Source organism: Colwellia sp. BRX10-4, from assembly GCF_014077465.1.
Classification (GTDB): Bacteria; Pseudomonadota; Gammaproteobacteria; order Enterobacterales; family Alteromonadaceae; genus Colwellia_A.
This window is the reverse complement of record NZ_JACGVZ010000007.1, coordinates 57672-166763: the sequence shown is the minus strand read 5'-3', so window position 1 is coordinate 166763 and position 109092 is coordinate 57672. Positions and strand designations below refer to the sequence as shown.

Below are 109092 nucleotides of genomic sequence, written 5' to 3'. Positions count from 1 at the left end.
TCATGTTCATCATGGTCTTCTTCTGCAGTCGCATAGCCTGGGATCTTATAATCATTAGATTCACGCCAAAACGCATCAAGATGCACAGCTAAACTTTTGTACCCTGTGTTTATATTGAGTGTCGCTTCATTTTCATCTGCAACATCATTATGCTTTAGTAAATAATCGACCTGATTATCAGTATTTGTAGGTACTCTATTATCAACGACATTCACCACGCCACCTATCGCACCACTGCCATAAAAAAGCGTTGACGGACCACGTAGTACTTCTACCTGTTGAGCGGTACCAGCGTCGGCTGCAACCGCGTGGTCTGGTCCGACGCGAGACGCATCTCCTACGTCTAAACCATTTTGTGTGATTAACACTCTTGGTCCGTCCATACCACGAATAATAGGACTACTTGCTACTGGGCCAAAATAACTTGAATGTACACCCACTTCATTTTTTAGTGTTTCACCTAATGTAGATGCTTGCTTTAAACGCAGCTCGTCACCAGAAATAACACTTACTGGCAAGGCCGACTCAATACTCGATGAATGCAAAGGTGTCGCATAAACATCAACCACTTCCATGACCGTAGCACTGAGTGAAATTGTCACCTCGGTCATGTCTTGATCGGTAATGGTGAAATACTCGTTGATATGACTAAAGTTTTTAGCGCTAACATGAAGTTCTACTTTACCAACACCAATATCATTAAAAGTAAATTGGCCTTTTTCGTCAGTAACTGCTTTATATTTGGTATTAACCAAAGAAACTTTAGCTTTCGCAATTCTGTTGCCATCGGCATCAAATACTACGCCTGAAAATTTTTGAGCATGGCTGGCAGCGCCGACCATTAATAATGATAAAGCACACAAAGGCGCAATTTTATTGATATAAATTGATTTCATTTTTTTTCCAATAGATAGATCTAAAGAAGATTAGCGATTAAGCTAATTTTCTAAAATTTTTATTTTTGAACTGCATTAATTATTATCTATTGAACAGGGGGGGCACGTAATTGTGGTATCAAATAAAACGGCGTGTAACGATTAACTATAATTAACGTTTGCGTGGATTGTTGATAATTACTGACGTTAACCAGTTTTAAGGTGATATTATTCTTTGGTGTGTCAATGTTATGCTGACACAGTTTACACTGCTGTAATTCAACATTATCAGGTATCAATTCACCATGAGAACTATGACTAAGCGTGGCGCACAGAAATGCAGACATGATCAATAAACTTATTATTGATTGCCGACTCTGTGAAAAAAACTGTGTAAATAGAAAGTAATTACTACGCATATGTTGTTACATTATAACAATTAGAACTGTTTTTCAATCCCTGTTAATAAAAATAGCGATTGTTATTACTTTTATAATGTTTTGCCAAAATATTCCTCTTAGTAGCTAGCGCAAAAAAAAAGTCATCAGCCATTTATTTCTAAATAGCGGATGACTTTCTTAAAAGTAATTTATTCAGAAATGAACTACTGAGTGCCACCAATTGTCATTTCATTGATTTTCAAAGTAGGTTGGCCAACACCTACCGGAATACTTTGTCCATCTTTTCCACAAACACCAACGCCAGCGTCAAGTTTCAGGTCGTTACCGACCATGCTGACATTTTTCATCGCTTCAGGACCACTACCAATTAACGTAGCGCCTTTTATTGGCGAAGTAATCTCACCGTTTTCAATAAGGTAAGCTTCAGAGCTGGTGAAAACAAATTTTCCAGAGGTAATATCAACTTGACCACCAGCAAAATGTGGCGCGTAAATGCCTTTTTTCACTGACTTAATAATATCTTTTGGATCATGTTCACCCGCAAGCATATAAGTATTAGTCATTCTAGGCATAGGTAAATGTGCATAAGATTCACGGCGCCCATTACCGGTAGGTGCTACACCCATCAGCTTAGCGTTATGCTTATCTTGCATATAACCTTTCAAAATACCTTTTTCAATCAGTACATTGTATTGTCCTGGCGTTCCTTCATCATCTATTGAAATTGAACCACGGCGATTAGGGATTGTGCCATCATCAACAATAGTGCATAAATCAGAAGTCACCTTTTGACCAATTTTACCTGAAAATGCTGACGAACCTTTACGGTTAAAATCACCTTCTAAACCATGACCAACGGCTTCATGCAATAGCACGCCCGGCCAACCTGAACCAAGTACAACAGGTAACATGCCAGCTGGAGATTCTATTGCCACCACATTGACTAAAGCTTGACGAACCGCTTCTTCGGCATAAGCTAAATAACGTGCTTTACCATTTTCAAGTTCAAAGAAATAACTATAATCAGTTCGAGCACCGCCGCCAGCACTGCCACGTTCACGTTTACCATTATCTTCAACTAATACTGAGCAATTTAAGCGAACCAGTGGTCGTATATCAGTAGCAAAAGTACCATCGCTAGCAGCCACTAATATTTTTTCATAAACACCTGACAAACTAACAATAACCTGCTGAACACGCTTATCAACTGAACGAGCATGGGCTTCAATTTCATGCATTAAGGTGATTTTTTGCTCTTGCGCTAGACTGCCTAACGGATCAGTGGCTTGATAAACTGATTTCACCGTTTGATTTTTAAAAGCAAGTACACGACCATTTTGGTCGGCATTTGCAATACCTTTAGCGGCATCAGCTGCTTTTTTTAACGCGAGGGGAGAAATATCATCAGAGTAAGCAAAACCAGTTTTTTCGCCTGATATTGCTCGCACACCAACACCACGTTCAATATTATATGAACCTTCTTTGACAATGCCATCTTCTAGCATCCATGACTCATGACAGCTCGACTGAAAGTATAAGTCGGCTAAATCAATGTTTCGTTGATATATATTGTTTAACGTTTGATCTAAAAGATCTCGGTCAATTTGGCTATCGGCTAAAAGTTCGCGTTCAACACTATTCATATTTTTCACTTATCGTATTAATTTATTTAATTTGGGCGTTTTAATGTGCTTTCAAATTGATTATGTTCAGTAACAGGCATTGCTGCTCTTACTCTGTCTAGTTCGTCACGGGAAAATTCAACACTAATACTACCAATACCTTGCTCTATACAGCTAAGTATTTCTCCCCAAGGACTGATAATCATACTGTGTCCCCATGTTTCTCTACCATTAAGATGCGTACCATGTTGGGCTGCAGCTACAATATATACTTGATTTTCAATGGCACGTGCTTGTAATAATGTTTGCCAATGTGCTTGACCGGTTATCACAGTAAAGGCGCTTGGTACCGTAATAATATCAGCACCTAACAAGCGAAGTTGGCGATAAAGTTCAGGAAATCTCAAGTCATAACAAATTGTTAAGCCAATATTCACAGTTGCAGCTTGCCAACAACAAATTTTATCACCTGCTTGAGTATAGCGAGATTCACGATAACTTTTTTCGTTATCTTCAACATTAGCGTCGAATAAATGAATTTTATCGTACTGTATTAACTCATGACCTTGCGGTGAAAAAATACAACTACTGTTAGTAAACTTATCTTCAATTTTAGCTGAGGTTACTAGTGGAATACTACCAGCAACCAAAAGCACCTGATATTTTTTGGCTAACGTTGCCAGCTTATCTTTTAATGATCGTTTAGATACTGCTAATTGCTCAGCGTCTTTTCCTCCAAAGAACAAACAACACTCAGGTAAAACAACAATATGTTCATCACTCGAAGTAACTGGCGATAATCGGGCTAATTCAGCTTCAATACTCACTAGGTTTTCTTCAACATTCGGTACAGAGCATAGTTGTATTGCCGTAAGTCTAACCATCTAGGTTTATTTCCTTGTGATCTTTTATACCCTCTGTTTTATTTACTGGCGTCACAGGGGTGATATTGTTCTGATCAGGAATGCTATCAATAACTTCAGGAGGTGTTGAACGGCCAACTTTTATATTTTGGGTTTTTTTATCAACTACTTTTACTACGGGTAAATCAATTGGCCCGGTAACTTCCATTTTATATTCTGAAACAACTTGCGAGGTAATAACACCATCAAGAGCCAAAGCACCAATAAAGGTCAATGGGTTTAATGTCGCTATCCAGGCAATGGCCGGTAGGCTTGAGGTTAAATTGGGCTTATAAGACATTTTATAATCGAGTACTTGGTCATTTAAGTTGGTATTACCTTTTATAGACAAGTCGCCTGCCGCACCTTTCATAAAAGTGTTATCGGTATAAACAATGCCATTTTTGACCTCAAAATCTCCTTTAATGGAATCATAGAACATACCATCACTAAAAATATCTCGAAAATCAAACTTCAATTTACGCACTAAGGACTGCAAACTGAGTAGTGAGAATGCTCGGGCTTGATCAGGTACTTCAGCTAAATATCCGTCTGAAAGTTTAACTTGGCTTGTACCGTTAAAGCTTTCTATCGCGAAATCTAAAGGGCTACCTGTCCAGTTGAAATTATAGTACAAGTCCAATTCACTATCTTTTATCGTTGAAGGATAACCTAATTTCTCGACTTCTTGATCAACATTTTTCGCTTTCAATTGACCTATAACAGTGGTTTGAGACTCATCGGCATTATGTTGCCAATTGGCATCAAAACTTAACTGTGTTTTCCCCCGTGTAGCCGTAAATTTTTTGATGGTTAACGTATCAACAGCAGACCGTTCAATAGAAAAATCAACTTCACCAAAATCAAACTTTCCATAGCTACAACTCGAACATTTTCCGCGAATAGGCGGAATATTAGCAAAAATAACATCGTTACTTATCGGTTCTTCTGATGGTTCCTCAACAAGACTTTCATTAACAAGTTCATCATCTGCCGTTAAGTGAATAAAATCAGCATTAAGCTCTATCCCTTGTTGATGCCAATCAGGATAAAACTTAGCTTTGGTTCGTGTTTCTTTGGCTTGCAATTCAAGTAACCACCATTGCACTTCATCGTTAAGATTAAAAGAGACGTCAGTTAATTCTTGTCCTAATACATTAAGCTTTTCAACCTTGCCCCTAATACGTTTAGGCGCACTTAACAGGGTAACATTATCTGCAGTTGTATTTACCGATGCTTGTTCTATGCCATCAAGAATATCAAAAATTAACGGTTGCCACTCGGTTACTGAGGCGGTAGATAAGTTTGTCGTGATATGAAAGCCTTCCGTTGGTAATAACATATGTTCATTACCTAAGACTAAATGTGCTTTAGTAAATTGCACTTTACTATGATTTAACTCACCATAAAAATTCAGCTCATCACCGATTTGTGCGTAAAGTACGGATGAATTTTCCTCTCCAGAAACTTTTACCGTAACATTAAGTACATCATCGGCTATTTTTTTATAAGGAGCAGGTAATGAAAGTGCTATATTTTCTAAAGTAGAGTCCAGTAAGAGTTCATAACTAAAACCAGCTTGATGGTGCATCTTTAGCGTTAAATCACCTTGCCACGCTAACAGACCCTGACCATATTTTTCAAGTAATTCTGGCAGCTCTTTTTTCCAAGCAGTTTCTGGCCACTGCGCTTGTAGGTTAATCAATGTTTGGTAATATTTACGGTTAGTATCCTGAGCTTCTACTTTCAGTGCTAAGGGCATTTTTCGCCAATTTAATGTCAGTCCTTGCGTCTTTATTACATCATTTTCGTAGCTCAATTCACCATTCACTTCTGTAAAGTTCATGGCAGGTGCTTGCAATACTATTTTATTATTCTTGAACTCAACTTTGCCACTTGCCACAGCACTATCAAGGTCATTCAAAGGTAAATTTAGTGCAAAGCTACCTGAAATATTTTCTGATACTTGTAGCTGGTTTAGTGTTTCTCCAACCGTGTCGGCCAACGGACTCTTGTTCATTAAGTCACTTACTGCATTGGCTTGGGTATTTTTAAAATTCGCGGCAACCGTTAATATTTGTTGGCCAGCTAAATCATCAATAGCAACCTTAACACCGGTAACGTCTATACCAGTAAGCTCGCCACCTCGCCCCGTAATTAGCATGCTGTTGTTAGTGAAATTTAAGTTAGCATCAAAATCATTAATCACTGGCCAACTTGGATCGAACTGAAATTGACTCTTGACCAATTCTGCATTAACAACAAACACACCGCTATTATCTTCAAATGGAAATTTATCGAGTGGCCCATTAAAAAGCACTTGAGCTTGTGCGAATTCCCCGTCAATGATGGCTAAGTTTAAGTAATCGACAAGCTCCTGCCCCATCAGTAGATGTGGGTAAAAATAGTTTGCGAGCTTAGCGTCACCTTGATGCACATTAGCGAGTAATGCCATCGTGATCGTTTCATCTTCCAGCGCTTTAATTTCTACATCGGCGGTAGCATGAAGTTGTTCTGATATCATTTCGATTTGCTGAACTTTCACCAATAGTTCAGCATGATTAAAGTCGACATTAACTCGTGCAGCAATCGATTGGTATGGAATGGGATAAAGAAAGTGTTGGTCAAAATCTAGCTCTCCATTTTCAGCTAACAATTTAACCTGCAAGTTTTTTTGAGTGAAGGTAAGTTCACCACTGACATTTTCAACGCCGGGGATCCCTTGACTAAACGAAGAGGTAACATCGGAAAATTGCGCTACGGCTTTAATATCATCGTCATTATTGAGTAGATAAACGTCGGTTATCTGGCCAACTGGAGCAAGGTTATTTAATAATGTTTCACTCTCTGGGTGACCAGAAAAAAGTGGATAAAGGTCAGCTAAACCAAACAATTCTAATGAAGAGATATACGTGAGTAAGCCATTGGCTGTTCTTTTTGTACTGATGGTTAAAGGCTGCCAAGCCTTATTATTGGTGTAGAACTGTAATGGTGTGGTCGTAGTGCTTATGTTTTTAGCATCGTCAAAATTTTCAACCAAGATATTACCTTCGTCGATGCGAATACTGTGTAATTCATCTTTAAAAAGCCAGCTCACTTCATTATCGCCTAATGCGATTTGTAACCTGTTGGCTTTGCCTTTGTTTAAGGTATACCAAGCACTAAAATTAACCGATGAATAAGTTTTGTTATTTTCGATAGCAAAAACAGTATCTAGCCAAGGAGTTACATTAAGCTTATTTGCTTCAAGATATAGTTGACCACTTAAATCGCGAAGATCTTGTCCAGATGCATCAAGATTAAATTTAATATTATTAGATGTTAACCCGTCAATAAGCATACTACCCGTAGCTCGGTGATGATTGCCATTATTTACCCAAGCAAGTTGGTCGACCACAAAAGTTCGTGTTTTTGACTCATCTTGCAGGGTAATATTGCTATTTATTAATGAAAAGCGATTAATTTGCTGAAACAATACATCGCTGATGGTAGCAATAACGGTACTATCTTCCGCGCTTTGATCTTTTGCCGTTAATAGTGCTTTATCAAAAAAAACTTGCACACCTGCTAAGGTTATATCTTGAGAAATCAATTTTTGATGGCGTAAGCTTCCCCAGAAATCAACAGTCAATTCCATACGAGCCACAAATATATTAACGGTTTGAGTATCTAGCACATTAACTTTTTCAACAACTATCGTTGGCCCGTCAACCTCCCACTCCATGCTCAACGAGCCTATGGTTACATTGCTATCATAAGTTTCATTGAGATAATATTGTAAGTCTTGATGAAAATTATGTGCGTAGGGCAAAGATAAACGAAACGCACTGATCAGTACCGCAAAAAGCACCAACAAAATTGCCAATACTTTATACAGTCGATTTAACCAACGATTCGAAAAAGCTGAAATACTCATAAAATGAATTTACTACACACTTAATTATCTTAATTTTTAACTTACGGTGATTGATTTATTTACCGTTAAATCATGTTTGAAGCCATCATACTAAATTGCCTACACGGATGTAGGGACTTAGGTTTAGTCTGGAACTATAAACCTAAGTTTAAGTAACAATAAGACCCTAATGGCCTTTATTGATAGTTTTTAATTACATCATAATCACATCAAACTGCTCTTGATTATACATGGTTTCTGTCTGAACTTTAATTTGCTTACCGATGAAGACTTCTAACTCAGCAAGGTGATGATATTCATCATTAATTAGTGATTCACTCACTGCAGAAGAAGCATAAACAGTGAATTTATCTGAATCATAGGCGCGATTTACTCGTACTATTTCACGCAAAATTTCAAAACAAACGGTTTCAACAGTTTTTAAATGCCCTCGACCTGAACACACTGAACATTCGCCACACAATATATGTTCTAAACTCTCTCGGGTACGTTTGCGGGTCATTTCTACTAAGCCGAGCTTAGAAAACTTACTAATACTGTATTTAACATTATCTTTCGCCATCGCAACATCTAAACTGTGTAACACACGTTTTTGGTGCTCGGCACTGTTCATGTCAATAAAATCGACAATAATGATGCCACCTAGATTTCTCAGTCTCAACTGTCGAGCAATGACTTGTGTGGCTTCTGAATTAGTATTAAAAATAGTTTCTTCTAGATTACGATGGCCGACAAATCCACCGGTATTTATATCAATCGTGGTCATCGCTTCGGTTTGATCAATAATTAAGTAACCACCCGACTTCAATTCAATTCTTCTATGCAACGCTCTTTGTATCTCATTTTCGACATCAAACAAGTCAAAGATTGGTCGCTCCCCTGGGTAATTCTCTAAAAAAGGGGTTAAATTAGGGACAAATTCTTCGGTAAATTCCCGCAACTGCTCAAAAGTCAGTTTTGAATCGATACGAATTCGTTCAAGATCAATACCAACAAAATCACGGAGTACACGAAATGCTAATGAAAGATCTTGATAGATAGGCGCTTTCATTTGCTTTCTTTTTTTACGGTCTTGCACTTTTTTCCAGACACGACGTAAAAATTCAGCATCATGTTTTAATTCTTTTTCATCAGCACCTTCAGCAGCCGTTCGAACAATAAAGCCGTGTTCTTCACTACAATATGGTGTAATAATATCTTTGAGACGATTGCGCTCTTTTGAAGATTCAATACGTTGTGATATGCCCGCATGATTAGCATTTGGCATTAACACCAGATATCGAGCGGCTACGGTAATATCTGTGGTTAAGCGCGCTCCTTTGGTGCCCAGTGGATCTTTAATGACCTGAACCACAATTTGTTGGCCTTCATGCACTAACGCTCTAATGTCAGGTACGTGGTCAGCGGGCAAATCGTCATTACTAATAATGAGTTTAGTGTTGATGTCTGAAGCATGTAAGAACGCGGCTTTTTCTAAATTAATATCAATAAAGGCTGCTTGCATACCCGGTAAAACCCGAATAACTTTACCTAGATAAATATTGCCAACCAAACCACGACGAGATTCACGTTCAACATGAACTTCTTGCAATACGCCATTTTCTATTAGCGCAACTCGAGTTTCACTTGGGGTTACATTAATCAGTAATTCACCGCTCATAAAATTTCTCCGTCGCTGAGGGGGCTTGCTTGGTCTTGAACAGGGGTAGGTAAACCTAACTCAGCCAATAATTTTGCTGTTTCATATAAAGGTAAACCGACTACAGCAGAATAACTACCTTTAATTTGTGTCACAAATTGTCCACCAATACCTTGAATACCGTACGAGCCTGCTTTATCTTGAGGTTCGCCGGTATGCCAGTAGCGCTTAATTTCTTCAACAGACAATTTTTTAAAGGTAACATCCGTAGAAATAACCGCGGATAATATTTGTTTGTTTTTTACAACGGCAATGGCGGTCAGTACTTGGTGAGTGTTGTTTGATAACATTAGCAGTTGTTGACAGCATGCTGCAATATTCTCCGGTTTACCAAGAATATGATTGTCAAAAATAACGCTAGTATCAGAACCGAGCACGACACTACCTGCTACTTGATTTTTTGAGACTACCGTCGCTTTTTCAATCGCCAAACGTAACACATAATCGCTTGGTGATTCATTGTCGATGATGCTTTCATCGATATCGGCAGAAATAGTTTGAAATTGATAACCCAGTTGGCTAAGTAATTCTTTTCTTCGTGGTGACTGTGACGCTAAAATTAAAACGGACTTCATAGAAAAATTACTCAGTTAACGGGTCAATAACAGGGGTTAAGTAATACGAAAGTGACGACGTACTTTTCTTAATAATAAAAACGCCCAAGGCCACAGTACAATCGTTGTGATCACCGGATATAAATAACTAGGTAGGAACACAGCATCAGTTAAAAACCGTTGCATCCAAAAAACAATTAAATGGTATAACGCCGATAAAACACCAACAATGAGTGATTGTTGCCAAACAGAGAAATTTCTAATTTTTTGAAAGTTGCCCGCGATAATATAAACAGCAAGAGCCATCGCCATCGTGTGCACACCGAGAATAGACCCCAGTAAAACATCGAGTAATAAGCCAACAAAACCAGCGGTTATAACATTAACACGCGCGGGTAAGGCTAAGCACCAGTATACTAATACCACTAACACCCAGTCTGGACGAAAAACATCAATACTTTGGGGTAATGGCATAATACTGGCGATTAAAGCGATAACCGTCGTAAAAATAATAATCAAAAGGTTACGTATCGACATTATTTAGTCCTGTACTATCTTCACTTTTTTTATTATCAGGTACGTTTGGTGTTACTACTTTTTGCGAAGGTGCAAAAATTTCTGATGCTTTTTCAGGCCACAGCAACAATAAATAGCGTAATCGATCAATTTTAGCGACTGGCTGACTTTGTACTAAAGCAAAAGCATTTGCATCATTCTGTGAAACTTTGGTCACTCGCGCAACAGGATACCCTTCAGGGTACTTATCGCCAAGACCTGAAGTTACTAATAAATCACCCGTGCGAACATCGGTGCTGTGTTGCACAAAATTATGGGTTAATCTGTCTATTTGCCCTGTTCCTGAAGCGACTAAACGCACACCATTTCGACTAACTCTAACAGGTACGGCATGGGTAACATCAGTAATTAAAATTACCCGACTACTATTAATACCCACATGTAATATTTGCCCAACAATACCTTCATCGTCAATAACCGGTTGACCTTCAAAGACACCATCATCACTGCCACGATTAATAACGACTTGCTGACTATAAGGATCAGAGTCGACTGATATTATTTCAGCGACCATTTTCTTTACTTCACCACGTATCGGCGAAGCCAGTAATAAACGCAACCGCGCATTTTCTTTCTTGATAATTTCAAGTTCTAATAGTTGTTGATGAAAACGCAATTCTTCAACTTTATATTGCTGGTTGTCACTGAGTAGTTGTCGCCGCGTAACAATATTTTCGGCAGCCCAAGTCATGACTTGCTTAGGAGTCGTCGCTAAATACTGTAAGGGGCTGACCAGAGACTGTAAATAACCCCGAATATTTTCAAAGCTATTCATTTTGTGATCGAAGAAAATTAAAGACACAGAACAAAACAGCACCAACAAGAGTCGGTGCTGAGGGGAAGGGCCATGTTTAAATATTGGATTCATATAAACCTAAAATTTATTTAGGGAATGGTCATCGTTAAGCTACATAGGTAAATTTAAGTAATAGATACAAGATGAGATTAATCAATAAGTACTTCTAATAGCTAAATTTACCCTACAACGACAGACGGAAGTGTTACTTACTCATAAGAGAATAAATCGCCACCGTGCATATCAATCATCTCAAGCGCTTTACCACCACCAAGAGCCACACACGTAAGTGGATCATCAGCAACGACAACAGGAATGCCCGTTTCTTCCATTAATAAACGATCCAAGTCACGTAATAATGCACCACCACCTGTAAGTACCATACCACGCTCTGAAATGTCAGAAGCTAGTTCTGGTGGCGCTTGCTCTAAAGCAACCATAATAGCACTAACAATACCGGTTAGTGGTTCTTGTAGTGCTTCTAATATTTCATTGCTGTTCAACGTAAAACTGCGAGGAACACCTTCTGCTAAATTACGGCCACGTACTTCAATTTCTAGTACTTCTTCACCTGGATAGGCTGAACCAATTTCATGTTTAATACGCTCAGCAGTTGCTTCGCCGATCAAACTACCAAAGTTACGGCGTACATAATTAATAATAGCATCATCAAATTTATCACCACCGATACGTACAGAAGAAGAATAGACTACACCGTTCAATGAAATAATACCAACCTCGGTGGTACCACCACCAATATCGACGACCATTGAACCTGTTGCTTCTGAAACAGGCATACCTGCTCCGATAGCAGCAGCCATTGGCTCGTCAATAAGATAAACCTCACGAGCACCCGCACCAAGTGCTGATTCACGTATCGCACGACGTTCTACTTGAGTTGAGCCACAAGGAACACAAACGAGCACACGAGGGCTTGGACGCAAGAAATTATTACTATGAACTTGCTTAATAAAGTATTGCAGCATTTTCTCAGTAACAAAAAAGTTAGCGATAACACCATCTTTCATTGGGCGAATAGCTTCAATATTACCTGGCGTTCTGCCTAGCATTTGTTTTGCAGCAGAACCTACTGCGGCAACACTTTTTGAACCACCAGAGCGGTCTTGGCGAATAGCAACTACCGAAGGCTCATTCAAAACGATGCCTTGGTCTTTTACATAAATAAGAGTGTTCGCCGTTCCTAAATCTATTGATAAATCATTAGAAAACATGCCGCGTAATTTTTTAAACATAAGATCAAAATATCCTAAAATGTTATGAAGGAGAATAATCCCCTTTTGCTCTCAACAAAACCTTGAATTAATCAAATAGCATTTAGTTAAGTGTATTAAAAATATATTGGCTAATCATACCTGAGTGTTTCAATATTGTGTTATTTGAATCATCAAAAATATCAAAAATAATAACTTTTTTATCAATTTTTTACTGTGCAGGTCATAATCAAGTGAATTGTTAGGTAAAAATCACTAATTACCAATTTCTCGCCATGAAATAATTCGGTCATTACCCCGATACACACCGAATGTGGCTGTTGCATTTGCATTTTCATCATGCAAATTACTCACGTTACCTGACCAGTTATATTTCAACCATGTTGGAGTAGTGTACTTAATATCAATAGCCCCTTGTTTATCACCGCTAAGCAGGTAAATATTTTGAAATTGACCGCCAGTAAAACTGCCCACATTGCCACTAATTAAAAGATCACTAATGATTATGTCATTTGTGGGGTTAGTAAAAGACCAATGAGAACCAACATTTGTGATTACTGAAGAATCATCATCCGAATTACGTTGAAAATTACCAGAGGTATTAAGAAATTCAACTTCAAAAGACTGAATTAATGCTGATGTTTCAGGGCCAAAACTGTTTGCGAGTACTAAGCGGCCAAAACGCTGAAAGCCTCCTGTTGGTTGTATAATTAACGGAAGAGTTGTATTAACATTTATACCCACACTATCAGAATCAATAATGCTATTAATGAGTATATCGTAGCTCACCGTAAACTCAGATACTTCTGAATTACTATCTTTAGTATAGGTAAATGTATCCGAAGGAGAGAAGCTATAATGCATTACGCCATTTGACAATTTGATCAAATCACCCGTTGATGTTGTAGCTTCTACAACCATTTTAGTCGCATTATCAATACCATTAACTACAGTATCTGCTAATGGGAATGTTCTGGTAATATTAGCCGCTATTAATTTTTGAAATGATGTTTCCGTATAATTTTGTGTTTTAACCCCTGAAGCATTTTGTGCTGTAATGGTTAATAAAGGAACATTAAAATAACCAAATGGCTGACCAATATACGTAAAATCTGTAGCGCCAGCGTTTTCAAATGAGTTGTCAGTAACAGTTACATCAAAGTAACTTGGGTAAAAACGACCAACATCAAGAAAGCTCAAAGCATTTATGGTACTTCCCAGATAATTATTATCTTTTATATTAACACTGATGATACCAACTTCATCGTAACTGGCGAGGAACTCTTTCTCTGTAGTATTTATGGTTTGCCAGTTTTCATCCGTTGAATTTGAAGCATTGATTACAGTTACATCATTAGTTAAATCAACACCAACAGTTAAATCACCCAAAACAGAAGTGCCTGATGAAGGTAAAATGTGCCTAACATCTAAGGCTACGGCGCTCGATGATTGAGGTATGTAGTTAGGTGTTTCGGTGTTGTCACTGCATTGCCCACTATAATTAAATTTAAAACCTTCTGCTGCAACCTGTTTTGGATTACCGTCAGGCGTCACATTATTTAAAAGTACGTCATCTAATTTATACGCCGTTAAAACAATTTTTGATGGAATGAAATCTTTACTAATAGTAGCACTAGACACTCCCGATGAAACCTTCTCACTGAGCGTAAATGTCAAGGTGCCAGCATCAGCGTACTCGACAGGTAGCGTCGCTTCACCCGCTGCATCAAAGATAATACTGCGTGTTTGACTCTGTCCTGATGTAGCCATGTTGGCATTGCTAATTAAGGGTAGTTTTGTTCCAAAAGTGGGATTTGAATAACTAAAACTAACATCTAAATCTTGGCTACCAGTAAAAGCAGGTGCACAGCTAACGCCTGAATCACTTAACTTAACCGCTTTAATTTCAAAATTAACACTCTCACAAGACGAAACATCAGATCCTGAGTTCACATCGAGTAAAAAACCTGCATTAGCAAAGCTTATGCCACAACTTGTATTACTACCATTATTGCAGGTATAAGTCTGATCTGAACTTAGCGTAATGGTTTCTTCAACTAAGTGATTAAAGCTAGTGCTTGTTTCACCTATAACAGTAACAGTTTGCTTTAGCTCGCCACCAGCAAATATTTGCACCTCGGTTGGCGTATCAATTGTTGCAGTACAAGCTTCATCGGCACATGCTTTTAGGGTCAATGGCTCCACTAAACAGGTTAAACCTTGAGCATCATGATTTATTTCGAAATGATGAATGGTGTCACAGGGGGGAGTGTCAGCATAAATAGCATTGACTTGAATTTGCGTAAGAACATGACTAAATAAGTGTATTTCATCTATTGAACCATCTGCTGAGCCGCCAAGCTCGGACTCAGTTGTGCTGTTATTATCACCAAAGTACAATGTATCTAGGTTTACATTTAACCCTTGTGTTAGTGTGTTTTCCATATAAAGAGGGGCAGTATTACTTACCCCATTAACATAAATCTTAATATCATCACTCTTTGCATTCCAAGTAACCACAATATGTACCCAAGTATTGGCAGCAATTGAAGATTGATCTGTGTATCGTCCTGTCCTATTTCCATTAGGCTCTGAAGCTTCAAACGCTAAGTAACCTCCAGGCCAAATATACATCGAAAACTGCGCATTAGAGCTGGTTGATGCGTCAAATAATACTTTTGCAGAAGAAGGTCCATCCCATTCGTCATTACTTCGATACCAAAAAGCTATACTACCTTGATCACCTAATGTATTGACATCAACACCCGTATCTATAGCATCACGTGTAGCCAGATTATTATTATCTGGTATATCAACGGCTTGACATGAAATAGGATTAAGGAGCGTTGATGATATATTCCCTAAAGGGCTCGCATGAAAATTACTCCCAGAGCTATCTAATATTGAATTGCTACCGCTCCAAGTACTTTCTTCTAAATTATATTTTGCGATGGGCTCAACATTACAACTTACCGCATCACGGCTTGTACCATCATAATTATTGTTAGCCAATTCATTGGTATATAAACTCGTTATTTCAGTGGATGAAAGTACTTGGTCATAAATCTTAAATTCATCCATTAGACCTTCAAAGCTTTGTGCTGGATTAAATGAACCTCCAAAACTATCTTGCTCCTGTCCTATAACTATCGCATTTGACGAGGGTACCGATAATTGCCCGCTGCCAACCCCAGTATCACAATTTTGAAATTGATTATCTACGTACAAACAGACTTGGTCACTGGTACGTGTTACCAAAATATGGTGCCACATACTGTCAGTGATGGTTATGTTGCCTTCTAATATTGTACTTACATCCTGCACCTTTACATATACATCACTTTCTTTACTTAGGTATACCTCGAACTCATCATCATCTGTACTACTTCCTAATGCATGAAATATTGCTTGTTGGCTATAGCCATTAGCAACATTGACCCACACAGATAACGTTAAATCATTAAGGCCGTCAATAACACCGCTAGGTAATGTTAACCAATCCTCATAGCTTGGCGCTGAAAGATCAAGCGAATAATTTATTTGTGCTTCAACTGCTGATTCATATATGCCATTGATACCCGCATTATAGTTTCCGGTTTGATCTATAACTTCAGATCCTGAACCCGTATATGTACATTCATCAAAACGATAATCAACAATGGGTTGAGCTGCCTCAACTTCACAAATATCACCAAAATCAGCGTTAAAAACGTTACCGTCATAAGTTAATGTCGAGTTGCTACCAAGGTTGACTTTTTCCCCTGATGCAACACCGAACAAATAACTTGCAGAAATAAAGGTTATATTTTTAGCGTAAAGAGCACCCGAGAATGTAGAACTACTGCCAAAGGTTACATTACCATCCACATACATAACCAATTTACTCGTATCACCTGTTTGATTGACAGCATTAGAATTAATAATAACAGGTGACGTAAAGTTGATATTTGAATCTATAATTACTTTAGCTGTGCCTGCACCTACCACATTTATTTGAGCCTGAGAACCAACCGAAAAGCTTCTAATATAATAGGTTTTCCCAGCAGATAAGTTTAGAGTATTATTATAGCCAACAGCGAGTTGTTCAAAAAAATATACGTCATGATTATCACTAAAATTTAACGTTGCATCACTAGAGGAAGATACTTGATTATAGTTGTTAACACTTGTTGTTCCAAAAGTCGTTATTTGGGAACCAGGAGGATTGTAATTAACAGAACCACCACCAGACAAAAAGTTAATACTGACTGTTTCTGCTGAAATATTTGACGCTGTACAATCGGCACTAGTACAGCTGTTAATATTTGCTCCCAAATTGTGACTTACTTGTCGAGTAGCTAATTCAGTGTCTGGATTGTTAATAAGTCTGGCATTGTAGCCAAAGTTTATCTGACTATTACCACTGCCATTGCCATGAGTAGCAATGACATCAGGAAATACCACCTGGCATTGTGCTGCAATTGCCGAGTGTTGAACGAAAACACATAAAAAAATAACAGAGATACTACGAAACAGCATTGTAAATTCCCTAACGAGAACAAGAAGTATAATCAATATACTAAAGTTACCTTTAAGTATTACTGATAACAAGTAGTGGCTAGCGTTTATTATAGTATCGAGTAGCTAAAAACAATTATTTAAGGGTCTATAATTGTTTTGAGGGCAATAAAAAGCCCCGCAATGGCGAGTCTGTTTCAAATTTTATTTACTTAACATCAGCGTTATTCAATAGCGCGCTTTCTCATCGATAAAGCAATCAGTGTGATAACAAAAATCATAAGGGTAGATGGTTCTGGTTCTAGTTCTAGAGGGGAGCATTTCATACGTAAAATGGTTCGTAATTCCAATAAATATTAGGTGTTATTGTCCAATTACTATTCACCCAGTCATTATTAAAATCTACGGTATTAAAGCGAATGTAATGTGTATTCCAATATTAGATGGCTTGAATAGTAAATTCGTTACCACTTCCATTAATACCCGTGAAACCTTGAAGAGTTAATTCTGTTTTCAAAATATTTAATTCATCTTCAGAAGCAAATATCTACCCTTTATGCAGTATTGGTTAGGTTAATTTAGCCTATTCGTGTACCTCTATGTTTACTGGAGAAGCCCAAGCCCAATAAAAACCTTTAAAATTAATGAAGAGTTGCAGTAAAACTTTCACTGTACAAACACTAATCAATTTATAAGCCAAAACCCAACGCATTGTTTTAACGTACATTATAAAAATAATTAACTATAAGTATTATGTTTTGTAAAGAATATTGACACATTATACAATACAGCATGAGTAATAATAGTATTTAAAGCTTATAAACTACGGGCTTCTATTACAATCGTTCGTGAAGTAACTATCCCACCAACATTACATTGCCCTGTGCTGGTAATCGTAAAATATACTACGCCATCATATTTTAAATCTTTACAGATTAAAGAGCTTATTTGACAATTAGCTAAGCCGTCATTATTACTTATACCACTAGGGGGATTTAACGTTTGCGGAGACACAAAACTGTTATTGTTTTCTGAAACCGTACTGCCATCACAATGGCGAGATGCACCGGTACCTAGAGGAAAAATTTCTCGCCCCCCCCACTGAACCCCGATTTGTGCTGTCGCGTAAGCGCGAGTACCCATCACTTCATAGGCAACAGATTCTGCACTAGTGTTTAACATACGAACAAGTGCCAAACCTAAGACTGTTATCACGATAATAATAAATACTGCAATAACTAAAGCACTACCTTGTTGATTTTTTCTAACTTTACAATGAGTTATAGTTTTTGTTAGCAATAGTTGCTGACCAACATGATTAAGGAACATTAGGCACCTGTACTTCATTATTAAAATGAATCGTTTCATTGTTACGAGAAAATTCGAAACCTAACTCAATAGTACCATTTCGTTGACGTGAACCTGTCCCAGCTTTAAAAGTAGCAGTAATTAAATCTTCAGCCATTAACACACCCGTACTTTGACCACTAATACTACCATCAGAATTATGACCATCTATATCGTAACGTACTAATTCATTGTTATTCTCATGGCAGTACATCACCGCTTTTTTGCTAATAAAAAGTCGTTGAGTAGTAGAGTCTTCAGTAAAGCTAATATCATTAAAAAACGTTAATGTATGAGGAGAACCGCTGCCATTGAAATTCCCTGACTTTAATGGAAACACTTTACTATTAATCGTTTGATAAACATCATCACTATTTAATGGATAAACCACCACAGAATAATTATCATCCTCTTCAGCGGTGAATGAAGTATCAGTAGGTACTAGTGTAACAACATTAGCATCCGGCTCAGGTGTAACCGGTATATCAATATAGACAAAGCTTTGTGCTATAGGGGTAAACTCTAAACAACCATTAAATAAAATTCTTGCGCTGTTGGGTACAGCGCCTCTTAACTCTCGATTTATACGCTCGATTGCAAATCGCGCTGACGACAATATTTGATTTCGGTCTGTCGCTTCAATAAAAATCTGTGCCCCAAACTTTAAAAAGCTACTTAACCCTATTGATAAAACACCTAAAATAACAATGACAGTTACCAATTCTATTAGCGTAAAACCAGCTTGCTTTTTCTGCATAGAAATATTGGCCATTAGAAGTTCACTTTATAAACAGAGAATACAAAATCAAAATTTTGTGGAGTACGTACAGTGACAGTAATTAATTTAGCGGTTGAATTATCTCCTGTGCCATTGCCGTCGTAATTGGCATCATTAATCACCTTAACGTCCATTGAAAAACCAACATATAGAGTAGAAATATCTTCACCTAACGAGTTCTCTAAAGTATCACCAAAATTAATAGCATCATAATCGTCAACATCGTCATAACCAGCTCTGGTTTCGCCGCTATCAGCGCCAATGGCAGAACAACTAATCCCAGACTCACCACAACGGATAAAACCTCCTGACATATCAGAATTTTCGTCAAAAGCTCGACCAATGATTTCATTAATCATCGATTGACCTAATTCAGCTGCTCTGATTTGGTGAACTTGCTCGGCACTTTGATTTGCTAGCGGATAAAGTAATGTGGTTAATATAGAAAAAGAAATAGATAACACAACGATACCAACAATGAGCTCAACCAAAGTGAAGCCTGCATGTTTTGTAATAACACTATTTTGCTTAGTTGGCTTCCTTATATTAATTCGCACTGATATAGCCCTCTGCATTAATAGTAATAATTAAAGTCTGCTCGCCACCTTCTATACTTATGGTCCTGGCTTGATCTGGCCGTCCCATTTGATCAAAAGAAAAACTATAACCACCATTTTGATCATCAAAGCTTAACGACTGTTCACTAATTTTTACTATAGTACTACTTGGCTCTGTATTCGATAAGAAACTTGGCGGACTGCAATTGCTATCTGGGATGCCTAGTTTTTTTTCGGTCACATAAACTAATAAACATTGGATAGCTGAAGTATCTTGCATGGCCCTTAATTGAATCGCACGCAATTTAGCTACAGTTTCAGCTTGGTAGCCAATTTCTTCGTAACCACCCGAAGTAAATATTTTAGGAATAACGGTTACGGAGAGGATGCCTATTATCATGATCACAATAACCAACTCAATTAAAGTAAAACCTGAATACTGAGAAAACTTCCCATTTTTTAACAAAAAATCACTCTTCATAAATCAAACCCTACTTTATAAGCCTAATGTGTAATAAGTTAAATGCACTCATTTATTTTAATGCCAGGAATACTAAATTTTGCTGAGACTTCATTATGTACAACAACACACGCACTATTAGGATCGGGAGCACTATCAAGATAACCATCAATTAGATATATAATTAAGCCCCTCTACCTGGATGCCAAAAATAAGATTAAAGCTTTCATCAACATCAATTAACGCGTTCCAATAAACTAGGGTATTGGGTGAGTAAAGTTGCCTGGTACAGTAAGGTATCTGTAGCTAAGTGCTGTTGAGGACCCTGATGATAACGTGATAGATGGTATTGGTGTATCTGTTTTTGTATTACTTTGATTGACTGCAATTAAAGTAATACTATGAACTAAATAAGAAGTACCTTGAACAGAAATTTTTACACCTTCTAGGCTTACGGTTCGAGCCCCCACACTTAAATCAATAAACTTTGGTGCAACCGTAGCAGCAAGAATACCTAAAATCACGATAACAACAACTAATTCAATGAGGGTGAAACCTTTGGTTCTCATTACTCTTTACCAGATTTTAAATATAAAATAAAAAAGGAGAGCCAAGCTCCCCTTTAAAAAATTAAAATCTAATCAAGAACACCCTAACAATCAGTTACATCAATTTCTGCACTCGCAGGGGTGACAATAACCGGACTGCCTGAACCAGAGGCGTCTGCATAAGTTACTTTACATTTTGTTGGATCGGCCGCATCATCATGACTATATACACCCGCAGCGTAAACGATATCAGAGCCGTTACTTAACTCAACTAATCTATCAATGCCCCAGCCGTTATTTACTGTACCAGCAGGTGTTCCTGCTCCTGCTACAGTAGGGTAGCCATAAATTAGAGCATAATACTGACCATTAATAACAACTTGTCCTGTAGCCCCAGTTTGACTTGAAACAATAGCTTTAGCATGAGCCAGATTCATCGCTGAATTAATGGTACCTTGCACCCCTTGAATTACTGATTTTTTGGCATCACCAGTCAGATCAATAAACTTAGGTGCTGCTGTTGCTGCTAAAATACCTAAAATAACAATAACGATAACTAATTCAATTAACGTAAAACCGGCTTGCTTTTGTAATTTTTTCATAATTTACCTTTTAATTTAATTTAATTTAGTTTGATTTTAAATATTTATTTATCTAACAATTAGTTTATTACTGCAATATTAATCTCTACACGACTAGTCGCAGGATAATAGGTAAAATTGTTGCCTATATTTGCCACACCTGGGTCAACAAACCCACCCGTTGTTGCATCTTTATTCAATGTTTCTTTTAAATAATAAATACAATGTGAGTCAGCGACATCACCTGTTTCAGCAACAATATAATTTGTAGTACTGTCTAATTCAGCAAATATTTTTAGTTTTGGAGGTTGTTGAAAAATATTATCCCAAATTTCTTTACAGTTAGCTGCGTCGAAGTCACCACCTAATGTTGCCCCATCGGTTAAACCCGTTACATAACCGGGACGCACACCTGCTGCTTCAGTGGTTAATATTAGACTTACACCATCATAAACTGTGGTGTTATTTGTGCCTGTAGTCGAACGTCCTTCAGCTTCCCACTGAGCTCTAGCTAGAGAAATACCCGTTGCAAAACCACCTGCCATACCTTCGATATTGGCTTGTTTAGCTTGATCAGTTAAATCAAGAAATTTAGGAATGGCCGTTACCGCTAAGAAGCCTAAAATAACTACAACAATGACTAATTCAATGAGTGTAAAACCTGCTTGTTTCTTCATCATAACCTCTTTTATCGTTTTGCTAACGCTTTAACTAGTGTTCCAAATTGATTCTAACAACGATTTACTAATAAAGTCACTTACTTAGTGTACATTTACAGCATTATTAGCCTATATAGAAAAAATTCAATACTTTTTATTAATATATCTTTATTAATGTATCTTTATTTCAGTGACCTTACCGTTACTTGGATGATATTCAAAATACTCACCCGAAGGTAAGCTATATTGGCAAAGATATTTTTGTTGCTGCCCCACTTGATTAGTTTTTATATTAACTATTACTGCAGAAATAGGCTGCTTTATATAAATCATAGGTGTTGCTAACACTTGTTGCCATATTTCCTGACACTCGTTTTCATGACTTAGGTTATTTACAGTTGATATGTCAACCCAACCGAATTCGTTTACTGCAATACGATTATTTTCGCGATCGCCATTGACTGCTGTTGCTTCTTTGATCTGGACCCAGCGGGGCTTATTATCCATAAACCATTGCGCATGAATGCCTATAACTCGTGCGGAAAACGTATTGGCAACAGAGTCAAAACCTACACGGAATAAATACTGCTCTTGTTTAAAAAAATAATAGAGGAATGTCGCCATAAGTAAACTAATCATAGCAAGTATGATCAGATTTTCAGCTAACGACTTACCTTTTTTAGCGCTTACTTGTTGTAATGTCATATTATAACTAATTTAGTCCATAAATATTATTATGCTATAGATACCTCAACAATTAAATCAACAAACTAAATTGATCTACGTTTCAAGTTATGGGCTCGTTACATGGAGAATAATCAAACGTAACGATTAAAGACAAACACTATGTACCTTTAAGGGCCGACATCATGTCCCACATTGGAGTAAATATACCCAATGCAAGCACCAATACCATCGCAGCAACAATAGCAATCATTATCGGCTCAATACGGGCCGTTAACGTACTCAGCTCGTAATCAACCTCGCGTTCATAATAATCACCAACTTCTTCTAGAAGCTCGTCTACTCGACCGGTTTCTTCACCAACAGCCACCATTTGCAAAACGAGAGGAGTAAATAACTTACTGACACTGGCTGAACGCAATAAACTGTCTCCACTTTCAATGCCACCGCGCATAGCTAAAATTTTATCTCGCATATAAGTGTTATCTACGGCGTCTGCAACTAAGGTTAATCCTGTTGTTAAAGGAACACCTGCTTTAAGTACAATTGCAAATGTGTGGGAAAATCGTGACAGAATCGACCGTTCAATCACCCCTCCAACAACTGGTATTTTTGTTTTTAATCGGTCCCATAAATACATACCACGCTCAGTTTTTAAATAATGTTGAAGGCCAAAGAAGCCAAATACACTTCCGACAAGTAAATGAGGCCAATAGTTTAAAAAGAAATTCGAACTGGCAATTAGCATTTTTGTTGTCACGGGTAAGTCAGCGCCTAATTTTGCAAACATATTTGCAAATGTAGGAACAACAAAAATATTCAAAATAACCATGGCAATCACAATCGCGCCAAGAACAAAGCTTGGATAGCGTAAGGCGGTTTTTATTCGCTTACGGGTATCTTGCTCTCGTTCAAGATAATTTGCCAGCTTTAAGAACGAACCGTCTAGCTGTCCGGTATTCTCGCCAACATGGACCAACGAAACAAACAGAGGTGAGAAAAGCTTTGGGAATTGACTTAAAGCGGTTGAAAGGGTGTAACCTCCTTCTAATTGACTACCAATATCAGTTAAAGCAACTTTTAGCTTATCAGAGGTACTTGATTCTGCCATACCGTTGATCGCGCGTAATATTGGAACGCCCGAACGAACAAGTGCATACATTTGTCGACAAAAAACAATGAGTTCATCCAATGATATAACAGAAAAGCCAAGTAAATCACCAATATCTATATTTGCTATATCCGTTGAACCGCTATCTTTTGACTTATTAATAGCAACGGGAATAATACCTTGACGTGACAATTGCTCTGCAACTGTATTAGCGTTTTTTGCCTCTATTTTCCCTTTAACTTGTGAGCCGCTAGCATTTCTACCTACGTAACTAAATATAGCCATAATTAAGTCTACTCTTAACCCTGAACGTCAATACTATCAACTAAACGAAGTACTTCTTCTACGCTAATAATACCCTGTTTTGCATAATTAAATGCCGCTTGTGCTAGTGGTGTGAAAGTAGGATTAGCTTTTGCTAATTCAGTGAATGCTTCAGCATCATCACGTTTTAAAGCTGCCATCATCGCATCATTCATTTCCAATAATTCAAAAACGCCAATACGTCCTCGATAACCAGTGTATTGACATGACTGACAGCCGCGACCTTTTTTGTAACTGGCTGTTGTGGCTTGGTCACCAGCAAGGTGAGTAAGCCACATCATTTCTTGACTGTCTGGCGAATAGTCTTCAAGACAGTATTCACAGATCTTGCGTACTAAACGTTGTGCAATTACCGCACGTAATGAACTACCAACAAGGAAACCCGCCGCGCCCATATCAATCAATCGTAAGGCACTGGTAATGGCATCATTAGTGTGCAGGGTTGATAACACTAAGTGACCGGTTAAAGCGCCACGCAAACCAATTTCGACCGTTTCTTGATCACGCATTTCGCCAACCATAATAATATCTGGATCTTGGCGAAGCGCAGTACGTAGCACTGTTGAAAAATTTAAATTAATTTTTGGTGCTACTTGTACCTGATTTATCCGAGGTAAACGATATTCTACGGGGTCTTCCACGGTAATAATTTTTTTACTTGCTTGGTTAAGTTCGGTTAACACACCATACAAAGTTGTTGTTTTACCGCTCCCTGTTGGCCCTGTAACTAGCACCATACCATGTGGCCGAGTAATTTGATGACGAACACGGGCAACTAAGTTGGCAGGCATTCCAATTTTATCGAGCGACAATAAACCTGCAGACTGATCAAGTAATCGCATAACGACCGATTCACCATACTGTACTGGCATAGTAGACATACGAACATCGATATTATGGCCTTTAATTTGGAGATTAAAACGGCCATCTTGTGGTAAGCGTTTTTCTGAAATATCTAAGCCAGCCATTAGCTTCAATCGTAAAACCATGGCTGAGGCAATTTTATTTTCTTTTAAAATATTTTCTTGTAATACACCGTCTATTCGTTGGCGAATGCGCAATAGATTTTCATCTGGCTCAATATGGATATCAGAGGCACGCATCTGCAACGCATCTTCAAAGACCGATTGTAATAATTTACCAACAGTTGCATCACCACTATCATCTGAAAATGTTGATGATAAATCGAAATCAGTAGATTGTTCATACTCTTCTTCTAACTGACTGGCGAATGATTCAATATCTGCTGTGCGTCGATACAAGCCATCAAATGCTTGATAAAGCTGTGATTCCATGACCACTGCAAGTTTTATTTTTTTCGGTTCAAGCATTCTTTCAAGCTGGTCTAGACCACTTAAATCAGCAGGGTCGCTCATCCCTAGCAAAACACTTTCTCCTTGGTCTTCAATGATTAACGCGCGTAAACGACGTGCATGAACCTCTGGTAATAATGAGGCAACTTCATTGGGAATACGACGATGGCTAATATCTAAGAAAGGCACATTAAGCTGTTGCGCTAAGAATTCTTGTAATTGGCGCTCACCGATATGGCCAAGTTCAATTAAGGTGTCACCTAGTTTTCGTCCAGTCGCTTTTTGACTATTCAGTGCCTGCATTAATTGTTCATTAGTAATGATATGCTCATGTACTAACAAATCACCTAGGCGCATTTTTAATTTAGGTGCTGCCATAATTATTCTCCCAATTCTATAATACGCTGACGGGCAAAATTCTCAGCACTTCCAGATAACCCTGTTTTAGTTAAGGCGTTTTGATACGCGGTAATTGCTTGCTTAAATTCACTGTTACTGTCCAAAGCGACACCTAAGCCCAACCACCAACGCCCTGAAGAAGGTTCAATATTAACTAAAATTTGGTAAGCTTGTGCAGAGAATGTAAATTCCTTAAGTTGCTGCGCTGTTGTTGCGCGTAAACTCTGATATTCAACGTTAATAACATCATTGACATTTGGCATATTATTTAAAGTGGCGAATGCTTGTTGTACTCTGTTTTGTTGTAAATAAATTCGAGCTTGCATCACACGAAATTCGCTATCATCAGGGGATAAGTTAATACCTTGAGAAAGTAAGTTTAACGCCGCAGCATAAGATTGACGCCCAAACCATAAAGCCGCTAAATGTTTTCTTGCTGTTTTATGTGTTGGCAGAACTAATAATACATCTTCGAACATAGTCTCTGCTTTAGAAATATCATTGTTGGCAAGCGCTTGCTCAGCACGTTTTAATTTTTGCTCTGCAAGTTGATAAGGCGTTAGTGCTTTTCGAGATATTGTTAATGTCGATTTTTTCGCTACTGGCGCTAAAGAGTCAATTAACGCTTGTTGAATATTTGAGTCATTCACTAAGCCACTATTTTTTGTCTCTGGTGCATCAATCTTACTGGGCGCTTCTTCGGTTGTCATGTTCTGAGACAGAGTTTCAGCTAAATTAGCTTGGTTTAAATAAACTTGAATTAGCTGTTCTCCTTTCAAATCATTATTCAAACTAGCCTGTTTAGATGCTACAACACTATTTTTGGTCATGTTTACTGGTTCAGTGCTGTTCGGTGGTTGTGCTAAATGTTCACTTATTACGACCTGATTTTGCTTGGCTTTTTTTCCAACTCGATTAATTTCTGAAGAATTAGACATTTTTAATGTTTGGTTTTCAACATACATTTGCCAAACAAAAATACCACAAATATTTAATAAAATAATGATCAGTAAACAGATAAAAACAGTTTTTTTATTTAAGGACGCTGAAGAAACAGGTACGGTAAAATCACTCGAACCTTGTTGTTCAGCTTTACGCTGATCTAAATCTTTTAACATCTGGTTAATTACGCTCAAGCGATCACTCCATAATTTTTTAAAACATAGACCATTAAGATGGCTGAAATGATCAGACCCGTAATACTTAAATAGCCTTTAACATTGCTCGCTTGAGTTGTTGCTTCGGTATCTTCTATCGCCACAGATAAATGCTTGTTCGTTATCTGATATTGACCTTGGCCATAACTTAACATCAACATTTTATGACATAGCACATTAACTAAACGTGGGATCCCTAAACTAACTTTCGCCACCTTCTTCGATATGGCGGCACTAAATAAAGAAGCACCTTTATAGCCAGCAACTTGCATACGATGTTGAATATAACGTTGAACTTCTGGCGCTGTCATCGCACGTAATTTATAAGAAAAAGTGATACGTTGCTTTAACTGCCTAAATCTTTTCGTCGATAAGCGCTCATCTAATTCTGGCTGTGCGAACAGCACAACTTGCAAAAGTTTACGTGTTTCAGTTTCCAAATTAGTAAATAAGCGTAAAGCCTCTAGGCTTTCTTCTGGTAAAGCTTGTGCTTCATCAAGTATAAGCACTACCGAATGACCGGCTAAATGAAGTTCTAATAATCGCTGTTGAATACGTTGAGTAAGCAATTGCACTGACATTCGCTGTGCTTGTTTGATACCTAATTCAACCGCCACCGCTCGTCGTAATTCATCAGGTTTTAAATAAGGGTTAGGAATATAAGCGGTTACAAAATGTTCGGGTATTTCGTTAAGCAGTTTACGGCAAAGTAGGGTTTTACCCGTACCAACTTCACCGATAACTTTTATAAAGCCTTCACCTGTTTTCAGTGCGGTTAGTAATACAGCTAACGCTTCGTTATGCGGCTCTAACCCTACATAAAATGCAGTATTTGGTGTTAATGTAAACGGAAGTTCCGTTAAACCAAAGTGGTAAAGGTACATAAATTTTAGCTATTATTCATTATCGTTTGAATCATTAGACCTACCTTTTTCACTTTGAGAAAAATCATTTTCCTCAGGAAACCATTGTTTCAATAGTGAGCGAGCATCTTGTAATTGATTTTTCCAAGTATCCTGGCCAATAACAATCGGCTTTAACATGATCACCAGTTCTTTTTTCTGGGTAGTTTCACTTCTACTTTTAAATAGCTCACCCATAAATGGAATATCGCCCAAGAAAGGTGTTTTTGAATCTAACATCACTTTACGTGTTTCTATTAACCCACCAATCACCACTATCTCACCTGATTTAGCACGAATAATAGTATCGGACTCACGTACACTACTTTGTGCAAGGGGTAAAATTATGTCTTCACCGCCAAGCTTAATGACTTTAGTCTGCTCATTAGTTGAAGTAACTGAAGGATGAACATGAAGAATAACTTCACCATTACCATCTATTTGAGGAGTAACATCCAAAGCAATCCCTGAGAAAAAAGGTGTTAGGTTAATTTCAGGTGTCGTGGTAGTTGACGTACCTGTAGTCGTCGTACTTGAAACCTCTGTAACATAATATTCATCACCACCGACTTTAATTACCGCTTTTTGATTATTGGTAGCGGTAATTCTTGGGCTTGACAATACTTGTACATTCCCTTGGGTAGAGAGTAAATCTATAACGCCTGAAAAATCGTTATTGTTAATGGTTAGGTTACTTGTACCACCAATGGTATTTGAAATAACATTGCCAGCAATGGAACCAGACGTTGAAAAAGCTAAGTTAGTGCTACCAATACTGCCTAAAATTTGATCCCATTTAACACCTTGCTGATAATCATCGTTGAGCGTAACTTCCATAATCTTAGCTTCAATAATGACTTGGCGGCGCAAATGAGTTTCTGTATCGTTAATAAAACTCTTAATGACTTTTATTTCATCGGGAAAAGCGCGAACAGTCACTAAGCCTGCTTGCGGAGAAACAAAGACTGAACGCCCCTCTTCAGAACCGACCAATACCGTTAGCGTTTCTTTTAATTCAGCCCAGAAGTCAGATGTGGTCTCAGTGTAAATATTAATACCGCTGCTTCCTTGCTGACTATTTTGGTTGTTTCCACCACCTGAATTACCTGAATTGTTTGAATTACCGTTTGAACTATTATTTGAGTTATTACCACTACCTTGATCATTTTCTGACACACCACCAGAATTAATGCTAGTACTCGACATGCCAGAGCGTTTAACAAACAAATAATTTAGTGGAATAGTTTCAGTGCGAATACCGGCTGGGTAAACTTGTACTATTTTACCACTACGTCTAATTTCATAGCCATAAACCTCTTCAACAACATCAAGCACTTCATTAAGCGTACTGCTTTTTAAGTTCAGGGTAATCGTACCGCTTACGTCAGGATGTACAACAACACTGTACGCTGACTCGTCGACTAAGGCTGCGAAAAACTCTTGTGCACTAACATCGCTAGCGGCAATTTCTAAACGTTTTTCTGCCAATAAACCCTCTCGAGCTTGGCTAACATTACGTTGCATTAATTCTTGCTGAATAGCATTTGGCACTTGTTGCAATGCTTTAGGCTCAGGTTTACTCGATTCTTCAATCGCTTTGTCTAGTGCATTAATCATTTCAGTTGGTTTATCTGGCGCCGTTTGACAACCAAACAAAGTTAAAAGTAAGGTGAAACAATAAAATTTTCTTTGAGTGTTTTTCATTTGATCATATCTTTTCATTTTGATTTCACCACGACACTAGAGAAAACACTGAGCTTTAAGCGTTTTTCTGCTGAACGTAAGACCACACTGGTATTGTTCACAGCTACTAATTCATACTGGCGAATAAAATCACCTATTTTTAACACTTGGCCATTAATAACAGCAGTGTGTACTTCTACACCATGAATAATACTTTCTAATATTAATTCTGCTTTCGGTGTCGTTTGAGCTTTGCTCATTGATGAAAAATCAGTACCCGAAAGTGGTTTAGTTGGGTCAACATCTTGGGCGTTAACCACAATAGAAGTCAGTAAAGTTATATAAAAAATACTGTTGAAAGTTAAGATTTTAAACACCTATAAACTCCCGTTTAGTACTTAAGCTGTACATTTCTATTTCTAACTCACTCACTGGGTATTCTTTTAGTTGGTAAGTAAACTCTTGCCAAAAAAACTTCCAAGATAATGCTTCCAGCTGTGTTAAGTAGTCACGTAATTGAAAGTAACTACCGCTGAGTTTAATTTTTATAGCATGACGATAAAGTATCAATGCTGGCTGGTCAGAGTTAACGACAACCGCTTTAGTCTCATCATCGGTGGTACTAGCGATATTCATCGGCTGCGCAGCAATAACTTGAAATGATTGTAAAGAAACACCTTTCTGGGTTTTTAATAACTGCATTAACGCGTAACGCATTTGAACAGGGTCTATTAAGTCTGAGGTAAGTTTTAATAAATTTACATCAACCTTATTTAATTTATCTTTATATTGTGAAATTTGCTTATTTAATGATTCGTTAGGATCTTTTGACAAGCCTTCTTCAAAAATTAATATAGAAGCTTTAGCTGTTCGATTGTCGTTGTTCACTTGTATAATTTGCTTATCAAGCTTAACAATCTTTAGCGCGTTATCATCAATAAAGAAGTTATGAATAATAAATATAATGGCAACTAAACCAGTTAATAACACCATATATTGTTCACGAGGAGTAATCGTTAAATATTTTTCACTATACGCTTGCCATTGTTTATTCATCGGCGCCTCCAGTCTTTGATTTAGAACTAACTAAAAATTCGGTAAGCTTTTGCTCATTTTCGTTAAGAGAAAAATTAATAAATGATTTACCTGATAAAAACTTTGATGTTTCAAATTTAGCTAACCATGCGGGTACGGCTTCTGGCGTTCGCGCCACACCAGAAAAGGTTAAATCTTGATAAGTAATATTAACATGCTGCAAACTAATGTCTTTATGGTGCATTAAAGATAGTTCTGTCATCGATGAGGCAAAGCCTGCCACCGAAGTATGAGTGCGGTCAGTTAATTCATTCAATAGCACACTTTTATTTTTCAAAACAATTTTCAACATTGCTAGTTCTTCAAGCACTTTCACGTCTGCTGTGTTCGCTTTGAGCTTATCTTCTAGTTGAGCAAGTTGGTTATCTTGATTAGTTTTGATTTGAGAAAGCGCTACGTACTTAGCCGTTAATTCAGTTACTTGATAATGGTCAAAAAAAGTCCAAGACAACATAAAGACGAGCGCTAAACACCAAAGCATAACAACGCGGGGTAAAGTCACCAGCACTTGTTTAGGCAATAAGTCTTGTTGTAGTAAATTAATTGAATTTTTTGCCATTATTTTATTGGCTCCATATTATTCAATTTTGTTGCTCCTAAGCTTACCGCAAACTCTCGTGCATGGTTAAAACCTTCAGGCATGGTGAATAAGTTCACAGCAACATTGGTGTTTTCAGCCAATTTACGTGCAAGTAATGCCTCATTAGCCATCGGCACAATAACTTCAATACTGCGTATGGGTGCTTGTTTTAATTGACGTTCAAAGTAGTCAGTTGAGCGTTGAATTTCAAGGTTTAAATTATCAACAATGCCAAACGATAGCTCTTCTTCTGTTTTGGTTGCAATTTGAGCAAAACCACGTAAACGACGAGAGAAGAATACTTTGCCTTGCTTAACGATCAATAAAATTATTTCTTCGTTAGGTTGCTGACATACCATTAAACAGGCATCATCTTTCACTGGCAATAAACTGGCAAAGGCGAATTCTTCGGTAGTAATCGACTTCAATATTAGCCCATCTTGATTAAGTGGACCAATTAAGGCTAATAATTCTTTTTTAGAAGTACAAACAACGTTTATTTTGTCATTGCCACCAGAAAGTGTTGGACCGTCAAAATAATCGAGTACCATATCTTCTGGAGAATGGTTAACGAGATCTTTAATCTGCCATTTTAAAGCGGCGTTTAATTCATTATCGGGAATATTGGGTTTGTCGACTTGCAATATTTGGGTTTGTGATGAGGCCAGCACTAGATGACATTGCCCTTGCAACTGATACTTTTCTTTTTGAATTTTAATCTGTTGAGGATGCTCTGCCAATGGCGAGTTAATTTGTTGAAACTGAGATTCCCCCTGCTCTGGACAAGAAAAAAAGGCAAAAGAATGCTGATGTAAACTTACACCTAACAAGTCTTTGGACTCAACTTTGGAGAAAAAATTATTTATTTTTTTAATAAGTGACATTTATCAATATTATTATTTATAGTCAGATGTCTATAAATCATTATCCCCTATTCCATTAAAGGCGCAAGTTTTTTATCGAGTAGTTATATTTAAGTAAAGAATAACATTACCTTTTATGAAAACAGAATCTCCTTTACAGAAAATCAGCCACCCTTTATTTGAGAGGCATCAACTCTCTGTTTCGATCAAACGAGACGACGTTATTCATCCAATAATATCTGGCAACAAATGGCGTAAATTAAAATTAAACTTACGCCACGCGCAAGCACATAACTATATCGGTGTGATAAGTTTTGGAGGCAGTTTTTCTAATCATATTCACGCCCTCGCCTTTGCTTGCCATCAGCAGGGGTTAAAAAGCATTGGTATTATTCGGGGTGAAAAGGAATATGCGAGTAACTTCACCCTCTCGATGGCGCAGCGATGGGGTATGGAACTGCACTTTGTTGACAGAAAATCCTATCGACTTCGTGAAAACAAGGAGTATTTAGCTCAATTACAACTCATATACCCTGACTATTTCATAGTGCCTGAAGGCGGCAGTAACACCTTAGCATTAGGTGGCGTTGGCGAAGTAATAGCTGAATTAAATCAACAATGTGAATTTGATACTTTAATAACACCTGTGGGTAGTGGTGGTACATTAGCCGGACTTATAAAAGCAGATAATAATCAGCATAATATTTTAGGGATTGGCGTATTAAAGCAAGACGGTTACTTAACAGAACAGGTAAATAGCCTGCTCGGTGATAATCTACATTTCAATAATTGGCAAATAATGCCAGAATTTCACCGTGGCGGTTATGCTAAATTTAGTAAAAAAGATGTGGAAAAAATATTAAGCTTTAGCCAACAAACAGGTTTCATTTTTGAACCTGTATACTCAGGAAAAATGATTTTAGCGTTATTAGACCTAATAGATCAGCAGTATTTTCCTAAAGGACATCGCCTCGTCTTATTACATACTGGTGGTTTACAAGGTATTGGCGGTTTAATTGAACGAGGTTTACTTAACGCTAACGACTGGAGTATGCCTACTTTTTGATGATATTTTAGAGGGGAATTATTTTACAGTGATAATTTTCAGGTAAAAATATTTATACTATCGGAAACAATAGGCAAAAAAATACCGCTATTCTTAAAAAGAAATAACGGTATTTTATCAACGTAATTTAGCGAACTAAATTAAGCTTCAGCGATAACAACAACTTTAATGTTAGTATCAACATCGTTGTGTAAGTGAATTGCGATTTCGAATTCACCCGTTTCACGGATTGTACCTAAAGGCATACGTACTTGAGCTTTCGCTACTTCAACGCCTGCTTCAGTAATTGCATCAGCAATATCTTTAGTACCGATAGAACCGAATAATTTGCCTTCTTCACCCGCAGATGATGCGATAGTGATTTCAGCCAATTCAACGATTTTAGCAGCTTTAGCTTCAGCAGCTTTTAAAGTTGCTGCTAATGCTGTTTCAATTTCAGCACGACGTGCTTCAAAATGTTCAACGTTAGCTTCAGATGCAAAAACAGCTTTACCTTGCGGTAATAAGAAGTTACGTGCATAACCAGATTTAACTGATACCTTGTCACCAAGGCCGCCTAATTTGGCGATTTTATCAAGAAGTATTACTTCCATTTTCAAAACCCCTTTTTAGGTTACTTATGTAAATCAGTATATGGTAATAAAGCTAAGTAACGAGCACGCTTGATCGCACGACCAAGTTGACGTTGATATTTAGCGGCAGTACCAGTAATACGGCTAGGAACGATTTTACCACTTTCAGTGATATAGTTTTTCAGTGTAGCAATATCTTTATAATCGATAGAGGTAGCACCTTCCGCTGTGAAGCGGCAGAACTTACGACGTCTAAAAAAACGAGACATGGATTTCTCCTAAATATGGTGTCTTTATTGGGTAGATTAACCAACCAAAAAAACCACCTTAATTAATCATTTCAATATGTTGAGCATGTAAGACAAGAAGTGGGTTACCATTTCTTGATTCATGACGGTTTATAAAACCAGTCACTTTGAGCTTACTGCCCGCAATTAAATCACGAGTTAAGTTTTGTGACAGCTCACCTGTTGCGACAACCTGTATTCGGACAAATGCTTGTCGGTTCATGCCAGCTTCATTTTGTATGGACTTATGGTCCATTGAAAACTGACAATGCTGAATACCTGCAGGGCTTGTTGATTTTTTCGGTGGTTTTACCACTTCACCTACCAACACAAGGCAATTCTCATAAAGAGAGTTTGTCACGAGTTACTTATTCGCTCGCAGCTTCTTCTGTAGTTTCAGTAGCAACTGGTGCTTCTGTAACAGCTGGAGCATCTTTCTTAACTTCGCGGCGATCGTCGCGACGTTCTTCTTTAGCAGCAGCCATTGCTGACGCTTCTGTTACTGCGTCTTTAGTACGCATGATCATGTTACGAATAACAACATCATTGTAACGGAAAGCTGTTTCAAGCTCATCAATAACTGCTTGTGGCGCTTCAATGTTTAATAAAACATAGTGTGCTTTGTGCAATTTATTGATTGGGTATGCTAATTGGCGACGGCCCCAGTCTTCAAGACGGTGGACTTTGCCTTCAGCAGCATTGATCAAGTCTGTATAGCGCTGGATCATGCCAGGTACTTGTTCACTCTGATCAGGGTGAACCATAAATACGATTTCGTAATGACGCATTACGAGCTCCTTACGGTTGTAGCCTCATTAGCTGGCTCAGCCAAACACCAGAAAGAGGCAAGGAACAAAAAGTTCGGGCTGAATTAAGGTCGCGAAGTGTAGTAAATATAAGCAGCGAAGGCAAGATAAATATAAGGATACAGGGCAATAAACAAAAAAATCACCAAGAAAATGACTTCTTTGATGATTTTATTGGGATTTAAAGCTGTGGAGCAACTTAACTAGCATTAATGTAGGTAAGCATTAACGGCGTTGGCGTACTATTTCAAACAAACAAATGCCGGTAGCAACAGAAACATTTAAACTTGAAACACTGCCAGCCATAGGTAACTTCACTAATTGATCACAGTTTTCACGGGTTAATCGACGCATACCTTTACCTTCTGCGCCCATCACTAATGCCATTGGACCAGCTAATTTCTCATCGTATAAACAATGATCCGTTTCTCCTGCTGTACCAATAATCCAAACACCATTGTCTTGCAACTGTTTCATCGTACGTACTAAATTTGTCACTTGTACCAATGGCACGGTTTCAGCCGCACCAACAGCAACCTTACGCACTGTTGCTGTTAGGCGGGCCGCATTATCTTTTGGAACAATAATAGCCTGTACACCAGCCGCATCTGCATTTCTAAGACACGCACCAAGATTATGAGGATCGGTGACACCATCAAGAATTAATAAAAAGGGTGTTTCATCTTTTTGTTTGGCTTGGGCTAGAATATCAACGAGATCATTTTCGGTGTAAGTTTTTCCTTGAGTAATACGTGCTAAGACGCCTTGATGCTGTTCGCCATCACTTTTTTCATCAAGGACCTTACGGCTAACAAGCTGGGTGGATATGTCATACTTTTTTGATAAATTAATGATCGTCATTAACCGTTCATCTTCACGACCTTTTAATAAAAAAAGCTCAATAAAGCGTTCTGGAGCACGTTTAATTAATTCATTAACAGCATGAATACCAAATACTAATTCGTCTTGTTTTGCCATGTTATTCTCTTTTCAACTTCTTCTTTAATTACTCTATATCGAGCTTCATTACGTATCGGTCGAACGTTAATCGTTACGACTTTTTAACCGATATTACTCAGCCGTTTTACGAGCATTTTTACCTGGACGTTTTTTTCGTGCGGTACGCTTTTTAGCTTTTGATTTTTCTGTTTTCTTGTCTTTTGGCTTTTTAGGCGCTCCTTTCTCGCTAGTTCCCTTGGGCCTATTAAAGCCCTGATCGGCGTTTTTTCTCAGCCCTGTACTTTTAGCTTTCGATTTACCATCAGGTTTACCACTACTTTTCGGGGCTTGTTCACCCGACAAAACGAGATCTATTTTTTTCTCATCCAAGTTTACTGCGGCAACATTAACTTCTAAAACATCACCAATACGATATTTAGTGCCCGAACGTTCACCGCTCAAACACATGCGAACATCATCAAAGTGATAATAGTCATGCCCTAAAGAGGTTATATGAATTAAGCCTTCGATATGTAAATCGGTTAAGCGTACAAATAGACCAAAATTAGTCACGGTTGAAATAACACCGGTGAAAGTATCACCAACGTGATCTTGCATAAATTCACATTTCAACCAATCAGCAACATCACGAGTCGCATCATCAGCACGACGTTCGGTCATTGAACAATGCTCTCCTAGTTCAATAACTTCTTCAGGTGAGTATTGGTAAAATCCGGCGTTCGCTTCATTACTTTCGTTAGCGCTTTGTGCTTGCTTTGCCAGAATCGCTTTAATCACTCGATGAATAACCAAATCTGGATAACGACGAATTGGCGAAGTAAAATGACTATAAGACTCGAGTGCTAAACCAAAATGTCCTAAATTTTCACTTTGATAAACGGCTTGGCGCATAGAACGCAGCAACATGGTTTGGATCAACTCTTGATCTGGACGACCTTGAACATGGTTTAAAATATTAGCGTAATCAGCAGGTTCAGGTTGCTCTCGCGTTGGCAAGGATATGCCGAGTTCAGTTAAATAACTGACAAAGTTTTTATACTTATCTTCACTCGGTTTGTCATGGACACGGAATAAACCGGGCATTTGGTGTTTTTCTACAAATTTTGCCGTTGCCACATTCGCTAAAACCATACATTCTTCAATGATTTTATGCGCATCGTTACGAATAAGCGGCACAATCGATTCTATTTTACGATCACTATTAAACAAAAATAGAGACTCGGAGGTTTCAAAAGCAATGGCACCACGATTAGTTCGCGAGGTCTTTAATGCTAAATACATTTGATATAAATTTTCTAAATCGCCGACTAATGGCTGATATTGTTCGCGCAACGCTGCCTTTTCGGTTGCGTCTTCACCCGATAGAATTGCTGCGACTTTGCTATAAGTAAAGCGAGCATGTGAGCGCATAACCGCTGAGTAGAACTTACTACCCGACAACTCACCTGACGCACTGATAGTCATTTCACAAACCATACATAAACGGTCAACATCAGGGTTTAATGAACATAAGCCGTTAGATAGTTTTTCCGGTAACATAGGAATAACTTGGCTCGGAAAATAGACCGAATTACCACGAGATATAGCTTCATCATCAAGCGTTGTACCATCACGTACGTAGTAACTTACGTCGGCTATAGCCACCCATAAACGCCAGCCACCCGATTCTTCAGGATGACAGTAAACAGCATCATCAAAATCTCTAGCGTCTTCGCCATCTATAGTGACTAGCGGTAAGTCACGTAAGTCAACTCGTGAAATTTTTGCTTCGTCTTCGACTTCGTCTGCTATTGTTGCAACTTCTTCAATAACGCTAGCCGACCATTCATGTGGTAAATCATGCTCACGTAGAGCAATGTCAATTTCCATGCCTGGTGCTAAATGATCACCTAAGACTTCAATCACTTCACCTACGGCATTATTGCGTTTTGATGGACGGTGCAAAACATTGACCACCACCATTTGTCCGTGGCGCGCACCAAGCTTGCTTTCGGGTTCAATCAAAATATCTTGTTTAATACGCGCATCGTCTGGAACAATATAAGCGATACCATGTTCAACATAGAAGCGGCCAACAATGCCAGCTTTACGCGGTTCGATGACTTCAATTATTTTAATTTCTTGTCGGCCTTTGCGATCGGTACGATCCACTAAAATAGCGCTAACAATATCACCATGGAATACCCGTTGCATTTCGTGAGATGAAATATAAAAGTCTTTGCCTGGCTTCTCACCTTTAGCAATATCAGGTATAAAAAAGCCAAAACCATCACGATGACCGGTAACTTTACCGGTGATCAAACTATTTTTCGCAGGAATGACATATTGTTTAAGTTTATTAAAAACAAGCTGACCTGCATTTTCCATAGCACGCAAACGTCGTTTTACGCCAACATGATGAGTTTCATCATGATAATTCAAAGCTTTGCATATCGCTTTAAAATTAAGTGGCACAGCAGAGTTTTCTATTACTGATAATAGTAATTCTCGACTCGCCACTGGATTGTCGTATTTTTGTGCTTCGCGTTTTTGATGAGGATCTTTCAGGGGATAAACTCGATTAATGTGTTAATGCAGCAATTATATACCTATACCCGTTACCAATCAAAGCGTTGGTTTTCAGTGGTAATTAAAAACGATGCCGATAGGCATTAATTTTATCGAATGATGATGCTATTTTAAAATTTAATAACGCAATAAATTCGTTTAGGCTCATGTTAATCAAGGGGTTGATTAGCTAAAGCTATTAAGCGAGTAATGCGATAAAAAATGTCATCGCATGAAAAACAGCTTAAAATTTACCTTCTTTGGCTGAATTAACAACATGCTCTGGCATTTTATCTGCCAACACTGATAATATTTTTGCAATTTGCTGATGAATTTTTTTATCATCGGTAACCGAGTGATGAAGTTGTGTATATAACTCTGGGTAGTCTAATGGACTGCCATAGCCTTGTGCATAAATATCGGCTAAACGGATTTGTGCTTTTAAATTATTTACTGCCGCGGCTTCTCTGAGATAAAACATTGCTTTTTCTACATCAACCTGCATAAATTTACCAGTATGGTAGTAACGCCCGAGTTGTTCAAGTGCCTCAGGCAAAGCTTGGTCTGCAGCATTTTTCATAAAGTGAAGTCCAAGCGGTACATCTTTTTTAACACAGACACCATACGCTAGCATATCCCCCCAAAGAAATTGGTACGAAGGGTATTCTGATTTAGTGGCTCGTGCTTCAATGTCTTGTACAAGCTGACATTCGTCGAGCACTACTTGCCCTAAATGTTTATTCTCTTTAATCAAACCCAACAGCTGGTTATCTGTATAAATTTGCACGGCTTCAAGTTTTTGACCATAGCTGGTATTACTTATAAAAAATAACAACGCTAAAATTACTAATAAAAATCGCATAAATGACAATCCAAAAATTCAAATAAATATATAAGCATTAACTTATTATCGGCTGAACATAAAAAAGGTTAAGTAATGAAGACTGACATTTTTTTGTTGCCAACAGCCTCTTTTATCAACTATTAAAGGTTAAGCAATATTAATACCATTATCTTAACTACCTTAGCGTTTAAAAGTAATGTTTTAGTCAATATCGCGATTAACAAAGGGAATTTGACTAAGCCCTTGCACAATAGCTCTGAAAAGAACACAATTAAAACGGTTTCATAAAACAAGAAATGATTATGTCAGAATTAGAAATTGAGCAACTAATCGCCAACTCAAAAGCTAATGAAAACATTGCACTAAAGCTATTTGAAATAGAAAAAGAAGTACTTGAAAGTAAATCTTGTGAAGAACTTATCCAACGTTTGTTGAACTCAATACAACAAAAATTTGATATCACTTCAATTACTTTACTTTTGGTTGAACCAACACCGATTAGCTATTTATTCAACGAACGATTGCAATCGAATTGGCAACAGCGACATAGTAACAAAATATCTTTAGAGCAGTTAAAAGCTTTTCATCATGACAGTAAACCTTTCCTAACGAATGATTTAGATAATTTACCTGCTGTTATACCTACTGAATTACTCATAGAAGCACAATCTATTGCGCTTATTCCCTTAATACTAGAAGGGCAACTTTTTGGCAGCCTATTGTTTTCTGATAGAGATAAAAGTCGCTTTAGTAATATACTTGGCACCTTTCATTTAGAGCAACTCGCTACTAAAGTAAGTTTGTGCTTATCCAATGTACTCATTCGAGAGCAACTTGAATACATGGCACATTATGATCGCTTAACCGGTGTTGCCAACCGTCGTTTAATGGAAATGTATATTGCTGAGGAGTTAGTACGACAGCAAAGGTATGGCGTTCCCTTTTCACTATTATTTGTTGATTGTGATGATTTCAAACAAGTTAATGACCGATACGGTCATGATTGTGGTGATAGAGTATTAACTTATATAGCAACAAATTTACAAGGATTAATAAGAGAGAATGACCGCTGTTTTCGTTTCGCAGGCGATGAATTTGTTGTGGTATTGGCAAGCCAAAAACACCAAGAAGCGGAACTAGCAGCAATACGTTTAAGCGAGTTTTTTATCAAAAACCCTATGCATTACCAACAAGCCGTTGTACCCGTTACAATAACCTGTGGGGTAGCAGCAAGTGATGGAAAACGTTCGATGGACGAACTGCTAAAAGAGGCTGATACCCATTTATATCGACTAAAGAATAATAGAAAACAGTTGTTAGTTTAACGAGTAAATTATGTATGATTGTTGAAATTGAAATTTCAGGATTATTAAAAGGGCATTATGTGGTTGATATTGCCAAACAACGAGGCGCTTACAGCTTAACAACCCCTGGCCATATAAAAAATATCAAGGTTATAGGTAATTTGCGTAGCAGGGGCGTCGAAAGTTTATTAATTGATACCAGCAAAACACTGACCTTCGATGCCGATAATAATATAGTTGGTCGTATAAAAGAGACTCCCTTACCCGCAAGTAATAAATCACCCATTATCTTAGAGATAAGCAAAGCGAAAAAACTTTTTAATCAATCAAAAGAGATTCAACGGCAAGTATTTTCAGATGCTCAACAAGGAAGAAATATAAACCTAACACCCGTTATTGAAATAACGAATAAAACCATTGATACCGTATTTAAAAATGCGGATGCCTTAGCCTGTGTTATCAATATCAGGAAAAAAGATGAGTACTTACTTGAGCACTCAGTATCGGTTTCTGTATTAATAACGATTTTTGCGCGTTTTTTAAAAATAGACAAAAAAATAGTTCAGTTACTTTCAGTTGGTGCTTTTTTACATGATGTCGGTAAAATTAATATTCCAGACAGCATTTTAAATAAACCGGGTAAGTTAACAGAAGCTGAATTTACCATAATGAAAAGCCACGTAAACCACTCGATAAAAATAATAGAGTCGACACCGGGTATTTCCGAATTGAGTCTTGAAGTTGCTGCCCTCCACCATGAGAAGCTAGACGGCACTGGTTACCCTTATAACATCCCTAAAGAAAAAATCACGAAATATGGTCGGATGATTGCCATTTGTGACATTTTTGATGCCCTAACCGCCAACCGTTGTTATAAAGAGGGTTATAGCCATATAAAAGCATTTAGTATTTTAAGAGGTTTGGCGCAAAAAGAGCATTTAGATCAGCGTTTAGTCGACTTATTTATCAAGTGTATGGGTATTTACCCTGTTGGCTCATTAGTCGAATTGAGTTCCAATAAACTGGCTATTGTCGAAAGCAGAAATGACGGCGACCCAATCAACCCTAATGTCCGTTCATTCTATAATTCTCTAGATGGCCGTTACGTAATGGCTGAAGATATAAATTTATCCGACAATGAAGACTTTATTATTAGAGGGGTAAGAGCCGATGATTTTGATCTAGATATGAACAAAATCATCGAATTTCTTTTAATGGAAGGGTAAAGGTCTTAAACCTTAAACTTCGATGTTGCCTTCTGTAATTGAATGGCATTTTTATCAACTAAATGAGCCACATTACCAATTTCTTCGATCGCTGTTTGAGTCGCTCCAAAACTGTTATACATCTGCTCTATATTATTAACAACTGTCTCAGCAACGCAAGATTGCTCTTCTGTTGCCGTAGCAATTTGGCTGTTCATTGAACTGATATGACCGATTTGTTCTTTTATATTTGTTAAAGATTTATCAACTGCAAGTGATATTTCCTCATTGGTATTTGCTTTTTCTCGCGCTAATCCCATAGTACTTACCGATTGGTCAGCCGCTGAAATGAGCTTATCTAGTAAACCACGAATCTCAGTAGTCGATAACGCTGTTCTTGAAGCTAAACTTCTAACTTCATCTGCAACTACAGCAAAGCCTCGGCCTTGCTCGCCCGCTCGGGCCGCTTCAATTGCAGCGTTTAACGCTAATAAATTTGTCTGTTCGGCAATACCATTAATAACATCAAGAATTTTGTTCATGTTCTGCGAGTCTTTAGCGAGCCTATCAACCACATCAGCTGCATTACCAATTTCGTGGACTAATTGACCTGAAATAAGTAAAGAACGCTGAACATTCTCCATGCCTCGATTAACTTCTGCTTCTCCAGAACCTGCAGCATTTGCGGCTTCTGCGGCAGACTTAGCAATATCAGCAACACTAAATTGCATTTCAACCATAGATTGTTTTGTTATTTCAGCCACTTCTGCTTGGCTTTGTACATTAGCATCAACATCACGTACCTTTTCAGCCAATTGTTCAGCACTTTTAGTCAGGGGTGGCACAACATCAATGACATCTGAAACAATACCTCTTAGCAACTGAGTAAAAGCATTAAAGTGCTTAACAACATTGCCTAATTCATCATGGCTCACTACTTCAATCTGGTTAGTTAAATCACCATCACCTTCTGCCAGTTCTTTTAAAGAAGCATCTATATTTAATACTGAATGACTAATTGAACGTGCGATAATGATACTCAACAGTGACATCATAACCAAAAGTAAAATACCCACTAAAATACTTAAATCTCTTGAGTCACTAGAGTTAGCCACAGTTTCTTCAACCAAGGTATTAAATACTTTAGCTGCCTTTTCTTTTTCCTGGGCTAAGCTGTCAGTAACCTTTTGGTAAATATCTGCTTTATTATCAATACTGGTCTTTGTTGAGGCCAATTGAAAATCGATTTCTTCCTTGATAAATCCTACTGAAATCTTTCGTGCGATATCATTATACTCGTTGCTTAATGAGACTAAAGTAGAAGTATCGGAAAACAAGGGTTCAAGTGAATCAATACGCGTTAAATTACCAGTTAATACCGTAACTAACTTACTAGCTTGATCAACTAACTCTTCATCACCAAAAGAGACACTCTGGTTATAGAGCTCATCTACACGTTGCCAAGTACTGACATTTTCACTGGTTAAGTTAACCAAATGAATCGTAGTATTTTGAATTTTTTGTAATAATATTTGGTTTTTAGAGATGGCAGTAATGTTAATAAGTAAATTAATAACAAAGCTCAAAATTGCAATCGCTAGTATTGCTAATATTTTATGAAATATAGGTAATTCTTTAAAAAACTTCATATTTATCCTAATCGTAAATGACGTACGATGCACCGTACATTGTTAAAATACTCAAATAATAAACCCTTTGGGCCTTCAAAAATTTTTAACTACTTTTACATTAGCATTTTCTTAAGTTGAGCTTACATGAAACTCAATGACTAGACTCCGTTCTACACAATGCTCTAAATCTGCTAGAAGTGCTTATCAAGCATACACTCCACAAGAAAGTCTGTTGTTATTCAATCGCTAGGCTAAGTTCAACTTATTATAAATCATAAGATGATTAGCTGGATACGTTTTTAGTAATTTCATACTAAATAGCTATAGCCCCCTATTACCTTACCAGCATTAACGCGAGTAAACACCAAAGATTAATTCACCTTTTTTAATAAAACTGAAAATAAGGCACAGTGAAGGTACTATTCATTTACTCTCGTGGAGCACTTTAGAGAACTTCTTCTGTTGACTATGAGTAAGTATATTTATTAAAAGTTAAGTTTATAGTTCTAATAAAATCAAGAAAACAATAAATGTTTCTTATACTTGTACGAATAGAAGAGCAGGTGAAGGCGAGCTAAATAAAAAGAATAAGGGATTATATTTACGAAGTGATGAATAATGAGTCGCGAAAAATCAGCCTTAACTTTTCACGACTCCTCATATTATTTTCTAAAGTTAATTCCTGACTGGGCTGAAAAATAAGCAAAGAGGGTGTAAACCGCTGTTGCTTGCTTTAAGTCTTCAGGGTTCACCTTGTCCAAGGTATCGTTCTCTGTGTGGTGATAATCAAAGTACTTGGTGCCATCAGGTGCAAAATTCATGCTTGGCATACCTGCAGCGCTCATTACACTCATATCTGATTGTGCTTGTGCATTATTATCGTTTGATAATTCAACGCCTAACGGCGCAAGATGCTTAGCAAGATCGTTAATTGCCGTTAATGACTCTTTACCAACACCCGAAGTCATTTTATAAATTTGACCAACACCAAAGTCCCATTCAGCGCCAATGATATGATTATCCATATTTTTTTCATGGACCTCCATATATTTTTTTGCACCTAATAAACCCACTTCTTCAGCTGCAAAAAGAATGACGCGTATAGTGCGCTTTGGACGTATAGGTAATTGAGCAATATGGTGAGCAGAGGCAAGCATCATAGCAACACCCATACCATCATCTAATGCACCCGTACCGACATCCCAGCTGTCAAGGTGGGCACCAATTGAGACAATTTCATCAGGAAATTCGCTACCGGTTATTTCACCAATGACATTGGCAGAAACAGCTGTTATTTTAGCATCAGTATGGCTGGTTAATTTTAGATAAAAGCTAACCGGTTTATTACGCTTTAATTGATTAACAAGTAAGTCTGCGTCAGGATTTGAAAGCGCAGCCGCAGGAATTTTTTTCACGCCAGCCTCATAACGCATAATGCCGGTATGAGCTATACGGTTATTGTCTGTACCTACAGAACGCATAATTAATGCTGATGCCCCTTTTTTAGCGGCTACAACTGCCCCACCCACACGCGTACCTACTGCTGGACCATAGCCGTTACCGTCGATATACTCTTCCATTTGATAAGAAACAAATGCAATTTTTCCATCTAAACTGTTATCTGGTGCCGCGATTAAGTCAGCTAAGGTTTCAAAATGTGCAACATCTCCAATCAACCCTTCTTCACTGGTAGCAATACTGCCACCAAGAGCAATGGCGACGACCTTATGAGGATAAGGCGAGATTATTTTTGCTTGTGCTTCACCACGTTGCCAAAAAGTACCCGTGACTTCTTCTGTCCACACTTTATCAAAGCCTAAAGCGTTCATTTTAGCTTGCGCCCAAATGACAGCTTTTCTATCACCTTCTGAACCCATTAATCGATGCCCCACTTCCGTGGTTAAAGATTCTAAGACCTTATAGGACAAATTAGATTGCAGAGCGGTATTTTTTAATTGTGTCAGTTGCTTAGTTTCTGATTCAGTCAGTGTTGCCGCTGAACTTGATAAAGCTAACAAAGTACTACTGAAAACAAGCGTTTTTATTACCGATTGAAAAGGCACTTTAAGCATTATATTCCCTTTTATAAATATTATTGATTATAGAATTAATTCAGTATCAAGAATCTTGCGCCGACATGCAAATAGGTTCGCCTTAAAAAAGTGGCAAACTATCTTTATTAAACCATTGAGCCCTAATTAAGCGAATACTGAACTTTTAAAAGATTTATAGCTCAATACTACAGTGCCAAATATAAAGTTAACAAGCAGGATTACATTTAAATAAATTAAGCAATGGACTGACTTTCTCAATTATCTTGCATATAGCGGTACTGATAATTTTTACACAAGGGTTATCAACAGTTCCACTTAGCGCAGTAAAAAATAACGATTCAGTTAACCCTATTATTCAAGCTCGCCTATATTTTCCTTTACGGTTAAGGAAAAAAGCGACTCTTACTTCCAGCAAGGAACCGCTAGCCATTAAAGAAACCATACCAACAGATGAAACAAAAATAAGTAATGAATGGTTAGAAAAAACCAATAATAGGAATATTTTGCCTGCAAAGTTATCTAAACAGCCAATTGATAAAAACGTGTTGAAGAGTAAAGCATCAAGTAAAAAAATGAGTCAAACGTCACTGGAGAAGCTTAAGCAACGTTTAGATAACCAAACCCTTGAAAACGCTGCAAACGACAGCTTAACTAAATACCTAACCGATAAGAGTACAATTGCCCAATCCATCACAAAGTATGATCAGTTAGCCACAGCGAAAGCAAAAATTAAAGAAGTCGATTGTAATAGCAGTAAATTTAATAGTGCGCTAAATACGATGTCAACCCTGCTTTGCGGCAGTATCAGGTGTAATAGCATGCCTAATTTAAAAAACTTTTTAAATAAAAGAATGGCCGTAGCTGAAAAAAAAGCACAAAAAAGCCAGTAATATTTCGCTGGCTTTTTGTTAATCACAATGTAACTAAAGAGAATTAGATTGAGAAAGAAGATCCACAACCACAGGTTGATGAAGCGTTTGGGTTATGTACTAAAAATCGACTGCCTTCTAAGCCTTCAATATAATCAACTTCACCATCAACTAAATATTGTAAACTCATCGGGTCAATAACCATAGTGACGCCTTTTTTAACGATAGTCATGTCACCATCGTTCACTTTTTCGTCAAAAGTAAAGCCATATGAAAATCCAGAGCAGCCACCACCTGTTACATAAACACGTAATTTCAATTCCGGATTTTCTTCTTCTGTGATCAAAGATAATACTTTATTTGCGGCGGCATCGGAAAATTTTATTGGTAATTCGGGAGTTGACATATTGCTCTACTTACAAAGATGTTACGGGAGTGTCTCGCGTGTATTATCTTAAACTTGACTAATTTAGTCAAGTATTGTCTGAGATAGTAAAATTTATCAGCAAGAAGAAGAATTTTATCTAAAATATATACAAAAAATGCGCTATATAATTAACTATAGCGCATTAATTAAACCACTAACGGGTCAGTAGCTAATAGTAAATTAGTGAGTTATTTTTCTACGATAAATAAGACCAAACATAGCAAGTAACATTAACACAAATGTTTGTGGCTCTGGCACTGCAATAGTATCTCTAGGTGGAGCAAAAGAAGCTACACCTTCAATAATGTCATTAGCACAGGTCATTGCCCAACGAAAGGCTATTTGATTAGCTGTCGCTAATGCAGTATTGGCAACATCAAACGAAAAACTCACTTTACCGTAGCCATTATATGTATCACCAACGGTCTTAGCATAGCTATAAGAAGTATCTGCATACCATGAAGATGAATCATGAATCTTATCAGTATGATTATTATCAGCAAGCATAACCGCTTGATCAGCACGGGCACTGTTACCATGAAGAGTCGTTGAAGAAACAACTTGATTAGCACCAAAATTCGACTTCAAATGCCCAGTTCCTGAATTAGAATTACGTGCACCACTTAAATCGTAAACGTAGTTCCAATTTGTGCCGGTATTTGAATTAGCTGCAGCGCTAGTAAAGCTGTCATCTGAGGTATTTCCTTGGGGATCCCAAGGCGATTCTCCAGTACTGTTAAAACTATTATTAGCAGCCATAAACAAATCACCAAGCCTGATGCCGTCTCTATTTATATCGTTGTAAAATGCAGTAAAGATATCAACAGATAGTGTGGTACCGACACGAGAAACAAACATTTGGTCAACGTCATATAGATAAGATTTACCATTGATGTCATTTCTATGACCTTTACCTATATAATTATCTTGAATATCAGAATAACCTTTATCAGCATACTGCTTCATCATGTCTTCGGCGCTAAGTGTATCTGCAAACGCGTTAATACTTGATACTGATAGTGCAGCTATTGCAATCCATTTTAAACATTTCATATTTTAAACCTACTCCTAAATACTGGCATAAATAACATGTGTAATAAAAACACAAGACTATGTATAAATTTTTATTTACTTATTGACCCAACCCAGTTCAATATTCAGGCCAAGATTAAAAAGCCCTTTATTTTTAAATGCATAGGATTATATTATTTCATATAACGATTATTTTACCTAAAAGTGTAAAAAATATCGACAACTATTAAATGTACAACTTAAACAATTAAAGATCTGCTAGATATTCATAATGACTCCTAGTATCCTTAGCAATTGATTTTCATAAGAGAAATAATTAAATGGCCTCTTTGGTAAAAACGACTTTAGCCTTACTCTGCGGGACAATTTTATTGCTGAGTTCGCATGCTCTGGCTTTGCCCGATCAAAGCGCAGATAAACCTTATGAAGATGCCCTAGCAAGTTTTTACCTTTCTGAACTCAACGCGGCAATTATTCATTTAAAGAATGCTTTAAAAAATAATCCTGAACATTTACCTTCTATGGTGTTACTCGCCGAAGTATATATTGCTATGGGTGATGGCGCATCAGCAGAAAATCAACTAGAAAACGCCCAAGAAAAGAATGCCGATGAAAGTAAAATACTGCCGTTAATGCTTGAAGCTTATCTTTTACAGCAAAAATATAAAAAAGTAATTAATGCCCCAATGGCTTCTATAACTCAAAAACAACAACTGAGTAAAGTTGCCGTATTGCAAGGACGTGCTTTCATAGCGATGAATAACTTAGCGCAAGCAAAAGTTTTATTCAAAGAAGCTTTAGAGTATATGCCTAGTAGTATTAAAGCCCAATTAGGCATAGCACAAGTAGGTATGCTTAATGGAAGTATGCTCCAAGCAAGAGTCTATATTGATAAGGCACTATCTTCATCGCCAACCAACAGTATCGCTTTAACAATGATTGCCAATATAGAACAGCAAGCTGGTAATCAGATTGAATCGTTAAAAATAATTTCACAAGTTATTGAGCTAAACAATAAAGATTTTCCTGCGTTACTTACGCGAGCCAGTTTATATATTGAACTGGGTGATTTTCAACTTGCTTTAAACGACCTTAGTATAATCATCACAGAAATTCCCAATGAGCCAAAAGCAAATTATTTAAAGATAATTGCGAACAGTGCCTTAGGTAATACTGAAGAAGTTAATAAAACAACCGCCCATATCAATACCGTATTGATGGGATTACCCGAAGATATAATGAAACAGAATCCCGTGTATCTTTATTTAGCGGGTGTGATTAGTTTTCAGCAACAAGAAAATTTAAAGGCTCAAGATTTTTTGCAAAAATATATCGCTATTATTAGTGACGATATAAGAGCGTTAAAGTTAGCCGCTCAAATTGAACTCGCATTGAATAATCCCTTTCGTGCAAAAACATTATTAGTAAAATCTAGACTAGTAGCCCCTAACGATGTTGAAACATGGTCGCTTCTTGGTCAGACCTATACCGTATTAGGAGAACTACAACTTGCTGAGGATTACCTCAAAGATGTTATTAACAGTGATAAAGAAAATCCCCAACCTTTATTTGAGTTAGCAAAGTTAGAAATTTTATCGGGAAAATTCCCACAAGCTATTACTCACCTTCAATTAGCAAAATCAATAGATGCTAATATAAGTTTTATTGTGCTGCTCGCAGAGGCCTTCCAACAAAACAATCAGTTTGAACAGGCACTAGAGCAATTGAACCTTGCATTAACTTTACAAAGTGATGATAGCGTTTTGCACTTACAAAAAGGTATTTTATTAGGTCAACTAAAACAGCACCTACTAGCAAAAAAATCACTAGAACAATCACTAAAGTTAAACCCTAACAACCTTAGAACACTTGTCCATTTATCAAGAATCGATGTTATAGAACAACAGCCAGAAAAAGCGATAGCAACAATAAATAAGAAAATCGTTGAACTAACAGAACCCAATTCATTTTTACTGATTGAGCTAGGTAATATACATCGCCTAACCAACAATAATAATGAAGCGTTATCAGCCTACAAAAAGGCCTATAGTGTTGATAACACTAACCCCAATGCATTAATAAATATTATTGAAATACAAGTCATGCTTGGCCAATTGAAAGAAGCGATAACCTTAACCAGTCAGTTTTTAAACAAGAACAACAAGGCAGGAAGTATTTATCTAGCGCTCGCTAATTTATACATGGCAGATAAAGAATACCAAAAAGCGTTTAGTACTTTCGAGTTAGCGGTTAAAAATAGTAATGATAAATCAAATGTTTATAATGTTTTTGCTGATGCCCAATTGTCACGCTCAGATTTTGAAGGTGCTACACTCAGCTTAAAACGATCAATTTCATGGAATGCTGAAAATCTTGACTCCCATTTAAAGTTGTTTGATATTTATCTACAACAAAAAAACGAAACGTTAGCGCTCGATATTTTAAAGCGTATAGCCAAAAAAATTACTAATATTATCTTTTTAAACAACCTTGAGGGTAACTTATACTTACAGTTAGGAAAACTAGACGAAGCAGAAAAAATATTTCTAGCTTCCTTGCGAAAAAGTAAAAACCGGCCCGCTGTTTATGGTTTATATCGTGTATACAAACAACAAAAGCACTTTTCAAAGGCGCTTAACTTATTAACCCCTTGGGTTAAAGAGAACCCAAAAGACATTACCTCTCAAATAGCAATCGCCGATACACTAGTCGCAAGAAATCAACTTCAGAGTGCGGCTAAAAAATACCAAGATTTAATTGAAGCGTTTTCTGAACTGCCAATTTTGTTGAATAACGCCGCACAAGTATTCATTAAACTGGAGCAGTTCCCTCAGGCATTAACGTATGCAAAAAAAGCACACAAGCTATTACCTGATAATGTCGCAATAATGGATACACTTGCTTGGTCTTATACCCTAAACAAACAAGCAGATTTGGCACTACCTATATTTAGACAAGTTATTGTTAAAGATTTCAACAATGCTGAAATAAAGTATCACTTAGCTGTTACTTTATATCAATTAGATCGCAAGAGTGAAGCAAAAAAATACCTAAAGGCTGCGTTAGAAAATGAAAGTACACTTCCTAACAGAGCTGCTGCTATAGCACTTATGGAAAAGCTTACTGTGGAATAGCGTGAATAATTAAAAAACACTTGTCATTATTGAGTGTTTTTTAATAAATCATTCCAAATATAGCTCTGGTCTATTCGCTGATATTTTTGCCATCTGTTCTTCGGTAAAATAGCAGCTAATTCTAACTTTTCAGGTAAGAAATCATCTGGAAGAGTAAACTCACCTTCAACGATTTGAAAATATTGAAAACTAAAGGATAAATCTTTCTTTGTAGATACCGATATATTACTTAACTTTAATTCGCTCGGCTTATTATCTAAACTCCCCAATAAAGTAAAATCGACATAGCCTTTAACAAAACGTTTACGTACTTGCTGTTGCATTAAAACAATTTGAAAACGAAAATGATGTGGACTGGCTGTTGGATGGACCATCATTCGATCGATTGCCAATCCATCAGCGGTTTTTTCTGGTGCCATCACTTTTTCATAAAAAGCTAATTCTTTTTTTACTTCATAATGCTCAGACTCCATTATTTTTAAAAGCTCTTGGGAGTGCTGATTAGCCATACGTTCAACTTCTAGCTCTACTTCAAGGGTATTAATCTGACTGTTTTGCTGAACATTTTTTTCATAAAGTTTACTCAATCGCGTTTGCTGTTGTGCTAACGTTTTAACTTGATAACCATGATAAAAATTCCCAACACGATAGCCACTGTAAAGACAGATAACAATCACGAGAAGAAGTAAAAGGGCGGAACGGAATGCGCCTAAACGCACAACAACCGTATTTAGATTTATTTTTGCTAACCAATTCATTTGAAAAGTATTATGATATCCAACGAGTTAATAAATATTTTTAGGCTCAAACAATAAAAGGTGCACCCATTCATTATTATGATATCGCTCTCTTTACTTAGAAAACGTTTAGCCTTACCGAGAACTTCCTGGCAACTTTGTTTGTTAGCCGCTTTAGGTGGCACTGCATCAGCACTTCTAGTTGTGCTATTCACCTACAGCATTGAGACAGTTCAAAGCTTTTATTTAGTCCAAAAAAATAACTATACCAGCTTAAGTGCTTTAAGTCGTTTCCATTTGCCTATAGTAGGCGGATTAGTCATTTTATTTTTTGCTTGGCTAACCGGCTACCAGTATTTACGTACCGGTATTCCTTTTGTGTTGCATCGCCTAAAAGTAGCTAATGGCATTATTCCATTTCGCAATACGTTGAATCAATTTTTCGGTAGTGTGATTGCATTAGCGTCCGGCTTCTCAGTTGGAAAAGAAGGGCCTGCTATACATTTAGGAGCTGCTTGTAGCAGTTATTTAGGTAACAAGTTAAATCTACCGTTTAATACCATACGCACACTATGTGCATGTGGCATTGCCGCAGGTATTTCCGCTTGTTTTAATACCCCCATTGCCGCTGTTATATTTGTTATGGAAGTTATTTTACGCGAATACAAAGTGCATATTTTTATTCCTGTGATGATCGCTTCTATTACAGGGTCAATGATCAGCCGAAGCCTTTTGGGACCTACCCATGAATTTGGATATTTTAGTAAAATATCCCTCAGTTTTGATCATTATCCTATTTTGATTATATTAGGGTTAATACTTGGGTTATTAGCCTATGGCTTTAACCGATACTTAGTCCTTATTATAAAATATTCGAGCTCGATTCATATTGTGCCACGCATTATGTTAGCAGCATTAATTACTGGGATACTTGGATTTTTTGTACCCTTTGCTATGGGCACAGACTTAAGTGTAATAACGTTTGCCTTAGAAAATAATATTCCTTTACAATTATTACTTGGGGTTTTATTTGCTAAAATTTTGATGACCATTACCGCTTTAGGCTTAGGTATTCCTGGTGGAATTATCGGTCCTATTATTGGTATTGGTGCTATTGTAGGCACCTGTGTTTCAATATTAGTTACGGGTTATCTTCCCGGAGAAAATTTTGCTGGTGATTATGCCTTAATGGGTATGGCGGGGTTCTTAGCTGCAACACTAAACGCTCCCCTTGCCGCATTATTAACGGTAGTCGAGTTGTCAAATCAGTTAGAGGTTGTTGTGCCTGCAATGATAGTCATCACCACTGCCTGTGTCTTTTCAGGGCAGTTTTTCAACAACCGATCGGTATTTGTTATGCAACTTGAGCAACAGGGTCTCAAATATCGAAAATCCCCCATCGAGAAATCATTACAACGTATCGGTGTATTAGGCGTTTTACAGGAAAATATTAGCGTTTATCAACAAGAATGTTCTTTGGAAGTTTTCAGGGCATTGAAGAATGTTGAATTATTAAATCATGTTATTATTGAAGTAGCACCTGAAACAGAAAGTCTTAGTCCTTACTCAACATTTTCATGGTTAAAAATAAAACACGATTCAGGCACTAAGCGCGTAGAAATAGTACAATTACAGCTACTACCTTTGCAAAGCCAATCAACTTTAGCTGAAGCCTATTTAGCCCTGATTGAACAGCGAGATGGTGGTGTTTATATTTATGATAATGATCCTAATGAGATCTTAGGCATTATTACTTTTGAACAGATCAGAAGTTATTTATTAGAAGGAAAAACAACAGTATGACAACTCTTTTATGGTTACAAGCTTGCCATGTTTTTTTTATGATCGCCTGGTTTGCGGGTGTTTTTTATTTACCACGCCTGTTTGTTAATCACGCTGAAACCTCTAGTATTGAGGTTGCCGAGCATTTAAAGGGTATGGAAAAACGTTTGTTATATTTTGTAACACCTTTTGCTGTGTTAACTGTGTCTTTAGGCATAGCCTTGATTTATTATTATGGATACGCTTGGTTTATCGTTTCAAAATGGTTGCACTTAAAAATAACGTTAGTGATTTTACTGCTCGCTTACCATGGTTATTGTTTTAAGTTAGTTAAAGATTTTAAAGAAGATAAAAATGTACGTTCAGGAAAATTTTATCGAATTTTTAATGAATTTCCCGTCCTTATATTACTCGCCATATTATATTTGGTGTATTTAAAACCTTTCTAATGGGCGATCTTTGCTTATATTCTGGCTTATAGCCCATAAGAAGCTTTCATCAATTAGGTTGAGCGCTTTGATTTAGACCCACAGAAATTGAATAGCAGCGATAATCTATTCTCAACATTTCTGAATTGTGCTATATTCCTGCATCAAAAATAGTCGCAGTCTTATAATTTTGGGTAACTTTTTATGATGAAGTTTGAAGGAAGTCATATCCTTTCTGTCTCGCAGCTTAATCGCGATGCTATCTCTCGTATTTTAGAAGTTTCATCACTAATGGCGCCTTATGCTATGCGTAAGAAGCGTTGTCATGTGTTGGATGGTGCAATTCTCAATAATCTTTTTTTCGAGCCCAGTACTCGTACCCGGGTCAGTTTTGGTGCCGCTTTTAACCTTCTTGGTGGTGCTGTTCGTGAGACCGTTGGACAAGAAAATTCATCGTTGAGTAAAGGTGAATCTCTCTTTGACACGGCACGCGTTATTAGCGGCTACTCTGATATTATTGCGATGCGACATCCCACGATGTATTCGGTTGAAGAGTTTTCAAAAGGCAGTAGTGTACCGGTTATTAACGGCGGAGATGGAGCTAATGAACACCCAACACAAGCCTTACTTGATTTGTTTACCATGCAATCTGAAATGGCGCCATATAACAAAACTTTAGACGGTTTAAATATTGTCTTAATGGGTGATCTCAAACACGGGAGAACCGTACATTCATTATCAAAATTACTCAGCTTATATAAAAACATGAAAGTAACGATGATATCTCCTGACGCACTTAACATGCCCGACAGTATAATCTCATCCTTAACCAATGCCGGACATCAAGTTGTGGTTACCGATAAAATTGACCATAATTTATCGTGCGATATCATCTATCAAACACGCATTCAGCAAGAACGCTTTGCCAGTAAAGACGAAGCTAATTTATACCGTGGTCACTTCAGCTTAAATAGAAAAATTTATCAGCAGTTTTGCCAGCAACATACTGTGATAATGCATCCCTTACCACGCGATTCTCGCCCTGAAGCAAACGAGCTTGATAGTGATTTAAATGATTTAGACAACCTAGCTATTTTTAGACAAGCCCAAAATGGTGTACTGGTCCGTATGGCATTATTTGCCTTAACACTGGGTGTCGAAAATAAGCTCAGCCAATTTGAAAAACCAGTGACTTGGTACACCAACAAATAAATAATTCTTAAGTATATAAGTGACAACAGTTTATTTAATGTTAGTCGTATTATAATTAACAAAGTAGGCAATTTATGAACCATTCAGAACAACTTTTTAACAGCGCAAAACAAATTATTCCCGGTGGTGTAAACTCACCTGTTCGTGCATTTAATGGTGTTGGCGGTACGCCTTGTTTTATTAAACGCGCTGAAGGTGCATATATTTATGACGCCGATGATAAAGCTTATATTGATTATGTCGGTTCTTGGGGACCAATGATTTTAGGCCATAACCACCCGGCTATTTTAGCAGCAGTTATTGAAACTGCTCAACATGGCTTAAGTTTTGGCGCACCTACCGAGCTAGAAATCACTATGGCAGAGAAGGTACGTGAACTAGTACCGTCAATGGAGCGCATTCGTATGACCAGCTCAGGTACAGAAGCTACCATGAGCGCAATCCGGTTAGCTCGTGGCTACACTGGACGTGATAAAATCTTAAAGTTTGAAGGTTGCTACCACGGTCATGCTGATTCGCTATTAGTAAAAGCAGGCTCAGGTGCACTCACCATGGGGGTGCCAAATTCACCAGGTATTCCTGCTGATGTTGCCAAGCACACATTAACTGTTAGTTTTAATAATATTGACGAAGTTAGAGAAATCTTTGCTAAATATAAAGATGAAATTGCCTGTATTATTGTCGAACCTGTTGCTGGAAACATGAACTGTGTTCTTCCGGTAGAAGGTTTCCTTGAAGGTCTACGTGACGTTTGTGATGAACATAAAAGTGTACTGATTTTTGATGAAGTAATGACCGGCTTTCGTATTGCATTAGGTGGGGCTCAAGCACATTACAATATTGTTCCTGATTTAACGACGTTAGGTAAAGTTATTGGTGGTGGTATGCCTGTCGGTGCGTTTGGCGGTAAAAAAGAGATTATGGATTATATCGCACCTATTGGCCCTGTTTACCACGCAGGTACCTTATCGGGTAACCCTATCGCTATGGCTGCCGGTTTAGCGGCATTAAATGAATTAAGCATCGGTGATAAACACGAGCAACTGAGTGCATCAACTGAAAAGCTTGCTATGGGTTTAAAAGCAGCAGCCGAGCGCAATGGCGTGTCATTAAGCATTAATTATGCTGGTGCAATGTTTGGTTTTTTCTTTACAGATTCACCAGAGCCTGTCACTACTTTTGAACAAGCAACCGCTTGCGATACAGATAAGTTCAGACGTTTCTTCCACTTAATGCTAGAAAACGGCATCTACTTGGCACCTTCAGCTTATGAAGCTGGCTTTTTATCTATGGCTCATACCGATAAAGAGATTGAATTAACGTTAGCCGCTGCTGATAAGTGCTTTGCTCAACTATAATGTAAAAATTAGCGTGGTTTAGCGACTAAACCACGCCCGTTGACACACAAGGATACTCATTTTTTAACAAGACCATCCTTAAAATAAAAAGGGATAACCGATGGCTATCCCTTTTTATTAACGGTGACGCTAATTTACTTTAACGGCCAGTAATTCATTTTCAAGCCAATGATAAGCTTGTTGCCAACCTAATTCTAAACCTGAAAATACCGGATATCTCCATTGATCAAATGAACGACTTGCCTGCAGTTTCTTAGTCACTAAAACACTTTTTTCAGAATAACAAACAAAGGCAAGCGCTTTTAAACCTTCATAAGATGCGACTGAAAGTTTCGCCTCATAAGTATAGGTGTAGTTATTAATGCGGTTGATTAACAGGGCAAAATCCCCTTCTACGTTCTCATGCACAAATTCATGGCATTCCTCAACCATTTCAAGTGTCATTTCGACGCCTTCATCAGCGGTTACTTCAATAATATTATTTGCAAATATATTATAAAAGCCAAAACTTAAACGATGCTTCATATCAGATCCAGCGTATTAATTTTATAGGTGATATCAATCCCTTATGATTAACAAGCAATCCTATGAGCTAGCTATTTTTTTATACAATAGTATCTGTATAATAAACATGCAAGAAAATGCATGATAAAAAAACAAGATACATTAGTAAACCTGTCATGCTAATCAGTAAAAAGTTGTTCAAACCAAGATAACTTTTTCTTCTTTTCTGTCAGCTTTTTTCCTAAACAATGCGGCTCTATTAAAAGACCTGTCGTTATTGCCGGATAACTAATCATTTCAGCACACTCGATACTGACGGCGATACCACTGGAAGATTCAAAATTAGTTAATGCAATATTTTCAGGCATTAAACGACTTTTGTTAACCACACCGTTTTTATTCATAAACTGTGCAAATAGCACTAAAGCGCCACTACTGCCTGTTAGGTTGGTCGGTTTGTTGTCGTCACGACCTAGCCAAGTCGTCACTAAGTTTTCGTTATCATAACCAATAAACCAACTGTCTCTTTGATCATTGGTGGTACCTGTTTTTCCTGCTACTGCTGCCCCATCTAAACGCCAAGTAAGCGACTTAGCCGTTCCCACTTCGGTTACTTGTGATAAAGCATGGTCAAGTAAATACATAGCTTGAGTTGAGAACAACTGCTCGTCTGGCGCTTCAAATTGCCATAAAGTTTCGCCCTGTGCCGAGATAATACGGTCAATCGCATGACTATTACTCTTAAATCCTTGATTGGCTATAGATAAATAAAGCTGATTAATTTCATATGGTGATAAGCTTAAAGAGCCCAATAACATACTAGGGCGAGTGACGATATCTTCGGGATAACCTAGTAAGTGAAAGATATTGGCAATATTTTCTAAGCCGAGTTGCATACCTAAATTCACCGTTGGCACGTTTAACGACCTAACTAAAGCATCATGTAGGCTTACCTTGTTTTCAAATTTTCCATTATAATTATTTGGACGCCATTCTTTACCGCCATCACTGATAAGTACAATAGGTTCGTCGCTCAATAAGGTTGCAAAGTTATATTGTTGATAACGCTCTAGAGCGGCCAAGTATATTGCGGGTTTTACTAATGAACCGATGGGACGTTTAGCATCTAATGCTCGGTTAAAGCCGGCATAACCCGCTTTTTTATCGCCAACTAAGGCTTTTACTTCACCTGACTTGATATCGGTAACCACCATGGCAAGTTGTAAGGACTCGCCTTTGTTCAATATTGTTAACTCAGGGATATGCTTAGCTATTGTTTGTTCTGCATTCATTTGTGCTGTTATTGAAAAGCCTGTAAAAACTCGAACACCCGCTTGTTGTTGGAACGCTGAAAGCTTTTCAGAAAGTTCTTTTTTGACCAATTGTAAATAAGCAGGAAACTTTTTATTGGCTAAACGGCGAGTTTTACGAATAGATAAAGGTGATACGACGGCCGCTTGATAGTTTTTTTGTGAGATCAGTTCATTTTGATACATCAACCGTAAAACAAGATCTCGTCGCTTTTTAGCATTTTTAGGGTGACGCCAAGGATCATAATAACTAGGCCCCTTGACCTGCCCAACAAGCATGGCCATTTGTTCAATCGTTAAAGATTGGATCGGCTGACCAAAATAAAATTTAGCCGCTAAGCCAAAACCATAAATACCATTAGCGTAGTGTTGTCCTAAATAGATTTCATTTATATAGGCTTCAAGTAGCTGATCTTTGCTATATCTAAGCTCCAAAATAATCGACATAACCGCTTCGTTAACTTTACGCCAGAGTGTTTTATCACGGGTTAAAAACATATTTTTAACCAGTTGCTGTGTTAAGGTACTCCCTCCCTGAACCGTTCTACCTGCTTGAATATTAGCCACTAAAGCTCGAAAAATTCCTAATGGGGAAACACCCGCATGAAAATAGAAATCACGGTCTTCAACTAATAGTAAGGTATCAATAAGTTGCTCTGGTACTCTTTGTAGTGAGACTATCACCCTATCTTCTTTGTTTTCAGGAACTAATCGCCCCAGTGAGTAAGGTTCAAATGAAAAACTTTCAATAGCTCCTTGCTCATTAAACAAAGAAAGTATTTTATTACCGGCAATATTAATAGTGAAGCGCTCTACGTGCGTATTACCGTTGCCAAAATCAAAAGCGCGACGATAAACAATCAGCGTCGTCTTTGATAAAGCAAATTCACCCGGGTTGAGCGCCTGTTGCTTTCTCTGATAACCAGACAAAAGTAAATTTTGCTTTAGTTGAACAAGTGAAGCATTATCGCCAACTTTGAAACTGTCAACTTTGCCATAAACTTGCACGGGAATGTTCCACCGTTGCCCCTCAAATTTATCTTTCACTTTACTGTCGAGGTAAACCGCATAAAAGCTAAATAAAAATATAAAGGTAATGAACAATTTCAAAGCAGTACGCCAGCACCAACTTACCCGAGAGGCTCTGGTAGCAATCTTTTCTTTGGTTTCTTTTTTCACATTATTAGTCATTTTAAATAGTATTTTCATCCGTTAATAAAGCTAATGCTTCATTACATATATTTTTTAACGCGGTTAGTCGCCTTTGCATTAGCGGGATCATTCGGCCAAAAGTGCTTAGGGTATTTTGCTTTCATCTCTTTTTGTACCTCCTTGTAGCTTCCTTGCCAAAAAGCAATGAGATCTCGCGTCACTTGAATAGGTCTCTTTGCCGGCGATAGCAGCTCAATAATCAAGGAAACATCGCTGTTATGTTGATCATCGCCAACCTTAGGGGTAACACTCACGCCATAAAGCTCTTGCATAGGCATTGAAACAATTGGCGCTTGCTCGACACTATATCGAATTGGGCAACGTCTTCCTGTTGGGCCAACAAAATACTCAGGGGCAATACGAGCGAAGGTTTTTTGCTGGTTATAATCAAGTAATGATAGTAATGCCGATGATAAATTTACTTTATCTAGCTGGTTTTTATTTTTAATCGCACCAATAAAAGGGACTAACCATAACGCTAAGTGTTGTAATAAATCACTTTCCTCAACATTAGGAAAATTTAAATGCGGCTGAGTTTGATTAACCCAACGCCAACGACTGAGTAATTTTTGATCAGCTTCGCGCCAATGAAGATAGGACAGACCATTTTGCTCAATTTGTTGTTGCCATAAAGTAGCTAGTGCTTCATCACTTATTTGTTCATTACTGGGTTTTTCTGACAAGACAATAGCACCAAATACTGTTTGCTGCTTCGCACTTATACGTTGGGTTTTCGAATCGTAATTAAGTTGTTTTATTTGTTTTTCAGCGATAATTCCCAAATTAATAAGCTGTTTAATATCAACCGGTGCAGCAAGTCTTACTTGTAATTTTTGTTGGTATTCAGCTAAGTTAGCAGCCACAATATAATCTTCACTCGCCAGCGCATCTTGCTCATTGATCATAAGACCTTTACCATTTTCAGCTAAAAAATGGCCGTATTGTGCCCGTTGTTTAGCAATACGCTCGGGATAAGCTAAAGCAAGTAATAATCCGGTTAATTCCAGTGGTAAGCTTGATAAATTCGATACTGAAACTTCATTAATTCTTTGTAAGTGTTTTTTTGTTTGTAGGAAAAATGACTGATATTTTTTGCTGGTTGATTGCTGAATTAACTCACTCAAACGGTGACGTAAGTCACAATCGGTAAATGCACGTTCACCACGAAATATATCTCGGTCTTCAAGCAATGACGCTAACAATGCGGCGAGGTTTGTTAATCCTAAGTAGTGATGTTTTTTTTCTAATGCTGAGGCTCTCACAATCATTTTAGCAAAACGTGGATGACAAGCAAAACCAGCAACATTTTTGCCAAGTGGGGTTAAGTTTCTTTTATCGTCAAGTATCTGCAGCTTTTGTAATTCTTGCCATGCTTGAGTTTCGAGTAGTTTTGTCGGAAGTTCTATTAGAGGTAGTTCGTTAAATTGCTTAACACCCCAGCGTGCAACCTCTATAATCATAGGAAGTAAGTCAGCTTGTTGAATTTCACTGGCACTTTGTTCGTTCCTGCGCTGAAAATCTTCGTCGCTGTAAAGTCGAATACATTTACCTGCCATCATTCGACCCGCACGTCCCATACGCTGTATTGCAGAGGCCTTAGAAATATTACGCTGCTGTAACTGATTTGTCAGCGTTTGCCGGTCGTAGATGGCGACTTTTTCTAAACCACAGTCTATAACTAAATCAATTCCTTCAATCGTTAAACTCGTTTCTGCAATATTAGTTGCTAGAACAATTTTATGAAGCCCTTGCTCGGTAGGCGAAATTGCCTGTTGTTGCTCGGCAAGCGTTAAGTTGCCATATAATGGACATAATAAAAAATGCTTGGGTAATAAATCACCTAACTTTTCAGCAAGAAAACGAATGTCAGCGATACCGGGTAAAAAAACCAATATTGAACCTTGGTGCGAGTTTATTGCATTCTTACAAATATTAACCGCGTGTTCACGCCATAATCGGCTATTTTTTACTGGCGAATAACTAACATCAATAGGGAAACTTCGACCTTCACTAGCAAGAGAAACGGCGTCGGGTAATTGCTTAAGTAATTCAGCAGTCGCTAACGTTGCTGACATTAATAATATTTTTAAATCGTCTCGTAACCCCTGTTGTGTATCTCGTGCTAATGCAAAAGCTAAATCTGCATGCAGTGACCTTTCATGAAACTCATCAAAGATCACTAAAGCACAATTTTCAAGCTCAGGGTCATGCTGAATAATTTGGGTGAATATACCTTCAGTGATGACCTCCAATTGAGTATTTTCAGATACCCTACTTTCATTTTTCAACCGATAACCGACTGTTTTCCCGACCGGCTGACCTATCTGCTTCGCTAAAAAACAAGCAACTGTTTTAGCCGCTAAACGACGAGGTTGAAGTAAGTATATTTTTTTACCTTTAAATTGGCCAAGTGCTAATAGCCATAACGGTAGGCCTGTTGATTTGCCCGCGCCTGGCGGAGCAGATAGTACAAGAGTTTGATGCTGAGTTAATGCATCAAGAAATTCCGCTTTGATGTTTTCTATGGGTAATGGAGAAACAGACATTTTAATTTTATGAAATAGGGTCGGGTAACAAGCTTATGGTCACTCTATCACAAACGTTTCAAGCCATATTGTTATATTTCGTTCGCCAGCCTAAAACAGGTAAATAACCGCTAAGAATGTAAATATATAAATGCCTAAAAAAAAGCACAATAATGTTCATTATTGTGCTTTATATCGATTAACACGTCACATTAAAAATTACTTAATTAACTCAGCGATCGTGGCAATACCTAAGCCAGTCCCTCCGGCACTAAACAAGCTAGTGCTACTGCCATTATAAGCCGTCGCTAAATCGAAATGTAACCAACCTGCTCCTTCATTGTCGACAAATCTAGATAAAAATCCCGCAGCATTACTTGCACCGCCAGCACCGCCACCCGGTACAGGTCGACTGTTTGCCGTATCTGCAAATTCAGATGGACATTTATCTTGATGCCAAACGGCTAAAGGAAATTGCCATATTGGCTCATTCACTTGCTCTGCGGCTTTTTTCGCTTGCTCTGCAGCTTGGTTGTCTAAAGTAAATAAAGCATTGTATTCACCACCAGTAGCCATTACCGCCGCACCTGTTAGTGTTGCTGCGTCAATAATAAGAGGCGCCTTAGTTTCGCTTGCTGCTAATAAACCGTCAGCCAGTACTATTCGACCTTCAGCGTCGGTGTTAGCGACTTCCATCGTTACACCGTTTTTATAAGTTAAAATATCGCCCAACTTATAAGCATCGTTACTGACCATATTTTCAGCACAACATAAAAATAACTTAACGCGTTTATTTAAACCTTGTCTAATGGCTAATGCCATAGCTCCCGCAACCACTGCAGCACCGCCCATATCACATTTCATGTCAAACATTCCTGCGTTTGACTTTAAGCTGTAACCGCCACTGTCAAAAGTGATACCTTTACCGACTAAACAAGCAGATACAGCCGCATCAGGATCGCCTGTTGGGTTAAAATCAACTTCTAATAAACACGGCGGATTAATACTGCCTTTACCAACATTATAAATGCCCACCCAGCCTTGCTGTTGCAATTCATCGCCAGAGATAATATTGCTGGTGACATAAGCAGGTGCTTGAGCATTAATATAGTCTGCTGCTAACTCAGCCAATTTAAGCGGATATAGCTCAGAAGGTGTTTGATTAATTAAATCACGGCTCCAAGCAAAAACAGCTAATTTATCGTTCAAACTGTTGATACATTCGCTGCTACCGGTAAATTCAACGTTAGTTAATTTTCCGACACAAGTAAAACCGAGTGCAAAACTCCATTGAGTATTAGCTTGCCAGTTATCACCAGATAAACGTGCATGCTTAACGCCAAGTTTCTCAATGCTACGTGCTGCTTTTTGAATCTGTCTTAAGGGGCTACCACTTGAATCTTTCAAACAGATATGAAGTTCGTTATCAACATACTGAACAAGGTTGTCACTTTGCCAATTATTACTACTACTTTGCTTTGATAAATGAATATTTGTTACTTGGGTCATAAACTATCCTAAAGATCATAAATTAATACGACTTAGTTTATACTTATCATCAAGCAAAGCCGATATTTTTTAAAAAGTAGTTATTTAATTAATGTAAACCTAGCCAAACCTCAGCTTTAGACAAGTGCGTTCAGCAAGGAAAATGGATTATTTAACGGTATAATATTGTGATTTTCTTGTTGTACTTTTTAACGACAGCACCAAAACATCTAAGAAATATTTTATCAAAACAGCTAACTTTGCAATAATTCTAGCGAGTATTGTTGGCCAATTAAGTACCACTAACAAAAGTTAGCGGTTTGTCAGTACATAACGTAACATTAATAAAACTTATCATTTATTTTTCCAATGAACATAAATCTTAAAAAAGCGATTTTAATCAAACGTTATAAACGTTTCCTTGCAGATATCATATTAGAAGATGGCACTGAAACAACACTTCATGTCGCCAATACAGGTGCTATGACCGGTTGTGCGACAGAAAAAGATACTGTCTGGTATAGTACTTCAGATAATAAAAAACGTAAATATCCCTACAGTTGGGAAATCACCCAAACACAAAATGATCATTTTATATGTGTAAATACCCTACGTGCCAACCAATTAGTTGAAGAAGCACTGACTAATAGAACAATTAATGAACTGCACAACTATAAAACGTTAAAACGAGAAGTAAAATACGGTGATGAAAATAGTAAAATCGACTTCTTACTTACTGACGAAAACGATGTGTTAACTTATATAGAAGTTAAAAGTGTTACTCTGCTAGGTGATGGCTCTATAAGTAAGCAAGGCTACTTTCCTGATGCAGTCACGCTTCGTGGCCAGAAGCATTTACGTGAACTCATGCAAATGAAACAACAAGGTCATCGAGCTATTTTGTTATTTGCTGTACTTCATAGTGGGATTGAAAGCGTTATGGCCGCACAGCATATTGACGCTAAATATGCAGAACTTCTATCACAGGCTAAGGAGCAGGGTGTTGAGGTTATTGCTTACAAAGTAAGCTTTAAGCAAGATATTAGCAACATTCAAATGACTTTGGTCGACGTCTTGCCGGTAAAATTAGCGGAAAATGTAACGGATTAACCAAAAAAAAGAGTTAAATACATTGACTCACCCTAACAAAAATTGTTAAAAAAGCTTGCTCAAAAATAAATTGTTAAAAAATAGTATACAAAAATATTTCCACTTTTCCGAACGAACCCACAACCGTTTGATTTAAAAGAAAAATAATTATTTTTTAAGTTAATTGTAACGAAAGCCTTGAATTATGATTCGTGCAACGCAATATAGACTGGGTATTTCAGGTCTATTTATTATTGGCAATTGCAACCACGGGTGTAGCTTTTAATGAAAGAGCAACAACTTCGCCATGTAGGTCGATGTAGCATTTAGGAGAATAAGCATGCCAGCCAAAAAAGTACTAGGTATTTTAGCATTAGCGGGCGTATCGCCGTACGCAGAGAAAGCCAACGAAGAGTACATGAACGCTGCTCAATTAGAGCATTTCAAGAAAATTCTTGATGCTTGGCGAGTGCAGCTTCGCGAAGAAGTTGACCGCACAGTTATGCATATGCAAGACGAAGCAGCAAACTTCCCTGATCCGGTTGACCGAGCAGCTCAAGAAGAAGAGTTCAGTTTAGAGCTACGCACACGAGATCGTGAACGTAAACTCATTAAAAAAATTGAAAAAACATTACAATTGATTGAAGAAGATGAATTTGGCTTCTGTGATTCATGTGGTATTGAAATTGGCATTCGTCGTTTAGAAGCGCGCCCAACTGCTGATTTATGTATTGAATGTAAAACACTTGCTGAGATTAAAGAACGCCAATTAGCAGGTTAGTTGCTTGATTAAATGATATTACGTTAACGTATTCATTATATGAATCACGACAAAATTAATATTACGCGGCCACAATATTTGAGTAAATCTACGACTCAATATCGTGGCCGTTTTGCTCCATCCCCTTCGGGTTTCCTTCATTTTGGTTCTTTAATCGCCGCACTCGCCAGCTATTTACATGCAAAAAATCAGCAAGGTTTATGGTTAGTTCGTATTGAAGATATAGACCCACCCCGTGAAATGCTCGGCGCCAGTGCTGCAATTTTAACAACACTCGATGCTTATGGACTCCACTGGGACGAACCTGTTTTATATCAAAGTCAGCAAAGCGATTTATATAGAGACGTTTTAAAAAAATTAGCAGAACAAAAACTCACCTACCACTGCCAATGTACACGCGCTGAAATCAAAGCTCAGGGCGGGATTTATCAAGGTCAGTGCAGAAATAAAAATCATCCGCAAACAAATAGTGCTACGCGATTACGTAATCTCCACGGTATTTATCACTATCATGATTTAATACAAGGTGATTATTTTTGTCCGCAACAGCTTGCCAAAGAAGACTTTATTTTAGCCAGAAAAGATGGGCTATTTGCTTATCAACTTGCTGTTGTAGTCGATGATATTTATCAAAATATTAGCCATGTTATTCGAGGCTGTGATTTACTTGACCCAACGGTAAGGCAGTTAAGTTTTTATCAACAACTGGATTATCAAGCGCCACAGTTTGGCCATATTCCATTAGCCGTTGATGCAACTGGTTTTAAACTCAGTAAACAAAACAAAGCCCCTGCCATTGATAATAACAACCCAACCCCTTCCTTAATCGCAGCCCTTAATTTTCTTGGACAACATCCACCTAAAGATCTTTATGCTTACTCAGCCTTGCAAATCATAGAGTGGGCGATCGAAAACTGGTCTACAGATGCGATCCCTAAGCAGCAAGAAATAGCATTTTGTCAGTAATATTCAAGTAAAACGGGTGTTTGTTGAATTTTCAAACGTTTTATATTCTCTTTTATTGCCCCGTGATATATTATTGTAGCCAATAAAAAAGTGAAACGTAGCATTACAAGATGTTTCAACTTCCCACATTATCCAATCAAGGCCAGTATTATCAAAAGTGTTATCAACTTGTGTAAAAGAGTATTGGGCAAAGCCTCTAAAAAAATGGCTAAAAGCTCAACTAAAATTCAGCCGACCACAGGCTCTACTGTTTTAACACGCGACCAGCATAATGTTTCTCGTAAGAAAATGAGCAACAACGCTTTAAAAGTGCTTTACCGCTTAAATAGTGGTGGCTATGACGCCTATTTAGTCGGTGGTGGTGTACGTGATTTATTATTGGGTTTAGAGCCAAAAGACTTTGATATAGCGACTAATGCGACTCCTGAACAAATTAAAGATTTATTTCGCAATTGTCGATTAATAGGCCGCCGCTTCCGGTTAGCTCATATTGTTTTTGGCCGTGAAATTATTGAAGTAGCAACATTCCGTGGCCACCATGAAAATGCGCCAGAGAAAGAGCAAAGTTGCCAAAAGACTTCAAAACAAAGTGAAGACGGCATGTTACTGCGTGATAATATTTATGGTTCTATCGAAGAAGACGCTGAACGTCGTGACTTTACCATTAACGCACTTTACTACAGTGCAAAAGATTTTAAAGTACATGATTTTGCTAACGGTATTGGCGACATTAACGCTAAATTAATCCGTTTGATTGGTGATCCTGAAACACGATATCGTGAAGATCCGGTTCGTATGCTACGTGCAATTAGATTTGCCACTAAGCTAGATATGACCATTAGCCCAGAAACAGAAGCGCCAATTGCTGAATTAGCTCCTTTAATGGCAAACATACCTCCGGCAAGAATGTTCGAAGAATTTTTAAAGTTATTTATTGCTGGCAAAGCGCAACTTACTTTTCAGCAGTTAAGAAAGTATGATTTATTTCGCTATTTTTCCCCAGCAACTGACCAAATGCTAAGTAAAGGCAATCATCCGCATATTGAACGTTTTATCGTTCAAGCCCTGGAAAATACCGATAGCCGTATTAATAATGAACAACGCGTCACCCCAGCATTCTTATTTGCCGCAATGCTTTGGTATCCACTGCAAAGTCATGTTGAACGTTTACGTAGTGCACAACCACAGCTGTCACCCCAAGATGTATTTTTTGCTGCTTTAAGCGAAATAATGTCTGAACAACAGCGCAGTATAGGTATCCCTAAACGTTTTCAAGCCGTAATGAAAGATATATGGATCCTGCAAGATAAGCTAAGTCGTAGAGATGGTAAACGTGCTTATAAGGCGCTAGAACATCAGAAATTCCGTGCGGGTTATGATTTTCTTTTACTGAGAGCCCAAATAGAAGCAACACCTGAAAATCCAGCATTAGAAGAGTTAGCAAAGTGGTGGACTGACTTTCAAGTGAATGACCACAATACGCAAGAATTGATGATAAAAAGTATTGCCCAATCACGAACTACCAGCCGTAGAAGCCCTAGAAAACGTCGGGTTGTTCGCGAAGACAAATCGAACAGTACTGATTAATGGCGTTAGTCTATGTAGGATTAGGCAGTAACTTGTCTGATCCACAAAAACAAATAAAACTTGCAGTTGCGTCCTTAGCACAAATAAAAAACACCACACTCGACGGTGTTTCTTCACTGTATTTTAGTCGCCCGATGGGACCACAAGACCAACCCGACTATATGAATGCTGTTGCCTCATTAACAACTGACCTCAATCCTTTAGATTTACTTAACGAATTACAAGCCATCGAAAATAATGCTGGTCGTGTTCGAAAAGATAATCGCTGGGGAGCACGTATTCTCGATTTAGATGTGCTTTTATACGATAATGAAACCATTAACCACGAACGCTTAATCGTGCCTCATTATGGTTTAGAGCTTCGTGAATTTGTCTTGTTACCACTTGCAGAGTTATCACCTAAGCTAACACTACCCAATGGCAAGCCTGTTTTAGCATTAAGCCAAGCTATTGCGACAAATGGGTTAAAAATTCATAGCAAGTTGCGCTAATTTAACAATTATGCGAAAGTACGCGCACTCAAATACGCTCTCTGAGTATTTACTCAAACCTTAAAAATTTTGGACTAAATATGGCTAAGATAACTACATCAACTTTGCTAAAAATGAAACAGCAAGGTGAAAAAATTTCTACCATCACCGCATATGATGCAAGTTTTGCAAAACTATTCGATCAAGCGGGTATTCACGCTATTTTAATTGGCGACTCATTGGGTATGGTTTTACAAGGCCAAGATGACACATTACCTGTTGATATAGACCATATGGCTTATCATACACAGTCGGTAAAGCGTGGTGTTACTGACACCCTCATCATTAGTGATATGCCTTTTATGACATATGCCACTAAAGAGCAAGCTTTCACTAACGCGGCAAAACTTATGCAAGCCGGTGCAAGCATGGTAAAGATGGAAGGTGGTGAATGGCTGGTTGATACAATTAAAGGCCTAGTAGAGCGCGGTATTCCAGTCTGTGCTCACTTGGGCTTAACACCACAATCTGTTAATGTATTTGGTGGGTTTAAAGTACAAGGCCGTGAAAAATCACAAGCAGATAAAATGATCGCCGACGCTAAGTTACTTGAAGCGGCTGGCGCGCAATTGTTAGTTTTAGAATGTATACCTTGTGATTTAGGTAAAGCGATTTCTACTGCTGTTTCAATCCCAACTATTGGTATTGGTGCAGGTAAAGATACCGATGGTCAAATCTTGGTGATGCACGATGCTTTGGGTATTTCCTGTAGCTATATGCCGAAGTTTTCACGTAATTTTTTGATCGATACTGGTGACATTAAAAAAGCCATTGAGTTATACATTAGCGAAGTCTCCAATGGAAATTTCCCTGGTGACGAACATATTTTTGTTAAATAGATTGTAAAATACCCTATATGAAAATAGTAAATGAGATTATCGAATTACGCCAACAAGTCACTGAATGGCGTAAACAAGGTTTAAAAATAGCGTTTGTCCCTACCATGGGCAATTTACACGCTGGACATATAGCTTTAGTAACAGAGGCTCATCGTCACGCTGACAAAGTGGTTGCCAGCATATTTGTTAATCCCATGCAATTTGGCGCCAATGAAGATATTGACAATTACCCGCGCACGCTCGACAACGATCAACAGCAATTAGTCTCTGCTAACACTGATTTACTCTTTATCCCCTCTGCTCAAATGATTTATCCTAAAGGGCTAGATAAGCAGACTTATGTTGATGTACCCAATGTATCTGTTGGTTACTGTGGAGAAAGCCGCCCAGGGCACTTTCGTGGTGTTGCGACGGTTGTGTGTAAACTGTTTAATTTAGTACAACCAGACATCGCGTGTTTTGGTTTAAAAGACTATCAGCAAGTCCAAGTGATAAAAACTATGGTTGAAGACCTTTCAATGGCTATTGATATTATTGCTGTCGATACGGTTCGCGAAAAAAGTGGCTTAGCAATGAGTTCGAGAAACGGTTATTTAACGCCGGAACAACTTGCAATCGCACCAGCACTTGCAAAAAACATTCAATGGCTAGCACAGCAAATAAAGTCGGACCACGACTTTAGTGGTCTGATAAAACAAGCTACTCATTTGATCAATAATGCCGGTATGAAAACTGACTATATTGATATTTGTCATGCAAGAACACTACAACCTGCCAATAAAAATGATAAAGAATTAGTGATCCTCGCTGCTGCACATTGTGGTAAAGCAAGGTTAATCGATAATTTACAAGTTTTCCTCTGATAATTATTTACTGCTCGTATTAATAAATAAAGATCAAAAAAGCCGAATGTTATTTTGATAACGTTCGGCTTTTTTGTATTTACTGTGATAAAACGCGACAAAAAGTTATTCGTATGAGCGTTCTAACCATTGAATTTGCGATTGCAATTCTAAAATTTCTTTTTGCGCTTCAATTAAGGCTTGTTGAACCGATGAAATGTCAGCTTGATTGTGTTCAGATACTTCTACTGGAGTTTTTCTCATGTCGTATTCCATAATTATTACCACCACAAAATGTAATTGTGTATGAATTATTACACAACAACTTTCATAAATAAAATAACATTTATAGATCTAAATGAAACCTTATAGAACAAAAATTCATTAAAAATATATATAATCATACTTAACAGTGAGTTAAACAATATTTTTTAGGGAGATAAATAATAAAACGAAAGGAACAACTTACATAACGAAAGTAAAAGTAAAACATTTCAAGCAGAGTTACAAAATATAAGCTAAGTTAAGGGCAACAAATCAGGTAGAAAGGTTTCACTTTCTTGAGCCAATTCAAGTTGCTCGACTAGCACATCATTAAGAATTTCATTGGAGGTTAATGGATTCGCCAATACAACACGAAAAACCACCGTTTTTCGACCTTGATAACGCTGCACTTCAATACGCGTGCGTGAAACAAATGATTTACCATTTTCACGTTGACGTTTTTGAATAAATTTAGTCAGGTCATCGAGTAAATCATTAATATTATCTTGTTGTACTGCTGAACTATTTGCTAATAAGTTTTGCACCGCTTTTGGATTGTAACGATAAGTTAATAAACATAACTCTGGTTCAGTTATTAACTCAAAGTCAGCATGCTGATTAATGCGTTCTGCAAAATACCGTGCTCTGTCAATTCCTTGGTTAATCAACATTTCATAACCAGGTCGACTGATAATATGTAAGCTTGCATAAACTAACATCGCCATACCGGGTCTTGATCCCTCCAAGGTATGTGAGCCTAAATCTTTTGAACCTTTACGTAAAATATATTCGGCATGGTGTTCAATAGAAGCCACAGAAGCCGGATTTTTAAACACCACAAGGCCTGCGCCCATGGGCACATACATTTGCTTGTGAGCATCGATAGTTACTGAATCAGCGCGTTCAATTCCCTTAAGCAGTGGACGGTATTTATTTGATAATAATGTCGCGCCACCCCATGCCGCATCAACATGAAAGTGTGTTTGAAACGCCTCAGCAATATCAGCCATTTTATCTAATGGATCAATGTTACCTGTTTCTGTCGTACCAGCAACGCCAACAATACTTAATACGCGGATGTTTCTTTGTTTCAACTCAAGGCATTTTTCACGCAATTTCTGGCAATCAATGCGGTTATGGCCATCGGTAGGAATTGATATCACGCTGTCCTGACCAATCCCTAGGATATCAGCAGACTTCTTTAGTGAATAATGGCCACGGTCAGACACTAAAATCACTAAGCCATCATATTTATAATGTTTTAATGCGTTAAATAAGCCTTCTCGTGCAATACCTTTGAAATCACCATCAGCTTTCAACAAATTATTACGCGCTACCCAAAAGGCCGTTAAATTGGCGACAGTGCCACCAGAACAAAAGGCACCTAATGAATGGTTAGCACTGTGCATCCATTGCTCATAAAAATGGTCATTATCTTTATAAACCAAACGATGCATCATACCTAACACTTGACGTTCAAGTGGGGTAAATGCTTTTGATGTCTCAATTTTGACTAAATTTTGATTTAAACCCACCATCAATTTAGAAAGCGGTAAAATAAAGTAAGGTAAAGCTGAGGTCATATGACCAATAAAACTTGGGCTTGATGTATGCACTGATTGTGCAACAACTTTATCTAAAATATGGCGAGTATGATCAGAGACAAAACTAGGTTCTTCGGGAATAGCCGAGCTAGCGAAATCTTTTTCAATTTCGCTTAAGGCACGTTCTTTAGCAGCAATATGATTACCTAAAAAACCAGCAAGATTTTCTGATATTTCTTTTTCGATCAGCCCCAACGTCGAATCAGGTGCTTCTGGAATGGTAAAAATACTGTGTAAAGACTCTTGAGTCGCTTTTGCTGTGCGCTTATTCGTCGTCATACCTTGCCGCTGTAACCATGTTGGTAAGTAAACATAAAACGGCACTTTAATAAAAAATGACTGAAATGTCTTGTACTTTATTTCTATCTACCATAGAAAAATCCAGCAATACAGTCACTAGATAATAGTTGCCACGTAAACTAGCGCTAATTCTACAAGTGCTAAAGTACTCAACGCCATCATTAATACATTCTTTTTAATTAAATTATTCATCTTCAATATCCTTTTTGATTGAGTATTATTACTCATTAATCAAAAAGTAATCAAGATCTAAGCCACATACGTTAAATTGTTGATTTTTAATCAAAATAAAACTTAATTTCAAATCATAATTTACTGCTCATTAAATAAATTAGCGAGTTTCACTAACTTATTGTCAATTTTGCTAAGCAGCATAGTTGATAAAATTAAATAAAAGGTAGATATTCACGATTGAGCAATAACTGCCAGCAAGGTTGACCACTCGCTTTATATTTTGCTTCAAAAGGCGTTAAAGGCTCTTCATTAGTAATCACACTAATATTACCTAAAATACCCGCTACATCAGCAGCAAATTGAAACTCTTCTAAGTATAATCGCCAGTTACTGCGCAGAATAATTTGTTTACCAATATTAATAATTTGTGGGAATACCGCACTACCATGCCAACGCCTTTGAATATGTTTCGATTTAGGCCAAGGATTGGGATACAAAATATAATGTTTATTTACCGGCCAATTTGCTTGGTCAACTAAACGATAAAAATCATTCAAATTTGCTCTAACTAAATGGAAATTCTCAATTTTAGAGCCATCGTTATGGAGAAGTTCATCTACATTGCGATTAATGCGATGCGCTGACTTATCAACACCAATCACTAAAGCCTGCGGATTTTGTTTGGCTAAAATACGTGTACTTTGCCCAACACCACAGCACGAGTCTAAAATAATATCCCCTTGATGGGCTTTCACTAAAGCATCCATTTCGGCAAACGCTTGCTCGGTATGTGCTTGAAAAGGCTTTTGTGAGCGGTGCTGTAAATGTTTTTCAACAATTTCTTCAAGTTTTTCATGAATGCCAGGTTGATTAGTGATTATAACTCTTGAATCACCCGTCACGTTAACATCCTCTTTATCGGTATTGATAGTCATTAGCTACGTAGCCCTGTTCCTTTGGTGATAAGTGTCATTGCAATCGCATATAAGGTAATAATAAATGCCCCTAATACAGAAAATGCTAATGTTAGACTCACATCACTGATGCCTAAAAATCCGTATCTAAAAGCATTTACCATATAAACGATAGGATTTAATTGTGAAACACCTTGCCAAAAATCAGGGAGTAAACTGATCGAATAAAAGACACCACCAAGATACGTTAATGGCGTTAAAATAAACGTTGGTATAATAGATATATCATCGAAACTACCAGCAAAAATAGCGTTAATCAAACCGCCTAAGGCAAACGTGGCTGACGTTAAACTAACCGTGGCAATAATCACCCAAATATTATGAATTTGAATATCAACAAACAATAAAGAGACTAATGTCACTATCGTACCCACCAACATACCACGTGCCATACCACCACCAACATAACCGGCAACAATCACCCAATTTGGTACCGGTGCAACCAGCATTTCTTCAACATTACGTTGCCATTTAGCACTAAAAAATGACGAGGCTACATTGGAGTATGAATTGGTAATGACACTCATCATGATTAAGCCAGGCACAATGAACGACATATAATCAAACCCGCCCATTTGTCCAATGCGCGAACCGATAAGTTCACCAAAAATAACAAAGTATAAGCTAATGGTAATAGCCGGAGGGACCAGTGTTTGTACCCAGATACGCATAAAACGATTGATTTCTTTATATAAAATGCTTTTCAGAGCAATAAAGTTACTTTTTGATGACATACTATTTATTCTCCTGTTTAACTTTTTGCCCACTACCCACAAGACTGACAAATAACTCTTCTAGGCGATTACTTTTATTACGCATACTATGAACATTAATATTTTGTCCGTTAAGCTGGCTAAAAATATCATTAATAAGTTGCGACTTTTTTACATCAACTTCTAAGGTGTGGTCGTCAATCAATCGACAAGTAAATGCATCAAGCTCTGGCGCATGAGTTATGGAGTCGATATCAAAGACGATTGTTTCTTGGTCTAATTTTGACAGCAAAGATTTCATATCAGTATCTTCAACGATCACACCTGAGTCAATAATGGCAATATTTCGACAAAGCATTTCCGCTTCTTCCAAATAATGGGTCGTTAAAATGATCGTAATACCCTGTTTGTTTAATTCACGTAAGAAAATCCACATTGAGCGACGAAGTTCAATATCAACACCGGCAGTCGGTTCATCAAGAATAAGTACCTGTGGTTCATGCATTAGGGCTCTTGCAATCATCAGGCGACGTTTCATTCCTCCTGAAAGCATACGACCTGCATCGTTACGCTTGTCCCATAAATCGAGTTTTTTCAGGTACTTTTCAGCGCGTTTAAATGCTAAAGAACGTTCAACACCATAGTAACCGGCTTGATTAACTAAGATAGTTAACAAGGTTTCGAATTGATTAAAGTTAAATTCTTGTGGGACTAGACCTAAATAGCTTTTGGCTTGTTCAAGTTCTTTATCGATATCATGACCAAAAACCTTAACACTACCCGCGGTTTTATTAACCAAAGAGGTAATGATACCTATGGTTGTCGACTTACCTGCGCCATTAGGACCAAGTAAAGCAAAAAAATCACCTTGTTTAACCGTAAGATCGATACCTTTAAGTGCAGTAAAACCACCTTTATAAACTTTTTTTAAGCCAGAAATTTCTAGTGCGTTATTCATGGTTCAACCTTTTGTTTTTTGATGTGCAATAGGTGAGGTCAAATTTACTTTTTTCAACCGCTAAGTGATCATTTAAATACGGTAAAAGTGACAAATTAATCGACCAACAGCATTGCCAATTAATTGTATACAATTTAAAGTGATTGTACGCAAATTAAGGAAATATTATGCCTAAAATAAAAATAACTCGTTGGCTATGCTCAACCGCATTGACCACTGCTATTGCAGTATCATTAGCTGCTTGTCAAAACATCACCACAGAAAATACCACAAATACTAACATTAACCTTAAAAAATCAGCACCGTTAACCGTTGAACGTATTTACAAAGAGGGTGAATTTAACTCAGATTATATTTCTCGTCTACGTTGGTTAGCCGACGGTAGTGGTTACACTATCGTTGAAAAATCAGCAAAAACAAAAACAGATGAAAAAGGCAAAGAAGTCAGCATAGGTCGTGACATTGTTGTTTATAACCCTGAAACCTTACAGCGTTCGGTATTAATTTCGGCACAACAACTGACACCTAAAGGCACTGAAAAGCCATTAGCTATAGATAATTACACTTGGTCAGACGACCGTCAGAAACTGCTTGTTTATACAAATAGTAAAAAAGTATGGCGTTCAAACAGTCGAGGTGATTATTGGTTATTAGATATAAAAACCAATAAATTAATGCAACTTGGTGGCAAGAAGCCCTTAGCAAGCTCATTAATGTTTGCAAAATTTTCGCCTGATGCAAGTAAAGTCGCTTACGTGGTTGCAGACAATATTTATGTAGAAGACTTAGCAAATAATAAGGTGTCTCAATTAACATTTGACGCTGGCGATGGAAAAATCAATGGTTTATTTGACTGGGTTTACGAAGAAGAGTTTACCATTAAGGATGGTTTTCGCTGGAGCCCTGACGGTGAAAAAATTGCCTACTGGCAGTTAGACACCAGTGGTAGTAAAGACTTCATTATGATTAATAATACTGACGAACTTTACCCGACCATCACAAAATTTCCTTACCCTAAAGTGGGTGAAACAAATGCATTGCCAAAAGTTGGCGTAGTAAATTTAACCACAACAAAAACTATCTGGGCCAATCTACCCAACAACTCACGCGATATGTATATTCCACGCATGAATTGGTCAGGTAACAGTCAACAAATATTGGTACAGCATGTCAACCGCAAACAAGACACTAATATTCTTTATTTAGCTAACGCTAATACCGGTGATGTCGCCCCCGTGATGACAGAGCAAGAAGAGACCTTTCTTGATTTCTTTGACGATGCTCGCTGGTTAAACCAAGGCAACAGTTTTTTATGGACAAGTGAACGCAGTGGTTGGCGCCATGTTTTCAACATAACACGTGACGGAAAAACCGCTTTAAACTTAACGGAAGGTGACTTTGATGTAATAAGCATTCAAACCATCGACGAAGAAAACGGTTGGTTGTACTACATAGCCTCACCTGAAAATGTTGCACAGCGTTACTTATATCGCAGCAAACTTGATGGAAGTTTAAGTAATCAACGAGTCACTCCTGAAGAATTTGCTGGTACTAACAGTTACCAAATGTCGGCAGACGGGCAATGGGCGATTCATTCACACTCGACATTTAGCCAACCAACGCAGAAACGTTTAGTGAAAATTGAAGGTCATCAAACCAAACACATGATGATGGACAACAAGGTATTAATCGATAAATTAGCCCAGTTGCCAAAAACAGATCATGAGTTTTTTCAAGTAACAGCACAAGATGGTGTCGTTTTAGACGGTTATATTATTCGCCCTGCAGATTTTGATCCTAAGAAAAAATATCCTATCATTTTTTATGTTTATGGAGAGTCTTGGGGACAAACGGTTACTGATAACTGGCGTGGCAATGCCGCTATGTGGGATCAAATGTTAACTGAACAGGGTTACATAATAGCCTCTATTGATAATCGTGGTACGCGCACACCAAAAGGCAGAGAGTGGCGCAAATCAATTTACGGCGCAGTCGGTGTACTTTCTTCACGCGACCAATCTGATGCATTAACAGCAATGGCAAATCGTTGGGACTATATTGATACTGACCATGTTGCTATTTGGGGGCATTCTGGCGGTGGTTCGATGACCTTAAATATGATGTTCCGTTATCCTGAGCAATATCACGTCGGTATTTCTTTAGCACCTGTGCCTGATCAACGTTTATACGATTCTATTTACCAAGAACGCTACTCAGGTTTACTAGCTGACTTTGCCGAAGGTTACAAGCAAGGTTCACCTATTACCCATGCTAAAAACTTACAAGGTAAGCTACTGCTTATTCATGGCACAGGCGACGATAATGTTCACTACCAAGGCTCTGAACGCCTAATTAATGAATTAGTTAAGCACAACCGTCAGTTTGACTTCATGTCTTACCCGAATCGAAGCCATGGCTTGTACGAAGGCAGTGGCACAACGTTACACATTAAAACCATGATGACTAATTACTTCAATACACACTTGAAGCTGTAGCGTTTAAAATAAGAAAAATTATCTGATAAAAAATAAGGCCTCTTAATGAATGTTAAGAGGCCTTGATATAGGTAAGTCTTGCTAAAAACATATAAGCATTAGCGGTGTTATACAACAAATAATGTGATGATAAATATATGAATAAAGTAAGTGCCCTTCTTCATGAGAAAATGAATTGGCATAGTTTTAAAGAGCCAATGATAGACATTTACAGCCACAATTTTACTGAAGCAGAAATACAAGGGTTAATAACATTTTATCGTTCAGATATTGGCAGAAGTATGACTAAAAAAATGCCTTTAATTATTCAAAACTCAATCGTACTTTCACAACAGTTAATGCAAGATTTTATACCCGAAGTCCAATCTTTAGCCAAAGAGCTTAGCGTAAGTATCGAGCAATCTCGCCAAAAGAAGCAAAAAAACAAAAAAACAAAAAAAAAAAAATTCAAAGGTATTGTCAACATCTGCATTGTCAATACCTTATCCATAAATCAAGGCTAATTCACTCAGTATTAAAACTCAAAATACTCACTAAACACTTTATATAATTCTGTACCTTGATTCACACTCGCCGAGGCAAAATGTAAAATAGGAATGACTTTCTTATCCAATGAAATATAGTGCAATGGATCGCCGTCACCATAATTATCCATGCGTAAAATTCTCGCCAGTGGTTCACCCGCAGCTAATGGTTGACCAAATTCAGCCAAGTAATCGACCATCCCTCCCATTGGCGAATAAAAGGCTTTATAGTTTTTTAAATAACATCCATAACGTATCATCGTTTTCGGTCGGTATTCTGTGGTGTTGATGACGTTTTTATGCTGTAAATAATTCATAATGCTTTTAGCATCTTCTAAGGCTACATCAAGATCAATCTGTTCTTGCGAGCCTAATTCAACGGTAAAGCTTTCTTTGTTAATAGACGCTGAACTAATCGAAAACTCGATACCTAATTCAGCAAAAGCGTCTTGTAATGACCACCAAGGGCAGAATGTTGCTTCATCTAAGGCACCATCAAAGTCATTAGGAATTAATAATGTATGTGGAATATCAAAGTACTGAGCGCTTTCTTGCGCATATTCAGGGCAGTATAAATGTTTACTTGAAATAGGCCCGGTATGTAAGTCTAAAACGTAGTCAGCTTGATGAGCCAAGCGCTGTAATTGATAAGCAATGCGTTGTCCGGTCGTTAGCCCATAAATATTATGGTTAAGTTTTTCTTCAATACTTTCAATCATTAGCTTTTTAAAATTGGCTTCAATAACTTGATTTTTTTTGCCAATACATTCACGAACAAACGGCTTGATGATGCTTTCATCAAAGTGATACATCCGATTCCAATTCACTCCGGTGATAGGATCAAATCTGCCAAGGGTATATTCACCATTTTTATGATTACAACCCACAGGGTTGGCATAAGGTACTAAGGTAATATCGCCATTTATTTTTGTGTTTTTCAATAATTCTAATAGTTGAAAAATAACCGCATTACCTTGCACTTCAGCGCCATGCATATTCGCTTGAATATAAACACTGGGTGCATCAGTACGTCCTTTTATACGATAAACAGGAACGGTAAGTGCTGCTCCGCTCGCCATTTCACCAACATGCATAACTTCTTTTTTTATTTCATTCATTTTGTTCACTTTATCTTAAACATTAAGCTGAAGTATTTATCGCTATCTTAAATACCAATCCGCTGGTTGTGCTGCTCTGACTTCAACCAACGTCCCTTGACTAAACACGTATTCAGCAGCAATATGGTGACAAAGAAAAAACGGCATACTTTCAGTAAAACCGTAAGCACCGCAATAGCCAAATACCAGTTGATCGCCAACAGATACATCATCAGGCAAAGGCAACTTACCCAATTTGTCCATACTGGTGCATAGCGGACCATGAATATCAAACAACTGTTTTTCGCGTGCAGACTCTCGTAGTAAATTTACCGGAAAAGGCTGTTCTGTTATCGCCGGTCTTAACAAATGATTAATACCTGCGGCTAAGACTAACTGCTCTTGACCATAATTCATTTTTCTATCAACAACGGGGACCACATAATAACCACACTCAGCAACCGCAAAACGGCCCAATTCTAACCATAACTCTTCGGCACCTGCCTGCTGCTTTATGATCGCCAAATCAGCAATAATTTTCTGCCAAGAAAGTGTTTTTCCTTGCTGTAAATAATCAATACCTAAACCACCACCTAAATCTAAGATTTTTAATGGCATACCTATGTCATCAGCTAAACCTTTTAATGGTGCAACCATTTGTGACCACAGCGAGAACATTTTTTCATTACTGAGCATATTGCCCCATTGAAAAATATGTAAGCCACACAGTTCAATACCAGGAAAGTTAACGACTTTAATGCTTTGCCACTGCACTATCGACAAACCAAATGGTGTTAGGCAATTTCCCCCTAAAGGGTTTTTTTCACCCTCTGGCCATTGCAACTGAACCCGCAACAGCACTCTTGGCTTAACATCATGCTCAATAGCTGCTTCATTTAACCAAGTTAATTGATTCAAACTTTCAGCAACAAAAATATTAACCCCTTGTTTAATGAACGACGTTATTTGTGCTTTTGATTTTGCCGGACCGGTATTTAAGATACGTTCGGGTGCAATACATTGCTTTAAGACTTGATTTAATTCGCCACTGCTCGCCACATCAAAATTAAAACCCGCATCGTCTAAGGTTTTAATGATGTTAGATAACGGGTTCGCTTTTACCGCAAACCATAGCTTAATGACGTCTTGGCGTTGTAGTTCGGCTAAATGGGCTTTAAGCGCATCAAGATGATAAACAAAGTAACCTTCTTGCTGGCTACTTTCAGGTTGTTGTTTTATTAACTCAGCGCTTAATTCAAGCGCCGAAGGAGAATCAAAACAATGGGTAATATTGACTAACTCAGACATGATATTCCTGCTTTACCTTAGAGGGCTTAACGTAAAATAGACTCGAGCTCTAACGAGGCATTACTTTTTTCATCGCGATATTTAACGATTAATGCACAAGCCATATTTAAACCGTGCGTTTTCGCCCACGTCCCTGAAACCGGACGTGTTCCAGGCACCACTACAGCACGTTCAGGAATATCAGCACCTTTTTCAAGCATCACTTCATTCACACAATCGTAAACAGGCACTGACGCTGAAAGTGAGACACCTGGCGCTAAAACAGCCCCTTTTTTAACAACAATACCTTCGACAATGACCACACCAGCACTTAGAAAGGCACCATCTTCGATAATAACAGGGCTTGCACCAACCGGTTCTAAAACACCACCAATTTGAACAGCGGCAGAAACATGAACATTTTTACCTATTTGGGCGCACGAGCCAATTAATGCATGGCTATCAATCATAGTACCTGTATCAACAAAAGCCCCAACATTAATGTAAGCGGGTGGCATAATAATGACACCAGGCGCAACATGCGCACCACGGCGAACTGAAGAACCACCCGGTACTAATCGCACTTTATCGTCAGCGGTAAACTCACGCGCAGGTAAATTATGTTTATCGACAAACCCCTTATAAATGCCATCAAAAGCAATGTTTTCGCCCGCTTTAAATGCTGATAATATAGCTTCTTTTACGGCTACATTGGCCTGCCAATTTCCTGCTTTATCTTGATTTGCCGCACGAACAGTACCTGCTTCTAATTGTGTTAATGTTTCTTGCCAATTCATTTTAAATTCTCATGTTAATACTTAAAGGGATCACTTAGCTTGAGTTTCAAGCCATTGATTAATTAATTTATCTGATGCTAACAGCGAGTTGCAGTCGTTAAGTTCTAAATGGGTTAACGGCGCACGTAAAAAGGGAGTGTTTATCATTTTATTTTGGTGCATTAATACTTTTACAGGTATGGGACTTGCCACCTTAAAAAGCTCATCGACCGCATTTTGCCACAGTGGAAATAAACCTTGAGTCTCACCAGCTAGTGATAGCTCGACGTATTGATGAGTTGCTGCCGGCCAGACATTACTACAAACCGAAACTAACCCTTTTACACCTGCTTGTGCTAAGTAAGGCATCATGGCGTCTTCACCACTATATAGGGCAATATCTGGACAATACTGGCGATAGGCGAGTACCTGATTTAAATCGCCACTGGCTTCTTTTAACGCCCAACAATGCTGATGATTTTGCACCGTCTGTAAAGTTTCAATAGCAATAGAAACACCGCTACGAGAGGGGACGTTATATAACATACAGGGGAAATTGGCGGCATCAAGTAAAGCACTAAACCATTGCGTTTGACCTATCACACCCGGCTTTGCGTAAATGGGACTACCAAGTAAGTAGGCTGAAATAGGTAATTTATTACAAGCTGTTATCCAATTAATTTGCTCGGTTAACTGATAACCGCCAACAGCCACCATTAAAGGTGCGCTGAGTGATAATTGGCAAACAAATTCAACAATTTTAACTTGCTCTTGCGATGTTAAGGCCAGGCCCTCTCCTGTACTACCTAGCAAGACAATACCATTACCGGCGTCAGACTGACTAATAGCTAATTGTTTGAGGCTTGGAAAATCGATTTGACCATCATCAAGTAATGGCGTAATTAATGCGGTCCATAAAATAGTATGATGAGGCGTTGGGTTAGCTGTTAAGCTAATTTTTTTTGATAGTTTTATTTGATTCATTTCTCTCGAACTCTGTTCGTTCGGAGAACTTTTAGGCGTTTGTAATAACCAAGATAACAATCACTTATGTGAAGAGCATTAGGCTTTACAAAGGCCAGAAGCTCCCCACCAAGTTGGTGACAATTGTTAGGATTCAACCCAAACAACCGATAAGTAAATTATCAAAAAATTACTTACCTCGGCATTAATCCCCCTCGTTACCAATCATTAGAGCTTGATCTCTTTATGATAACTACCTGGTTAATGCTCCTCTTCTGGCCCTTTATCATAAGTTTCGCTTGTTTGAAAAAACAAAACTTTATTGAATTCAGGGCAACAACATTAGAACATTTATTCTAATGTTGAGTCAATAGTGCTCTAAATGAAGATAATACGGATATATTATATCTTATGAAACAATAATCGCTTGTTCAATTTGTGCCAAGCGGTCCTGCCCCCAACAAATAACATTTTGAAATCGAAAACAAGGCGCTCCCCATAACCCCATGCCATCTAAAGTACTTTGGTTGGTATCAGACCATTGTTGCCAGTCATGTTCATTATTATATTCTAACGCTTGTAGATAATTGATTTTATGCTGCTGACATAAAGATTCGATTACCGATTTATTTGATAAGTCTAAACCGTCAACATAAATGGCCTTAAACGCAGACTTAATAAAATCGAGTTCTTTATTTTGTTGTTCTGCATACGAAAAAATTTGAAAAGCATTAAAAATACCTTGCCCTAAAGGATCTGCAATACCGGTAAAAGGAATATTAAGTTTTTTGGCTTCACGACTGGCATCAAAAACAGCATAACGTTCTTTATTTTCTGTCGTGGTTAACCCCCGCATAATCAAAGGTAATAACGGCTTTATCTTTAAAGGGATCTGATAATGCTGACTTAACTTTTCTGCTTGTAATAAACCAATGTAAGAATAAGGGCTTCGTAATGAAATAAATGCTTCTAATATTTTCGTGTCAGCGATGTCAGCGATGTCAGCTGCATTATCTTTCACTTGTTGCTCAGCAAAGACTAATTTATTTTTTTGATAAACAGCAACACTGTCATCTTTTGCTAAACCAAAGTCAGCCAAACGTTTTTCTAGATGTTCAAGCCTATCAATACCAACAAACCATTGCCCCGCAATAAAAATAGACGAAGGTAAGTAATGCCCTTGTTTAACTAAACGTATTAAATTTTTAATTTGATAATTTATTACCGGTGTAGAAGCATGATAGTAGTAATCAAAATCATTCGACCAAGTCTGTTGAAAGAGTTGCCAAGCATTATCGAGTGTTTTAGGTCGCAACTGCCACATTTGCTGACCAGTAAAGAGTGATTCTTGAGTCGGTCGTTGCGTTATTTTTTTCAATTGATATTGATCAGCAATAAAGTTGGCATCTTTTATTGCCCAAGTGCGCATTAATTTGGGATCGATAGTTACCCCTGGAACACTTTCATAGACTAAGAACAATTTAAATTGAATATTGAAACGTTGCTCTAGTTCTGGTAACACTTGAATCAGCATAAAGCTATAAGGGTCATTAAGTGCTAAGTAAACTTCAGCGACAGGTGTTTTTCTAAACCAGTTAGGGACGGTAAAATAGCGAAATTTTAATAACCATGCACGCTTATCACTGCGTATTAGTTTCACTTTAAACCAAGTAAAAAATTTAGTAAAAATAACCCACTCCCTGAATTTTATATGGTGATTTGCAAATTTATTATTCGCCTTTCTGACATGATAATAATATTCACGTAGAATAGCGGCTATTATAAACATATCTTTTCGTTAAGCGTATAAAATACCGTTAATTAATTTAGGGTATAAGTTATATATTTATGAATGCCATAACCCAATTATTTGAGAATAACTTTGTTAGATAACATCAATCAATTATTGCTGCGTAATCCCGATTTACTAAAAGCAAAAGCGCCATTATTTATCAACCTACCTATTGACGATTTTTTTGAAGAATACCATGCACTTCACCCTCAAGCAGTGATGACATGTTATAACACGAATTATCAATCACATTTACAAGCCAAACGATTAGACCTCACTCAAATGACTGCGGTATTTAATGTCTATTATCAAAGTAAGACTGCCCACGACTTAGTGATTATTCAGTTTCCTAAAAGTAAGGCCGAGTTAACTTTTATGCTCGCGATGATAAAAGACTCGATAGCAAATGAATGTTTAGTTTTGGTTGTAGGTGAGAATAAAAGCGGTATTAAGTCATTAGCAAAGTTGACCGAACAACAGCTTGGCGATTGTGCAAAAATTGATGCTGCTCGCCATTGCTTATTATTCGCAAGCAATATACTTGCGACGCAAAAGTCTTTTATCTTAGACAACTGGCTAAAGCCATATTCTTTTATGATTAAAGACACAAGTGTAGATGTGGTTGCCTTGCCTGGTGTATTCAGTCAAAACGGCCTCGACATTGGCACTCAGGTATTATTGGAAAATTTACCAAAGAAAATCACCGGCGAGCTACTCGATTTTGGCTGTGGTGCCGGAGTCATAGCCAGTTACTTGGGTAAAGTTTTTCCTGAGATTAAGTTACACTTACTTGATGTCAGTGCCTTAGCATTATATTCAGCGCAAGCAACATTGAAATTAAATAATTTAACTGGTCACGTTTTTCCATCAGATAGCTTGTCAGATCTAAAAGGTAAGTACGATTACGTTATTTCAAATCCACCCTTTCATCAGGGCCTTAAAACCAATTATCAAGCAACAGAGACATTCCTTTCAAAAATAAAACCCCATTTAAAACCGAAAGGACAAGTCACTGTGGTGGCAAATAGTTTTCTCCGTTATCAACCCATCATGGAAGAGGCGATTGGAAGAACACAAGTTTTGGCTAAGCAAAAGGGCTTTTCTCTTTATCATTGTTCAATTTAATTGCTCAATATAAAATTTAAGTTACTATAAATATATGGAAAAAATGAAACGCATTCACTCATTAAAAATAAAGCTAATGGTTATGATCATTGGTTTTGTTGTGTTATCTGTCATTATTTCTTCTTTTATCATCGCTAATTTAATCATTAACGATACTAACGAGGACGCCTCAAATAACACAAAGTATTGGGCAGAGCTTATCGCAAATAGTCAAAGTACCAATCTGGTTAATCTGGCCAAAGATGAAGACCAATTAATTAGTAATTATTTATCAATGCTAAAACATGTCCCTTATATTAGGCATGTTCATATTTATAAAAAAAATCCTGACACTGAAGCTATTACTTTCTTCGCTAGCTACAACAAAAGTGCTATAGGCAAGGCTATTTCTGAAAAAAGTGAAAAAATAGCCGAGTTATCGTCAGCAAAGTTTAGCGGCCATATTATAGAACTTATGTTACCTGTAATAGCTGAAGAGCAAACGGTGGGCTATGTCTATATACAAGTCAGCAGCGAACATATACAGCAAATAACTAATTATTTATTATTGCGCTACACCCTTCTCATTTTCATGTTTATTTTTATTACCGCTTTAATATCAATAGCACTTAACCGCTTTATTACTTCTCCGATGTTAAATATTGCAAATAAAATACAGGAAATCTCCAAACATAAAAAGTTCAATTTACGCATTGAACAGATGCCTTTTAAAGAGCTCGATATTCTAGCGCGCAACATAAATATTGTACTAAATAGAGCTGAAACACAACTTGCTAAACTCTCAGATGCCAAGCAACTCAGTTATCAGCAAAACCAAGATCTTGAAAATAAAGTCAATAAACGTACCCAAGCCTTGAAGGATTCTAATAATGAATTACTTTCAACATTAGAAAAGTTGCATCAGTTTCAAGGGCAACTTGTTGAAAGTGAGAAAATGGCTTCGTTAGGCGATATGGTTGCCGGTGTCGCTCATGAAGTAAATACACCGATAGGTTTAGGCGTTACAGCTTCAACATTATTATCGGATCGCTTATTAGAAATAAAAAAAGCTTTTGATGATAAAACCTTAAAATCAAGTCAATTGAAAAAGTTTCTTGTTGAAGGTGAAGAAAATACCGCAATTATTTACCGTAACTTGAAGCGCGCTGCAGAATTAATTGCCAGTTTCAAAAAAGTTGCTGTTGACCAATCAAGTGAAGAAGCACGAACATTCAATATCAAAAATTTGTTTGACGACATATTATTAACGTTAGCCCCACAAATTAAAAAGTTACCTTTTATTATCAATGTGGACTGTCCATGCGAACTCGTTATAAAAAGCAAACCCGGTCCTATCAATCAAATAATTATTAATTTAATACAAAATTCTATTAATCATGGCTTTGATGACAGAGACCATGGTGTAATTACCATACAGACTAGTATTTCTAGTGATATGCTTACTATTGACTATCAGGACGACGGTAGGGGTATTGAACCTTCTATTATGAATAAAATTTTTGAGCCTTTCACCACCACAAAAAGGGGTTCGGGTGGCAGTGGTTTAGGCTTACATCTGGTTTATAATTTAGTCACACAAGCACTAGGTGGAAAAATATCCTTTATTAGTGAAATTGAAAAAGGGGTTAATTTCAAAATTATTATCCCAACACAAGTCATTAAAGAAGATTAAAGCTGTGTGGATAAATATTTGTTGATTAAGAAGAAACTAACAAACTTGATTGTTTTTTAGTTAGTGGTTCTATACCATACTAATAATTGTATAAATAATTAACAAAATAAGCATTAGTAACATAGCGTTAATATAATTTTCAGCTATAATTAACATACCTAAACATTATTGCTAAATACATAAAGAATGGAAAAAAAAACATGCAAAAACCTCACATACTTATCGTAGAAGACGAAGATGTTACACGCTTTAACCTACGTAACTTGTTTGAAGCAGAAGGTTATCAAGTATCAGAGGCTACAGACGGTGAGAGCATGGATACTCAATTACAAAAAAATACCATTAATTTAGTCATCATGGATATTAACCTTCCGGGTAAAAATGGCTTATTATTGGCAAGAGAATTAACCAGCAACAACGAGCTAGGGTTAATATTTCTTACCGGTCGTGATAGTGATATAGATAAGATACTTGGTTTAGAAATCGGTGCTGATGACTATTTAACAAAGCCATTTAATCCACGTGAATTAACAATTCGAGCTCGAAACATTCTTAACCGAATTGGTCAAACAAAGAATGAAATTGAAAAAGCAGTGATCACCTTCAATAAATGGTCACTCGATGGTAATTCAAGAAAAATGACAGCACCTGATGGACAAGTTCTATCTATACCTCGCGGCGAATATCGCGCCCTACGTTTATTAATTGAAAACACGGGCCAAATTGTTACACGCCAGCAATTGATTAAAGAAATGACGGGTCGTGACCTTCGCTCAAATGACCGTACTGTTGATGTAACGATTAGACGTTTACGCAAACATTTTGAGTCAGTACCAGACGCTGCTGAATTAATTAATACTATTCACGGTGAAGGATATCGTTTTATTGGCTCTGTTGATTAAGCGCTCTTTAACAATAAATAATTAAAAAAGGGAAAGCAATAATTGCTTCCCCTTTTTTAATTGTTTTAATGTATGGTTACTTTGAGGCTAACCATACTTTAAAGGCAGTAACGGCATTTTTATTTATCTCATTGAGCTCAGAGATATAAGCTGACTTTTCTGGCCATTGCCCTGGTAATTTTTCAATTGCAACCAACTTAGCATGAGCGGTTAACAAACCAACACTGCCAGTAGCACCTTTCATTTTATGGCAGCGTTCTTGCCATAAGACTTGTGACTCTTGTGCAATCGAATCGATAATGTCTTCAATATAGGTCTTTGATTGCTCAATATATAAGTCCAACATCTGTTGTACAATATTTTGTCCTAAGCTATCCAAGTATCCATCTAATAAATTAACATCTAACTGTTCGGTATAATTCACAAAACCTACCTTAAATTATAATTATCGTGGTGTAATTTTCTTCATTGTAACAATATCAACGCCGATGTCATTAAACAAATGCCTTTCATCTAGATTACTTCAAAGTGATTTGAAAAGCATAAAACCATATGAATACACAGCGTTTCAATAAGTTATCTTGCCAAGTAACTTAAAAAAGAACTGTCGCTATATCTACAAGGAAATATACGTTAGAATACGCGCCCTTAATAAGTTTGTTATGTACTGAAGTTTCAAAAAGCCCTTTACATAGCGCGTTAGAAATACTGGAGTAGAAATGTCCACATTAATGCCTGATATCGCCAATCACACCTCAGCTCAAACCGAAGGTACCCTCGATTGGGTTGGAATGAGTAATATAGAAATGCCGATGATGGTTGCTTCGCAAGGTGAAAATGAGCGAATGGTTTCTACTTTTATTGACGCGTTTGTAAACTTAAAAGAGCCACAAGCAAAAGGCATTCATATGTCTCGCTTGTATTTACTGCTTGATGAACTTTCAACCAGTAATACTTTAGACTTTCAAAGCTTGGTCACTTTACTCAGTGGTTTTATCAGTAGTCATCACGATCTTAGCGATAATGCTAAAGTACAGTTCCGCTTCGACTATCACCTTAGAAGAAAATCATTAATCAGTGGTAAGCAAGGCTGGAAAGCATACCCAGTAACATTAACCGGTCGCTTAAATAAGGGTAAACTCGATATAGAGCTAGCCGTTGATGTTAGATATTCATCAACTTGTCCTTGTTCTGCCGCCCTTGCTCGACAGTTAATTCAAAAAGCTTTTAAAGAGAAGTTTAATGACCAAGAAGCCGATTTAGACTCAATTCATGAGTGGCTTGGTACAACTGAAGGTATTGTTGCTACACCTCATAGTCAACGTTCAGTTGCTGAATTAAAAGTAAAGTTAAATGCCAACATTAGTGAATTCCCTATTACTGCATTAGTCGATATTATTGAAGGCTGTTTAAAGACACCCGTTCAAGCCGCAGTAAAAAGAGAAGATGAACAAGAGTTTGCACTACTTAATGGTCAAAACTTAATGTTTTGTGAAGACGCCGCTCGTCGTTTACAACACGCAATGAATAACACTGCTGGCTATGACGACTTTTGGCTACGTATCAACCACCTTGAATCTTTACATGCCCACGATGCGGTAAGTATTACGACTAAGGGCGTTGAGGGTGGTTACCAACCTTAAGCCACTGCTATTCAAAACATAAAAAGTAAATTAGTATTAAAGCCAGTAATTACTGGCTTTTTTATTGATGAATTTTCTGCGTTTTCTCCTCCACCTCGCCCATACATCAATGAATAAAAGATGAATAACACCTAAAATTAACATATCTCAGTATATTTCGTCATAAAAATTAAAATGTAATTAAATTACAACAAAGTAAACAAAAATCATTCTCAACTCGCTAAAACCTATTGATAACAGCTTGAAAAATACACAACTAAATCAACAAAACCAACCATCATACACAATAATCAATCAAAACAGGCAGTTAGACTAATGTATAAAAACTACGAGCAAATACTCTATTTTGATTGACCTTTTATCGATAAGTGTTTAATGTGAAGGGTTCCACCTGAGTGAAAACAGAGTATTTATGCATTATTTGTATAACTTTATTCCTTTAACATGTTCTCTGTGCTCAAGTGGTTATTTCCTGAGGAGAAAATAACATCATGCTTTACGATCACAGCGTTCAAAAAGACAACTGCGGATTTGGCTTAATTGCTCACCAACAAGGTGAAGCAAGTCATAAACTAGTAAAAACGGCAATTCATGCACTTGATCGCATGCAGCATCGTGGCGGTATCGCTGCTGATGGTAAAACAGGTGACGGTTGTGGCTTGTTGATGCAAAAACCTGATACTTTCTTTCGAGCTATTGCCGAAGAAAACAACTGGAAGCTTGGCAAAAAATACGCTGTAGGTATGATTTTCCTCAATCCTGACCCTATTCAAGCCACTTTAAGTAAAAAGATTCTTGAAGAAGAGTTAGCGCGTGAAACCCTAACACTTATTGGCTGGCGCATAGTCCCTACTGATACTTCTATGTTGGGTGAAACAGCTGTCAATAACATGCCACAAATAGAGCAAGTTTTTGTTGATGCTCCTCCGGGCTGGAGAAATCGAGATTTAGAGCGCCGCTTATTTATGGCACGTCGTCGTGCAGAAAAACGCATTGAAGATAACGTTTTTTATGTGGCAAGTTTGTCGTGCTTGGTAACTATCTATAAAGGCTTAATGATGCCAGTAGACTTACCTAACTTTTATTTAGACCTTGCTGATATTCGCATGCAAACGGCCATTTGTGTTTTTCATCAACGTTTTTCAACCAATACTTCTCCACAGTGGCATTTAGCACAACCTTTTCGTTATTTGGCTCATAACGGTGAAATTAATACAATTAAAGGTAACCGACAGTGGAGTCGTGCCCGTACCCACATATTTAAATCTCCTTTATTACCCGATCTTCAAGATGCTGCACCCTTTGTCAATGAAAGTGGTTCTGACTCATCATCACTAGATAATATGCTTGAATTATTCCTTGCTGGCGGTATGGATTTATACCGAGGTATGCGTTTATTAATGCCACCTGCTTGGCAAAATAGTCCGTTAATGGATGAAGACTTAAAAGCGTTTTACGAATTTAATTCTATGCATATGGAACCATGGGACGGCCCAGCCGGCGTTGTGGTTACCAATGGTCGCCATGTTGCCTGTAATTTAGATAGAAACGGCTTACGTCCTGCTCGTTATGTTATTACTCGTGACGGTTTTATCACCCTTGCCTCTGAAGTAGGTATCTGGGATTACGGTGAAGATGAAGTAGTTGAAAAAGGTCGCGTTGGCCCCGGTGAAATGCTTGCCATTGATACTTACACTGGCAAAATATTCACTTCTACAGATATTGATGAAGAACTAAAAGTTCGCCACCCTTATCGTGAATGGTTGGATAAAAACATCCGCCGTTTAGTACCGTTTCATCAACTCGATGCCGAACTTATTGGTAAGCGTATTTTTAATGATAAAAGCATATCGCAATACCATAAAATGTTTAATTACAGTTACGAAGAAATTCATCAAATTGTGAAAACATTGGCTGAAAATGGTATGGAGGCAACTGGCTCTATGGGCGACGACACCCCTATGGCTGTGCTTTCAAGTCAACCTCGTACAATTTATGATTACTTCCGTCAACAATTTGCTCAGGTAACAAATCCACCCATTGATCCATTACGTGAACGCTATGTTATGTCACTAGGTACCTGCATTGGTCGTGAGCATAATGTTTTTAACGAAACAACAGGCCATGCCAACAGAATTTTGTTTGCAACACCTGTATTAATGTATACCGGATTAAAACAGCTACGTGAACTTGACCCTGAGTATTACCGCAGTGACACACTGAACTTAAATTACCGCACAGAAGAAGGTTTAGAAGCTGCAATCATCCGTTTATGTGATGAATCCGAGGCATTAGTTCGTGATAAAAACACCGTTATTTTAGTACTTTCAGACCGTCAAATTGATAAAGGGTTATTACCTATACCCGCAGCGATGGCGGTTGGTGCAGTACAGCAACGCTTAGTTGAAACGCAATTACGTTGTGACTCAAATATAATTGTTGAAACGGCATCGGCAAGAGATTCACATCACTTTGCTGTACTACTGGGCTTAGGCGCTACTGCAGTTTATCCTTATCTTGCTTTTGAAACGATTGAACAATTAGTTGAACAAGGACAAATTGAGTTAACGGCTCGTCAAGCTGTAATGAACTATCGTGATGGCATTAATAAAGGCTTGTTGAAAATATTATCTAAGATGGGTATTTCAACAATCGCCAGTTACCGTTGTGCAGGTTTGTTTGAAGTGATTGGTTTGCATCAAAATATAATGAAAATATGCTTCCCTGATTTACCGAGTCGTATTCAAGGAGCTGATTTTTCAGACATAGAACAAGACAACATTAACCTTGCTCGCAAAGCCTTTTTAGCACATCAAAAAGTCAATCACGGCGGCTTACTTAAATATGTACATGGCGGTGAATACCACGCTTATAACCCTGATGTCGTGACTTACCTACAAAAAGCAGTTAAATCTGGTGATTATGCAGATTACCGCCTGTTCGCCGATCAAGTAAATAAACGCCCAGTAACAACATTACGTGACTTATTGGGCTTTAAAGAAGACACCCAATCAATTGATATCAGCAAAGTAGAACCTGATACTGAAATGTTTAAACGCTTTGATAGTGCCGCTATGTCTATTGGTGCATTAAGTCCTGAAGCTCATGAAGCATTGGCAATTGCCATGAACCGTTTAGGCGGTTATTCAAATTCAGGTGAAGGGGGTGAAGACGAACGCCGCTTTGGTACCGTAAAAAATTCACGTATCAAACAAATTGCTTCTGGCCGATTTGGGGTAACACCGCATTACTTAGTGAATGCCGATGTACTACAAATAAAAGTCGCTCAAGGTGCAAAACCTGGTGAAGGTGGTCAATTACCCGGTGATAAGGTTTCACCATTAATTGCTAAGTTGCGCTTTTCAGTACCCGGTGTGACATTGATTTCTCCACCACCACATCATGATATTTATTCAATTGAAGATTTAGCTCAGCTTATTTTTGATTTAAAGCAAGTTAACCCTAAAGCGGTTATTTCAGTAAAACTGGTTTCAGGACCTGGTGTTGGTACTATCGCTTCTGGTGTTGCTAAAGCTTACGCTGATTTTATTACCATTTCAGGTTACGACGGTGGTACTGCAGCTAGTCCATTGAGTTCGGTTAAGTATGCCGGTTGTCCATGGGAGTTAGGTTTAGCCGAAGCACACCAGTCATTAGTGACTAACGGTTTGCGTCATAAAGTACGTTTGCAAGTTGACGGCGGATTAAAAACTGGTATCGACATTGTTAAAGCGGCAATTTTAGGTGCAGAAAGCTTTGGTTTTGGTACTGCGCCTATGGTCACTCTGGGCTGTAAATTCTTACGTATCTGCCATTTAAATAATTGTGCTACAGGTGTCGCAACACAAGATGATGTTTTGCGTGAAAAATTCTTTAAAGGTTTACCTGAGCAAGTCATGAACTACTTTAAGTTTATTGCCCAAGAAGTGCGTGAAATTTTAGCTCGTTTAGGGGTCGAAAGCTTGACCGCGATAATTGGTCGAACCGACCTACTAGTTCAACTGACAGGTTTAACAGCTAAGCAGCAAAAATTAGATTTATCACCTATTATTGCACCTGTTGTAGCAGGTGCTGATACAGCTCTTTATCAAACAGAAGGAAATAATCCCTTTGACAAAGGCGTATTAAATAAAGAAATATTGGCGGCTTGTACTGATGCTGTTTCACACAGCGCAGGCGGTGAGTTCCGTTTTGCTATACAAAACACTGATCGTTCTGTCGGTGCATCATTATCGGGTGAAATTGCTCGTCATCATGGTGACCAAGGGATGGCGTCATCTCCTATTAAAATTTATCTTAATGGCACAGCTGGCCAAAGTTTTGGTGTTTGGAATGCCGGTGGCTTAGAAATGACCCTAACCGGTGATGCCAATGATTACGTTGGTAAAGGAATGACTGGCGGTAAGCTAACCATCAAGCCACCTAAAGGTGTTGAGTATTTAAGTCATAAAACCATGATTATGGGTAATACTTGTTTATATGGCGCAACCGGTGGCAGACTTTATGGCTGTGGCCGTGCGGGTGAGCGCTTTGCGGTGCGTAACTCGGGTGCTCATGCTGTGATTGAAGGCACTGGCGATCATGCTTGTGAATACATGACGGGTGGCATAGTGACCATTCTTGGGCAAGTTGGTGTAAACTTTGGTGCCGGTATGACAGGTGGTTTTGCTTATGTGTTTGATGAATCAGGTGATTTAGATGTCCGCTTAAATAGCGAATCTATTGAATTATTACCAATAAGTGATCTGACTATTCATCAAGAACATTTACGCGGTATTATTAACCAACATTTTGATGAAACAGGTAGTGCACGCGCTCAAGAAATATTAGCTGACTTTGATGCTTACGCACCACGATTTAAATTAGTTAAACCTACGGCAACCGATGTTAAAACCTTATTAGGTCATCGTAGTCGTTCATCTGCTGAACTTCGCGTTCAAGCACAGTAGTCGTGTCGAGAATGCGAATTAAGGGAAAACAGTATGAGTAAAAATGTTTATCAATTTATCGATGTTAAACGCATCGATCCGCCTAAAAAAGCGATTGAACAACGTAAAATAAATTTTGTTGAAATCTATCAGCCATTGAGTACTGACCAAAGTGCTGGCCAAGCAGACCGTTGTTTAGATTGTGGTAATCCTTATTGTGAGTGGCAATGCCCTGTTCACAATTATATTCCACAATGGTTAGAATTGGTTACAGAAGGTAAGATTTTTGAAGCTGCTGACTTATGTCATCAAACAAATAGCTTACCAGAAATGTGTGGCCGTGTTTGTCCACAAGACAGACTCTGTGAGTCTGCCTGTACATTAAATGAAGATTTTGGTGCAGTTACTATTGGTAATATCGAAAAATATATTACCGACACTGCGTTTGCACAAGGGTGGAAACCCGACTTATCAGACGTAGTAAAAGTGAACAAACGTGTTGCTGTTATTGGTGCTGGCCCTGCAGGTTTATCTTGTGCTGACGTACTAACACGTAATGGTATCGACGCTGTTGTTTACGACAAACATGCTCAAATAGGTGGCTTGCTCACATTTGGTATTCCATCATTCAAACTAGAAAAAGATGTTATTCAAACGCGTCGTGAAATTTTTGAAGGCATGGGCATTGAATTTAGATTAAATGTCAATGTCGGTGTTGATATTACCATTGATTCATTAAGTGAAGAGTACGACGCGGTATTTTTAGCACTCGGCACCTACACAGATATGACAGGTGGTTTTGAACACGAAGGCGCTGCTGGTGTTTATACCGCCCTCGATTTCTTAGTCGGTAATACACAAAACTTAATGAAAATTACTGAAAATGCTAAACCTTTTATCAGTTTTGAAAATAAGAAAGTCATAGTACTCGGTGGTGGTGATACGGCAATGGATTGTGTACGTACGTCAATTCGTCAAAGTGCTACCGAAGTAACCTGTGCTTATCGTCGTGACGAAGCCAATATGCCGGGTTCACCACGCGAGGTTCAAAATGCTAGAGAAGAAGGTGTTAACTTTCAATTTAACATACAGCCTCTTGATATTGCTATTGATAAAGAAGGTAACGCCTGCGGTGTTAAATTTGTAAAAACTGAACTAGGTGCTGCGGATGCAAAAGGCAGAAGAAGCCCTGAACCGATAACTGGTAGTGAGTTTATTATGGAAGCTGATGCCGTCGTTATTGCTTTTGGTTTCTTACCTAGTCCGCCACAATGGATGAAAGATGCCGGTGTTGAAATAGATAAACGTGGATTGGTGTTAGCCGCTGATAATAGCGAATTTGCTTTACAAACCACTAAACAAAATATTTTTGCCGGCGGTGATATGGTACTAGGTTCAGACCTTGTTGTTACAGCTGTTGATCAGGGCCGAAAAGCAGCCATAGGTATTCTAGACTTTGTGCTAAGTTGATCTATATTTAGCGTTTATTTTAAAAAGCAGCCTAAGCTGCTTTTTTTATGCCTAAATTTAATAAAATAAACACCCATTCAAACAAAGTGAGCTATATTAATAAAATAGAAAACTTGGTTAAAGTTTATCAATAGTATTGCTACCAAGTATGTTACAGATACTTAAAATATATATGATCAAATTATCCAATAATTATCTCACCATTTTAACAATAAGTTTTTTATTTTTATTAGTAGCATTTAATGGCAAAACTAAAGTAATTGACGTTGTTACCGAACTTCTAGAGCCTTATCAAATTAAAAATCCTGATGGTAGCTTAGGTGGTTTTTCTACTGATGTCGTTAAAGCTTTATTTAAAATAACTAAAGACCATCCTAAGATTCAGATAATGCCCTGGGCAAGGGCATACGAAGTTGCACTTCATAACCCTAATGTTTTAATTTACTCTATTGCACATACAAAGCTTAGAAATAAAAAATTTCATTGGATAGGAGCACTTAAAAAAGAGCGCTTATATTTTTGGGGATTAAAAAAATATTACGCTAAAACCAACTATAAAGTACCCGCATTAAAAAAATTTAAGATCGCTGTTTCTAGAAATTCGAATTCAGCACAATATTTAATTGCTCAAGGTTTCTCCAATATTTACCAACTTGCTAACGAACGACAAAACATGGATATGCTATTTATTGATAGAGTTGACTTAATACTTGCAACACAAATCACCATAGAAACCAGAGCTAAAAATCTGGGCTATGATTTTAATGAGTTACAAAGATTAAACGAAGTGGCCGCTTTAAATAACAAACTCAGTATTGCCTTTAGTCTTCATACGTCACCAACATTGATAAAAAAATACCAAACAGCATTTAAACAACTAGTAACCTCTGGTCAACTTAAAAAAATTAAAGAAAAATGGAAATTATATTAACTCTCGTATAAATAAAAATTCATTCTTTAAGTGTATAAAATATAGTAGCTACCTGATTACGCGTTTGGCATAATTACTTTAATTTTTTGATTCAGCAAACGGATAACAATATGATCCACAGTATGACAGCTTTTTCTCGCTTTGAAGTAAAAGGTGATTGGGGTAATGCAGTTTGGGAAATTAGATCTGTAAATCAACGATTTCTGGAAACTTACTTCCGTTTACCAGAACAATTTCGTAGCATTGAACCCGCATTGCGTGAGCGATTTCGTAAACAATTAAATCGTGGAAAAGTAGAGTGCAGCTTGCGTTTCAATGCTAACCCATCAGCGAAGAACAATTTATCGCTTAATAAAGGCTTAGCTGAACAACTGCTGCAACACGCAGGTTGGATAAACGAACAAACACTTAATAGTCAATTAAATCCTTTAGAAATCATGCGCTGGCCTGGTGTCATGGAAGCTGAAGAAGCCGATATGACCAACATTCAAAAAGAAATTTTAGAAGGATTTGAACAAGCGCTAAAAGACTTTATTGATGCTAGGACAAATGAAGGAGAAAACTTAAAAGTACTAATTGAACAACGCCTTGAAGGTATTGTTGAGCAGTCAAACAAAGTAAAAGCATTTATGCCTGAAATCATTGCATGGCAGCGTAAGCGGATTACCGATAAATTCACTGACGCCAAAATTGAGCTTGATTCAAGCCGAGTTGAACAAGAGCTAGTGTTACTTGCGCAAAAAATGGATGTTGACGAAGAAATTGATCGCCTATCTAGCCATGTAAAAGAGACAAGAAGCATCCTCACAAAAGGTGGTGCACAGGGTCGTCGCCTAGATTTTATGATGCAAGAATTTAATCGTGAAGCAAATACCTTAGGATCTAAATCGATAAATGTTGATACCACCAATGCAGCCATAGAACTAAAAGTACTTATCGAGCAAATGCGTGAGCAGATCGCAAATATAGAATAAGCATTAAAGCAAGTTAAGGTAGGTTAAATTAACACAACTTAACAGTGACTTAAAGGTGATCTTGAATTTAAGTTAATGCCTTTTAATCTAGTTAAATTAAAAGAAAAGTATGACAGAAGGTTTGACATAAAGTTACTCTGTCGATAAGGTGAACTCTATTCTGTCATACTTTAAGGCGCACTACTTTGACTGTTTCTACGAATTATTCTGATTTAATACAAAAAATTAAAGCAGGAAAGTTGAATGATGCGATTATTAAAGCTCTATTAAGCACAGAAAAAGAAAGCTTCACTCGCATAGAAAGAAATTTATACTTTCGCATCAGTGCACAAGGTACTGGCTTTTGGGTTTATCAATACAAAATTCACAACAAGCCAAAGAGAATGACACTTGGTACATATGGTAAAAGACCTGACCGTATGCCACTTTCTGATGCTAGAGATGCCCTTGCCGAAGCTAGAGCACAAGTTAATAATGGGGATGACCCATTAGCTGAAAAAAAGCGAACCAAGCAAAACAAATATAAAACGGTAGATGACCTTGCTTTAGACTGGTTAGAAGAAATTACGAGTAGTCTTCAACACCCCAACATTCCAATTCGAATATACCAACAAGAGATAAAACCTTGTATAGGTGATATATCTTTAAATAGTGTTACTGGCTTAGATATCAGAAGTGTTCTTAAACATGTGAAAGAACGAAAAAACACTGTTCGACCAACAATAGCCAATGATACATTAGCCTATCTTAAGCAGCTGTTTGATCACGGTGTTACACTTGGCTTAATTCATCACAACCCTGCAATTTCATTTAAGACAAAACATGCTGGTGGCCCTGAAAAATCTAGAGATCGAGCGCTCTCCTTAGACGAGTTAAAAATAACCTTTCATGTTATGCAGGAGCATCAAGCCCACTTTATCCGTGAAAATTATTTAGCTGTATTGCTATTAACAGTATTAGGTGTACGAAAGGGGGAATTAATTGGCTTACCTTGGAGTGAACTCGATATTTCTAAAGCTGTTTGGTATTTACCTAAAGAACGCGCAAAAAATGGATCTGCAATTGACATCCCACTTCCTAAACAGGCTCTTCTTTGGCTTGAGGAATTAAAAATAAGAGCAGGCAATTCAAGTTATGTTTTCCCCTCAAGAAGAGCTAGTAAACGTCGAGGGTATATATCTGATGATACCCTTAACCATGCTTTGACCAATCTCTTCGGGCGAAAGACCGGTAAGCTAGAAAGTAGTACAGGCGACGTTCTAGGTAAAGCTGGGATTGAATACTTTGTCATACACGACCTTCGACGGACAACAAGAACTTTAATGTCTAAGAACAAAGTGTGCGCTGACGTGGCTGAAAAATGTATCAATCATGTTAAAAAAGGTGTTGAGGGAATCTATAACCGAGATGCATTCTTTGAAGAAAGAATTGAAGCTCATCAGCAGTTAGCGGAGCAAGTTTCACAACTAATAAGTCATATAGAGAAATAAAAAAGAACTTCATAAAGAATATGATAAAATCATTCTATGACGACCAATTATATATGGAGATAAATATGGCCAGTTTAAGTGACTTTATTAAAGAACAACTTCCCCAATCAGCTGATGAAAATAAGCTTTACTCTACTCGAGTATGGACTGTCTATGGCATAGGTAATTTTTATAATGCTGATGATTTTTCGAATTATAGTAGTATGCTGACTTCATTGGAGGCTAGTCATGCTATAAGCATTGCTGAGCATTTCAATATCCAGATTACTCACAATTGTTTTAGTGTTTATTCATCCAACTTGCTTCATTTGAGTGGGGTTTCTTTTAAAGAATTTATTGATAAGCATTCAAGCTATTCTTTAGATGAAATGATGTCTGAACTAGAAAAAGCGATGATAGGTCAATTTAAAGGCTTTGATGGTATACATTTTTCTGACGATAAAACGGTATTTATTGTTCACCCAAGAAGCAGAATGAAGTGTAATTCATTTATACTTAATGAAGAGGCTGAATTATTTTCTTAATACCAGAAAGGCGAAAACCATCCCGCGGGATGGTTTTCATTGATGCTCAAGTTGGGATCTTTAGCGAGAATTTTATTACTAAAGCCATGTTCCAACGAGCTAGATTATATAATGATACATAAGTGTATTATTGTCAATATCAAAACACTAAATAACTCCTGGTATTATCATTGAAGCATTATTTTTATGAATCACTTCTATAGGTGTGCCATTGGCTAATATCTTTCTTAATTCCCTTTTAACTTTACTTAGCTTCCAACCCTCTCTTAGCTTAAGGCATTTGTATGAATCGATTGCTTTATCAGTGACCAACCAGTCAAAATGTCTTTTATAGTGAGAATTTAAATAATCATTCTTCCTATCTTCTGATACCCAAGATAGTAACCTAACAAGCCGTTTATTAAGTTCTATCATTCGGTTTATACTGTCTTGGGGAGTCCTGGCCGCAGGATATATTTCATTGCCACTACTACGGTGTATTATCCGCGTAAATTTCCATATTGGTTCATGATGAGCAATTCTATTACGAAGCTCACAAACTTGCTTTAGTCTTAATAGTAAATCATCTATTGCGACTTGATCCCAGTATGACTGATTGACTGAGAAATGATCTTTTAAAGCATTGTGCAGAATTTTTTGCCAATTTACGTTACGCCTTTCTATTAAGTAAGGCCAAAAACCGAATGTTTGCCCTGCTACAACAGCGCCTGGTTTGGGAGCTGGGCTTTTTGCTGTTAATACAGGATTGCGACTACCTCTTTGCCTTGAAGAAATATGAGTAATATCCCTAATACTCTTCGGATTCCAAATTATCCTTTGGGTAATTAAACTTTCATACCAATCATTATCAAAAACGTTTCCTTGATTCTTATGGGGATGATATTCATGTGAAAGCTCTCTATGTAAAGCATTTCTAAACGTCACTTCTAGAATACTTACAATCTTAAAAAAAGCAGCAGATAATGCATCATTCCATAAATAAAGGCCTAATGCTTCTTCATCAGTTGTAACATTAAAATAGTTTCTATAACTTCTAATTCTTTCAGGTGAAATAGTTTCTACCGTACTCGCTATATTACTCGGTAACAAAATTAATCCTTATAAACTCTATTTTGAGTTTTTCTTCCTAAAGCGCTTATACAAGCTCTTAGCGATATCATTAACAGCAATACCACGTACATCAGCATCGCCCATTAGCCGTTGAAAAATCTCTTCGTTACCATCCATGCGGTCAATTAATATGTCTTCAAAGACTTTTGACAATATTGATGAAAAGTCATTAAAGCTATTTGCTGAAGCGGCTTCTTTAAGATCTTCACTTTCAAACGCTTCTTCCTCAATTTGTTCAAAGAACAAACGGTCTGCTTCGGTAAAATCAGTACCAAACCTTTCGTTAAGTGCTCTCACCAATTCAGACAGCGGTACTTCTTCTTCGGTGGAACTACCTGTGCCAACATCCGAAGGACCGCCCAAATCATCTGCACTGCCTGGTTCTAAATTAATAGAGCCTTCACTGATTTTTTGTAAACGATAATATTCAAGTTCAACATCACCATCTATCTGGTAACCTGGGCCTGAAACATCCCTTGGTAACTTCGTTAGTAAATAACGTAAATAGGTATAGAGTTTTTCTAAATCAGTATCTTGGTAAGGCATTACTTGCGATAAGAAACTGTACATATTTCTGAAGTTCACCAACAAGCCTTTAAAATCACCTTGTGATTCTTCATCTAACTCAATATATCGCTCTACTGCTAAATCTATAACACCATTCATTTTTGCGTGGTCATGCACACTTTCTTTGCGTTTAGGCGCAAAATAAACGGTACAAAAATTATCAACTTCATTTTCATGAATGACTTGGTGCTCATCAATTTGACTTTGCAAACGGTAGAGATGATGAGGGTCAGTTAACTCTTCTGCACGAGTAACTTTGTAAAATGGCTTGAATGCTTCAAAAATTTCCTCTGGCTCGTTTCTAAAGTCCAATACAAAAGTATCTTCCTTGCCAACAGCCATACGATTTAATCGTGAAAGCGTCTGTACGGCTTGTATACCAGACAATTTTTTATCAACATACATAGTATGCAATAATGGCTGATCAAAGCCTGTTTGGTACTTCTCCGCGACTAACAATACCTTATAGTCGTCCGTTTCAAACTCTTCTGGTAGCGCTCTTTCAGAAATACCGTTATTCATACCTACTTCGGTATAATTAACACCTGGTACTTTAGGGTCTTCCACTGAACCTGAAAAAGCGACCAAGCTTCGCACATCGGTATAGCCCTTCTTGGTGATATAATCATCAAAGGCATTCTTATAACGTACAGCATGAAGGCGCGAGTCTGTTACCACCATGGCTTTGGCACGTTGACCTATTTTGTGGCGAACATTGGCTCTAAAGTGTTCAATCATCACTTCTGTTTTTTGTGCAATATTGTATTCATGTAGTGTCAAAAACCGAGCAAGTGCACGAGCTGCTTTCTTGCGTTCTACATGAGTGTCTTCTTCAGCGGTTTGGGTAATTTGGTAGTAAGTTTTATAGGTTGTGTAGTTTGCTAACACATCGAGTATAAACTTCTCTTCGATCGCCTGGCGCATGGTGTAATGATGAAATGGTGCTTCGCCAGTTTTACCTGGTTCATCAAATATCTTGAGTGTTTTGTATTTTGGCGTAGCAGTAAAAGCAAAAAAGCTTAAATTATCCTGTTTACCACGACGAAGCATAGTGCGTATCACTTCATCTTCGTCATCTTCTTCGTTTTCAGCAATATATTGGGCTGCTTTTTCTTCAACACCATCTTTATTGAGTACATACTTCATATCCATAGCTGTTTCACCAGACTGTGAGCTATGTGCTTCATCAACAATTACAGCGTAACGTTTACCTTTAGTACTTAACTCAACAGAGCCTTCACCTTGTTCCTCGTTAAGTTTTTCAAGTGTTTCTGAAACAAAAGGAAACTTCTGCACTGTGGTGATGATGATAGGTGTACCACCTGATAAAGCTTTGACTAACTGACGTGTATCCTCATCAATTTTTTCAACTACGCCTTGCTTGTGGTCAAACTGGTAAATTGTATCTTGTAGCTGTTGGTCGAGTACTTTTCTGTCGGTAACAACAATAACCGAATGAAAGATTTTCTCATCCGTCTCCGTATGCAAGCTTGATAGGCGATGTGCCAACCAAGCAATAGAATTCGATTTACCTGAACCTGCAGAATGCTGAACTAAATAGTTTTTTCCAGCGCCGTTTGCTTTAGAGTCATTAATTAACTTACGTACTACATCTAATTGATGGTAACGCGGGAAAATCATGACTTCTTTTTTGATTTTCTTAAGTACGTTATCTTTAAGTATCTTTTTCTCTTCAACTTGCAAATGCATAAAACGATTAAGAATATCTAACAGACTGTCACTTTGTAATACTTCTCTCCATAGGTAAGCCGTACGATAACCACCGTCTTCGGCAGGAGGATTACCTGCACCGTCGTTAAAACCTAAATTAAATGGCAAGAAGAAGGTTTTTTTACCGCTTAGTCTAGTCGTCATAAAGGCTAAATCGGTATCAACAGCAAAATGTACTAATGCGCCTTTTTTAAACTGAAATATAGGTTCGTTAGGGTCCCTATCGTTCTTATACTGCTTCTTAGAATGTTCGGTAGATTGACCAGTAAACTTGTTTTTAAGCTCCAAGGTAACAACAGGTAAACCATTTAAAAATATTGCCATATCCAGCGACTTTGTGTCTTTTTCTGAAAAATATAACTGGCGAGTAACAGATAATTGATTTTTATTATAAAGGGCAAGTGTGTCATCATTTAACTGGTTGTTAGGCAGAAAATACGCGACCTTGAATTTTTTACCAAAGCATTTAAAACCATTACGGATGACACTCAGCATACCTTTAGTGTTGATATGCTTTCGTAAATCAGCAATAAGAACGTTATCGGTTTCTTCACCATGAATCACTTCAAGCGCTTGCCAAGTTTTTAACTGCGTATCTTTGATAAAATTGATAATACTGTTTTTCTCAAGGCACAACTCAGGATCAAAATCAGCTGAATCGCCTTTAATGTATTTATCATTTTCAATTAGATGATATTGAATAGCTTCTTCGAAATGGATTTCTTTGGTATTTTTCATGATTGCATCTCCTTATGCCATAGCCTTAGGTAACTCTATTTCAAGCACATTAATCTTGCCTGTGACTGCTGAAGTGATAATAGTTGAGCGATATTCTTCTAGCTTCTCTATTGTACTTCTTGCTTTTAATATCATGCCATCTAACTTTTTTAGTATATCGTCGAGATACTGAATAATTTCTTGTTGTTCATCTTTTGGTGGTAAGGGAAAAGAGAAATTCCCTAATACCCCCATAGCTAAATTTGGCTGTGCAGAAGTAACTGCAAAAAGCCACGTCATTTCTTTAATAAATGACGATTGAAGCCAGTAAAAAAGGTACTGACTGTAAGTTATTTCGCTTGGCCGAATAAATGCTACAGCTTGATTAGTATTACAGGGCAGATGATGATTTTCTATACATGCAACTTTTCCTAAAGTCGCTCCAGCAATAACAAAAAGCACGTCATTTTCAAACAACTGAGACCTTTTAAGTACATTGTTGGTTTCTTCTGTAATGTAATTTTCAGGCAAATTAGTAATGTGTCCGTTACTAATGTTTTCGGCTTTGATGAAGCGAATAGGACCCTGTTCAAAAATTTCATGACCTTCAGTAGATGGGGTTGTGCCTTTCGATATAAGCTTGGAACACTCTTTTAATCGTCTTAATTCCCAATGTTCTGGTACATCACCAAGCCAATCAACATCTGAAGGTTTGAGTTTAGTATTTTCATCAATACCTTTAGTGAGTGTTTGGGTGATAACTGTAATGCACTGTTCTTCTAACTTTTCAATTAGCTTTTTTTTCTTCTTAATCAACTGATCAATTTGTTGAGTTTTATAATCAAGGAAAGCAGCTATTTTTTGTTGTTGCTGAATAGGAGGAAAAACCAAATAAGCATTTTTTATCCTTTCCTGATTTAGAATCTTAGCACCATAGATATTTTCGTTTGCATTCTGGATTACAGCTACCGGCAATAAGTAATATAAATATTCAATAGAGTATTCATCTGCTGGTAATACATAAAAAATCGCTTCATTTGTGTACATTGGTTTTGTGACAAATGCTACTTTCCCAACGGATAGCTTAAAACTATATAATAATGCTCCTTTTGGTACTTTAACCATCCCGAACTTTTCTGCAGCCTCATCTGATATACCAGATGAGGTATGTTCTATGTACTTACTTTCCATGTCACCTATGGTTGCCCATAAATTATCATCATTGAAGTAATGGTCAACTTTTGTAGGTGGCGTCCACCCCGTGCCAAAGCTACAAATAAACTTTAATTTCTTCACTTCCCATTTTTTTGGGACTTTAACAAGCCAACTTAGTTTAGAAGGTTGATATTCGCTGTATGCATTATATTGCATCAAACCACCTCCGCAAGCATATAAAGAACCTCTTGCTCGAGGGTCTTGATCTCTGATTCAATTTCAACTAATTCACGTGGCTCCTTATATTCATAGAAGTGGCGGCTAAATGGAATATCATAACCCAATTTAATTTTACTGTGATCTATCCAGGCATCTGGGCGATAAGGCAGTACTTCCTCTGTTAAATACTGTTCACAATGTGCTTCCACTAGAGCAAGTAGTTTTGATTTATCGACTTTGCTTTTATTCAAGCCTTTGTTTTCATAATCAAGTGGCAGAGGAAGCGAAATATCTTTAGGCAGTGGTACATTTTCGGTATCGCGTAAGTCACCATCTGGTTCAAATTCACCTTTGCTGTTAATACACTCTTCAGCGGTTGGATCTTTTTCACCTAGGCTTCCAGATACTAATAATGCTTTTTTAAGTGCTGCATCAAATTTAATACCAGCGCCAATAAAGGCTGGCTTTATTTGCGCTTCAAATAGATCACGATTTTTAACCAGCTCTAACTGTGGAAGCTCTACATTGTCAAACTCTGCTTGTAATGACTCAAGAACAGAGATCAATTCAGCTTGCTTTGCTTTACCTTCTACAACCTCCAAGTCCATTGCAGCAATATTTTTACGTTTTTTGCTGATCGCTAATCCTTCAAAATAACTTGTGTCTTTAAAGTCGTTAATACGCTTTTGGTTAACGGTAAAGTTCAGACGAAGTGGTCGTTCAACTGTGATTTTTAAGTAACCAAAATCTTGGTTATCGAATATCTTACTCACTGTTATAACTTTGCTCATGTCACGTTCTTTCTTTTTCGGTAACTCTATATTGGTTTTAATATTAGCTAAAGTACGTGTTTCTTCGTTGTTAAAATCAGCATATATTTGTGTCAACATGCTGATATGGTCTGGCTCATTCTTATTGCTATCAGATGGACCTTCACCAATTTTTTTACGTTTATCGCCGAGTGATTTTTTCATCTTCCATGCGAAGTCGGTACCATTGATTAGTTGTACCTTGCCACGTCTATCATGTGTATTATTACTGCCGTCACTTTTTCGGTTGGTGACAATCCAGATATAGGTATTAATGCCTGTGTTGTAAAATAGCTGGTCTGGTAAGGCGACAATAGCCTCTAACATGTCGTTTTCGATAATATGACGACGAATATTACTTTCGCCGCTTGCGGCATCACCAGTAAAGAGTGGCGAACCATTAAACACAACAGCAATACGTGATCCATTTTCTGCTTCTTCGCCTTTTCTATGGAGGGGGTATTGAACTGGCGGGTTCTGCATTTTTGATATCATGTGCTGTAAGAATAATAATGTGCCATCATTTATACGTGGTAAGCCTGCTCCAAAGCGACCATTAAAGCCGAACTTTTCATGTTCGTTAATAACGTAATCTTTCTCTGGTTTCCACTCAACACCGAATGGAGGATTCGCTGCCATATAGTCGAACTTCATGTCGGGATGACCATCTCCATCAACACGATCATCTTTATCTATACCTGTACCTAAGGTATCACCAAAAGCGATATTGTCTGCTTCTTCACCTTTAATCATTAAATCTGAACCACAAATGGCGTAAGACTCAGGGTTATACTCTTGACCAAACAATTGCACTTTAGCTTTGTCATTTTGCGCAATAATTTCTTTTTCTGATTCTGATAAAATACCACCAGTACCACAAGCAGGATCATATATTTTAATAAGATTACCTGCGGTGTGAATAGCTTCTTCACCCGTGAATAGTAAGTTAACGATGAGCTTAACAACTTCACGAGGAGTAAAATGATCTCCCGCCTCTTGATTCGCTTGTTCATTAAACCGCCTTACCAAATCTTCAAATATATATCCCATCTCTAATGATTCTATTCTATCAGGGTGGAAATTAACGTTGCCTATTTCGCTGAATACTTTAAATAAACGGTTAGCGTCTTCTAAGTGTTCTATTTCTTGATCAAAGCGGAACTTTTCTAATATCTCTCTTGCTCTTGTTGAAAAGCCTGCAATGTACTTATTAAGATTTTTAGCAAGATTTTCTGGATCACCTATTAATTTTTGAAATGTAAATCCGCTGGTATTAAAAAATTTATGTTTGAATCTTTTGAATATAATTTTTTCAATGATTTCAGTGCGATTGTCTTCATCTTTATATTGCAGAAAGAGCTTGTCGTACTCAACTTTTACTTTATCGATATCAGCTTCCAGCACACAATCTAAGCGACGTAAAACCGTAAGAGGGATCATTACGCGACGATATTGTGCTGGTAAGTATGGGCCTCGTAATAAATTGGCAACGCCCCAAACGAGATCTGAATTTGTTTTTATATTATCTGTATTAGCCATTATTAATTCTCAGTAAATTGGGTATAAGCTCGATTTCGTATCAAGCTTCAAAAAATTCTTCGTCTATTTTTTTCAGGTGTAATACCTGTTCGTCTCTGCTGCCAATATTGTAACGCAGCATGAGTTTTGCTAATTCTTGGCCATTGATAAGCACTATACGCATACCTAAGTCTTTGGCTGTTTGTATCGCTGAAGGTGTGAAACTCGAAGTAGTAATGAATATGCCCTTTTGTGCTTTTTTAAGATTTATGGCACCAAAGAAATCTCGAATATCACCAGCTCCAATATTATTGCCTTCGGCATAACGTTTAGCTTGTATGTATATCTGATCTACGCCGAGCGGGTCTTGATCTATAACACCGTCAATACCATTATCACCGGACTTTCCTAAAGCATGGGCTGCCCCTTCGCCTGTGCCGCCATAGCCCATTGCTAATAAAAGCTCGATAAGTAAGTCTTCAAAAAAGGCGGGAGATACTTTTCGGGTACGTTCTAGTATCTCTTCAGAAAGGGCATCGTTGATTTTCTTATAAGCCGAGCGGAGGGCTTCATCTGGAGTAATATCATCTGCATCTTCAATAGGCTCAATAACATTGTCAGTAGCTACATTTTTTTGATCTTTAAATGCAATAAACTCATCAAACTGCTTTAGATATTTGTTATCAATCACAGCATCTTTATCTTGAAGTGCCTTTATACCCCGCTCGGTAATAATGAAATGAGCTCGTCTAGTAACTTCTAGTAAACCTGCTTTTGTTAGATAAGTACGTGCCCAACCTACTCGATTATCGAGAATGCTTTGCTTGCCACTAGGTAGTGTTTCAGCTTTTTCTTCTTCAGATAGGTTAAATACTTCAGCCAACTCATTAATAACATCACGAAGTTTAACTTCGTTATTATTTTCAGGTGAATTATTAGCTGTTTTCGCTATCTCAAGGAAGGGACGCATACATTGTTGGTAATTGGGGATCATTCCTTGTCCTTTTGCTCTTCTATCCATGCTTCTAAATCTTCACTTTTAAAACGCCAAGAACCGCCCACTTTAAAGCCTGGCAGTTTCTTTTCAGCAGCTAAACGATAAGCTGTTTTTTCGGTGAGCTTTAGATACTTTGCTACCTCTTTCAAGGTCATGATTTGTTCAGTCATTGTTATTCTCTCAAAAGACCTATTGAGAGAATATGGGAAAATTAGGGAATAAACAAGAATAAAGCGGATCAGAATCCGCTAGATGATGAATTGATGTTCTTTGAGTTTGGTATTGGGCTCTAATATATTGTTTAGTTCTTCTTTTGATAAGTGCTCAACAGCCAATTTAGGGCGATTATTGCGAGACATATTTTTTGCTAATGCTTCTCGTAAACCTACTTCTCGCGGTGCATGCTTGAAATTATCAGGTATATATTCTTCAAGATCTTGAGCATTAGCAAAGATATGAGCTTTATCTTTATGGCGCGAACAAGCAACATATGAGTGAGCACGATCCATGAACTGTGTGTAATAGACAAAAACGTCGCCATCAATAGTCAGTCCTTGGCTTGAATACACGGTTTGAGCGTATGCTTGGGTTAAATAAACGCGACCATCGTCATTGCAGTAGTCTGACACCATGAACTGAGTTTTACGCCC

The 109092-nt window shown here is 37.6% G+C and carries 91 protein-coding genes, 1 pseudogene and 1 riboswitch (1 of these 93 cut by a window edge); of the genes and pseudogenes, 28 read left to right on the top strand and 64 right to left on the bottom strand.

Annotation, left to right across the window (positions count from 1 at the left end; all coding sequences use genetic code 11):
- The 29 genes from H4J67_RS08385 to H4J67_RS08245 all read right to left on the bottom strand — a co-directional run.
- The coding region (locus H4J67_RS08385; protein ID WP_182203455.1) for a TonB-dependent receptor plug domain-containing protein at positions 1 to 896 on the bottom strand (896 nt) is incomplete at its 3' end.
- Between the two features lie 86 nt (positions 897 to 982).
- A complete protein-coding gene (locus H4J67_RS08380) occupies positions 983 to 1222 on the bottom strand; it encodes a hypothetical protein (RefSeq protein ID WP_182175477.1) in 240 nt (79 codons plus the stop codon).
- Positions 1223 to 1479: 257 nt separating this feature from the next.
- The gene (gene tldD, locus H4J67_RS08375) at positions 1480 to 2919 is read right to left on the bottom strand and encodes a metalloprotease TldD (protein WP_182175476.1); all 1440 of its coding nucleotides are present in this window, start codon (positions 2917 to 2919) and stop codon (positions 1480 to 1482) included.
- 26 nt (positions 2920 to 2945) lie between these two features.
- Entirely contained in the window at positions 2946 to 3782 is an 837-nt protein-coding gene (locus tag H4J67_RS08370) for a carbon-nitrogen hydrolase family protein (RefSeq protein ID WP_182175475.1), read from the bottom strand.
- Positions 3775 to 7716, bottom strand: coding sequence for a YhdP family protein (locus tag H4J67_RS08365; protein ID WP_182203453.1), 3942 nt, complete (start codon positions 7714 to 7716; stop codon positions 3775 to 3777). The genes H4J67_RS08370 and H4J67_RS08365 overlap by 8 nt, the downstream gene beginning before the upstream one ends.
- A 193-nt stretch (positions 7717 to 7909) precedes the next feature.
- Positions 7910 to 9376 carry a ribonuclease G gene (rng, locus tag H4J67_RS08360; protein ID WP_182175473.1) on the bottom strand — a complete coding sequence of 489 codons (1467 nt, stop codon included), beginning with the start codon at positions 9374 to 9376 and terminating at the stop codon, positions 7910 to 7912.
- A complete protein-coding gene (locus H4J67_RS08355; RefSeq protein ID WP_182175471.1) occupies positions 9373 to 9990 on the bottom strand; it encodes a nucleoside triphosphate pyrophosphatase in 618 nt (205 codons plus the stop codon). The genes rng and H4J67_RS08355 overlap by 4 nt, the downstream gene beginning before the upstream one ends.
- A 36-nt stretch (positions 9991 to 10026) precedes the next feature.
- Positions 10027 to 10506 carry a rod shape-determining protein MreD gene (gene mreD / locus H4J67_RS08350; RefSeq protein ID WP_070375567.1) on the bottom strand — a complete coding sequence of 160 codons (480 nt, stop codon included), beginning with the start codon at positions 10504 to 10506 and terminating at the stop codon, positions 10027 to 10029.
- Entirely contained in the window at positions 10493 to 11413 is a 921-nt protein-coding gene (gene mreC, locus H4J67_RS08345) for a rod shape-determining protein MreC (protein ID WP_182175467.1), read from the bottom strand. The genes mreD and mreC overlap by 14 nt, the downstream gene beginning before the upstream one ends.
- 137 nt (positions 11414 to 11550) lie before the next feature.
- Positions 11551 to 12594 carry a rod shape-determining protein gene (locus H4J67_RS08340; protein WP_070375565.1) on the bottom strand — a complete coding sequence of 348 codons (1044 nt, stop codon included), beginning with the start codon at positions 12592 to 12594 and terminating at the stop codon, positions 11551 to 11553.
- A gap of 234 nt (positions 12595 to 12828) precedes the next feature.
- Positions 12829 to 17091 (bottom strand): LamG domain-containing protein, encoded by a 4263-nt coding sequence (locus H4J67_RS08335; RefSeq protein WP_182203451.1) that lies wholly within the window; start codon positions 17089 to 17091, stop codon positions 12829 to 12831.
- A 203-nt stretch (positions 17092 to 17294) separates the two neighbouring features.
- Complete coding sequence (locus H4J67_RS21210) at positions 17295 to 17396, bottom strand: PEP-CTERM sorting domain-containing protein (RefSeq protein WP_182203449.1); 102 nt, start codon at positions 17394 to 17396, stop codon at positions 17295 to 17297.
- A gap of 490 nt (positions 17397 to 17886) precedes the next feature.
- Entirely contained in the window at positions 17887 to 18399 is a 513-nt protein-coding gene (locus tag H4J67_RS08325; RefSeq protein ID WP_182175461.1) for a hypothetical protein, read from the bottom strand.
- Positions 18389 to 19189, bottom strand: a complete 801-nt coding sequence (locus tag H4J67_RS08320; RefSeq protein ID WP_182175459.1) for a PilW family protein — start codon at positions 19187 to 19189, stop codon at positions 18389 to 18391. Before H4J67_RS08320 ends, H4J67_RS08325 begins: the two co-directional genes overlap by 11 nt.
- Positions 19189 to 19752 carry a prepilin-type N-terminal cleavage/methylation domain-containing protein gene (locus H4J67_RS08315; RefSeq protein WP_310650659.1) on the bottom strand — a complete coding sequence of 188 codons (564 nt, stop codon included), beginning with the start codon at positions 19750 to 19752 and terminating at the stop codon, positions 19189 to 19191. Before H4J67_RS08315 ends, H4J67_RS08320 begins: the two co-directional genes overlap by 1 nt.
- The gene (locus H4J67_RS08310; RefSeq protein WP_182175455.1) at positions 19742 to 20233 is read right to left on the bottom strand and encodes a type II secretion system protein; all 492 of its coding nucleotides are present in this window, start codon (positions 20231 to 20233) and stop codon (positions 19742 to 19744) included. The genes H4J67_RS08315 and H4J67_RS08310 overlap by 11 nt, the downstream gene beginning before the upstream one ends.
- 236 nt (positions 20234 to 20469) lie before the next feature.
- Entirely contained in the window at positions 20470 to 20781 is a 312-nt protein-coding gene (locus H4J67_RS21030; RefSeq protein WP_182175454.1) for a prepilin-type N-terminal cleavage/methylation domain-containing protein, read from the bottom strand.
- Positions 20782 to 20864: 83 nt separating this feature from the next.
- On the bottom strand, positions 20865 to 21362 hold the full coding sequence (locus H4J67_RS21025) for a prepilin-type N-terminal cleavage/methylation domain-containing protein (RefSeq protein ID WP_182203448.1): 498 nt from the start codon (positions 21360 to 21362) through the stop codon (positions 20865 to 20867).
- A 59-nt stretch (positions 21363 to 21421) separates the two neighbouring features.
- Positions 21422 to 22021, bottom strand: coding sequence for a prepilin-type N-terminal cleavage/methylation domain-containing protein (locus H4J67_RS08295; RefSeq protein ID WP_310650658.1), 600 nt, complete (start codon positions 22019 to 22021; stop codon positions 21422 to 21424).
- A gap of 150 nt (positions 22022 to 22171) precedes the next feature.
- Positions 22172 to 22705 (bottom strand): hypothetical protein, encoded by a 534-nt coding sequence (locus tag H4J67_RS08290; protein ID WP_182175450.1) that lies wholly within the window; start codon positions 22703 to 22705, stop codon positions 22172 to 22174.
- Positions 22706 to 22844: 139 nt separating this feature from the next.
- A complete protein-coding gene (locus H4J67_RS08285) occupies positions 22845 to 24080 on the bottom strand; it encodes a type II secretion system F family protein (protein ID WP_182175448.1) in 1236 nt (411 codons plus the stop codon).
- Between the two features lie 14 nt (positions 24081 to 24094).
- A complete protein-coding gene (locus H4J67_RS08280; protein ID WP_182203446.1) occupies positions 24095 to 25810 on the bottom strand; it encodes a GspE/PulE family protein in 1716 nt (571 codons plus the stop codon).
- A gap of 2 nt (positions 25811 to 25812) precedes the next feature.
- A complete protein-coding gene (locus H4J67_RS08275; protein ID WP_182203444.1) occupies positions 25813 to 26967 on the bottom strand; it encodes a lipopolysaccharide assembly protein LapB in 1155 nt (384 codons plus the stop codon).
- Entirely contained in the window at positions 26964 to 27872 is a 909-nt protein-coding gene (locus H4J67_RS08270; protein WP_182175442.1) for an ExeA family protein, read from the bottom strand. The genes H4J67_RS08275 and H4J67_RS08270 overlap by 4 nt, the downstream gene beginning before the upstream one ends.
- A gap of 12 nt (positions 27873 to 27884) precedes the next feature.
- A complete protein-coding gene (mshL, locus tag H4J67_RS08265; protein ID WP_182175440.1) occupies positions 27885 to 29594 on the bottom strand; it encodes a pilus (MSHA type) biogenesis protein MshL in 1710 nt (569 codons plus the stop codon).
- Between the two features lie 14 nt (positions 29595 to 29608).
- Positions 29609 to 29950 (bottom strand): hypothetical protein, encoded by a 342-nt coding sequence (locus tag H4J67_RS08260; RefSeq protein WP_182175438.1) that lies wholly within the window; start codon positions 29948 to 29950, stop codon positions 29609 to 29611.
- Positions 29943 to 30629, bottom strand: a complete 687-nt coding sequence (locus H4J67_RS08255; protein ID WP_182175436.1) for a hypothetical protein — start codon at positions 30627 to 30629, stop codon at positions 29943 to 29945. Before H4J67_RS08255 ends, H4J67_RS08260 begins: the two co-directional genes overlap by 8 nt.
- Entirely contained in the window at positions 30622 to 31227 is a 606-nt protein-coding gene (locus H4J67_RS08250) for a PilN domain-containing protein (RefSeq protein ID WP_182175434.1), read from the bottom strand. Before H4J67_RS08250 ends, H4J67_RS08255 begins: the two co-directional genes overlap by 8 nt.
- Positions 31227 to 32132 carry an MSHA biogenesis protein MshI gene (locus H4J67_RS08245; RefSeq protein ID WP_182175432.1) on the bottom strand — a complete coding sequence of 302 codons (906 nt, stop codon included), beginning with the start codon at positions 32130 to 32132 and terminating at the stop codon, positions 31227 to 31229. Before H4J67_RS08245 ends, H4J67_RS08250 begins: the two co-directional genes overlap by 1 nt.
- Positions 32133 to 32247: 115 nt before the next feature.
- Here H4J67_RS08245 and H4J67_RS08240 point away from each other — a divergent pair, with 115 nt between their 5' ends.
- Positions 32248 to 33177: a 1-aminocyclopropane-1-carboxylate deaminase/D-cysteine desulfhydrase gene (locus tag H4J67_RS08240; protein ID WP_182175430.1), complete on the top strand. Its 930-nt coding sequence runs from the start codon at positions 32248 to 32250 to the stop codon at positions 33175 to 33177.
- A 140-nt stretch (positions 33178 to 33317) separates the two neighbouring features.
- Here H4J67_RS08240 and rplI read toward each other — a convergent pair whose 3' ends face one another.
- From rplI to H4J67_RS08205, 7 genes are all read right to left on the bottom strand, one after another.
- A complete protein-coding gene (gene rplI, locus H4J67_RS08235) occupies positions 33318 to 33770 on the bottom strand; it encodes a 50S ribosomal protein L9 (RefSeq protein WP_182175428.1) in 453 nt (150 codons plus the stop codon).
- A gap of 20 nt (positions 33771 to 33790) precedes the next feature.
- Positions 33791 to 34018, bottom strand: a complete 228-nt coding sequence (rpsR, locus tag H4J67_RS08230) for a 30S ribosomal protein S18 (protein WP_070375547.1) — start codon at positions 34016 to 34018, stop codon at positions 33791 to 33793.
- 58 nt (positions 34019 to 34076) lie between these two features.
- Positions 34077 to 34367, bottom strand: coding sequence for a primosomal replication protein N (gene priB, locus H4J67_RS08225; protein ID WP_083277989.1), 291 nt, complete (start codon positions 34365 to 34367; stop codon positions 34077 to 34079).
- A 37-nt stretch (positions 34368 to 34404) separates the two neighbouring features.
- The gene (gene rpsF / locus H4J67_RS08220) at positions 34405 to 34824 is read right to left on the bottom strand and encodes a 30S ribosomal protein S6 (protein WP_070375545.1); all 420 of its coding nucleotides are present in this window, start codon (positions 34822 to 34824) and stop codon (positions 34405 to 34407) included.
- Positions 34825 to 35067: 243 nt separating this feature from the next.
- Positions 35068 to 35820 (bottom strand): 23S rRNA (guanosine(2251)-2'-O)-methyltransferase RlmB, encoded by a 753-nt coding sequence (gene rlmB, locus H4J67_RS08215; protein ID WP_070375544.1) that lies wholly within the window; start codon positions 35818 to 35820, stop codon positions 35068 to 35070.
- Positions 35821 to 35913: 93 nt separating this feature from the next.
- Entirely contained in the window at positions 35914 to 38301 is a 2388-nt protein-coding gene (gene rnr / locus H4J67_RS08210; protein ID WP_404842784.1) for a ribonuclease R, read from the bottom strand.
- Positions 38302 to 38593: 292 nt separating this feature from the next.
- Positions 38594 to 39211: a tetratricopeptide repeat protein gene (locus H4J67_RS08205; RefSeq protein ID WP_182175426.1), complete on the bottom strand. Its 618-nt coding sequence runs from the start codon at positions 39209 to 39211 to the stop codon at positions 38594 to 38596.
- A gap of 284 nt (positions 39212 to 39495) precedes the next feature.
- On the opposite strand from H4J67_RS08205, the gene H4J67_RS08200 reads away from it, so the two are divergent.
- Both H4J67_RS08200 and H4J67_RS08195 read left to right on the top strand, forming a co-directional pair.
- Positions 39496 to 40518 carry a DUF484 family protein gene (locus H4J67_RS08200; protein WP_182175424.1) on the top strand — a complete coding sequence of 341 codons (1023 nt, stop codon included), beginning with the start codon at positions 39496 to 39498 and terminating at the stop codon, positions 40516 to 40518.
- Positions 40519 to 40532: 14 nt separating this feature from the next.
- Positions 40533 to 41723: an HD-GYP domain-containing protein gene (locus tag H4J67_RS08195; RefSeq protein ID WP_182203442.1), complete on the top strand. Its 1191-nt coding sequence runs from the start codon at positions 40533 to 40535 to the stop codon at positions 41721 to 41723.
- A gap of 5 nt (positions 41724 to 41728) precedes the next feature.
- Here the strand turns inward: H4J67_RS08195 and H4J67_RS08190 are convergent, their stop codons facing one another.
- Together H4J67_RS08190 and H4J67_RS08185 are read right to left on the bottom strand one after the other, a co-directional pair.
- The gene (locus H4J67_RS08190) at positions 41729 to 43351 is read right to left on the bottom strand and encodes a methyl-accepting chemotaxis protein (protein ID WP_182175415.1); all 1623 of its coding nucleotides are present in this window, start codon (positions 43349 to 43351) and stop codon (positions 41729 to 41731) included.
- Between the two features lie 644 nt (positions 43352 to 43995).
- Positions 43996 to 45405 carry a M20/M25/M40 family metallo-hydrolase gene (locus H4J67_RS08185; RefSeq protein ID WP_220471624.1) on the bottom strand — a complete coding sequence of 470 codons (1410 nt, stop codon included), beginning with the start codon at positions 45403 to 45405 and terminating at the stop codon, positions 43996 to 43998.
- A 245-nt stretch (positions 45406 to 45650) separates the two neighbouring features.
- Here H4J67_RS08185 and H4J67_RS08180 point away from each other — a divergent pair, with 245 nt between their 5' ends.
- The gene (locus H4J67_RS08180) at positions 45651 to 46277 is read left to right on the top strand and encodes a hypothetical protein (RefSeq protein WP_182203441.1); all 627 of its coding nucleotides are present in this window, start codon (positions 45651 to 45653) and stop codon (positions 46275 to 46277) included.
- Between the two features lie 43 nt (positions 46278 to 46320).
- Here H4J67_RS08180 and erpA read toward each other — a convergent pair whose 3' ends face one another.
- Entirely contained in the window at positions 46321 to 46662 is a 342-nt protein-coding gene (gene erpA, locus H4J67_RS08175; protein ID WP_070375537.1) for an iron-sulfur cluster insertion protein ErpA, read from the bottom strand.
- A gap of 201 nt (positions 46663 to 46863) precedes the next feature.
- Entirely contained in the window at positions 46864 to 47736 is an 873-nt protein-coding gene (locus H4J67_RS08170; protein ID WP_182175411.1) for a PEP-CTERM sorting domain-containing protein, read from the bottom strand.
- Positions 47737 to 48035: 299 nt separating this feature from the next.
- Between H4J67_RS08170 and prsT the strand changes: the two are divergent.
- Positions 48036 to 50771, top strand: a pseudogene (gene prsT, locus H4J67_RS08165) (XrtA/PEP-CTERM system TPR-repeat protein PrsT); the annotation flags it as partial.
- Here the strand turns inward: prsT and H4J67_RS21205 are convergent.
- Positions 50732 to 50869, bottom strand: a complete 138-nt coding sequence (locus tag H4J67_RS21205; protein ID WP_404842783.1) for a hypothetical protein — start codon at positions 50867 to 50869, stop codon at positions 50732 to 50734. The pseudogene prsT and the gene H4J67_RS21205 overlap by 40 nt on opposite strands.
- A 6-nt stretch (positions 50870 to 50875) precedes the next feature.
- Positions 50876 to 51607 (bottom strand): DUF6776 family protein, encoded by a 732-nt coding sequence (locus H4J67_RS08160; protein ID WP_182175407.1) that lies wholly within the window; start codon positions 51605 to 51607, stop codon positions 50876 to 50878.
- 78 nt (positions 51608 to 51685) lie between these two features.
- Between H4J67_RS08160 and H4J67_RS08155 the strand changes: the two genes are divergently transcribed.
- The 4 genes from H4J67_RS08155 (at position 51686) to hemL (ending at position 56366) form a co-directional block, all read left to right on the top strand.
- On the top strand, positions 51686 to 53389 hold the full coding sequence (locus H4J67_RS08155; protein WP_182175405.1) for a chloride channel protein: 1704 nt from the start codon (positions 51686 to 51688) through the stop codon (positions 53387 to 53389).
- Positions 53386 to 53817, top strand: coding sequence for a CopD family protein (locus H4J67_RS08150; protein WP_182175403.1), 432 nt, complete (start codon positions 53386 to 53388; stop codon positions 53815 to 53817). Before H4J67_RS08155 ends, H4J67_RS08150 begins: the two co-directional genes overlap by 4 nt.
- A gap of 183 nt (positions 53818 to 54000) precedes the next feature.
- A complete protein-coding gene (locus tag H4J67_RS08145; RefSeq protein ID WP_220463301.1) occupies positions 54001 to 55008 on the top strand; it encodes an aspartate carbamoyltransferase in 1008 nt (335 codons plus the stop codon).
- A 74-nt stretch (positions 55009 to 55082) separates the two neighbouring features.
- The gene (hemL, locus tag H4J67_RS08140; RefSeq protein ID WP_182175401.1) at positions 55083 to 56366 is read left to right on the top strand and encodes a glutamate-1-semialdehyde 2,1-aminomutase; all 1284 of its coding nucleotides are present in this window, start codon (positions 55083 to 55085) and stop codon (positions 56364 to 56366) included.
- A 129-nt stretch (positions 56367 to 56495) separates the two neighbouring features.
- Here the strand turns inward: hemL and H4J67_RS08135 are convergent, their stop codons facing one another.
- From H4J67_RS08135 to pepB, 4 genes are all read right to left on the bottom strand, one after another.
- Positions 56496 to 56891: a hypothetical protein gene (locus tag H4J67_RS08135; RefSeq protein WP_182175399.1), complete on the bottom strand. Its 396-nt coding sequence runs from the start codon at positions 56889 to 56891 to the stop codon at positions 56496 to 56498.
- A gap of 158 nt (positions 56892 to 57049) precedes the next feature.
- Positions 57050 to 59359: a penicillin-binding protein 1B gene (mrcB, locus tag H4J67_RS08130; protein ID WP_310650657.1), complete on the bottom strand. Its 2310-nt coding sequence runs from the start codon at positions 59357 to 59359 to the stop codon at positions 57050 to 57052.
- A gap of 53 nt (positions 59360 to 59412) precedes the next feature.
- Complete coding sequence (gene hrpB, locus H4J67_RS08125; RefSeq protein WP_182203438.1) at positions 59413 to 61938, bottom strand: ATP-dependent helicase HrpB; 2526 nt, start codon at positions 61936 to 61938, stop codon at positions 59413 to 59415.
- A 198-nt stretch (positions 61939 to 62136) separates the two neighbouring features.
- Complete coding sequence (gene pepB, locus H4J67_RS08120) at positions 62137 to 63426, bottom strand: aminopeptidase PepB (protein ID WP_182175393.1); 1290 nt, start codon at positions 63424 to 63426, stop codon at positions 62137 to 62139.
- Positions 63427 to 63774: 348 nt separating this feature from the next.
- On the opposite strand from pepB, the gene sfsA reads away from it, so the two are divergent.
- The 7 genes from sfsA (at position 63775) to panC (ending at position 70060) form a co-directional block, all read left to right on the top strand.
- Positions 63775 to 64515 (top strand): DNA/RNA nuclease SfsA, encoded by a 741-nt coding sequence (gene sfsA / locus H4J67_RS08115; protein ID WP_182175391.1) that lies wholly within the window; start codon positions 63775 to 63777, stop codon positions 64513 to 64515.
- Positions 64516 to 64834: 319 nt separating this feature from the next.
- Positions 64835 to 65275 carry an RNA polymerase-binding protein DksA gene (gene dksA, locus H4J67_RS08110; RefSeq protein ID WP_182175389.1) on the top strand — a complete coding sequence of 147 codons (441 nt, stop codon included), beginning with the start codon at positions 64835 to 64837 and terminating at the stop codon, positions 65273 to 65275.
- 39 nt (positions 65276 to 65314) lie between these two features.
- Positions 65315 to 66241 carry a tRNA glutamyl-Q(34) synthetase GluQRS gene (gene gluQRS, locus H4J67_RS08105; RefSeq protein ID WP_182175381.1) on the top strand — a complete coding sequence of 309 codons (927 nt, stop codon included), beginning with the start codon at positions 65315 to 65317 and terminating at the stop codon, positions 66239 to 66241.
- 204 nt (positions 66242 to 66445) lie between these two features.
- The gene (gene pcnB / locus H4J67_RS08100; protein ID WP_182175379.1) at positions 66446 to 67828 is read left to right on the top strand and encodes a polynucleotide adenylyltransferase PcnB; all 1383 of its coding nucleotides are present in this window, start codon (positions 66446 to 66448) and stop codon (positions 67826 to 67828) included.
- Entirely contained in the window at positions 67828 to 68319 is a 492-nt protein-coding gene (gene folK, locus H4J67_RS08095; RefSeq protein ID WP_182175377.1) for a 2-amino-4-hydroxy-6-hydroxymethyldihydropteridine diphosphokinase, read from the top strand. The genes pcnB and folK overlap by 1 nt, the downstream gene beginning before the upstream one ends.
- A gap of 80 nt (positions 68320 to 68399) precedes the next feature.
- Positions 68400 to 69197 (top strand): 3-methyl-2-oxobutanoate hydroxymethyltransferase, encoded by a 798-nt coding sequence (gene panB / locus H4J67_RS08090; protein ID WP_182175375.1) that lies wholly within the window; start codon positions 68400 to 68402, stop codon positions 69195 to 69197.
- A gap of 17 nt (positions 69198 to 69214) precedes the next feature.
- On the top strand, positions 69215 to 70060 hold the full coding sequence (gene panC / locus H4J67_RS08085) for a pantoate--beta-alanine ligase (RefSeq protein WP_182175373.1): 846 nt from the start codon (positions 69215 to 69217) through the stop codon (positions 70058 to 70060).
- 105 nt (positions 70061 to 70165) lie between these two features.
- On the opposite strand, the gene H4J67_RS08080 is transcribed toward panC, so the two are convergent.
- The 5 genes from H4J67_RS08080 to H4J67_RS08060 form a co-directional block, all read right to left on the bottom strand.
- Entirely contained in the window at positions 70166 to 70303 is a 138-nt protein-coding gene (locus tag H4J67_RS08080; RefSeq protein ID WP_182175371.1) for a hypothetical protein, read from the bottom strand.
- 254 nt (positions 70304 to 70557) lie between these two features.
- A complete protein-coding gene (gene panP, locus H4J67_RS08075; protein WP_182203436.1) occupies positions 70558 to 72186 on the bottom strand; it encodes a pyridoxal-dependent aspartate 1-decarboxylase PanP in 1629 nt (542 codons plus the stop codon).
- 407 nt (positions 72187 to 72593) lie between these two features.
- A complete protein-coding gene (locus tag H4J67_RS08070; RefSeq protein WP_182175367.1) occupies positions 72594 to 73316 on the bottom strand; it encodes a tRNA (guanosine(46)-N(7))-methyltransferase TrmB in 723 nt (240 codons plus the stop codon).
- Entirely contained in the window at positions 73316 to 74089 is a 774-nt protein-coding gene (locus H4J67_RS08065; RefSeq protein WP_182175365.1) for an ABC transporter permease, read from the bottom strand. The genes H4J67_RS08070 and H4J67_RS08065 overlap by 1 nt, the downstream gene beginning before the upstream one ends.
- Position 74090: 1 nt before the next feature.
- A complete protein-coding gene (locus H4J67_RS08060) occupies positions 74091 to 75026 on the bottom strand; it encodes an ABC transporter ATP-binding protein (RefSeq protein ID WP_182175363.1) in 936 nt (311 codons plus the stop codon).
- Between the two features lie 167 nt (positions 75027 to 75193).
- Here H4J67_RS08060 and H4J67_RS08055 point away from each other — a divergent pair, with 167 nt between their 5' ends.
- On the top strand, positions 75194 to 77521 hold the full coding sequence (locus tag H4J67_RS08055; protein ID WP_182175361.1) for a S9 family peptidase: 2328 nt from the start codon (positions 75194 to 75196) through the stop codon (positions 77519 to 77521).
- Between the two features lie 137 nt (positions 77522 to 77658).
- Positions 77659 to 78024 carry a DUF2059 domain-containing protein gene (locus H4J67_RS08050; RefSeq protein ID WP_182203434.1) on the top strand — a complete coding sequence of 122 codons (366 nt, stop codon included), beginning with the start codon at positions 77659 to 77661 and terminating at the stop codon, positions 78022 to 78024.
- 11 nt (positions 78025 to 78035) lie between these two features.
- Here the strand turns inward: H4J67_RS08050 and H4J67_RS08045 are convergent, their stop codons facing one another.
- The 5 genes from H4J67_RS08045 to H4J67_RS08025 all read right to left on the bottom strand — a co-directional run bounded on the left by H4J67_RS08045 (position 78036) and on the right by H4J67_RS08025 (position 83828).
- Positions 78036 to 79172 (bottom strand): succinylglutamate desuccinylase/aspartoacylase family protein, encoded by a 1137-nt coding sequence (locus H4J67_RS08045; RefSeq protein WP_404842782.1) that lies wholly within the window; start codon positions 79170 to 79172, stop codon positions 78036 to 78038.
- Between the two features lie 33 nt (positions 79173 to 79205).
- A complete protein-coding gene (locus H4J67_RS08040) occupies positions 79206 to 80450 on the bottom strand; it encodes a PLP-dependent decarboxylase (protein ID WP_182175355.1) in 1245 nt (414 codons plus the stop codon).
- A 26-nt stretch (positions 80451 to 80476) separates the two neighbouring features.
- Positions 80477 to 81226: a 2,3,4,5-tetrahydropyridine-2,6-dicarboxylate N-succinyltransferase gene (locus tag H4J67_RS08035; protein WP_182175353.1), complete on the bottom strand. Its 750-nt coding sequence runs from the start codon at positions 81224 to 81226 to the stop codon at positions 80477 to 80479.
- Positions 81227 to 81256: 30 nt separating this feature from the next.
- Positions 81257 to 82189 carry a 4-hydroxy-tetrahydrodipicolinate synthase gene (dapA, locus tag H4J67_RS08030; RefSeq protein WP_182175351.1) on the bottom strand — a complete coding sequence of 311 codons (933 nt, stop codon included), beginning with the start codon at positions 82187 to 82189 and terminating at the stop codon, positions 81257 to 81259.
- 90 nt (positions 82190 to 82279) lie between these two features.
- Positions 82280 to 82451, bottom strand: a riboswitch (Lysine riboswitch).
- Between the two features lie 126 nt (positions 82452 to 82577).
- The gene (locus H4J67_RS08025; protein WP_182175349.1) at positions 82578 to 83828 is read right to left on the bottom strand and encodes a DsbA family protein; all 1251 of its coding nucleotides are present in this window, start codon (positions 83826 to 83828) and stop codon (positions 82578 to 82580) included.
- 222 nt (positions 83829 to 84050) lie between these two features.
- On the opposite strand from H4J67_RS08025, the gene H4J67_RS08020 reads away from it, so the two are divergent.
- From H4J67_RS08020 to arcA, 3 genes are all read left to right on the top strand, one after another.
- The gene (locus tag H4J67_RS08020) at positions 84051 to 85085 is read left to right on the top strand and encodes a methyltransferase (protein ID WP_259368528.1); all 1035 of its coding nucleotides are present in this window, start codon (positions 84051 to 84053) and stop codon (positions 85083 to 85085) included.
- 43 nt (positions 85086 to 85128) lie between these two features.
- Positions 85129 to 86757 (top strand): sensor histidine kinase, encoded by a 1629-nt coding sequence (locus H4J67_RS08015; RefSeq protein ID WP_182175339.1) that lies wholly within the window; start codon positions 85129 to 85131, stop codon positions 86755 to 86757.
- A gap of 200 nt (positions 86758 to 86957) precedes the next feature.
- Positions 86958 to 87659 (top strand): two-component system response regulator ArcA, encoded by a 702-nt coding sequence (gene arcA, locus H4J67_RS08010; protein ID WP_070375514.1) that lies wholly within the window; start codon positions 86958 to 86960, stop codon positions 87657 to 87659.
- Positions 87660 to 87735: 76 nt separating this feature from the next.
- Here arcA and H4J67_RS08005 read toward each other — a convergent pair whose 3' ends face one another.
- Positions 87736 to 88083 carry a phosphorelay protein gene (locus H4J67_RS08005; protein WP_182175338.1) on the bottom strand — a complete coding sequence of 116 codons (348 nt, stop codon included), beginning with the start codon at positions 88081 to 88083 and terminating at the stop codon, positions 87736 to 87738.
- A gap of 295 nt (positions 88084 to 88378) precedes the next feature.
- On the opposite strand from H4J67_RS08005, the gene folE2 reads away from it, so the two are divergent.
- The 7 genes from folE2 (at position 88379) to H4J67_RS07970 (ending at position 99619) form a co-directional block, all read left to right on the top strand.
- Entirely contained in the window at positions 88379 to 89302 is a 924-nt protein-coding gene (gene folE2 / locus H4J67_RS08000) for a GTP cyclohydrolase FolE2 (protein WP_182175336.1), read from the top strand.
- Positions 89303 to 89790: 488 nt separating this feature from the next.
- Positions 89791 to 94251, top strand: coding sequence for a glutamate synthase large subunit (gltB, locus tag H4J67_RS07995; RefSeq protein ID WP_182175509.1), 4461 nt, complete (start codon positions 89791 to 89793; stop codon positions 94249 to 94251).
- Positions 94252 to 94284: 33 nt separating this feature from the next.
- On the top strand, positions 94285 to 95700 hold the full coding sequence (locus H4J67_RS07990; protein ID WP_182203433.1) for an FAD-dependent oxidoreductase: 1416 nt from the start codon (positions 94285 to 94287) through the stop codon (positions 95698 to 95700).
- Positions 95701 to 95872: 172 nt separating this feature from the next.
- On the top strand, positions 95873 to 96631 hold the full coding sequence (locus H4J67_RS07985; protein WP_182203431.1) for an ABC transporter substrate-binding protein: 759 nt from the start codon (positions 95873 to 95875) through the stop codon (positions 96629 to 96631).
- A 110-nt stretch (positions 96632 to 96741) separates the two neighbouring features.
- Positions 96742 to 97605, top strand: coding sequence for a YicC/YloC family endoribonuclease (locus tag H4J67_RS07980; protein ID WP_182175330.1), 864 nt, complete (start codon positions 96742 to 96744; stop codon positions 97603 to 97605).
- A 185-nt stretch (positions 97606 to 97790) separates the two neighbouring features.
- A complete protein-coding gene (locus H4J67_RS07975; RefSeq protein ID WP_182203429.1) occupies positions 97791 to 99095 on the top strand; it encodes a site-specific integrase in 1305 nt (434 codons plus the stop codon).
- Between the two features lie 65 nt (positions 99096 to 99160).
- Entirely contained in the window at positions 99161 to 99619 is a 459-nt protein-coding gene (locus H4J67_RS07970) for a hypothetical protein (protein ID WP_182203428.1), read from the top strand.
- Positions 99620 to 99766: 147 nt separating this feature from the next.
- Here H4J67_RS07970 and H4J67_RS07965 read toward each other — a convergent pair whose 3' ends face one another.
- The 7 genes from H4J67_RS07965 to mobF form a co-directional block, all read right to left on the bottom strand.
- The gene (locus tag H4J67_RS07965; RefSeq protein WP_182203426.1) at positions 99767 to 100708 is read right to left on the bottom strand and encodes an Abi family protein; all 942 of its coding nucleotides are present in this window, start codon (positions 100706 to 100708) and stop codon (positions 99767 to 99769) included.
- Positions 100709 to 100726: 18 nt separating this feature from the next.
- Positions 100727 to 103765 carry a type I restriction endonuclease subunit R gene (locus tag H4J67_RS07960; protein WP_182203425.1) on the bottom strand — a complete coding sequence of 1013 codons (3039 nt, stop codon included), beginning with the start codon at positions 103763 to 103765 and terminating at the stop codon, positions 100727 to 100729.
- 12 nt (positions 103766 to 103777) lie between these two features.
- Positions 103778 to 105115, bottom strand: a complete 1338-nt coding sequence (locus H4J67_RS07955; protein ID WP_182203423.1) for a restriction endonuclease subunit S — start codon at positions 105113 to 105115, stop codon at positions 103778 to 103780.
- Positions 105115 to 107466 (bottom strand): class I SAM-dependent DNA methyltransferase, encoded by a 2352-nt coding sequence (locus H4J67_RS07950; RefSeq protein WP_182203422.1) that lies wholly within the window; start codon positions 107464 to 107466, stop codon positions 105115 to 105117. The genes H4J67_RS07955 and H4J67_RS07950 overlap by 1 nt, the downstream gene beginning before the upstream one ends.
- 40 nt (positions 107467 to 107506) lie before the next feature.
- The gene (locus H4J67_RS07945; protein ID WP_259368527.1) at positions 107507 to 108466 is read right to left on the bottom strand and encodes a restriction endonuclease; all 960 of its coding nucleotides are present in this window, start codon (positions 108464 to 108466) and stop codon (positions 107507 to 107509) included.
- Positions 108436 to 108612, bottom strand: a complete 177-nt coding sequence (locus H4J67_RS07940; protein WP_182203420.1) for a methylation-associated defense system helix-turn-helix domain-containing protein MAD1 — start codon at positions 108610 to 108612, stop codon at positions 108436 to 108438. Before H4J67_RS07940 ends, H4J67_RS07945 begins: the two co-directional genes overlap by 31 nt.
- 78 nt (positions 108613 to 108690) lie before the next feature.
- Positions 108691 to 109092, bottom strand: partial view of a MobF family relaxase gene (gene mobF, locus H4J67_RS07935; protein ID WP_182203418.1) — the end only. It continues 2160 nt past the right edge of the window; 402 of the gene's 2562 nt are visible here — the last part of the coding sequence; the start codon falls outside the window, past its right edge — the gene reads right to left on this strand; its stop codon occupies positions 108691 to 108693.

Bases quoted from the DNA above. Each gene is read 5' to 3' on its own strand.
- H4J67_RS08380 (WP_182175477.1), bottom strand. From the start codon at position 1,222: ATGTCTGCATTTCTGTGCGCCACGCTTAGTCATAGTTCTCATGGTGAA.
- tldD (WP_182175476.1), bottom strand. From the start codon at position 2,919: ATGAATAGTGTTGAACGCGAACTTTTAGCCGATAGCCAAATTGACCGA.
- H4J67_RS08370 (WP_182175475.1), bottom strand. From the start codon at position 3,782: ATGGTTAGACTTACGGCAATACAACTATGCTCTGTACCGAATGTTGAA.
- H4J67_RS08365 (WP_182203453.1), bottom strand. From the start codon at position 7,716: ATGAGTATTTCAGCTTTTTCGAATCGTTGGTTAAATCGACTGTATAAA.
- rng (WP_182175473.1), bottom strand. From the start codon at position 9,376: ATGAGCGGTGAATTACTGATTAATGTAACCCCAAGTGAAACTCGAGTT.
- H4J67_RS08355 (WP_182175471.1), bottom strand. From the start codon at position 9,990: ATGAAGTCCGTTTTAATTTTAGCGTCACAGTCACCACGAAGAAAAGAA.
- mreD (WP_070375567.1), bottom strand. From the start codon at position 10,506: ATGTCGATACGTAACCTTTTGATTATTATTTTTACGACGGTTATCGCT.
- mreC (WP_182175467.1), bottom strand. From the start codon at position 11,413: ATGAATCCAATATTTAAACATGGCCCTTCCCCTCAGCACCGACTCTTG.
- H4J67_RS08340 (WP_070375565.1), bottom strand. From the start codon at position 12,594: ATGTTTAAAAAATTACGCGGCATGTTTTCTAATGATTTATCAATAGAT.
- H4J67_RS08335 (WP_182203451.1), bottom strand. From the start codon at position 17,091: ATGCTGTTTCGTAGTATCTCTGTTATTTTTTTATGTGTTTTCGTTCAA.
- H4J67_RS21210 (WP_182203449.1), bottom strand. From the start codon at position 17,396: ATGAAATGCTCCCCTCTAGAACTAGAACCAGAACCATCTACCCTTATG.
- H4J67_RS08325 (WP_182175461.1), bottom strand. From the start codon at position 18,399: ATGTTCCTTAATCATGTTGGTCAGCAACTATTGCTAACAAAAACTATA.
- H4J67_RS08320 (WP_182175459.1), bottom strand. From the start codon at position 19,189: ATGGCCAATATTTCTATGCAGAAAAAGCAAGCTGGTTTTACGCTAATA.
- H4J67_RS08310 (WP_182175455.1), bottom strand. From the start codon at position 20,233: ATGAAGAGTGATTTTTTGTTAAAAAATGGGAAGTTTTCTCAGTATTCA.
- H4J67_RS21030 (WP_182175454.1), bottom strand. From the start codon at position 20,781: ATGAGAACCAAAGGTTTCACCCTCATTGAATTAGTTGTTGTTATCGTG.
- H4J67_RS21025 (WP_182203448.1), bottom strand. From the start codon at position 21,362: ATGAAAAAATTACAAAAGCAAGCCGGTTTTACGTTAATTGAATTAGTT.
- H4J67_RS08295 (WP_310650658.1), bottom strand. From the start codon at position 22,021: ATGATGAAGAAACAAGCAGGTTTTACACTCATTGAATTAGTCATTGTT.
- H4J67_RS08290 (WP_182175450.1), bottom strand. From the start codon at position 22,705: ATGACATTACAACAAGTAAGCGCTAAAAAAGGTAAGTCGTTAGCTGAA.
- H4J67_RS08285 (WP_182175448.1), bottom strand. From the start codon at position 24,080: ATGGCTATATTTAGTTACGTAGGTAGAAATGCTAGCGGCTCACAAGTT.
- H4J67_RS08280 (WP_182203446.1), bottom strand. From the start codon at position 25,810: ATGGCAGCACCTAAATTAAAAATGCGCCTAGGTGATTTGTTAGTACAT.
- H4J67_RS08270 (WP_182175442.1), bottom strand. From the start codon at position 27,872: ATGTACCTTTACCACTTTGGTTTAACGGAACTTCCGTTTACATTAACA.
- mshL (WP_182175440.1), bottom strand. From the start codon at position 29,594: ATGAAAAACACTCAAAGAAAATTTTATTGTTTCACCTTACTTTTAACT.
- H4J67_RS08255 (WP_182175436.1), bottom strand. From the start codon at position 30,629: ATGAATAAACAATGGCAAGCGTATAGTGAAAAATATTTAACGATTACT.
- H4J67_RS08250 (WP_182175434.1), bottom strand. From the start codon at position 31,227: ATGGCAAAAAATTCAATTAATTTACTACAACAAGACTTATTGCCTAAA.
- H4J67_RS08245 (WP_182175432.1), bottom strand. From the start codon at position 32,132: ATGTCACTTATTAAAAAAATAAATAATTTTTTCTCCAAAGTTGAGTCC.
- H4J67_RS08240 (WP_182175430.1), top strand. From the start codon at position 32,248: ATGAAAACAGAATCTCCTTTACAGAAAATCAGCCACCCTTTATTTGAG.
- rplI (WP_182175428.1), bottom strand. From the start codon at position 33,770: ATGGAAGTAATACTTCTTGATAAAATCGCCAAATTAGGCGGCCTTGGT.
- rpsR (WP_070375547.1), bottom strand. From the start codon at position 34,018: ATGTCTCGTTTTTTTAGACGTCGTAAGTTCTGCCGCTTCACAGCGGAA.
- rpsF (WP_070375545.1), bottom strand. From the start codon at position 34,824: ATGCGTCATTACGAAATCGTATTTATGGTTCACCCTGATCAGAGTGAA.
- rlmB (WP_070375544.1), bottom strand. From the start codon at position 35,820: ATGGCAAAACAAGACGAATTAGTATTTGGTATTCATGCTGTTAATGAA.
- H4J67_RS08205 (WP_182175426.1), bottom strand. From the start codon at position 39,211: ATGCGATTTTTATTAGTAATTTTAGCGTTGTTATTTTTTATAAGTAAT.
- H4J67_RS08200 (WP_182175424.1), top strand. From the start codon at position 39,496: ATGTCAGAATTAGAAATTGAGCAACTAATCGCCAACTCAAAAGCTAAT.
- H4J67_RS08195 (WP_182203442.1), top strand. From the start codon at position 40,533: ATGATTGTTGAAATTGAAATTTCAGGATTATTAAAAGGGCATTATGTG.
- H4J67_RS08190 (WP_182175415.1), bottom strand. From the start codon at position 43,351: ATGAAGTTTTTTAAAGAATTACCTATATTTCATAAAATATTAGCAATA.
- H4J67_RS08185 (WP_220471624.1), bottom strand. From the start codon at position 45,405: ATGCTTAAAGTGCCTTTTCAATCGGTAATAAAAACGCTTGTTTTCAGT.
- erpA (WP_070375537.1), bottom strand. From the start codon at position 46,662: ATGTCAACTCCCGAATTACCAATAAAATTTTCCGATGCCGCCGCAAAT.
- H4J67_RS08170 (WP_182175411.1), bottom strand. From the start codon at position 47,736: ATGAAATGTTTAAAATGGATTGCAATAGCTGCACTATCAGTATCAAGT.
- H4J67_RS08160 (WP_182175407.1), bottom strand. From the start codon at position 51,607: ATGAATTGGTTAGCAAAAATAAATCTAAATACGGTTGTTGTGCGTTTA.
- H4J67_RS08155 (WP_182175405.1), top strand. From the start codon at position 51,686: ATGATATCGCTCTCTTTACTTAGAAAACGTTTAGCCTTACCGAGAACT.
- H4J67_RS08150 (WP_182175403.1), top strand. From the start codon at position 53,386: ATGACAACTCTTTTATGGTTACAAGCTTGCCATGTTTTTTTTATGATC.
- H4J67_RS08145 (WP_220463301.1), top strand. From the start codon at position 54,001: ATGATGAAGTTTGAAGGAAGTCATATCCTTTCTGTCTCGCAGCTTAAT.
- hemL (WP_182175401.1), top strand. From the start codon at position 55,083: ATGAACCATTCAGAACAACTTTTTAACAGCGCAAAACAAATTATTCCC.
- H4J67_RS08135 (WP_182175399.1), bottom strand. From the start codon at position 56,891: ATGAAGCATCGTTTAAGTTTTGGCTTTTATAATATATTTGCAAATAAT.
- hrpB (WP_182203438.1), bottom strand. From the start codon at position 61,938: ATGTCTGTTTCTCCATTACCCATAGAAAACATCAAAGCGGAATTTCTT.
- pepB (WP_182175393.1), bottom strand. From the start codon at position 63,426: ATGACCCAAGTAACAAATATTCATTTATCAAAGCAAAGTAGTAGTAAT.
- sfsA (WP_182175391.1), top strand. From the start codon at position 63,775: ATGAACATAAATCTTAAAAAAGCGATTTTAATCAAACGTTATAAACGT.
- dksA (WP_182175389.1), top strand. From the start codon at position 64,835: ATGCCAGCCAAAAAAGTACTAGGTATTTTAGCATTAGCGGGCGTATCG.
- gluQRS (WP_182175381.1), top strand. From the start codon at position 65,315: ATGAATCACGACAAAATTAATATTACGCGGCCACAATATTTGAGTAAA.
- pcnB (WP_182175379.1), top strand. From the start codon at position 66,446: ATGGCTAAAAGCTCAACTAAAATTCAGCCGACCACAGGCTCTACTGTT.
- folK (WP_182175377.1), top strand. From the start codon at position 67,828: ATGGCGTTAGTCTATGTAGGATTAGGCAGTAACTTGTCTGATCCACAA.
- panB (WP_182175375.1), top strand. From the start codon at position 68,400: ATGGCTAAGATAACTACATCAACTTTGCTAAAAATGAAACAGCAAGGT.
- panC (WP_182175373.1), top strand. From the start codon at position 69,215: ATGAAAATAGTAAATGAGATTATCGAATTACGCCAACAAGTCACTGAA.
- H4J67_RS08080 (WP_182175371.1), bottom strand. From the start codon at position 70,303: ATGAGAAAAACTCCAGTAGAAGTATCTGAACACAATCAAGCTGACATT.
- panP (WP_182203436.1), bottom strand. From the start codon at position 72,186: ATGACGACGAATAAGCGCACAGCAAAAGCGACTCAAGAGTCTTTACAC.
- H4J67_RS08070 (WP_182175367.1), bottom strand. From the start codon at position 73,316: ATGACTATCAATACCGATAAAGAGGATGTTAACGTGACGGGTGATTCA.
- H4J67_RS08065 (WP_182175365.1), bottom strand. From the start codon at position 74,089: ATGTCATCAAAAAGTAACTTTATTGCTCTGAAAAGCATTTTATATAAA.
- H4J67_RS08060 (WP_182175363.1), bottom strand. From the start codon at position 75,026: ATGAATAACGCACTAGAAATTTCTGGCTTAAAAAAAGTTTATAAAGGT.
- H4J67_RS08055 (WP_182175361.1), top strand. From the start codon at position 75,194: ATGCCTAAAATAAAAATAACTCGTTGGCTATGCTCAACCGCATTGACC.
- H4J67_RS08050 (WP_182203434.1), top strand. From the start codon at position 77,659: ATGAATAAAGTAAGTGCCCTTCTTCATGAGAAAATGAATTGGCATAGT.
- H4J67_RS08040 (WP_182175355.1), bottom strand. From the start codon at position 80,450: ATGTCTGAGTTAGTCAATATTACCCATTGTTTTGATTCTCCTTCGGCG.
- H4J67_RS08035 (WP_182175353.1), bottom strand. From the start codon at position 81,226: ATGAATTGGCAAGAAACATTAACACAATTAGAAGCAGGTACTGTTCGT.
- dapA (WP_182175351.1), bottom strand. From the start codon at position 82,189: ATGAATCAAATAAAACTATCAAAAAAAATTAGCTTAACAGCTAACCCA.
- H4J67_RS08015 (WP_182175339.1), top strand. From the start codon at position 85,129: ATGAAACGCATTCACTCATTAAAAATAAAGCTAATGGTTATGATCATT.
- arcA (WP_070375514.1), top strand. From the start codon at position 86,958: ATGCAAAAACCTCACATACTTATCGTAGAAGACGAAGATGTTACACGC.
- folE2 (WP_182175336.1), top strand. From the start codon at position 88,379: ATGTCCACATTAATGCCTGATATCGCCAATCACACCTCAGCTCAAACC.
- H4J67_RS07990 (WP_182203433.1), top strand. From the start codon at position 94,285: ATGAGTAAAAATGTTTATCAATTTATCGATGTTAAACGCATCGATCCG.
- H4J67_RS07985 (WP_182203431.1), top strand. From the start codon at position 95,873: ATGATCAAATTATCCAATAATTATCTCACCATTTTAACAATAAGTTTT.
- H4J67_RS07980 (WP_182175330.1), top strand. From the start codon at position 96,742: ATGATCCACAGTATGACAGCTTTTTCTCGCTTTGAAGTAAAAGGTGAT.
- H4J67_RS07970 (WP_182203428.1), top strand. From the start codon at position 99,161: ATGGCCAGTTTAAGTGACTTTATTAAAGAACAACTTCCCCAATCAGCT.
- H4J67_RS07960 (WP_182203425.1), bottom strand. From the start codon at position 103,765: ATGAAAAATACCAAAGAAATCCATTTCGAAGAAGCTATTCAATATCAT.
- H4J67_RS07955 (WP_182203423.1), bottom strand. From the start codon at position 105,115: ATGCAATATAATGCATACAGCGAATATCAACCTTCTAAACTAAGTTGG.
- H4J67_RS07950 (WP_182203422.1), bottom strand. From the start codon at position 107,466: ATGGCTAATACAGATAATATAAAAACAAATTCAGATCTCGTTTGGGGC.
- H4J67_RS07945 (WP_259368527.1), bottom strand. From the start codon at position 108,466: ATGGATAGAAGAGCAAAAGGACAAGGAATGATCCCCAATTACCAACAA.
- H4J67_RS07940 (WP_182203420.1), bottom strand. From the start codon at position 108,612: ATGACTGAACAAATCATGACCTTGAAAGAGGTAGCAAAGTATCTAAAG.